This is a genomic window from Ruficoccus amylovorans, assembly GCF_014230085.1.
GTDB lineage: Bacteria > Verrucomicrobiota > Verrucomicrobiia > Opitutales > Cerasicoccaceae > Ruficoccus > Ruficoccus amylovorans.
Genome location: NZ_JACHVB010000035.1, coordinates 457,870 through 573,212, shown reverse-complemented (window position 1 = coordinate 573,212; position 115,343 = coordinate 457,870). Strand labels below are relative to the sequence as shown.

The window sequence follows — 115,343 nt, the reverse complement described above, 5'->3', positions numbered from 1 at the left end:
CCCGCGCCGGCGTCTCCAGCGCGACAAACATTTCCCCCGCCTGCGCCTGACGCGAGTCGTGGGTGAAGCCCGTCACACGCGACGGCGTGTGATCACCGGCCCAGGAGCCACCGGTCAATGCTGCAAGATCCTCGGGCATAAACTCAGGCATCCGGCTCAATGGCTTTCAGATTAATCAGTTCGCGGGCCACCTGACGGTCGTCGAAAGGCACCACGGTATCTGAAAATTCCTGATAGGTTTCATGCCCCTTGCCCGCGATGAGCACGCAGTCGCCCGGACCGGCTTCCTGCAGGGCGAGGCTGATGGCGCGGCGGCGGTCATCGACAAAGGCGATGCGCTCGGGTACGCTGACGCCCTGCCGCATGTCGTCGAAAATCTGCTTCAGGTCCTCCTTGCGGGGGTTGTCCGCCGTGGCCCAGGCGTAGTCGGCGAAGTTCTGCACCGCACCCGTCATCTTGGGGCGCTTGGTGCGGTCGCGGTCGCCGCCGCAGCCGAAGACCACCAGCAGGCGACCGGCGGTGATTTCGCGCAGCATGGTCAGGGCGTTGGAAAGCGCGTCGTCGGTATGGGCATAGTCCACCAGCACCTGATAGGGCTGGCCGGAAACGACCTTTTCCATGCGTCCGGGGACGCCCTTGAAGGAGGCAATACGCTCCACCAGGTCCGCCGGGGACTTGCCGTGCGCGTAGGCCAAGCCGACCGCCGCCACCGTGTTGGCGACGTTGTAATGCCCCAAAAGCGGGGTTTCCACCCGCACCCGGCCCTCGGGCCAGACGAGGTCAAAGGAGCTGCCCTGCGCCCCGAGCTTGATGTGTTCGGCCCGCAGGTCGGCGTCGGCGCAAACGCCGTAAGTAATCACCTTCACACCCTCGGGGACCATCCCCACCAAGCGACGGCCATAGGGGTCGTCGATATTAATCAGGGCAACCTTCGGCACCGACCCGAGCGCCCCGGTGAAGAGGCGACTCTTGGCTTCGAAGTACGCCTCCATGTTGCGGTGGTAATCGATGTGGTCCTGGGTCAGGTTCAGGAACGCCGCCACGGGGAAACGTACCCCATCGACGCGCTGCTGCTGGATGGCGTGAGAGCTGACTTCCACCACGGCCTGCTTGCAGCCCTCGCTCACCATCTGGCTGAGCATGGAGTAAATATCGAGCGACTCGGGCGTGGTCTTGTACGAGGGCAGCGTGCGTTTGCCCAGGTCGTAGTGGACGGTGCCAATCAGGCCCACGGTGTGGGGCTCGTCCGCCAGCAGGTGCTGGGCGAGAAAGGAGACGGTCGTCTTGCCGTTCGTGCCGGTGACGGCGAACAGGTCCAGCTCGTCGTCCGGGCGTCCGTGAAAGCGGCGGGCGACTTCAGCCAGCGCCGCACGGCAGTCCTCGACCTGGAGGTACGGCACCTGGCGGATGGACTCCGCCGGGCTCTCGGATACGATGCCGACCGCGCCCCGGTCGATAGCTTCCTCGATGTAGAGGTTACCGTCGGTGCGCAGGCCGCCGAGGGCGAAAAAGAGCGAGCCGGGGGCGACGCGGCGGCTGTCGGTGACGAGCGCGCGCACGGGCGTCTTGCCCTCTCCACGGAAATTTACCGCCGGCAGGTCCTTGATGAGTTCGTCCAGGCTGGGCCACTGCGGGCCGACGCTCGAAGCGCCGCCGCCAGCCATGCCAAACGAACACACGAAGGGCCGGCGCCCGCTGCGCAGTCCCCCCAGTAGCAGTTCCATTCCCGGTAGAGCCATTATCCAATCACCTTTCTGAAAGAGCCAGCATCTGTTTTTCCTCGCCCGGCTGGATGCCGAGGTAGGACGCACACTTCTCCGCCAGCGCACTGAAGGCCGGGGCGGCAACCTTGCCACCGTAGCCGACGCCGTTGAGCTGGGGCTCGTCCACCACCACAGTGATGACCAGAGCCGGGGAGGAAGCCGGGAAAAACCCGCTGAAAGAACCGATGTGGTGGCTGCTGGAGTAGCGGCCATTCACGATTTTCTGAGTCGTGCCCGTCTTGCCTGCGGCTTCGTAGCCGGGAATGGCGGCCTCGCGGGCCGTGCCTCCGGGGGCGCAGACCTTGGCCAGCATACCCGAGAGGGTGTAGGCCGTATCGGAAGAAATCACCCGGCGACGCGCCACCGGATCAAAAGAAACAGCCGTCTCGCCGTGCTCGTCGAAAAGCCTGCGCACGACCTGCGGCTGCATGAGCACGCCGCGGTTGGCCACCGTGGCCATCGCCATGTGGACTTGCAAGGGGGTCGCGCCGATGGCGTGGCCCATAGGCAGGCGGCTGATGGTCAGCCCGTCCCAACGCGAAGGCTCGGCCAGCAGGCCGCGCGACTCCGCGCCCATGCCCAGGCCAGTCTTTTCCCCGTAGCCGAAGGCGCGGGCGTATTTATAAAGACGTTCTTCCCCCAGGCGCATGCCCAGAAGCGCGGCCCCACGGTTGCTGGACTTCACGACGACCTCTTCCATGCTGATCTTGCCCAGCGGATGCGAATCCTTCGGCAGCGACAGCGGACGGCCCTTGTACTCGACCGTCGCCAGACTGCAATCCAGCTCATCCTGCGGGCGGACAAGGTGCTCCTCCAGCGCGGCGGCAGCGGCCACGATCTTGAACGTGCTGCCCGGCTCGTAAACGTCGCTCACGGCACGGTTGCGCAGGGCCTCGGAGGGGGACTTCCAGAAAACGTTCGGGTTGAAGCTCGGGTAGTTGGCCAGCGCCAGCAGGTAGCCGGTAGTCGGCTCGCTGACGATAATGGTCACGCCCTTGGGCTGGTAGGCTTTGACGATTTCCTGCACCTGCTCCTCGGCGAAGTGCTGGATCACCATGTCTAGGGTCAGCTCGACGTTCAGGCCGGGGCGCGGCTGCACCTCACGTGTCTGGAACTGCACCAGCTCGCGGCGACGGCCATCGCGCTCGGCCTCGCTCCAGCCGTCCTGCCCGCGCAGGTAAAAGTCCAGCCAGCGCTCGACGCCGGAGACGGCGGACTCCTCCTTGTTGATAAAACCCACGGTGTGGGCGGCCAGCGAGGTCGAGGGATAGACGCGCAGGTACTGCGGGTTACCGTAAACGGCGCGGATGTCCAGTTCGCGGATGCGCATGAGCGCGTCGCGGGTCACGTTGTCGGCCAGCTTGTGCCAGTGAATGTCGCGCAGTTCGGGGCCATCCGGGCCGTTGACCTCGCGCATGCGGGTGTCGAACTTCTCGCGGATCTCGCTCTCGGGCACGCGCAGGATCGCGGCCAGGGCGGAAGCCTTTTCGTAGTCCTCTTCCTTGATCGCGTGCGGGTCCACCCCGATCTGGTAAACCTCGGTCGTGGTGGCAAGCAGTTCGCCGCGCGAGTCCACGATGTCGCCCCGGCGGGCGTTGATGACCTGAAAGGTCTTGCGGTTGCTCTCAACGATCCGGCTCAGTTTCTCCTGATCGATCACCTGCAAATAAAACAGCCGTCCGAAGACGGAGGCAAAGCAGGCGACGATGCCAACGACAATCAGGATAAAACGGAAGCTGGAGACGAAGGAGCGGTTCATCAGGGCTGCGGGTTCCGTTGCTGGTTAATAAAGGCGAGGTCGAAAGACACGGTGGCCTGCTGCCCGGCTGTGGCGGACACGGAAGCATCACCCTGACGGGCCTGGGCGACATAGGCGGGAGCTGCGTTGGCCTGGATCCAGACGATCTGGTTGCCGCTGGTCGGGCGCAGCCCCTGGGGCATGTGCCGGATCAGAAATTCCGGGTTGTGGGCGCGGGCCATGCGCGCCGACAGGGTGGCGTTGTCGTTTTCGAGCACGCGCAGGTCGCGTTCCATCTGGGCCACGTGCTTGGCGGTGCCGGTGGTCTGGGTGCGCATCCACACGATACCGAGCGAACCGCCCACCGCGACCAGCAGGATCATCAGGCACAGGCCGGCGGACATCCAACGATACGAATTGAGGTCTTTAAGGTAATGCATGGCTCAGGCAGGTTGAAGTTCGGGAGCACCGGCAAGCTTGCGCACGGCGCGCACCTTGGCCGAACGGCTCCGGGGGTTGACGGCGATTTCCTCCTCGGAGGGAGCGAGCGGGCGGCGGGTCAGCAGTTCGGCGAACTGGACGCGCTCGTCCTGCGGACGGGAGTCTCCGGCGTGCTCGGGACGGCCCGCCAGGCGGTTGAAGAAGCGCTTCACGAGGCGGTCCTCCAGCGAGTGGAAAGTGATCACAGCCAGGACGCCCCCGGCGGCCAACCGCTCGAAGGCGGCGGGCAGGACGCGCTCAAGCACGCCCAGTTCGTCGTTCACCGCCATGCGGATGCCCTGAAAGGTCCGGGTCGCCGGGTGGATGCGCGAGGGCTTGCCGCCGCGCTTCGGGATGGCCTCGGAGACCAATTCGGCCAGCGAGTCGGTGCGGGACAGACGGCCGCTGCAGCGAGCCTCCATGATGGCCCGGCACACGCGCCGCCATGCCTGCTCTTCCCCCAAGTCACGCACCGCGTGCACGAGATCGCGCTCGGGAGCGGTCTCGAGAAACTCGGCGGCGCTTTGGCCGGATGTGGGGTCCATTCGCATGTCAGTGGGGGCGGGCTTGCCGAAGGAGAAGCCGCGTTCGGCCTCGTCGAGTTGGAAAGAGGATACGCCGAGGTCGAAAAGAGCCCCGGCGTAATCGTGTTCAGTCAGTGTTTGCAGTTGAGAAAATTCCAGGTGGTAAAAAGTGAAGCGGTGTCCGAATTCCTCGCGGAAGCGCTCGGCCCTGCGGGCGGCGTCCGGGTCGCGGTCAAGGGCGGTCAGGCGAACCTCGGGGCCGGACTCCAGAATGGCGCGGCTGTGGCCGCCGCCTCCGAAAGTACCGTCGAGGTAGTGCCCTCCCCGCTGCGGAGCGAGGAGCTCCAGCACCTCTCGCAGCATTACGGGAAGATGACCGGCCATCCTAGTAAAGAGAGCGTCCCACGGCAGCCTAGCGAAGGCGAAGCACATGGGAGAGAGCCCTCCATCCGCGGACGTTGACCTTGGTGGACTGCTCGCGACGCTGAAAGGCGTTGAACAGCGGACCGCCCTCGCCAGAGCGCGGGGCGTGCGGGGCGACCACGTGGAACGCGGTCGGCTTGCGGGTTTCCTGTTTGCCCAGGATTCCGGCATTATAGAGTTCCTGGCTGAGTCTCATATGGTTTGTTCGGTTAAGGCAGTGAAAGGTTTGAAAGCGGTTAGAGTCCGAGTTCGCTGAGGACGTCGCTGAGATCGCCGTCGTCTTCGTCGGCGGAAATGTAGGCGTCGTAGCGCTCGGGGTTCCAAAGGTGAAATTTGTCAACGCCACCGACGAGGACCACCTCCCGGGAGATCTCCGCCTGTTGGTAGAGACGCTCGCTCAGGTTGATGCGGCCGTTTTTGTCGATGGTGAACTGGTCCGCCCCGCTGAACAGCTTCATGACCGCCCGTTGAGCCTTCTGGTCGCCGAGTTTAATCGACGAGAGCTTGTTCTTGAGCTCCTGCACCAAGGCGGGCGGGTAAATGGTCACACAGCCGCAGGGATTGCGGAAAGCGAGATACAGAGCCTTTTCGTCCCCCTCAAAACGCCACTTCGACGGGACCGTCAGACGCTTTTTGGCGTCCAGATTGTGCCGGAACTCACCGGCATAAAGGCCCTGTTCAAAGGAGATCATGGAGAGAAGAAAGAGGATATCCGTTCCACTTCGCCCCAAATCACCCCACTTTGCTCCCCCTGTCAACGGAAAAAAACCACGCGACCCGCCGTTTTGGCTCGGAAAAACCGCGCCGGTGCCTTTCCTCAAATCGTCCCGCAACCCGCATCAACATGGAAAAAACACGCGCCGATGACCTCCTCGTCCGCTCCGGCCAGGCCGCCAGCCGCAGCCAGGCCCGGCGACTCATCCTGGAGGGCCGGGTCAGCACCCCCGGCGGCGAGCTCGTGACCAAGCCCGGACGCTTTCTGCCCCCGGACACCCTCCTGAGCGTAAAAGACCCGCCCCGCTTCGTCAGCCGCGGGGGCGACAAGCTCGCGGCTTACCTGGAACACTTCCCGGCGGACCTGGGCGGACGCCGCCTGCTGGATGTGGGGGCCTCGACCGGGGGCTTCACCGACTGCGCGCTCCAGGCGGGAGCGGCCAGCGCGACCTGCATCGATGTCGGCCACGGCCAGCTCCACCCCTCCCTCCTCGACGACTCGCGTGTGACCAACCTCGAAGGCGTCAACGCCCGCCACCTCGACCCAGCCACCCTGCCCCACCCGAGCTACGATTTGATCTCGATGGACCTGTCCTTTATCTCGCTCACCCAGGTCCTTCCCGCCGTCTGGCCGCTGCTGGAGCCGGGCGGGCTGCTCGTCGCGCTGGTCAAGCCGCAGTTCGAGGCCGGACCGGAGGAAACCCGCCGCACCAAGGGCATCATCCGCGACGAGGCCGTCCGCCAGCGCACCCTGAGCACGATCAAGCTCTTCGCCACCGGCAACCTGCCCGGCGCGCGCGTGGTCGGGGAAATGGACTGCCCCGTGACCGGGGGCGACGGCAACCGGGAGTTTTTGCTTGGTCTGACCCACGACGGGGCCTAGTCTGGCTTTTCACTTTCCCCCGATGAAGCCCATTACCCGGATCGCCCTCGTCGTCAATGCCCAGAAGACCGGCGCTCATGAACTGGGCAAGATGCTGACCCACCTCTGCGCCCAGGCCGGAGTCGAAAGCCGCCTGACCACCTCCCACCCGGTTGAGCGCGACTTCCTCAAGGGGATGGACGCCTGCTGTGTCCTCGGCGGCGACGGCACCCTGCTCTCCGCCGTCCCCGAGTCGATGGCCCACCGCGTGCCCGTTTTCGGGATCAATCAGGGCAAACTCGGCTTCCTGGCCACGCTCTCCGTCGAGGAGTCCGAATGGCAGTTTAAAAGAATTCTCGCCGGGGAGTACATCATCGAGGAGCGCTCCACCCTCCACTGCACCTCCGCCGGGGGTGAGGAAGCCTTCGCCTTCAACGACGTGGTGCTGAAAAGCCCCGACTCGCAAGGGCTGATCGGGCTGCGCGTCACCTGTGACGAGGAACTCGTCACCGACTACTGGGCCGACGGGCTGATTTTCTGCACCTCGACCGGCTCCACCGCCTACAATCTTTCCGCCGGGGGGCCCATCGTGCACCCGCACTCGAACGTCATCACCATGACGCCGATCTGCGCCCACACCCTGACCAACCGCAGCATGATCTTTCCCTCGCGCTCGCGACTGGCTGTCAACTGCTCCCCCCGAGGCAAGCCCCCCATTATCTCCGTGGACGGCAATCTCGCCTTTCACGGCTGCCGCCTGCCCCTGAGCATCCGCCGCGCCGACACCACCGTCCCTCTCCTTCAGCCGCCCAACCATTCCCACTTCCGCATTCTGCGCAGCAAGCTCATGTGGGGCGGCGAGGAAAGCATCGACCCCGGCATCTGATAAATAACCCGCACGTTTCCGATTAACACCGGCGACGGGTGCCCGAAAGCGATCCGATAAGGAATTTTGCCCGCGAAGGAACGCGAAGAGATGAAAGAAAAGGAGCTTCGCGGGTAAGCCCTCTTAATCAGGCATGCATGAGCAGACGGCGACGCAGGACGGCCAGCCCCTTCGGCAGCCCGGCCTCCAGGCGGATGGCCTGGCCCGGCAGGTTTGCCTCCAGCCCCTCCAGGTGCAGGCAAAGGCCGTCGTAGAGCGGGCGTTCAATACCACGCTGGCGGTAATCGCGCTTGAGCATGGACAGGCAGATCGGCTCCGGACCGCCATAGAGCGCATCGCCAACGGCGGGCAAGCCCAGCTCGGCCGCGTGCAGGCGAATCTGATGCGGGCGCAGGTAGGTCGCGCTCGCCTCCCACCAGGCATAGTCTCCGAGCCGTTCGACCAGGCGGAAACGGGTCCGGCACTTCTTACCGCTCTGATGGGAAATCAGCGCGCGCGCCTCGGTGTTGTGCACGGCGACGGGGAGCTGGCTTGACCGCTCTTCCGGCCCGCCACGCCACTGGGCGAGGAAGCCGAAGCGAAAGCGCATCTGCCCGGAACCATAGGCCTCGCGCAACTGCTGGAGCCGCTCATCGCTCAAAGCAAGTAGCAGCACGCCGGAAATTTCCGGCTCCAGAATGTAAACATGGCGGGCCTCCGTGACCCCGTAAGGCTCCAGTTCGGGCTTACCGGCCTCGGCCTGGGCGTTGAGCGCGGGCACCAGCGCGGGCATTCCGGGGTACCAGCGGTGCCGCTCAGTCAGGACATCCGCAGGCTTGTCCAGCGCCAGCCATTGCCCCGGCTCACAGCCGAGCACGGGCAGGCGTTGGGGACGCCCCCCGAGCAGGGGCGGAGGGAAGCCGATGAAGCGGGTCTGTTCGGTCGAAGCCATTGTTTAACGCAAAAATTTCCGGATTTTCAGGGCAGCCCACATCAATCAGTCAGACGGGGCCGATGCCAAACAAAAAAACCCCCGTTCCGGCGGGAACGGAGGTTAGCAAAGCTATCAGCAGCCAGGGCCTCAGGCCTTGGCGAAGATCTTGGCCGAGATGGCCGACTTCTGGCGGGCGGCCTTGTTCGGATGGATGACACCGCGCTTGGCGGCCTTGTCCAGGGCAGAGGCGTACTCGCTGGCGATCTTGGCGGCTTCTTCGCCTTCGGCGGCACGGGCCTTCTTGGCCAGGGTCTTCAGACGGCTGCTCTCGTTGCGGTTACGCTCCGTGCGAACCTCGGTCTTACGGATGTACTTCTGGGCTTGTTTGGTGTTGGCCATGAAAAATCGAATTTGGGAAAAGGAAAAGGGGAGGAAATTACCGTGAACCCCTCCCCTGTCAACGTAAAAAACACCGCACCCGCCCCAGCCAGAAACCGAGGCGCAGCGCGGCGGAAAAAGATCAGGGGATCATAAGCCGGATTCTGTTACCGCCGAAGCGGCTGCTCTCATTTATCTGACGCGCTTGCACGCGTCTCCCCGAAGGGATGCGACCTACCCGGGACCGTATGGACGGGCCGCCCGGTCCCCTACATTGTCTTGCACCGGATTGGGTTTACCCTGCCCGCGCGGTTACCCGCAGCGGCGGTGGGCTCTTACCCCACCTTTTCACCCTTACCCCGCGCCGGAGCGCGAGGCGGTACGTTTTCTGTGGCACTGTGCCGTCAAGGCTGGCTCGCGCCGCCCTGCCCCGGTTTTCACCGGGAATCCTGCCCTGTGGTGTCCGGACTTTCCTCGACCCGGCGCAAGCGCCGAACCGCGAGAGCTCACCCCTGAAATTGTCAAAAGAACAGAGAACAAAAATCGCCCAGAATAGGCGTCCCGTCAATGCCCGAAATACGGCCCATCCCACAAGGCACCGACACCGCAGTCTCCCCCTTTCCACCACGCCAAATTGCCTTGCGCCGGGGTGCTTCATTCAGTGACAATTCGTCGTAGCCATCCCTACATCATCGATGTCCTCAGCCACTCAGGAAAAAATCATCCGCAGCCTGGATTTTCCCGGAGAGGACCGTGGCGTGGCCCTTGAGCAGGCGCTTTTCTACACCGGACTGATCGACGACTACATCCGGCAAACCTTCCGGATCGATCCGCGCTACAAGATCACCCACACGAGCGACTCCCCCGGCAATCAGCTCACCACCATCCGGCGCGGCAGCGGCGAGTTGCGGGTCGAGACGAACTTCGGGCTCAACACCACTTACGGTCCTGATGGCACCCGGAACTTCTACACCCTCAGCCTGGAGGCCACCCATCGCAACCTCACCCTCGACGCCACCGTGGAAACCAGTGACTTCATCGTCTGGAGCTTGCGCGTGGTCGGCGGGCTGTTTATCGGCGGTCCGATCGGGTTGGTCGCTACGCACGTCATCGGACCCGCTTTTTTCTACGTCTCGGTCGGGGTCGGCGCCGGGCTGGGCGGGATCGTCGGCAACTTCATCTGCCGCAAGTACTACCAGCGGCGCGAACACCAACTCCAGAAACTCGGCGAGATCGACGAGGTGGCCGGAGACTGGAGCCACCTGAGCGACACCCTCAGCATGATTATGATCGAAAAAGAGGGCTTCAACTATACCCAGCGCCGGGGCGCCAACCTCTACGAGTAGCAGGACAGAGTCCTGCACCTGTGATCCTGACGGATCACTGATGCCACCGCCAACGCGGTGGCATGGGCAGCGGCGATTGACGCCGACTCAAACGAACTCCGTTCACTTCACTTGCGATTTTGTAGACAAATAACCATTGACTGCGAGTAGCAAGACAGGGTCTAAGGACAGAGTCCTTGACCTGCGACCCTTCAGATCGCCATTGCTGCTCCTGCCGGAGTGCCGACGCCAAAACGGTTGCGCCGGACGAAACGAACTTCACAGACCGAACACGGGCCGGAGACGAGTCTGGGGAAGCAAATGATACCATCTCCACGCGACACAAAAAAAAATCCCCGCGGCAACGAACCGGGGGATTTATTGGATGACGGCAGACGTGCTGCCGCAAAGAGAACGCTTGTGCGAGCGCCGGGCTTTACTTGCCCAGGACGATGCGCGGGTATACGGCGAGCGGATCGGGCTGCTCGGCCTTGACAAAGCCGATGTCGCCGGGGGCGATCTGGAGCTTCTTGGTTTCCGGGTCGTTAATCAGCAGGCCGTTAAGGTTGAACCACTCGACGCGGTAGCTGACCACAACCGGCTTGCTCGTCGTGTTGACGATATTGGCCTGGAGAACCTTCTTGTCCTTGATGTCGCCGTCCACCAGCTCGACCTTGACCTCCTTTTGGACAGCCGGGTCGGAGTAAGCGATACGCTGGGTCTTGTAATCAACGTTCGAGTTCGTGGTGCCGCAGCCCGAGAGCGCGAACACGGCGAGCAGGGAAAGCAGGGAGAATCCGAATAGATTTTTCATAACTGTCTGATGCTTTAGGTTAAAGGAGAGCCGAAAGATACATCCTTTTGGCCGGTTTTACAGGCAAATATGCAAAAAAGCATTTGGCGGAAAATGGAACGGGCTTCCCCTCGCGAGGAAGCCCATGTCCGCTAAAAGGATAAAAATACCCGCTTCCGCCTCAGGAACGCAGACGACGACGCAGGCAAACGAAGGCCAGTACGCACGCGCCGATCAAAGCCGCGTAAGTGGAGGGCTCAGGCACAACGCCGAGGGCGTAAACGCCGCCGCCATCAACCATCATATTGAAGTACTCCTGCTCGTAGGTCCCGAGCGTATCCTCGAGGTCGATCTCCTGCCAATTTTCACCCACGAGTTTCCAGGCGTAAATATTGTCTTCGTCCACCCCCGCGCCCAGTTCGAAGGAGAGGATAATCTCGCTGTTGGTCAGGCCGCTCATTTCGATCTGGACCACCTCATAATAGCTGTAACCGGAAGGCAGCGGAGATGCCACCTCGTTGATCTCCAGGTTGCCGGTGCCCGCATTGTCGGCGAAGACCACGATCAGCTCGCCGTCCCCGGCGTTGACGCGCGCGCCGCTGAGGTTCTGCCCCACCAACGGCGTCGTGTACTCCGTGTAGTCGCTGACCGCAAAGGCACCTACCCCTTCAGCCACGGAGCCGCCCCAGAAATTGAGGGTACCGCCGCCGGCGAATGAGGTGGCCGTGACCGGGAGGTAGATACCGCCCGTAATATTCCCGAGAGCGAAGACATTGACCGTGCCATTATTGGTAAAAGTGCCGCCGACATCGACCAGCGTCGTATTACCGGAAACGCCGAGGTTCAGGATGCCGACGCCCGAACCACCCTGTACATCCAAATTGCCGCTCGTCGTGACCTTGCCGCTGTCGGTCACATTGAACTGCGCATTGCCGGAGGAACCGACCACCACACTGGTTGCGCTCCACTGCGAGCCCGCGCCCTTGACCACGATCTTACCGGTGCTGCCCGCGTAGTAGCCCAGAGCCGTGGAGCCGGTGCTCACGCTCGCCCCGTTCATGACTTCAACCAGCGCTCCACCGAAAAAGCCGATGTAGGCATCATTGGCGATGGCCCAGCTCGTGCCGGCGTCCGACAATTCAACTTCGCCTCCAGCAGCCCCATCGGTACCGATAGTGACCTGGCCGCTGGCGAGCGTGCTGCCGCCGTTCATCATAAGCGAACCGGGCGAACTCTGCCCGATAGCGACAGCCTGGCTGCTGCTCCCACCTGTGCTCCAGTAGGAGTCGCCTGTCCCCGGAGAGACGTCGCCCTCCGGCGTCACCGCCGCCTGGGCCGCGGGACCAGCCAGCAAGGTCGCCCCCAAGCTCAACGCAAGCATGGAGAAACGTGGGAATTTCAGGGTCGGCGATAAAGCCGCATTCGTTGTTCTAGGCACGCGCATAGCGCAGCTAATAGCAAACCAATCAGCTCCGATAGCAATAAAACCCCTAATACATCAGCCATTAATTCCCTATACTTATATAATTTCCTCCTGACATAAACAGGCCCCATCATCGCCACCGGCTGTGCACATCGCCACACACCCGCTATCCCTGTCAGAACCTAATCCTCAGCCACAGCACAACCTGTAGTTTTCAGACGAATAATAAGTCTTCAGGCCGAGGTGGAAAGGCGTTCAATCTTTGGCACTCAAGCCACTCTATGCACTTCACAAGGACGCTTGATTAAACTATTTTGACGATACTTCTGATGAGAACCGTCCTCCTTCCTACCTTGTTGACTACTGTGACATGCCTCTGGGCACAGGCGACGCAGCCGGATACTTCCGCCGCCGAGCCTCCGGAATTCTCGCTGCTTGGCGATCCGGGGTTTGCCCGGGGCTTGATCCTGCGCCGCGCCGACGGGAAGCCTTCTCCGGGAAATATCTATCCCTTCGGTAAATCGGAGGAAAAACCGATCTGGGGACTGGCCGAATGGGCCAGCAAGTACGAGCTTTCCGAAGCAGACAAGACCGTGACCGGGGAAAAGGCCGTCTATACCAACACCGGTAAAACCATCGCCTTCGAACGCATGCCCGGAGGCGGCATGCATATCTGGATGGATCTCGCCGCCTCCACCGAATACGATGAGCCCCGAACGAGCCTCCAAGCCTGGCCACATCTGCTCATCGAGCAGTCCTTCCCGGAAAAACCTTACGTAAAAGACCTCAAGGCGTTGAACCTGAAATTCACCGGGCGGCTGGACCATGCCGAGATGAAAATGCGGCGCAGCGCATTTGATCCGGGGTTGCACTCGGCTCAGTTTCAGCTCTTCATCACGGTGCAGAACCTGAACCAGGACTCGGAAAATTACGGCGATTTTCTCTGGTTCGGAGTTCCCTTCTATGACTACCGGGAACGGAAAATCCCGCCCTTCGCCGCGCAGGACGGCGGCAAGGCTGACGCCTCGCAAAAATTTATCTACAGCCTCGGTACCCGGGATTACATGCGGGGAGATTTTCACGGAGACCGCTGGGTGAGCGTCGAGACCGATCTTTATCCCCACATCCTGAAGGCCTTCGAACTGGCTCAAGGCCGGGGCTTTCTCACCGGTTCAGACTTCAGCGACATGCGCCTCGCCAGTATGAACCTGGGCTGGGAGGTCACCGGCACTTTTGATGTCGGATTCGAGTTTAAGGACTTTGAACTGCTGGCCATAAAACGCACCAGCGGGCAGTAACCGCCGGAAAAACTCTGCTGCCCCCAGCCAAGACTTACCCCTCGATGGGCGGGTCGGAGTTGAGCACGCCGTCCTCCAGCTCGATCAGGCGGTCGGCCACGTCGAGGATACGGCTGTCGTGCGTAACCAGGAGGATGGTCGCTCCGGACTGCTTGGCCAGGCGCTGGATGTGGTCCACCACTTCGCGGCCGGTCTTGCCGTCGAGCGAGGCCGTCGGCTCGTCCGCCAGCACGATGCGCGGGTTGTGCACGAGGGCGCGGGCGATGGCCACCCGCTGCTTTTGCCCGCCGGAGAGCTGCGAGGGCTTTTTATTCACGTGATCGGCCAGGCCAACCTGTTTCAAAATATCAAGCGCCTGAGGCCGGGCCGTAGCCGCCGTTTCCCTCGGGTTGAAAGACAGGGGCATCATGACATTCTGGCAGACGCTGAGCGAGGCGATCAGGTGATGGTTCTGAAAGATGAAACCGATCTTTCGGCGCACGCTGACGAGGTCCTTCTTGCGCCCCTTTTCGAGCAGTTGGCCGTCGATCTCGATGCTGCCCTTCTGCACCGTGCGCAAACCGCCCAGCAGCTTGAGAAAGGTCGTCTTACCCGAGCCGGAGGGGCCCATGATGATGACGATTTCGCCGGGGTAAAAGTCCGCCGAAACGCCGTGCAGGACCTCCTTCATCCCCTCCCCTTCGCGGAAGGAGTAGTGGAGGTCTTTGACGCGGATAATGGGTTCCCTGGACATGTCGCTAGAAAATTTCGGCCGGGTTGGCGTGGCGGAGTTTACGGGTGGCCAATGCGCCCGCCGTCAGGCACATGAACAGCGTCAGCCCGAAGATGATGGCGCAGTTGAGCAGGCTCAGGTACGTGGCCATGTGGGCTATTTGCCGAGTGAAGTAAAACAGCACCCAGGTGAAAAGCGTCCCAGGGATAAACCCGAACACGCTTAAAATAACCGACTCCTGTAAAATCACGCTGGTGAAGTAGCTGTCACGGAAGCCAATAGACTTGAGCGTGGCGTACTCCTCCAGGTGATCGTTCACATCTGTATAGAGAATCTGATACACGATGACCGCGCCCACGATCAGCGCCACCGCCATCGAAGCCGTGATAACGAAACCGATGGGCGTGCGCTCGCGCCAGTACTGCATCTCGTAGTCGAGGAAAGCCTGCCGGGTATAGACGCGCACATCGTCGGGCAGATAATCCGTCAGTCCCGCCACCACAGCGGCGGGGTCCGTGCCCGGCTCCAGGCGGATGAGGCCGAGGCTGACCACGGAGGGGTCGCCGCCCGGCCACAGGGGGAGGAAAGTGTCGGCACTGGTGAGCATGTTACCGTCCGCCACGAAGGTCGGAGAAATCGAGAACAACCCCTCGATGGCCATGCGGCGGTTAGCCACCTCGGTCACGGCCTCGCCGGTCTCATCCACCTCCTGCACAAACGGCCCCAACTCAGGGCGCGAGAGCCGGTCGTAGAGGGCGACGCCCTCGCGCTTGAGCTTCCAGCGCTGGCTCTCGATCTCCTCGTCGTCAAAAGCCTGCACCGCCGGATCCCAGGCCATGATAAAGACCTCGCGCGTGCTGCGGTTGGCGGTGTTAAGCATGGGCAGGCTGCCGACGTAGAGCGGTACGGTCTGCGCCACGCCCGGCTCACCCTCGGCCTGCACCAGCCGCCGCAGCGGGAAGCCCTTGCTGACGCCGAGGTACTCGTACTGGCTGCTGACCATGAAGATGTCCGCCGCCATCTCGGCATGCGGGCCGACGACCTGCTTGAAGAGCGCGGAGTTGAGCCCCATCTGGAACATCATCATCGTGACGGCGAAGGTGATCCCCGCCACTGCCGCGAAGAAGCGCTTCTTCTCCTTGATGAGGTTGAGCCAGGCCAGCGGAATGCCCAGCGGCATGAGTTTGTTTAAAAGCATCTAATGGGCGCTCGTCGGTGTTTGGGAGCTGGTGGGCGTTTGGTCTATCATCACAGCCATGCTGTCATTTCCCGGTGTTTGTAGTCATTTCGGTTATCTAACACGGAGGCACAGGGACACGGAGTTTCAGTTAAAATGCTTGGTGTCCTTCTCGGCCATCGTCTGACCCGGATCAGGGCTTGATCTTGACCGTGACCTGCGCGCCAATGAGCGAACGCACGGCGGCGGGGTCGTCGAGTTTGATCCGGACCTTGACCACGCGCTGGTCGGCGAAAGCCGTCGGGTCGCGGCTGAAAACCGCGTTGGCGGCGACCTGCACGCCCACGCGGTCAACCTTGCCGGTCAACTCCTTGCCCAGCGGCTGGCCGGAAACGGTCGCGGCCTGCCCGGCCTTGACCTTGGAAACGTCGTCCACGTAGACCTCGGCCTCGACAAACATCTCCGTCGTGTCGGCCACGGAGGCCACTCCACCCAACTCGACAGCGGTGCCGGGCCAGGCATTGACGGAGACCACCACACCGTTCAACGGCGAAAACACCGTCCCGGTGGCCAGGCGGGCCTGGGCTTGCCGGACCTGCTCCTGCGCGGCGGCGGCCTGCGCGGCGGCGGCATCGGCCTGCGCCTGCACCTGAGCCAACTGCACCTCCGCGATAGCCTTCTGGTCGAGGATCGACTGCCGCTCCGAGGCGACCACGTCCACCTGCGCGGCGGCGGCATCGGCCTGCGCCTGCGCGGTGTTGTAGGCGGATTTCAATTCGTTGTCCTGCGCGGCCTTGGTCGAGCCGAGCTTTTTAATCTCCAGCGCGAGAATCCGCTGCTGGGACTGGATCTGCACGCGGTCCTTGGTGCCGGGGTCCCACTCCTTGATCAGCCGGGTGTGCTCGTCGATCTCGCCTTGCAGGCGGGCCACGGCGGCCTGATACTCGGCCTCGGCGCGGGCGATGGCCTTCTGCGCCTGATCCACGCCCATCTGCGCGGCGGAAGCCTCCTTCTGCGCGGCGGAAACGCGGGCATCCAGCGACTGAAGCTGATGGTCGAAAACGGCGACCTGCTTTTGCGCCACTTCAATCCCGGCCTGCGCGGCGGCGGCATCGGCCTGGGCGGCGGCGGCACTCTTTTGCGCGGCGAACACAGCGGCCTCAAGCAGGGGCTTGGTCGTCAGCACAGCCAGCGGGTCGCCTTTTTTCACAGTCTGGCCGGGGGTGACGCTGACCTCGGCCACGATGGCCTGGCCGGTCTCGCCCGCCGGGGCGGCGACATTGACCACGCCCTCGCCGGGGATGATCTTGCCCAGCGCGGCCACCTGCCGCGACTCGGACTGCCCCTGTGCCACAGCGGCGGCACCCAGCACGAGCAAAAGCACAAGCGGGCGCAGGCCCAGCGGCTTACGCCTTGGAGAAATTCTCATCATAGGCGGCAATATGCCTATCCCCGCCCAGACTTCAATACGCAAACGCGCAACGGCGCGTGACCGCACAGGCGAATGAAGAATCGAACAAGTACCCCACGGGGCGAACAAACCGCACACGCACATAGCTAGCGCGGCCCGCAACCGGGGCTTGCGCCGGGGGCGGGGGGCGGTTTTGCTGGGGCGTTTCCATGATGACTGTCGAAGAATCCTACGCCCGCTGCCACGACCTGACCCGGGAGCACTACGAGAACTTTCCCGTCGCCCGGCTCGTGCCCAAGAGTATCCGCCCCTATGTGAGCGCGGTGTACGCCTTTGCGCGGACGGCGGACGACCTCGCAGACGAGGGCTGGACGGCCTCCGAAAGCACCGCTCCCGATGGCCGCGTTTTTACCCCGCAGGAGCGCGTGGCCGCGCTCGACGCCTACGAGGAACAGCTCGACAACGCCGCCGCCGGTCGCCCGCTGGAGGAGAAATACGCCTGGATCTTCCTCGCCCTCGGCGACACCATCAAGAAGACCGGCGCGCCAGTGCAGCTTTTCCGCGACCTGCTCAGCGCGTTCAAGCAGGACTGTGTCAAACTGCGCTACTCCACTTTTGCCGAAGTCCTCGACTACTGCCGCCGCAGCGCGAACCCGGTGGGACGGCTCGTGCTCATCCTCCACGGCCACGCCAGCGAGCAGAACTTCGCCTGGTCGGACCAGATTTGCTCGGCGCTCCAGCTCGCCAACTTCTGGCAGGACGTGAGCGTGGACATCAAGAAGGACGGCCGCATCTACGTCCCACAGGAGGACTGGACCACCTTTGGCGTGACCGAGGCGATGTTCTCCCAGCCTCCGGCCACCCCGGAGTTCCGCCGCTGCCTCAAGCACCAGGTGGACCGCACCTACGCCATGTTCAATGAGGGCCGCGTCCTCAGCCGCCACCTGCCCTTCCCCCTGAGTATGGAAATCCGCCTAACCTGGCTCGGCGGCCAGACCATTCTGGATAAAATCGTCTCCCGCGACTACGACACCGTCAGCGCCCGCCCCAAGCTCAACGGCTTCGACAAAGTCAAGCTCCTGCAAAAAGCCGCCTTCACCCGCTGAGAACGCAGCAATCTTAACACAGGCTTGCCTGAAACACCCCGCCACGGCGGGGGCGCGGCCAGAGGGAATGTACGCCCGGCGTTTACGAAACCGGGCGCGGCGCGTTATTTTTTCTTGAGCGTACCTTCCATCGCCAGTTCGCCGCCAAAGTCCGCATTGTGTCCCCAGACGCCTGCTGAACTGACCGAACGCACATCCTCGATGGTGAAGAACAGGTCCGGGTCGCATTCGCGGATGCACTTGATCAGTTTTTTCATGCGCTTGCGTTCGACCGCGACGAAGAAGATATCCACCGGTCCCTTCGAGCCCTGGGCCGGGACCACCGTCACCCCGAAGCGGCTGGTACTGAGCGCGGCCCGCAGTTCCGGGGTCTTGCGCTGGGTGATGATCCGCACGAGCTGGTGCCCGAGGGCGATTTTCTCCTCCAGTACAATCCCCAGGTACGTCCCCGCCGCGAACCCGGAAGCGAACCCCAGGTAACTGGCGATGTTGCTCAGGTTCTGCATCACCTGGGTGATCGCCACCAGCCAGATCAGCACCTCGACGAAGCCGATGGCCGGGACAATCTTGCGCATGCCCTTGAAAATGAGGATGTGGCGAAACGTCGCCAGACTCACGTCCATCAGGCGGGCCAGAAAGATGAGCACCGGAATAATAATCCAACCTGTGTAATCAAAACCGTCCATGATCGATAGCTATAATAAGAAGTGAAAACAGCCCTGCGCAACCAGCGAAACGCCCGTGCTCTCTTTTCCATAAAAAGCCCAGGCGGGCCGGCGCAAGTCTGCAGCCCCCCTTCTCTTTCGTCCACCTGGACCCGCGCCGGCTCCCTGATGTTCCCTCCCCTCCGCGCGGCAAAATCGGATGCCCCGACCACTCCACTGCCCGGCATCCAGATTCGACAGTCGGGGTTCAATTTCCCCCGGCAGCATAAACGCCTTGCCAGCGAGCCGTCTTGTCCCGTCATATAGCTGTTTTTAGAAAACCACCGATGTCGTCCGAGTCCAAAGAAGCGGTTCAGGCCCGCAAGAAATCCAACCTCGCCTTCACCTTCATGTCGCTCGAACCCGAGCGCCGGGAGGCTATGGCAGTGTTTTACGATTTCTGCCGCATCGCCGACGACATCGCCGACGAACCCGGACGCACCGACGATCAGAAGCGCGCCGAGCTCGACGCCTGGCGCAAGGAGATCGAGTCCTGCTACCGCGTGGACGGCGTACCCATCAAGTTGATGGCCGAAATGAAACCCGTCATCGACCGCTACGGGGTCGAAAAGGCCGACCTGCTGGCCATCATCGACGGGGTGAGCATGGACATCGGCGGGGCGCGCTTCGCCAGCTTCGAGCACCTGCGCCGCTACTGCTACGGGGTCGCCTCCGCCGTGGGGCTGGTCTCGATCAAGATTTTCGGCTGCACGCATCCGCGCACTCCGGAGTTTGCCGAAACCCTCGGCTACGCACTCCAGTTCACCAACATCCTGCGCGACGTGGTCGAGGACAAGGTCAAGATGGGCCGCGTCTATCTGCCCCAGGACGAACTGGCCGCCCTCGAAGTGAGCGAGGACGACCTGGCCAACCCCGCCGCCAACCCCGCCTGCCAGAAGCTCTTCCGCCTCTGCTACTACCGCTGCAAGCACTTCTTCAACAAGGCCCGGCGGCTCCTGCCCGATTCCGAGCGCCAGAACCTCAAGGCCGCGCTCGTCATGGGCGCGTTTTACGAGGAAATTTTAGAAAAAATCGCCGCCGGGGGCTTCGCGCTCACCGTCGAGCGCACCCGCCTCTCCAAGCCGCAAAAACTCCGGCTCCTGTGGCGCACCCTGCGCGAAGCCAAACGCCCCGGACGTCCCCGCAGCCTGCCGGGCCGCGCTGCCGTCCTCGGCGGGGGCGTGGCCGGGATCACCGCCGCGCTCGAACTCGGCCTGGAGGGCTTCACGCCGCACCTTTACGAGGCCCGCACCTACCTGGGCGGGCGTGCCCACAGCCTGACCGATGCCGCCACCGGCCTCACCATCGACAACGGCCAGCACATCGTCATGGGCTGCTACACGGGCTTTCTCAAACTGGCCGAGCTGCTCGGCATCACCGACAAACTGGAGCGCCAGCCGAGCATGCGCGTGCCCTATGTCAGCCCCGGCGGACGCTGGTCCGAATTAGCCGCACAACCCTTGCCCGCGCCCTTCAACCTGCTGGCCGGGCTTTTCAAATTTTCCGAACTGAACACCGCCGACCGGCTCGCCATCCTGCGGATGGGGCTGGTCATGCGCCTGGAGGCTGTCCCCGCCGACGACGAGACCGCCGCCCACTGGCTGCGCCGCCACGGGCAGACCGCGGGCTCCGTCCGCGCCCTGTGGGAACCCTTCTGCGTGGCCGCCCTCAACGAGCCCACCTCCACCGCCAGCGCCCGGCTCCTGCACGAGACCCTGCGCCGCTCGCTCTTTGGCAAATCCGACGCCGCCGACATCATCGTGAGCAAGGTCGGGCTGAGCGAACTCTTCGAACCCGAGACGAGCCTTTTCCTCAACAGCATCGGCGGCAGCCTCAGCCTGTCCTCAAAAATCGCCCGCGTCGAGGTGGCCGAAGACCGCGAAACCGGCATCCAGCGCGTCACGGCAGTGGAAACGCCACGAGGCGAGCGGATCGAGGCGGAGCTCTTCGTCAGCGCCCTGCCCTGGACGGCCCTGCGGTCGCTCCTGCCCGAGGGCTCGCGCCTGCGCGACCACCTCGCGGCTATCCCCTCCGCCCCGATCATGGGCATCCACCTCGTCACCGACCGCCCCCTCTACGACAACGGGGCAGATTTCGTCGGGCTGCTCGACTCGCCCGTGCACTGGGTCTTCGATCGCACCCACACCCTCCCCCCCGAGTACGCGGGCAAACACCTTTACGCCGTCATTTCCAGCACCGCCCAGGCTTGGCTCGACATGAAAAGCGACGAAATCGTCACCCTCCTGCGCACTGAGCTGGAGAAATTCTTCCCCGCCGCCACGGAGATGCAGATCGCCCGTTCGCTCGTTTACAAAAGCCGCGACGCGACCTTCGCCGCCCAGCCCGCCACCGAGCCTCACCGCCCCGGCCCCAAGGCCAGCCCCTGGAGCAACTTCCTCCTCGCGGGCGACTACACCGCCACCGGCCTGCCCGCCACCCTCGAAAGCGCCGCCCTCAGCGGCTTCGCCGTCAGCGCGGCGCTGGATGGGTAAAGAAGCGGGCAAGCTTGACGCCTTACGACTTCCCCTTATAAGTAAGGAGATATGCAGGTCCGACTTACCAGTAAACGCCAGGTGACTTTCCCCCGTCATGTGGTGGAACGCCTCGGCGTCAAGGCCGGCGACACGCTCGTCATTGAGGAATCCGCCGACGGGTTTCTCATCAAGCCCCGCCGCTTCAACAGGGCAAACCTCGCCCCGCTGAAAGATAAAATCGCCGCCAACCTGCCCGCTCCGGACATCGCTGCCATCCGCCATGCCGCGCTCGACTCAGACCTACGGGATTGACACCTCCGTCTTCGTGCGCCTGCTCACCGGGCATCCGGAAGCGGATTTCCGCAAAACGGTAACAGCCCTCGAAAAGTTGCTGGAGGCGGAAGCATCCGCCGAGCTCACCGTCTCCAACCAAGTGATTGGAGAAGCCTACATCACGCTCCAGCATCACTATAAAATCAGCAAAAACGACGCCAGAAAGGCCATTGATACCCTCCTGACTGGCAGCATGATTACTCCGCTGAACGGTTTTGAAGTCGTAAATATCTTGCGTTCAAAGGGCGGCTGCGGCCTCCTTGATCGGCTGATTGCGCAAGACTATCTCGCCCGCGAAGCCCACATCCTCACCAATGACCGTAAAATGGCCGCCCTCCCTGGGGCACGCCTGCTTTTTTAATTCTTTCCCACATGTCCCTGATTCTCATTCCGACCCGTTTCGAAGCTGACCTTTTCATCCAGGCGCTGGCACATGCCGCCTCCTACGAGATGGGACATCGTCCAGCCTGGGTTGGTGACTGGGAAAAGCAAACCGTCCACGTCTCCCTCATCGGGATGGGACCGGTCCACTGTGTTGAACCCGCCCGCGAGGCTATGCGCCTGGTCAAGCCGAAGCGGGTTATCCTGGCCGGATTCGGGGGGGCGCTCGATCCGGCGCTCAAGCTCGGGGATATTGTGATTGACCGCGGCGAAGGCAAGATCCACACCGCCAGCGAAGTCGTCTCCACCCCCGCCGCCAAGGCCGTGCTTTTCGCGCAAACCGGCTGCCCCGTGGTGGACATGGAATCGGCCCCTGTGGTGGAAGCCGCTGCCGAGGCCGGTATCCCGTTGACCGTCATCCGTGCCATCAGCGACACCGCCACGGACGAGTTGCCCGCCTTTCTTGCCAAGGGCTACAACCGCGAAACCGGTAAGGAAACCCCATTACGCATGGCCGGGCACATGCTCACCCACCCCGGCGATATTGGACGCCTGCGCCGCCTGCTCAAAAGCTGGGGCCCCGTCCGCGAAGCCCTCGCCGAGGCCATCGCTGCCGAGCTGTAGCTCCAGACCTGCCAGACACGGTAGAAGAAAAAGAAGCTGCCCGCGAAGTCACGCGAAGAAAGGCAGGAAAATGAAGCTTCGCGTTCCTTCGCGTGACTTCGTTGGCAACCCCTGGAAGAGGGCGCAAAAAAGCCGGGTCACGCTGGACCCGGCCTGTTAAATGGTTGGAGGCAAACGCCTGTTGGAGACGCGCCTAGCGGTCGGTGCCGCTGGCCGGGACATTCTCCTCGCGCTGCACCTGGCGGGTGACGCGATTCGGAGCGATGTTTTCCAGCAGTTTTTCGCTGCCGGCCACGTCCTTGGAGGAGGAGCAGCAGGAGCTGGCGCCGCAGGACTCGGCGCGCTTCATAGCGTCAGCGCGGAGCAGCGCGTAGAGCTTTTCCTCGTCCTCGGTGAAGGTGACGGGCTTGTGCATGTTCTTGTTGGCCTTCCACATGCGAATGGCACCGCCGAGCGAGAAGCTGTCGTCCACCGCGCTGGCTTCGTAGCCGCAGTGCACCATACAGTCCTTACAGCGCTCGTCCGTACCGTGCTGGCCGTAGCGGGACCACTCGGTGGTCTCCATCATCTGCTTAAAAGTCTTGGTGTAGCCGTCGCCAAGGAGGTAACAGGGCTTCTGCCAACCGAAAACGTTATAAGTCGGGTTGCCCCAGGGGGTGCAGTCGTAGTCGATATCGCCCTTGAGGAAGGCCAGGAAGTTCGGGCTATGGTTGAAACGCCATTCCTTCTTGGCACCGCCGAGAATCTTCTTGAAGAGCACCTTGGTGCGGTCGCGTTCGAGGAAGATTTCCTGGTCGGGGGCCTTTTCGTAGGGGTAGCCCGGCGAGGTCATCATGCTCTCGACACCGGCTTCCATCATCAGGTCGAAGAACTCGTGGACGCGCTCGGGGTCAGCGTTGTTGAACAGCGTGGTGTTCGTGGTCACGCGGAAGCCCATTTCGACGGCCTTCTTGATCGCCTTGAGGGCGATGTCAAAGGTGCCGTCGCGGCTGACGGAGCGGTCGTGCTCTTCCTTGAGCCCGTCCATGTGCACGGAGAAGGTCAACTGCTTGTGCGGCGTGAACTTTTTGAGCGCGCGCTCCAGCAGGAGGGCGTTCGTGCAAAGGTAAATGTAGCGTCCCTGCTTGATCAGGCCGTCCACGATCTGCTCGATCTCGGGATGGATCAGCGGCTCGCCCCCGGCGATGGAGACGATAGGCGCACCACACTCTTCGGCGGCGGCCAGCGCCTTCTCGGCCGAGACGCGCTTCTTCAGGATGTGGTCCGGGAACTGTATCTTGCCGCAGCCTTCACAGGCGAGGTTGCAGCGGAAAAGCGGTTCGAGCATGAGGACCAGCGGGTAGCGCTTGCGACCACGCAGTTTTTGGCCGAGCACATAGGTGGCCACGGTCCAGGCTTGGGAAATCGGAACTGCCATAAGCGGGAAAAGGTGTCGTTAATCAGAGTTTCTGTCAAGGTCGATTAGCAGGCCTTGAGCCAACTCCGGTATTCAATCGTGTCTGTGCAAAAAGACCGCCCAGCGGCCCGTCGTTTACAATAGGTTAGTGTGGGAGGAAAGCGCCCGAGCCCGCTTTTGGCAAACACAAATTGCCCGCCTTCCCTGTCGGGAATATTTGAGAGTTCGGGACGACCTAGCCGGGGCAGCCAACGCTGACCTCCTCCGGGCGGACGCCGGAGGCAACGGGCACGCCGTTGACGAGCGGATACCGGTAGGTCTTGCCCTGGAAGTTGCGCAGGACGACCTCCGAATCGGTGATTTTCTTCACGTATTCGGGGTTGATCGGGACCTTGCCGCCGCCGCCGGGGGCGTCGATCACGTACTGCGGGATCGCATAACCGGTCGTGTGGCCACGAAGCTGGTTGATCAGCTCGATCCCGGTCCGCACATCCGTGCGCAGGTGGGCGCTGCCGGTAATCAGGTCGCACTGGTAAAGGTAGTATGGGCGCACGCGCATCATCAGGAGGCGGTGCACGAGGCTTTTCATCGTCTCGACGTTGTCATTGACGCCCTTGAGCAACACGCTCTGGTTGCCCAGTGGCACCCCGGCGTAGGACAGGCGTTCTGTCGCCTGACGCAGTTCCTCGGTGCACTCACGGGGATGGTTGACGTGGATGCTCATCCAGATCGGGCCGTGCTTTTTAAAGATTTCGCACAGCTCGGGCGTGATCCGCTGTGGCAGAAAAACCGGGATGCGCGAGCCGATGCGGATAAACTCGACGTGCGGAATGGCCCGCAGGCGGCCCAGCAAGTAGTCGAGCTTACGGTCCGAGAGCAGCAGCGGATCGCCGCCGGAGAGGAGCACGTCGCGGATTTCCGGATGCGACTCGATGTAAGCCAGCCCGGACTCGAACTCCGGGTGGAAATTGTAATCCTGCGCGTTGGAAACCAGCCGCGAACGCGTGCAGTAGCGGCAGTAGGAGGCGCAGCGGTCCGTGACCAGAAACAGCACCCGGTCCGGGTAGCGGTGGACGATGCCCTTGACGGCCATACTCCCCTCCTCGCCGACCGGGTCGAGCAGTTCCTCGGGCGCGGTCTCCATCTCTTCCTCGCGGGGGATGATCTGCCGCCGGATGGGGCAGTTCGGATCGTCGCGGTCGATCAGGTTGAAGAAATACGGCGTGATGGCCAGGGCGAGCTTGCGCCCCGAGAAGTAGCAACCGGCCCGCTCCTGCGGCGTCAGTTCCAGGTACTTCTCGACTTGCTCCACGGAAGTGAGGCGGTTTTTCAACTGCCACTTCCAGTTTTTCCAGTCACTTTCGGGGACATGGCTCCAAAGGCCCTGCCCTTGAAACCACCGGTCTTTTGTGTCGCGCGGGTACATGTGAGAGGGGCACACATAAACTCACCTTGACCCAAAATTCAACTATCTTTTTAAATATTTAAAATCTTCAATACATTTGCCTTGTGCCACGCGGGGTGTTTGGCTTATCTTTTGAAGTTTGTATCATGGCCGCAGGACCGATCATCAAGACGCAGGAAGAACTCGCCCGCCAACTCTGGGCGGTGGGGGACATCGTGCGCCTGCAAGTCCTCGACCTGCTGCCCATCGGGGCCGACTGCAAGCACGGCAACAACGTCTCCCAGCTCGCCGACAAGCTGAACCTGTCCCAGCCGACCGTCTCCCACCACCTGCGGGTGCTGCGCCAGGCCGGAATCGTCGAGTACCGGAAAATGTGCCGCGACGTCTATTACTGGAAGAACGCCGACGAGGCCCACGCCCTCGTAGAATCTCTCCGCCGCGTCCTCATCGAAGACGGCGAGCAGGTTGCACCTGCCAGGCACGACAGCACAGGGCAGTAAGAGACTTAACAGGAAGGCCGGAAAGCACGTAAAGGAAGAGCGGAGATGTCGCCTTACTTACCGGCTTTCCCGTTGATAAATCCCTTAACGGTCAAAATGGGAATGAAATCAATATAAGGCGTTTCTTCCACGCCCACCATCATCCCCTGCCGCCACGTTGCGAGCGGGAGAGGCGTCAAATCCGCCGACCGCCTCAGCCTGGGGTCAACGCCGCTGCCCTGCCCCATCCTTTACCCCACGCACACTATGAATGATTGTCATAAAAATTGAGAATACAGTGTTCAATGGATGGACTTTGAGGCGGGATATGCTTATTTTGCTATGAGCCATGGAAGCACTGTTCGATACACCCCGCCTCGCACCCACCGGGGCGGATATCACTGCGGCCGGACCACACGGCCACAGGCGCCCGCGCATCCTGATCGCCCAGGACGGCTTTGCCGGTAAGCGCCGGGCTATCCAGCGTCTCCGTCAGGAGGGCTACGAGGTGGAACTGGCCACCAGCGGCATTGAGGTGATGAATGCCGTGCGTGACCGGGACTTCGACCTCGTCCTGATGGATGTCGAACTACCGGACCTCAACGGAGTGATCGCCGCCCGCACCATCCGTACCAACTGGAAGGAGCACGCCCCGCACATCGTGGGCCGTTCGCGCTCCCCCTTCCCCGAGGACTACCAGACCCTCAAGGAAGAAGGAGAGATGGACGCCTGCGTCTCCAGCAAACTATCTGACCAGGAATTACTTGCGCTGATCGCCGATTGCCTCGCGCAAAACACCCGCGTCGCCTGAACCCCTGTTCGGACCCCGCGTTTGACACCCCCGCCATGTACGATTGCGGAGGAAAGTGCTTTTTTTATTTGCGCCCCGGCGAGGGTGTCATTTCTTTGGACCGTTAATGGGCACCTCACGTAGCGGCATCCTCGCTCTGGAAGACGGCAGCGTCTTCCGGGGAAAAGCATTTGGCGCGGCCAAGACCGTCGTCGGCGAAGCGGTTTTCAACACGTCGATGACGGGTTACCAGGAAATCCTGACCGACCCCTCCTACTATGCGCAGATCGTCACCATGACGGCCTCGCAGATCGGTAACTACGGGATCAACCCCGAGGACGAGGAGTCGAACGGCCCCAAGGTTAAAGCCTTCGTCGTCCGTGACCTGTCCCCGGTTTCCAGCAACTGGCGCAGCACGATGAGCCTGCCCGAGTACCTGGAAAAGAACTTCATCCCGGGCTTGGCGGGCGTGGACACCCGCTCCATCACCAAGCGCCTGCGCGTGGACGGTGCGATGAAGGCCTGCCTGAGCACCGAAGATATTTCCGACGAGGAAGCCGTCACGCGCGCCAAGGAATGGTCCGGCCTGATCGGCATCGACTACGTCAAGGACGTCACCTGCAAGGAGCCTTACGCCTTCGATCCCGACGGCTCCCTGAGCGAGCTGTTTAAAATCACCGGCACGACGATGAACCACTTCACGCGACCGGAGAAGACGTTCAAGGTTGCCGCCTTCGACTTCGGGGCCAAGCACTCGATTTTCAAACGCCTGCGCAACCACGGCTTCGACGTGTTCGTGGTCCCGGCCACTGCCACCCCCGAGCAGGTCAACGAACTGCGCCCCGACGCGATCTTCCTCAGCAACGGTCCCGGCGACCCCGCCGCCGTCACCTACGCCCACCAGAGCGTTTCCAAGCTGATCGAGCAGTACCCGACCTTTGGCATCTGCCTGGGGCACCAGATCATCACCCACGCCCTCGGCGCGAAGACTTTTAAGCTCAAGTTCGGCCACCGTGGCGGTAACCAGCCGGTCAAGAACATCGAAACCGGCCTGGTCTCCATCACGTCGCAGAACCACGGCTTCGCGTCCACCCCGGACGAGATCGAGAAGTGCGGCGGCGTCGTCACCGAGATCAACCTCAACGACAACACCGTCGAGGGCCTGCGCCACAAGGATCTGCCCGTTTTCAGCGTGCAGTACCACCCCGAGGCCGCCCCCGGCCCCAACGACGCCGACCCGCTCTTCACCCAGTTCTACGAGATGGTCGCCAAGGCCAAGGGTTGATTTTTTCTCCCGCCCATTTTTCCCAAAAAAGCCTCTGCCGCAAACGGAGGCTTTTTTGTGCCCGCAGACCGCGAAAGTCATTTCGTAACAGAATTGAGACCGGCCTTTATAACGCTTTGAACAAGCAAGGGATTTAACAGGAAGGTCGGGAAGCAAGGGAAGAGGCCCCCAAACCTGACTTGGCGTGCGCTATGGCCCTTTTTCCAAAAAATCTCTGTGCGCTCTGTGCCTCCTCTGTGTGCTCTGTGGCCTAAAATAGAACCGCAAAAATGAAAAAGCCCAGAATCCTCGGGCAGAGCCTACCGCTGGGTGGCCAGGCGACGTTCGACGATCATGCGCGTCTGGAGCCAGCCTGGATCGTTCCCGAAGGCGGGAGCGGCCTTGTCCAGAGCGTCTTTCGCCCCCTGCCAGTCTTCGAGCTTGGTCCGGGCCAGAGCGAGATTATACCAGGCGCGGTAAAACTGCGGATCGAGCAGGACCGTATTTTCCAGTAGCGGGATCGCTTCCTGCAGCCGCCCATCGCCCGCGTAAAGCAGAGCCAGCGAGTAATGCAGGACGGCAAGCCGGGGAGCCTCTTCCAGGGCCTGCTGAAGCAGTTGCTCGGCCGAGGCGTTGTCCCCGATACGGCTGTACATGATCGCGCCCTGGCGGAGCACTTCGGGCGAGGCCGGGTCGAGCGCCACTGCCTGGCCAATGAGCTTGGCCGCGCGCTCGTTGTTCCCGTCGCGGATGTCCTGATCGGCCAACATGAAGGCCCCGCTCACGCGGTCGGCCTGAAACTCCAGATAGGTCTGCCACTCCTTGGCCGCGTCGGGATCGGGGATCGATTCACCCCAACCGGCATAAGCCTGCTCGGCGGCGATGCGGACATTGCGCGAGGGGTCTTTAAGCATCGGTTCGATCACCGGCTGGGCCTGCTGCATCGGGGCCAGTGCCCGGACCGCACGCGCGCGGACCATTGAGCTGTCGTCCTTGAGCGCCTTGTCCAGGTAGGCCATCACCTCACGCTCGGGGATATAGCTCCCCAGCAGGCCGGTGTAAGTCGCCCGCCAGGCGTGGTTGGGCTCGTCCGCCGCCAGACCGAGTAATTGCCCGACAGCCGCCGGGTCGCCCGCATAGGCGGCGGCAAGGGCACGGGCGCGCTTGCGCTGGGGTTTCTCGGCCAGCTTGTCGCCATACCACTTTTCCGTCCACTCGATGGCCCACTCGGTCGTCTCGTCCGAGTGGCAGCGCTGGCAGGCGTTGGGGATGCCCAACTCGGCGGTCATCAGCGGATCGGGCAGCAGGAAACCGTGGTCGCGGCGCGGATCGCGCTGCATGTAAGGCGTTTCCGGCATGTGGCACTCGACACAGCGGTTGCCGGTGCTGTCCGGGCCGTGGTGGCTGTGCGCGACCGGGTCGATGATGGTCGCCCCGTCCAGCCCAGTATCATGGCAGCGCATGCACAGGTTGTTGTTCTCAAAGGGAAGAATCGTCTTGCCCGAGTGCGGGTTGTGGCAGTCCAGGCAAGTGACTCCGGCATGGCCCATCGGGCTCATGAGGAAGGAGGCATAGACGTAGTCCTCGTCGAGGATTTGACCGTCCGGGTAATAGAGTCCTGGCTGGTCCGGCAGGGACAGCCCGAAATGCTGATGGTAAATATCCCCGGCGACAAAGGTGTCGGGCGTAAACTGATCGCGCCGGGAGTGGCAGGAGGCGCAGTTTTCCATTATCCGGCGGGCACTCAGGGTCTGGACCGGCGGGGAGTAGCTTTCGGTGGCGTTGGCGACGTGCTCCTCCATGCCGACGTGGCACTGCATGCAGGAGACGCCCTGTTCCATCCAGGTCGTGTGGTAGCTGTCGGTTTCGATGTCGAAGTTCTTCCGGTACTCGGTCATGTGGCACCAGGCGCAGTTGGCGTTCCAGTTCATCCCCTGGCCGCTCCAGTGGCCCCATTCGCCGGGCTGGCGCTCGTCGCCCGCGAAAACATCGAACCACTCGTCCGCCGCCGGATCGTAGGCCACACTGGTGGTTTGCCAGCGTCCGCCGCGCAGTTTCGCCAGGTATTGGCGCAACGGGGTGACGGCGATAACCCCGTCGAGGGCGTAGCGCTGCTGCTCGCCGCTGTCGCGGGTCACGGTCATCCAGAACTTCTCCGCTTCCTCTGAGAACAGGAACGACTCACCGGGGACCTTGATCTCACGCGCCGGCAGGAAGGCTGGCAGGTCCATGCTCATCATGACGGGCCGGTTGGCGTGTGCATGGTCGCTGGGCAACCATTCCTGAAAGCTCTCTTCGTGACACTGGCGGCAGGCGTTAGCGCTGAATTTCTCATAACGCTCGGGAAAAAACGTGGCTGGAAACGCCTCCGTTCCTGGCACACCGATACCTGTCACCACCGGGGCAACGGGAGCCACCTGGCGGTTTTTCAGGGAATAGATCCCCCAGCCCGCACCGGCCAGGCAAACCACTCCCAGGCCGATTAGCAGAAGTCGAGGTAAAGTCTTCAAAAAGCAAGTATGCTTATCATACCGTAGCTCAAGTCAAGCCAAGCCCGCCCATCCTTTATCCGGTAAGAGACTGTCAATCAGTTCGCCCGGACAGGACATGAGGAGTTGACCCGGTAAAGCAGGCCACTAATCTGAGCTTCTCACCTTGCCTCAAAACCTCCCTCAAATCATGTACCTGTCTATGAAAAACATTCGCAAACTCCTTTTGAGCACGGGCACGATTCTCGTGCTGGGCCTCAGTTCCACCCAGGCTTGCACCAGCCTGCTCGTTAAAACCAGCGACGACGGCTACGTCTATGGCCGCACGATGGAGTTCGGCTTCGAGCTGGAGTCCGAGGCGGTGGTGGCCCCCCGCGGCCTCAGCTACACCGGCACCGGCGCGAAAAAGGGACAGGACAGTCTCAAGTGGACCGGCAAGTACGCCGTGGTCGGCATGAACGCCGTCAAGCAACCCCTCGTCTGTGACGGCCTCAACGAAAAGGGTCTCGCCGGGGGCATCCTGTATTTCCCGGGCTACGCCGAATACACCGACCCGGCCCAGGCCAATCCGGCCAAGAGCCTCGCCCCCTGGGAATTTCTGACCTGGTGCCTGACCAGCTTTGCCAACGTTGATGAGGTCAAGGCCGCAGTCGAGAACGGGGACGTGCAGGTGGTTAATCTCGTCTTCCCGGCCTTTGGTTTCGTCGCGCCCTTCCACTACACGCTCCACGACGCCAACGGCAAATCCATCGTCATCGAGCCCACGGGCGGCACGCTCAAGGTGTACGATAACCCCTTCGGCGTGCTGACCAACGCCCCCACCTTCGACTGGCACCTGACCAATCTCAAGAACTACACCAAGCTCTCGGACGCCAACGGCTCGTCCCTGAAAGTCGATGGTCACGTGATCGACTCCTTTGGCTCGGGCTCCGGCTGGATCGGCCTGCCCGGCGACCCGACCCCGCCCTCGCGCTTCATCCGCGCTTTCGCCTACAGCATGACGCCCGTCGCCCAGCCCGACGGCACCGAGAGCGTGCGTCTGGTCGAGCACATCATGAACAATTTCGATCTGCCCAAGGGTTTCATCCGCAACGACAAAAGCGACGAGGCCGACTACACGCAGTGGACCGTCGTCGCCGACATGGCCAACCGGGTTTACTACGTCAAGACCTACGACAACCAACAGCTCCAGGCCATCGCGTTGAAGGATTTCGATCTCGACGCCAAGACGCCCTACGCCGCGGCCATCGCGGACGAACTGGAAGCCCCTGCTCTCACCTTCCCGAAGCAGTAGAATCCCGGTTTTTGTAGTTTTCCCCAAGAAAGCCGTCCGCGTGATAGTGGACGGTTTTTTTGTGCCCACCTAACGATTGCTTTCGTTCCGCCTTCTCGTCACCATTTATCTGTACGGCATCCGTTTCGAAAAACAACGGGACCGGTCAACCCGACCATTTATTAGTCAAAAAAAGTCATAGTTTTACCCTCATACACTGCCGCAAGGCTGGACACTTCCTGTTCCGCTACATAAATTTCCTGTTTCAAAAAATTGGTTTAACCTACAAACTGCGCCCATGCCCTCCGCCCTGACCCAACCCGCACCTGTACTCGGAGAACTCAAACAGCAACTGACCGGCGAACTCCACACCAGCCCGGTCATGCGCAAGCTCTACGCCACCGACGCATCCGAGTATCAGGAGTTCCCGCAGGCGGTTGCCTTCCCTGCCGACGAGGCGGACATCGCCACGCTGATCCGCTTCGCCGCCCGGCACCGGGTGGGGCTCATCCCGCGCACGGCGGGCACCTCGCTGGCCGGGCAGGTCGTCGGCGGCGGGATCGTGGTCGATGTTGGCCGGCGGTTGAACCAGATACTTTCCCTCGACGCCGCCAGCCGCCGCGTGCGCGTGCAGCCGGGCGTCGTCCGCAACGAATTGAACCACTTTCTCCAGCCGCACGGACTGCTCTACGGCCCCGAGACCTCGACCGCCAACCGCGCCATGATCGGCGGCATGGTCGGCAACAACTCCTGCGGCTCGAACTCCGTCGTTTACGGCTCGGCCCGCGAGCACCTCGTCTCCTGCCGCGGCTTTCTCAGCGACGGCACGGAAGTGACGTTCGGCCCACTCGACCAGGAGGGCTTGGAGCAAAAATGCGCCGGCCCCGAGGACTCGCTGGAGGCGAAGATTTACCGTTTCTGCCGCGACCTCCTCGGCGACAAAAACAACCGCGAGCTGATTGCCAAAAATTTCCCCAAGTCTTCCATCCCGCGCCGCAACACCGGCTACGCGCTCGACCTGCTGATGGATGCCCGCGTCTTCGACCCGGCCTCGGAGCAGCCCTTTAATCTCTGCCGCCTCATCGCCGGGTCCGAGGGCACGCTCTTCTTCGGGGTCGAGTTCGAGCTGGACCTCAACCGGCTGCCACCGGCACACAGCGCCCTGCTCTGCGCGCACTTCGCCGATGTGGACCAGTCGCTGCGCGCCGTCCTCCACGCACTCCCGCACCAGCCCTTCGCCGTCGAACTGCTCGACCGCCACATCCTCGAAGCCACCAAGCGCAACATCGAGCAGGCGAAGAACCGCTTCTTCGTGCAGGGGGATCCCGGCGCGATTCTCGTAGTGGACATCCGCCATGACGACGAGGCCGAGGTAGACCGCCGCCTGGCCGAAATAGTCGTCGCACTTAAGGCCGACGGACTCGGCTACCATTTCCCCATCCTCAAGGGCCCCGACCAGGCGCGTATCTGGGAGCTACGCCGTGCCGGACAAGGGCTGATGAGCAACGTCCCCGGCGACGCCAAGCCGCGCGAAATCGTCGAGGACACCGCTGTCGATGTGCACGACCTGCCCGCGTACATCGCGGAGTTCGACACCCTCATGCGCGAGAAGTACCACATCGAATGCGTGTACTACGCCCACGCCGGTTCGGGCGAACTGCACACGCGCCCGATGTTCAACCTCAAAACCGCCGAGGGGTTGAAAACTTTTCGTGGCGTGGCCGAGGACATCGCCGCTCTGGTCAAGAAGTACAACGGCTCCCTCAGCGGCGAACACGGCGACGGGCGCCTGCGCGGCGAGTTCATCCCGTTCATGGTCGGCGAGGAGTGCTTCGCCATGATGCGGCGCGTGAAGGAAACCTTCGACCCGCTCGGGATCTTCAACCCCGGCAAGATCATCGACACCCCGCCGATGGACACCGCCCTGCGCGTCTCCCCCGACGAGGAGACTCCGCAGTACGACACCTTTTTCGACTTCTCCTCTACGCTCGGCGTGCTCCGCGCCGCCGAACAATGCAACGGGTCCGGCGATTGCCGCAAGGGGCACCTGGCCGGGGGCACCATGTGCCCGAGCTACATGGCCACGCGCGAGGAAAAGCACACCACCCGCGCCCGCGCCAACATCCTGCGCCACACCCTCACCCACCCGCGCGACGCGCTCAAGCCCTTCGACTCCGGCGAGGTCAAGGAGGTCATGGACCTGTGCCTCTCGTGCAAGGCGTGCAAATCCGAATGCCCCTCCAACGTGGACATCGCCAAGCTCAAGGCCGAGTTTCTCCAGCACTACTACGACGAGCATGGCGTCCCCCTGCGCTCGCGCATGATCGCCAACTACACGCTTTTCAACAAGCTCGTCGATGTCGCCCCCTGGGCCTGGAACCTGCTCTTTGGCACTGCACCGATCCGCCGCCTGCTCAACCGCGTGAACGGCTTCCACCCGGACCGCACTATCCCGCTGCGCCACCGCACTACCCTCACCCGCTGGTTTAAAAAACAACCGGCCCAAGCCGCTCCGAAGCGCAAGGTGTACCTGTTCTGCGACGAGTTTACCGAGTACAACGACGTGCCTGTCGGCCAAAAAGCGATCAAGCTGCTCCAGCGGCTCGGCTACGAGGTGGTCATCCCGCGCCACCGCGAAAGCGCCCGGACGTGGCTCTCAAAAGGACTCGTGCGCAAGGCCAGCCAAATCGCCGAAGCAAACGTGCGCCTGCTGGCCCCGCTCGTCACCGGGGAAACGCCACTGGTCGGGATCGAGCCCTCGGGCATCCTCGGCTTCCGCGACGAATACCCCGACCTCGTGCCCGGCGAACTCAAGCCCGCCGCGCGCGCCCTGGCCAAGAACTGTCTGTTGTTTTCAGAGTTCATCGAACGTGAGATCGACGCCGGGCGCATCAGCGCGGACGCCTTCACCGACGAGCCGAAGAGCATCCACCTGCACGGCCACTGCTTCCAGAAATCGCTCGCCTCGATCACACCGAGCGTGCGCGCGCTGTCATTGCCCGGCAACTACACCGTCACCGTCATCCCCTCGGGCTGCTGCGGGATGGCCGGTTCCTTCGGCTACGAAAAGGAGCACTACGAAGTCTCGATGAAAGTCGGAGAGTTGGTGCTCTTCCCCACCGTGCGCAAACTGCCCGCTGACACGCTCGTGGCCGCCCCCGGCACTTCCTGCCGACACCAGATCCACGACGGCACGGGCCGCACCGCCCTGCACCCCGCCGAGATTCTTTATGACGCGCTCAAGCCGGGCTGACGCCGAGCCGTTTTAGTTTTTTAACCACAGAGGACACGGTGAGCGCAGAGTTTTTAAGATAGTCCTCCTGTTCCCTTGCGGCTTTGTGGTGGAAAATAATACGTACAAACGTCGGCTTGCGACCACGGTTAGCTTGGTTCCTGACATAAATTGGAGGGTGCGACTCAGTTTGGATGCTCCTCAGTGCCTCCGGGTACAACCCGGGGCGGGGTTTGGGGGCGCACAGCCCCCAAATTTAGTGCAAGAACTTGGCTAACGGTACACTAGCGGCGCTGGTCAGCGATGGCCTGCGCCTTGAGCGAGAGCTCGGAGGCGAGGAAGGCATGCTCCTGGGTCATGGCGCTCTCGGTCCGGTTGAGGGAGTCGAGAATCAGTCGCCCGAAGAAGGGAAAGCCGACCTTGCCATTGACATCAATAAGTTGTTCGCCCTGCTGGTCGGCGATGATGACGAGATTACCCTCGTCGCTGCGGCCGAAGTCGAAGTACTTGCGCACCTCGATTGTGCCCTTGGTCCCGGTGATGAAGCTGCGACCGTCACCCCAGCCGCGCATGCCGTCGGGCGTGAACCAGTTTACCCGCGAGAAGCAGGAGGCACCGGTGTCGAGCTTGAGCACGGCTTCGCCGAGGTCTTCCAGTTCGGGCGTGTCGGGGTTGGCAATATTGTCCACGCGGGCATGGAGGACTTCGCCCCCCCGCGAGCGGGCGTAGTGCAGGAACTGGTCAAACTGGTGCGAGGCGATATCCGTCAGAATGCCGCCATACTTGGCCTTCTGGAAAAACCATTCCGGGCGGGTGTCCTTGTAGAGACGGTGCGGCCCAAATATCTCCATATGCACAATATCGCCGATGGCACCGTCCTGGATCAGTTGGTCCACGTACCAGGCCGACTCCACGTGCACGCGCTCGGAGTAATAGACCATGTACTTGCGTCCGGTCTCGGCCACGACCTTGCGGGCCGTCTCAAGCTGCTCCAGCGTGGTGAAAGGGCACTTGTCGGTAAAGTAGTCCAGTCCGGCCTGCATGACGCGGCAGCCGAGCGCCCCGCGCTCGGAGGGGACAGCGGCAGCCGCCACCAGCTTCACGTCCTTGTCCTCAAAGATACGCTCCAGGCAATCCACCGGCTTGGCCTGCGGAAAACGCTTCACGAAGGCCTCCACCTTGGCCGGGTTCGGGTCGTACACGTAGCGCAATTCCGCGCCCGCCTCGGTCAGCCCGTTGCATTGGCCAAAGATGTGGCCGTGGTCGAGGTGAGCCGCCGCGAATACAAATTCGCCGGGCTCGACCACGCGTTCAACCTTCGCCGCCTCGGGCGCGTAATTCATGCCGTCTGCTTTCTGAGCCATGGGTATAATCGGGATGTCGTTCTGAAAACGGATTAGTAGGTGCTGCTCATGTCCGCAGCCTTGCCTGCGGATTCATCGACCTTCTTCACGAAGGTAGAGGTCTCTATCTTTTTTTTAAGCGCGGCCTCATAGGTCGCGCCATCCAGCGGAAAGTTGACTGTCTGGCCGATGTCGGCCGAGTGTATCATGCCGTTGGCCAGCTCCACCGAGTGGATCCCCTCCTCCGCCGGGGCAATGAGCGGCTTTCCGTCGAGGACCGCTTCGATAAAGTTTCGGATAATGCCAACGTGCTGAGGTCCGCGCCCTTTGGCCGGGATGGTGATTTCCCATTGCGCGGGCTTCTGGAAACCACCCTGGCAAGTCTTCGACCACTCGGAGGTGGGAACTTCGTTGCGCAGCCATTGCAGGTCGTCGCCCTCGATGATGACGCGGCCCTTTTCGGCGGCGATCTCCAGGCGGTTGGTTCCGGGGGCTTCGCCCGTGGTCGTGATAAAGACACCGTTGGAGCCGTCGGCGTACTCCAGGTACGCGGTCACATCGTCCTCGACTTCAATCTCATGGTAACGCCCCACGCCACAAAAAGCGCGGACCTTGGCGGGCATCCCGAACAGCCATTGCCACAGGTCAAGCTGGTGCGGGCACTGGTTGAGCAGCACGCCGCCGCCCTCACCGGCCCAGGTCGCACGCCAACCGCCGGAGCTGTAGTACTGCTGGGTGCGGAACCAGTCTGTGATGATCCAGTTGATGCGGTTGATCTTGCCCAGTTCGCCCGAGTCAATCAGCTCCTTGAGTTTGATGTAGCGCGGGTCAGTGCGCTGGTTGAACATCGCGGCGAACACCACGCTGCTGTCTGTGTGGGCGGCGATCAGGCGTTCGCAGTCGGCCTTGTGCACGGAAATCGGCTTGTCCACCAGCGTGTGCAGGCCCTTTTCCAGTGCCATGATCCCGAGCGTGGTGTGGGCGTAGTGCGGGGTGGCGATGATGACCGCGTCGATCAGGCCGCTCTCAAACATCTCTCTGGCGTCGCTGAAGCGCTTCGCATCGCCCGCATTGGCGGCTTCGAGCTTCTGGGCATCCGAGTCGCAAATCGCCGTCAAGCGGCAACGCTTGTACTCGCCAGCCGAAAATTGGCCGCAATAAGTACCGCCCATATTTCCCAGGCCGACGATTCCTATCCGTAATTCGTCCATAACTATAAAGAGGTTTGAGGACAAAGGCTATCTAACACGTGTTAGGCGGCAAGCTTTAAACACAATCCCGTCTCAAAAAAATGATTTAATATCACCGGGCTTACGCTTTTTTGAAAGGAATGCCTGCCCAGTGAGTAAAGGCCCGCGAGCATAACAGAAACAACCCCTTGGAGGACAAAACTGTACCTGCTGAATGATTGACTTAGCCGAACACGGTGCCCGATAATTCAGCTCCCCAATCCTCGCTCATGCTTCAGGTTATCCTCCTCCTGTCCGTCCTCTTTTTTGTTTTTGCCTACCGCTTCTACGGGAAGTTCCTGGCCTCGCGCTGTCGCAGCGACGACAGCCGCCCCACCCCGGCCTGCACCCACGCCGACGGCGTGGACTACGTGCCGACGCGGGCCTCCATCGTCTTCGGGCACCACTTCTCGTCCATCGCCGGGGCCGGTCCGATCGTGGGGCCGATCTTCGCGGCCCAGTACTTCGGCTGGGGGCCGACCTGGCTGTGGATTCTCATCGGGTCAATTTTCGTCGGCGGGGTGCACGACTACGGCAGCACCCTGATGAGCCTGCGCTTCGCCGGGCGGACGGTCTCCGAGATCACCCGCTCGCTGGTCGGTAAAAAGACGGCCCAGTTTTTTCGTATCTTCCTGCTCTTGACGCTGATGTACGTCATCATCGTCTTTGCCGACCTGACGGCGGGCACCTTCCGCACCGAGCCCGCCGTGGCCACGGCCTCGGGCTGGTTCGTGGTCGCCGCCGTCATCTTCGGCTGGCTGCTGCGCAAGGGGATGAAGTTCGGGCCGCTGCTGCTGGTTTTCGTGCCGCTGACCTTCGCCGGGCTGGCGGTGGGCAATTTCTTTCCCGCCCCCGTGCTCGACAAAAACCTGTGGCTGGCCGTGGTGATGGTTTACGCGCTCGTGGCAGCGGTGCTGCCGGTGGACATGCTCCTGCAACCCCGAGACTTCCTCAGTTCGACCTTTTTGTTCGCCATGCTGATCCTCGGCGTGGGCGGCATGCTCCTGACAGGCGCGAGCTTCCAGATCCCCGCCTTCGAGGGCTTTATCACCGACAAGGTGAACCCCGGCTACATCGCGCCCATGCTCTTCATCACCGTGGCCTGCGGGGCGTGCAGCGGCTTCCACAGCCTGGTGGCCAGCGGCACGACCTCGAAGCAGCTCAAGCGCGAGTCAGACGCCCAGCGCGTGGCCTACGGCGGTATGCTGCTGGAGGGCGTGCTGGCGGTCTTCGCGCTGGCGACAGTGGCCATCCTCAGCGGGGCGGATATTGAGGGGGAAAACCCGGTCGCCATCTTCGCCTCGGGCGCGTCGGTCTTTTTCGCCCATCTGGGCATCCCGGCCGACCTCGGGGTCGAGTTCGCCGCGCTGACCGTGAGCACCTTCCTGCTGACCACGCTCGACACCTGTACCCGCCTGAGCCGTTTCCTGCTGGAAGAGTTCTTCGACTGGCGCGACCAGACCAGCCGCTACCTCGGTACCGTGCTCGTGCTGATCCCGCCCGCGGCGCTGGTTTTCCAGACCTTTAACGGCCAACCGGCCTGGCAGGCAATCTGGCCCATGTTCGGCTCAACCAACCAGCTCATGGCGGCACTGGCGCTGGTGACGTTTGTGGTCTATCTCAAGGCCAAGGGCATCCGCTACACCTTTGCGCTGATTCCGGCGCTGTTCATGCTGGTCATGCCGCTACTGGCCATGGGCCTGATGGCGCTCGACCCGGCACAGTCGGGCCTGCTGCGCCTGCTCAGCCTGGGCATGCTGCTGCTGGGGGTCTTCGTCGCGGCCATGTCGCTGAACTTCGTCACCCGCGGACAGGCCGAACTGGCCCGCGAGGACGTTTAACGCCCCCCGCGAAAACGGGTTGAACATTTCCCCCACCCCTGCTGTCTTAGAAGCGGAGAACAAAACAACGACGTGAGTAAGGGCAAAGGATTTTGGGGGATGCTGCAAGAAGTGCGATCATGGATCGTGCTATTGCTGCTGCTGGCCGTCACCGGGGCTGTCGGCGTGGCCGGGCTCAAGCTCACCCGTGCGCAAATGGCCGAGGACATTTACCGCGACCGCCTGACCGGGCTGGCCAGCGACTACGCCAGACTGCGCGACCAGTACGAGCGCGCCCTGAGCCAATCGGTCGTGACTGAGTTGGACATCCGTAACGGCAAGCTCACCGTCCGCTACCAGCGCGGCGACGGCCAGGTGGCCGAAATCCCCACCCCGCTCGACACAACCAAAGAAATTTTCGTGGACTTTTACGTGGCCGGAAACCGCGTCGGCATCCGGCGGGTTTTCGACAGCTCAATGCCGCCGGACCAGGCACTGGTCCTCGACGAGCCTTGGGACATCATGGCCAACGACGCCCCCCCGACGACCTTCGGGCGGGCCGTCTATCGTCGCCTGGGCGAAGGCCGCTGGAGCGTCACCATGACCGGCAACGGCTCCCTCGGGCTGGATCAGGTCCCCGCCGGGCAGCGCTCGAACCTCGCCCCGCCCCCGCCGCAAATCACACCCGAAGCTCCCGTCATGGCGAGCGAACAGGCGATCGAGGAAATCACCGTGACGGACATGTTCGGCTGGCTCAAGGAGCAGGCAGGCGTCACCCGGTAAACGAGCGCGAGGGCCAGGACGGGCACATACTGTCCCATGCTTTTGCCCCCAGGCAAAAGCATCGCGGTGCGCAGCACCGAGGGTGCAGGCCATGCCCTGCCTCTGTGGTTAAAAAATAAACCAGCAGTGAGACAAACGCGCCATCACTCTGCGTCGCGTTCGACGATCAGGCCGCAGTCCTCGGAGCAGCGCCCGGACTCGAACTGAATCGTCACGTGACTGATACCGAAATGCTCGTGCAGGGTGCTTTCGATCCGGTTGAGCAGCGGCGTGGTTTCGCTCAGGCGGCAATCACGAACCTCCACATGCGCCTCGAAGTGGACGTTCTGCTCGTTCAAGGCCCAGAGGTGGGCATGGTGGACGTTGCACACACCGTCCATGTCGCCGATGGCGGCTCCGATTTCCTCCACCGTGGGCGACTCGGGCGCGGCCATCATGAGGATTTTCGAGGCGTGCCAGACGATCCCCCAACTCGCGCGAATGAGCCAGACAGAGATCAACATCGTGAGCAGCGGGTCCACCCAGGTGGCCGATTTCCAGACCATGATGACGATGCCTCCGCCGATGACGCAGATGCTCACCACCGCGTCACTGAGCACGTGCAGGTAGGCCGAGCGCATGTTCAGGCTGTCTTTGGAGCCCTTTTGCAGGAGCATCGCCATAAAGATGTTGGCGATCAGCCCGATCAGCGCCACCCCGGCCATGATCCCCGGCTCAATCGGCTCGGGGTGGATAAACCGCATGACTGCCTCGTACATGAGCCACAGGCTCAGCCCGATGAGGACGCCGGAGTTGAGCACGGCGGCCATGATCTCGGCCCGCTTCAGCCCGAAGGTGAAACTCGTGGTGCTCTTGCTGTCCCCAAGCCGCAGGGCGAAGTAGCTGATGAGCAGCGCCACCGCGTCGGTCGCCGTGTGCAGGGCATCCGACAGGAGCGCCAGACTACCGGAAATAATTCCCCCGGTGATCTGCGCCGACATGATGATCAGGCTGATCAACAGCGCCTGGAGCAGCCGCTTGCGGGGCACGCCCGCCGGGGCGTGACTGTGCCCATGCCCGTGGGAATGGCCGTGGCCATGTCCGTGAGCGTGACTGTGGTCGTGGGAATGCGTGTGCATGTTCACTCGGCCCGGTACCGTAAAGACACGGCCCCGGATTGGGATCGCTTTAATGAAACGCGGTCTCACAAGGCAAGTCCGGAGCATTATTTTTATCAAGGAAAAGCCCGCAGTCCGCTCCCGGCTTGACTTCGGGGCGAATGCACGGTGCGCTGGCTGTTGCAATGAGGTTGCGTAAGCGCGAGCACCCGGAGGCGGATTTCCAGATGGCCCCCATGATCGACATGGTGTTCCTGCTGCTGGTGTTCTTCCTCTACGCGGGGACGCTTGCCCGCGCCGACCGGGTCCGCGAGGTGGACCTGCCCGAGTCCGCCGAGAGCCGCGTGCCGGACAATCCCGCCCACCGGGTGACGCTCTCGCTCGACGCGGATGGGACCGCCTGGCTCGGGGCCGAAAGTCTCACCCTGCCCCAGCTTGGCCTGCGCCTCGAACGCGCCCTGACCGCCCAGCCTGATCTCTCCGTCGAGGTCCGGGCCGACCGGGCGACCCCGTATGGAAAAATCCGCCCCGTGCTCGACGCCTGCGCCCAGGCCGGAGCAAGCGAGGTCATTTACGCCACCTTCCAGGGCAACTGAGTCATGGCCCGCCTGCGCAAGAAACCCGACGAACGCGTGGGCATCCCCATTGCCCCGATGATCGACTGCGTCTTTTTGCTGCTGATCTACTTCATGCTCTCTTCCACCCTGGAAAAACAGGAGGCGGACCTTTCCTTTGAGCTGCCCGGCACGGTCGAACAGGTCGCGCCGCTGGAGTTCCCCGACGAGCAGATCATCGAAATCCGCGACGACGGACAGGCCGTGGTCAACGACTACGCCTACGACCGCCCCGACTCTCCCAGCTACCAGGAACTGGCCGCCATGCTTGCTCGCTATCAGTCGGCCTGCCGGGCCAACCAGTCTGAAGCCCGCGTCACGCTGTCCCCCGCCGACGGCACCGCCCACCAGGCCGTGGTCAAGGTCATGGACGCCTGCGCCCGCGCCGGTGTCAACGACGTGCAGTTCGCCCGCTAGCTGGTCCAGCCGGACCCCGTTTTTCCGGTTGCCAGCCAGCCGGGGCCTGAGACAATAAGCGCCATGTCTCTTGTCGCTCTCCTCGTCACCGTCGTACTGGTTTTTCTGCTGGTGTTTTTCGCCACGTTTTTCCTCCGCCTCGGGGCCAGCGTGGCCGGAGTTCCCAAGCATAAAAACACCCTCGGGCGGGCCTTGCTCATCCTCATCGTCACCTGGTTGGTCATCTCCGCGCTGGGCGGAGCCGGGACATTCATTCCCGGCCTTGGCAACATCCTCGGTGTGCTCCTTGCGGTGCTGATTAACGTCCTCATCATCGGCGGCATCTTCGACGTGAGCTTCGGCAAGGCTTTCGTCACCTATATTTTCAGCCTCGTCTTTCAGGTGCTCTTCGTGCTCCTCGGCCTTTTTATCCTTGGCTTGCTCGGAGCCAGCTTCGCTGTCCTCGCCGCCTAGCTCTCACTCTACTCCAGCCGGTCCCCCTCAATAAAAAGGCGTGATTTCCGGGCGCGGGTGTGGCATGGCTATTGTTTTCAGATTATGGCGAACGAAAAGAAACAGGCGACCTGGGGCGGACGGTTCAAAGACGGCCCCGCGGAACTGATGCTGCGCTTCGGCGAGTCGATCTCCTTCGACTGGCGGCTGGCCCCCTACGATGTGCAGGTGAGCAAGGCCCACGCCGCCATGCTGGCCCACATCGGGCTCATCAGCGCCGAGGACCGGGACGCGATCCGGGCCGGACTCGACGCCGTACTGGCCGACATCGAATCGGGCGCTCTCCTGCCCGACATCGCCTGCGAGGACGTTCACATGAACATCGAACAGGCGCTGACAAAAAAGACCCCCGCCGGGGCGCGCCTGCACGCCGCACGCAGCCGCAACGACCAGGTGGCGACCGACATGCGACTGTTTTTCCGCGACGCCTGCGGTCAAATCGCCGGACGCCTCAAGGCCCTGCTCGGCGCGATTGTCGAACTCGCCGACAAGAACCGGGATGTATTCATCCCCGGATACACGCACCTCCAACGCGCCCAACCCGTCTCCCTCGCCCACCACCTGCTGGCGTGGGCACAGATGTTCGGGCGCGACCTGGAACGCATCGAGGAAGTCGCCCGCCGCGCCAATATCTGTCCGCTCGGCTCCGGCGCGCTGGCCGGGAGCACCCTGCCCATTGACCGCGAATTCGTGGCACGCGAACTGGGCTTCGTCAACGCGGCGGGCGAGCCGCAAGTCACCGCCAACAGCATGGACGCCGTGGCCGACCGCGACCTCTTTGTCGAGTTCGCCAGCGCCTGCGCCCTGTGCGGCGTGCACCTCTCCCGCGTCTCCGAGGACGGCATTCTCTGGAATAGCGCGGAGTTCGGGTACGTGCGTTTTTCGGACGCCTTCACGACCGGCTCCAGCCTCATGCCGCAGAAGAAAAACCCCGACGCGCTCGAACTGCTCCGGGGCAAATCCGCCCGTCTTCAGGGCAACCTGCAAACGCTTTTCACCCTCTGCAAGGGCCTGCCGCTGACCTACAACCGCGACCTGCAGGAGGATAAGCCGCCCGTTTTTGACAGCTTTGACACGCTCATGATCTGCCTCGACGTGCTCGCCGGCACGCTGGAGGGCATGACCGTGCGCCCGGACAAGTGCGCCGCCGCCGTGGCCGACCCGCTGCTGCTGGCGACGGACCTGGCCGATTACCTCGTGGCCCGGGGCGTCCCCTTCCGCGACGCGCACCACGCCATTGGGGCACTCGTCGGCATGGCCGAGGAGCAGGGTGTGCCGCTCGACAAGCTGCCCACCGAGGCGGTCAAGCAGGTCAACGCCGCCTTCGAGGACGACTGGGCCTCGGTCTTTGATCTCAAGCGCGCCCTCAGCCTGCGCGAACGCCCCGGCATGCCCGGCCACGAACAGACCGCCGCGCAAATCGCCGCCTGGCGTCAACGCCTCCAAGCGTAGCACCTTGAGAACAAAGGCGTGGTCACCAAGGACACGAAGAAGGCACGAAGAGCACAATGCGGTTAGGCCGCTTTCCACCCTTTTTGATACTCAATGATTTAACAGGAAGGCCGGAAAGTAAGGAAGTCGCGCCTTTCTTGCTCGGCAAACTTTCTTCTCTCTGTCTGTAAAATTCCTTGCTCAATCAAGGGGATTGGAGCACCGAACGCATTTCTATTGAGAAACGGCATCTCAAGCAGGAAGTCCTTCGTGCCCTTCGTGCCTTCTTCGTGTCCTTCGTGACCGTATTCGAACTGCGACGACCGCCTCAGGATTCCTTACCCTCTTCCTTTTCGCGAGCCTCGAAAGCCGCCTGGTCGGCCAGCGAAATGTGGCCGACAACGCGCCCGTCGTCGAGCGGGTTGTCCACCCGCGCTTTCAGGTCTTTAAAGAGGCGGCGCAGGTCCACGACCCCGCCGATCCCGAACCAGACCGTTGAGACGATGCCGACGACGCCCGTCACCACGATACTGGTGAAGAAGAAATAGGTGCTCCACCACTCGTTAGACCAGGGTGAGATGAGGTTCCAGACCAGCACCAGGATGAAGCAGAATCCGAGCTTGTAGATGATCGCGTAGCCGAAGACAGACCAGGCGATGATCTTGTCACCCCGGGTGTACTCGGGGGTGATGCCTACGAGCCGGCTGGCGAAATTGCCCCAGGTCCAGGCAACGCGCGGCTTAACGTCACCGTCGATGTTGTACTTACCCCGGTGGAGCATGCGGTCGAGGTTAAACGGTTCGCGACAGGTCAGCAGCGAGCCGATGATGTAGGCAGCCACCCCCATGCCCATCGACATGAAGTAAAGCTCGTACGAATTGATCGGGAACTTGACCGCGCTCATCTTCCATTCGATGTACGGGTTGAAGGGGGCGGAAACGCTCTGAAGGAAATTCGCGAATGGCGTCACCCAGCCGTGCGTGAGCAGGAATGGGTAAATCGTGTCCGCCCACTCGCGCTGCACGAACAGGCTGGCGATAGAAAACCCCGACCCGAACAGCAGCGAACAATACGCCCCCGTGGTCGTGCCGAAGCGGCTGTACAGCCCGAAGATCATGATCGGTCCGGCCCCGCCGAGCCACACCGCCGTCATGATCGTGATGAACATGTTGATGTAGTCCAGGTGGACGAAGAACAGCGAACAGATGAGGAAAAACACCGCCACCCCGACCGAGCCCCAACGCAGGAGCTTGAGGTGTCCCTCCGGCGTGAGGGGCTTTTTCTTCAGCGGCAGGATGATGTCCTGAATGATGGTGGACGAGGAGTTGAAAATACGCGAATCGTCAGTCGAGAGCATGAGCATGACCATGAGCAGCCCGAAGATCCCGATCAGCCCGACGGGGAAAAGATTTCTCAACGCGACGGGCAACATCATCTGGTTGTAAAGCGTGCGGAACTTCTGGTACTCGAGGTTACCCTGTCCGTCGTCGCTGAGCGCGGAGCGGGCCGCCTCCAGATAGGGCGTGTCGAGGTTGACCGCCTGCGAGAGCGGCGCATCCACCCCGATCTGGTGGCTCACGGCCGGAATCGCCTGGATGTTGTCCATGAGCGCCTCACGCTCATAAGGCGAGGATATCGCCTCCTGCGAAACCTTGTCCGCCAGTTCCAACCGGATATTCCGCGAGAGATCCGAGAAATTCCCGTGCGACATCAGCGTGATCACCATGACCGCAATCAGCAGGCACATGAGTGTGGAAAACCCGGTGCGCCAAGAGCCGAGGATGCCCGCTATTTTCTGCTCGTGGGGCGTGCGTCCGCAGTTGGTGGTGTCGTTGCCGATCCAGCTGGCACGGTTCAGGACCATGCCCACAATCGTCACCACGAGCGCGAAGATATTAAAGTCCCGCAGTTCGGAGATGTCGAAGGGGTTGAGGAAGCTCTCGTTCGGCACGCGGTCGAGCATGACGGGGCTGATCTCCCCGCTCCACGAGAAATGCAGCACGATGTACCCTGCTACGATGACGAAGACCGGATAGCTCAGCAGCGACTGGATACAGTCCGTGATCAGGAGCGAAATCCGCCCTCCCGGCCACATCACGATGATGCACAGGGTCAGCATCAAGGCCACGATGATGGCGAAGCACGGGATCGGCACGCCCAGGATCATGACCTCGTGCGGCAGCCCCATGTAGTAGATGAAAAAGTTCGTCGCGATGGCCGGGCCGATGGCATTGGTCAGCATTTCTGAGAGCGTGCGCAGGGTGGCCGCCACTATGCGAAACGAACGGCTGTAGCGCATCTCCAGAAACTGCCCGATAGAGAGCGCCTTCGTCTCGCGGAAGCGGTACACGCAGTACCCGGTCAGGCCCATGATCGTGCTCACCGGCACCAGCAGGTACTCCCAGAAGGTCAGGGCATAGCCAGTCTGGTACTTGGCCTCGACCAGCGCCACGAGCGTGATGACGCCGAGCCCCTGGCTCAAGTCCGCCACCGAGATCACATAGCGTCCGGCCACACGGCTGGCGGCAAGGTAGTCGGCCACCCCGCGCACGTAGCGGCGGCTGTGTACCGCGGCCCAGAGGATGCCGAGCACCGGGATGATAATGATGAGCCAGTCCAGCCAATGCATGTTGTTCTAAAAAATTCGTCGTTACAGATAAAGGGACTGTGCCTCCCGGTTTAAGAGGAGGTGACGGCGAGCTTTAATCCCCGCCGCGGACAGCCCGCGCGCGGCCACGTTCAGCGCAGCCAGAGCCGCCCGAAGCGTTCGGGGTCCTTGCTGTCGATGATGCCGTTAAAGAGACGCAGGACGCGACGCTCCTTCAGCGTGCCGGGGTCCACATCGGATACCGCCAGGGCGATACCAATGGAGCCGCCCGCGCCCGGCGAGGCGTCCGCCCCGAGGGTCTCCCAGGGGAAGAGAATGTCGTAAGTGGTCACGTCCGCTTCGCGGGAAATTTCCAGGTCCATGCGGGGCTCGCCCTGCCCGGCGGGAAGCTCCGGCAGGTAGGAGATCCAGCGCCAGGTCATTTCCTCGCCCGGCTGGCCACCGACCCCGTACTCAAAGACGCGGTGCCCCTTGAGACCGTAAAATTCGTTCGCGCTCCAGGGTTTGTCGATGTCCAGGTCGATCCCGATCTGAATCGCGTCCTGGCTCCACATGTTTTCAGCCGAGGCACCTTGTACGTGATGGTCGTCACGCACCTGCACCCGCAGGTAAAGCCCGTCGCTGCCATAGGCCGACTGGAGTGTGGCCGAGCAATTCTCCACCTCGACCGGCCCGCCGAACGGCGCCCACTGCGTGAAATCGACCGCCGGGATTTTTTCCCAGTCCGGCTCGTCGTCACCGACCGGCTCGCAGGCCAGCAGCGTAAACTCGAAAGGCTGCGCCAGGCGATCACGCTGGCCGGGGCTTTGGCTGACGACTTCAAACTCGCCCCGGTAGCGATGCCCCAGGGTCAAGCCGCTCAGCGGCACCTCGATGGTCACGGCCTCGTCGGGCTCGACTTCCATCGGGTCGGCAAAAAACGAACGCAGGTCGCGCACGGCGGCAGCGGCGCGGACCTTCAAGGGCACGGTCGCGTAGGACTCGGCCGCGGCGGTCAGCAGCGGCTCGGCCCGGTCGGCGGGCCAGTTCAGGCGCGGGGATTCGAGCTTGAGCGGAGCGATCACCTCGACCGGCTGCGCCTGCCAGCCATCCGCACCTTGCGCCAGCAGCAGGTACGGCCCCACCGGCGCGGTGGCCGGAGCGGAAAGTTCGCGCCCGCTCACACTGAGCGGCGCGGGGATCAGCCACTGGCTTTCGGCGGTGGCGGGCAGTTCGACGCCGTTGCCGCGCATGAGGGTCAGGGCCGGAGCTTGACGCAGCTCGGTGCCATTGACCTGCTCCCACGAAACAAAAACTGGGCTGGGCGAAAGGGTGAGCTTGCCGTCGGCCGGGATGGGCAGCGAACGCCCCACCATGTCCTCGATCCGCGCGGGACGGCCCGGCAGCGTGAACTCGGACTGCCCGTGCGCGTCCCAGAGAATCGCACTGGAGCCACCGTCGCGGCCAAAGAGCACCATATGCGTGCCCGGGGTCAGGCGCAGCCACTGGAACGGCCCCTCGGCCCCTGCGACCCAGCGGGCCAGATGAGAATAAGCGGCATAGGCAGGCTTGGGGGTACCGTCCATGTGTGCAATGGAGAAGCCCTGCTCCCCGAGCTTGCCGTTGCCGCTGAAAATGTAGCAGAAGTAAATCGCGCTGGCCGCGTCCTGCGTGGCCAGCAGCGCGAGCGAACGCACGAGGTAGCGCGCCTGCGTCAGCTCATCGACCGGGCGCTGCCAGGTACCGGGGTACGAAGTCCAGCCGAACTCGGTGAAGTGGATCGGCATGTCGCCGTGACCGGTCTCGACGAGAAAATTTTTCAGGTCGATGATGTTCTGGATAAACTCGCCCTCCGGCTCGCTGCCGTCCACGTAGCAGTGAACCACGATCCCGTCGAGGTGCTCAAAGAGACCGAGTCGCTCGGCGTCGATCAGGCCGATACGGTTGGAGGTTTTCAGCCGGGGTTGGGAAAAGCCGGGGCCGAGCACCTGCGTGTCCGGGCGGGCCTCCTTGATACCGTCGGCGATGGTGGCGAGGAAGCGCACGAAGTCCTCGTCGCTCCCCTCCCACTGCCATTCGGGCTCGTTGTAGATTTCAAAGTACTTGGGAAAGCTCGGCCAAGGGGGGTTGTTGGCGAAGGACTTGACCAGCGTTTTCAGTTCGTCCCAATCCTCGGGGGCGCGGGTCGGGTTGCCAAAGGAGTGCTTGCCCTTGCCGTCCTCGGGGTCGAGCATCCACATCGGCAGCCCGAACGAGATCACTCCGATGTCGCTGAACTCCGGCTCATCACTCGGGGCAACGGGCTTTTCCGGCTTCACCGACGGGTCGGCGTAGCGCAGGAAGTCGCGGTCGTATTTAAAAATGGCCGTCATCCGGCGGTTGAAACGCGCCCCGGCGGCAGCCACCATTTCCTTGTCACCGTGGACATTCCACAGCCCCAGAAAGGACTGCATGCGCTCCTCATCCGAGAGAGCCGCACCGATGACGGCGGCGCTGGCCTCGGCCTGCTGCACGTTTCCGTCCGCGTCCTTGACGGTGGCGGCTAGGTGGTAATAGCCCTTCGACGGCAGCTCGATAACGATCTCGGCCGGGTTTCCGGAAACGGGCAGCCGCTCACGTTCATCTCCGTATTCATCCGTCACTACAACCGTGCCTGCCACGTCTCCGGAAAACCCGTCGAGCTTGAGCCGCATCTGGCCGCTGTCGGCCAGAAAGACATTGTCCCGCGCCTCCGAACTGAGAGTGAGCGCGGGAGCGGCAGCGACATCAGCGGCGCAGGCAAGCCCGAACGCGACGCTGGCAATAAAAAGGCGGGAAATATTTTTGGAAAAAAGCATAGGTCTGGCGGTGGGAACTTAATCGGCGGACAGGACGATGACATCATCGACCCAGAGCTGGCCTGGGCCGGTGGTCGCATCGGCGGTCAGCATGAGAATGAGGCTGGCGGCGTTGCTGTTGAGCTTGCCCTGGGCGGTGATCTTTTGCCACTCGTTGCCCGCTGCGACCGGAGCCAGTTTTTCATTGAGCCCGAGATAGCCGAGTGTCTTTCCGCCCGCGTCTTTCTGGAGGATGCCCAGCCCGATGCTGCCAGAGGCGATGCCCTCGCTGCGCACGTAGGCCTCGACCCGGATGTTTTTCCCGCGCAGCGCTTCGGGCACGGGGATGCCCTTGCTGTGAATGCGGATCAGGTCCTCCCCCGCCCCGTTAAACTCGACCCGCATGCAGGCCAATCCGGAGTGAGGGTCTTCACGGTCGAGCTTCACGGTGAAGGGTTCCTTCCAGCCGGTGGCGGGCTTGTAAACGCCCTGATAGCCCGCGCCCCAGTCCGGGATGTAGGCTGGCACGCCCTCGAAGCCGTCTTCGGTCAGGATGACCGGAGCCGGGGGCATCTGGGCAGAGGCGACATTTGCCGCCAGCAGGAGCAGGGCGCTGAGCCGGAAGGTTCGGCGCAGCGTGTGGTTGGTCATGGGTAAAATCATAAAAAGTGCCTCAATTCGGGATGCCATTTCTCAATCCGCCCCGTTCGGTCAGGTCTTCGGCTGTAAGCTTCTCAACGTGGCCGTCGATAAACGAAGCCTGCATCTTCCCGCTGTGCCGGTAGTCTGCGTGCAGATCATTGACGACGTAATAGCCGGTGGTTGTTCCAAATGTATCAGCGAACAAAAGAGTATGGACCGGATCCAACTCAGCTATTTTATAGCGTCCACGCTGCCAAAACTGGACATCGCCCGCTCCCCATTGAGCACCTGAGCTACTGCCCGCCACCAGATTGATGTTGATCCCGTAGGACAAGGGAAGCTCCGTCGCCGGACACTGGATAAGCTCCTCGGTCAGGCCGTAGTCACGCAGGTTCGGGCGGGCTGCGCGAAGGTCGTCATACCAACGGGCCTGCGGCACCCAGCCGCCATTCTCCATCGACTGGAGACTGGCCATACGGGAAAGCTCGCGCAGGTTGCTCGCGCACTGGGTCTCCGCCGACATCGTGCGCACATGCGTCAGCACACTGAAGAGGATGCCACTGAGGAGGCCCAGAATAGCGACGACGACCAGCAGTTCGATCAGGGAAAAGGCGCGTCGGGTAAGGGGGGTATGGAGACGAGGGGGCATGGGGGTGTCGGGGTTAGGTGGCCGTCGGGCATGGACCCGTTGACTGGCGCACAAGCAGGCGCGCGGGCAACCGGTCCTGCATTGCCGCAGGGGCCGCTTGGTTTTCGTGTTTTTCTTCGATGCGTTTGATCAAAAGCTTCGCGGCGCGGCGACCGATCTCGCGGGGGTCCTGCGTAACGGTGGTTATCTGCGGGCGCACGTGGCGCACAACGCTCAGGTCACCAAATCCAGTAATCGACAAATCTCCCGGCACGCTTAACCCCAGGTCGGCGGCGGCAGCGAGCGCCTGCAGGGCCACTTCGTCGTTGAAGGCCATGATGGCGGTTGGCCGGTCGGGGCCGGAAAGCAGTTCACGGGTCAACGCGTAAGGTTCCTCCGAGGGGTAGGATTGCAAGTCGCGCAACCACTTTTCGTGAATAGCCACGCCGTGGCGAATCATCGCGTCCTGAAAACCCTTCAGGCGATCCCGGCCGGTGCTCCCGTGCAAAAAGCCCAGGTGGGCGATCCGGCGGTGGCCGAGCTCGATCAGGTGCTCGGTCGCGGCGAACGCCCCCTCCACGTCCTGACTACCGACCAGGTCGTAACCACAGCCGGGCCAGGTCTGGTCCACCACCACGATGGGATTGGGAAAAGAGCGAAGCTCATCCAGGTAGGCTCCCTCGGGGTAAGCCGCCGGGGGGAACATCAAAATACCGTCAACGCGGCGTCCGGCCAGATTGCTCAGCGCGCGGACGCCGTCCTGCACGCTGCGCTCCCACTGGATGACCATGGCGTCGTAGTGGTCCTGATAAAGGGCCTCGAACATGCCCGCCACGATATTTCCGGCAAACTCATCATCGAACTGACTGCACGTCACCCCAACCATCATGCTCCGGCCCCGCTGGATAGCGTGAACCAGCCGGTTCGGGCGGTAATTGTGCTCGCGGGCAACACTCAGGATACGCTCGCGAGTGGCGTCGCCGACACCCGGCTTGCCGCTGAGAGCCTTGGAGACGGTTCCCAGCGAAACGCCGCAAATCTCCGAGATCCTGTTCAGTGAAACCATGTCAGGAACGTGAACCATTTTTTAAATTTACGCAAGTACTTTCGTGAAATTAATGCTTATCCATAATCAAATAGTTAACAATGAATTAAGAAAAATATGCTAAAACTTTTAGTTGAAATAACGAAAATAATATTTTACTTTCATTCCAAGATGGCGATCTGCACGGGAGCACTTCGCCCAAACCAGAAGTACGCAGCATGCAACTGCACTTGAGTGCCCAACCTCCCACTGTAATGACCATGAACGCCACCCTGAACGAAACCGCCACCCCGGCCCGCCACACAACCCCTGCCCCGGTGGCAAACGCTGAGGCCCGTCGGCTGGCCTGGTGGCGGCGGGTGCGCTTCGGCATGTTCATCCACTGGGGTCCCTACTCTCTGCTCGGCGGGCAATGGCGCGGCAAACGCATTGACGACGGTATCGGCCACGGCGTGGGCGAGTGGATCATGTACAATGCCCAAATCCCTGTCGCCGACTACGCCCGCGTCGCCCGCGGTTTCAATCCGGTCGAATTCGACGCCGACGACTGGGCCGCCCTCGCCGAACGCACGGGACAGAAGTACCTTATTTTCACCACCAAGCACCACGACGGATTCGCCATGTTCAAGTCCGCCGTCAGCGACTATAATATCGTGGACGGGGCTCCCTTTGGCCGCGACGTGGTGGCCGAGTTGGCCGCCGCTTGTGCCCGCCGGGGCATCCGCTTCGGCCTTTACTATTCGCAAGCTCAGGACTGGACCCACCCCGGCGGAGCGGCCTTCAACGGCAGAAACGACCCCACCGCACCCTGGTCCGGCGGCACCCCCGGCGCGGGCCGCTGGGACCCGGCACAAGAGGGGGACTTCGACGCGTATTTAAAGAATATCGCCCTGCCACAGGTGTCCGAATTACTGACCCGCTACGGACCGATTGACATTTTCTGGTGGGACACGCCCATCGGAATGACCCCGGAGCACGCCGCCGCCTTCCGCGACCTGCTGCGGCTCCAGCCCGGCATCATCACCAACAACCGTCTCCTCGACCCCGACCGTCCGAACGCCTTCAGCGGCGACACCGAGACGCCCGAGCAGTTCATCCCCGCCACCGGGCTAAAGGGGCGCGACTTCGAGGTCTGTATGACCGTCAACGACACCTGGGGCTATAAGGAGCACGACCACAACTGGAAATCCCCCCGCACCCTCATCCGCCAACTGGTGGACACCGTCTCCAAGGGCGGCAACTTCCTCCTCAACATCGGCCCCGACGGTCAGGGCCGCATCCCCACCCCCTGCCGCGAGCGACTGGAGGCGGTCGGGCGCTGGATGGACACCAACGCCGAGTCCATCGACGACGCGCATGCCAGCCCCTTTGCCAAACTCCCGTGGGGCCGCTGCACCCGTCGCGACCACAACGGCCAGACCTTCCTTTATCTGCATGTTTTCCGCTGGCCGCGCAACGGCTCGCTGCCCGTCCCCGGCCTGTGTTCGGAGATCGCCGAGGCACGACTTCTGGCCGGAGGTGAACCGTTGAAAACCGCCCGTCAGGGCAACGACGCGCTCATCCTCGTCCCGCTCGACGCGCCCGACGCAGACGTCAGCGTCGTCCGGCTCCGCCTGAAGGGGGAGTTAAAAATCCTCTCCTCCCTCCCCCGTCCCGCCAGCGACGGACGCATTTGCCTCCCCGCCTGGCAGGCCAGCCTGCACAACCGCTCCTACGGCGGTCAGGCCGTGCTCGACCTCGACGCCGACCGCCCCGCCATCCGCGAGTGGACCGACCCGCAAACGCACCTCAGTTGGGACTTTGAAAGCGCCACGGCAGGCACGGTCGAAATCTCCGCCGACTGGCTCACGGCCCCAGCCGAAGCCCGGCTCCGGGTCAGCATCGGCGAGGAGTCGCAGGAAGTCGCCATCCCCGGCGGGACCGTACCGGGGATGTCCCCGCTCGGACAACTCCCCCTCCCCCGCCCCGGCACGTTCCGGCTCACCCTCGAACCCCTGCCCGAAGGCTGGCAGCCTGCCGAACTCGCCGCTCTCGAACTGCGCGTACACAAATAGCCCGGCGGCGATTATTGGTTCAAAGTAGATTTGAGGGTTATGCGAGAGGGTGTTTTTTGAAAAAAAATCCTCTCGCGCTCTCCCCAAAAAACTTTTGAGACGGAACTTCGTTCCTTCAAAAAAACTCTGTGTCTTTCGTGCCCTCTGTGGTTAAAAAAGAACGCGCTTCGGCTCAGGCACTTTTAAAAACCGGACGGGAGGCAGCCCGCCGTTTGCCCTGCCGCGAGCGGAGGCTTTTTCCCTCGTGCCAGATACCGGTCGTGAGCATGACAAGCGGCTCCGAAGGCACACCGTGCTCGTGCATCAGGCGGGCGCGAATCAGCAGATCGACCGCGCACATGGCGATACGGGCCGTGCTCTGGTAGATACCCGCAATCGGCCCCTCCCACTCGCGCACGTCCAGCGAAATATAGTCGCAACCCGAATCCTTCAACGGCGGGTCATTGATCCACTTGTCGCAGTCGCCAATAACAACATCCGGCTCCATTCGCCGCAGCCAGTCGGCCAGGGCGGCCGGGTCCGGCTCAGCCTGACGCCAGACGCGCTCGGGCGCGTGCCCCCAGCCCAGAAATGCGGCCGAGTAGGCGCGGTTCATGCGCTCCTCCAGATCTGTCCGGACGAGCAGGCACGGACGCTTGTACCCGAGGCGGTCGAGATTGCGCAGCGCCAGCACGGCCCCCTGGTAATGGCTCGCCTGCGCCCGGTTCAGGGCGGGCTCCCTAAGGGAACTGCCGACGCTGACCGCGCTCAGGTGCTCCCAGTCCAGGGCCGGAGCCGGGGTATTGGCCGGCAGCGGCGGGGTCAGGATCACCCCCTGGATGTTGCGGGCGTGGAGCATCCGCATCAGCACGCGCGGAGTCATCTCCTCGGTCAACACGATGTGGTCAATCGTGCGCCCATGAAGTTGCGCCCCTTCGTTCAGCCCGCGAAAAATATCCGCGTCGAAGTCGGACTTCACCTTGAGGTTGTACCAGCGCCGGGGCCACCACAGCGCGGCAAAGGTTTCCTGAAAATTGACCGGCCGGCGGTGGGCGAAGCTGGTCATCAGTTCGCTGACCATGGCGTCCGGTTCGTAGCCCAACTCCTTCGCCACGCGGAGGATTTTTTCGCGCAGCTCGGGCTTCACGGAGGAGTCCGGCTTGAAAGCCCGGGAAACGGTCATACGCGACACACCAACCCGCTCCGCGATGTAGCGCAGGGACACGGCAGGGGGTGGGTCGGACTCGGGATGTCCCGGGGCAGTGGGCATGGCAAAAATGCTGTCCAGACCCGGCCCGTGGTCAAACGCATTCTGGCCTCAGCTCCTCCCATCCAAGCCTCATGCCGCCTGCTATTCGACGAAAACCCGCTCCGAATCGCCCTCGGCAATGGGACAGTAACAACAGCACTGAAGTTTCCACCCCGGCCCGGGTGGGCGATAGTACGGGGACAGCCAACCCTTACACTTTAACCACCACCCCAATGTTTTCCCGAAAAACCCATACGCTGAAGATGCTTGTGATAAACTCCTTATGCCTGACGGCGGCGGGAATCAGCTCCGCCGAGACGCTTTCCCTCAGCCCGGTCGCAGACGGCTTCATCCGCTCGACCATGTCGGCCGAGAAGTGCCGCAACACCACGAACGAGCTTTTCATCGTCGGTAACACCGCCCAGCACGGCGACGCCTTTCGCGGCGTGCTTGCCTTCGACCTGAACGCGCCCGAACTCAAGGGTGCCACCATCGTGAGCGCCCAGCTCGTGCTCGACATCAAGGAGCGGGACGTAGCGGGCGGCGGCAGCGCCTCGCAAGTGGCACAAGTCGGCGTTTACAAACTCGCCCGCTCTTTTGACGAAGCCAGCGTTGACTGGCTGCGCAGCAACAGCGGCAACCCGTGGACCACCGTCGGCGGCGACTTCGGCCCTTGCCTGGCCACCGTCGAGGCCAACCCGGCCGAAGCCGCCACGGGACAGGCTTTGTCGTTTTCCAGCGAGCCCCTGGCGCAGGCGGTGCAAGAATCGCTGGGGAACGACGTTTCCTTTCTTATCAAACTCGGGACTGAAGGCCCCCAGCGTAGCGTGTTCCGCTTCCTCTCAGGCGCGCCCCGGCTCGTCATCGAGTACACGCCCTCGGACGAAGCCGCCGCTATCAACGCCTGGCGCGACGCCCCGGCTGGCCAACCGGAAACACCCGTCTCCGGCGTCGTTCCGCTGGCCGGTAATTTCAAGGAACCCCTCAGCCCCCGCTACGCCGTAGTGGCGGGCGGGCACCCGGTCGATGTCCGCGCCAATCGCTTTAACTTCGACGTGGCCATGTTCACGCTCGGGAGCGAGCCGGTCACGGTCGATGTCATGGTCAAGGACGACTTCAGCGCCTACACGCTCAAGCCGACCCGCCACGGCGTCGCAGTCGAACGCATCGGCCAGGCCCTGCGCTTCACGTTAAGCGAGCCGCACAAGCTCGTGCTCGAAATCCCGGGCCGCACGCCGCTGGCCATCATCGTCACCCCGGCTGAGACGGACGTGCCCGACGCCGCTGATCCGGCTGTCGTTTTCTACCAGCCCGGCTACACCAATGCCGGGACCATCCGTCCCAAGGACGGGCAAACGATCTACCTCGCTCCGAACGCCCTCGTGCGCGGGCGCATTGAGGCGCGCGGCGTCAAGAACGTCCGCGTGATGGGGCGCGGGGTGCTCGACGCGACCGGCAACTCCTCTCAGGGCAACCGCCAGCCGGGCATCCTCTTTGAGGACTGCGAAAACATCCTCGTCGAAGGCATCGGCCTGCGCAGCCTCAACGGTTGGTGGCAGACTCTCTACATTAACTCCCAGAACATCGAGGTCACCCATATGAACCTCTTCGGCATCGGCGTGAACACCGACGGGGTGGACATTGACGCGGTGAAAAACTTCGTCGTGCGCGACAGCTTCATCCGCGCCGAAGACGACGGCCTGGGCTGGCACTCGCTCGACGCCGAGACCTACGGCGAGATGATCACCGAGAATGCCCTGGCCGACAACCTCGTCATCTGGAACACCACCGCAGGTAACGGCATCCGCATCGGCGCGTCGATGGAGGGGCAGCTCTGGCGCGACATCACCATCCGCAATGTCGATATCCTCATGCACGCCGGAGCGGGCATCTACAGTGACTACTCCGACTGGGCCTGGATCACGAACCTGCGCTTTGAAAACATCGCCATCGAAAAGGCCGGTAAGCCGATTGACTTCTACATCGAAAAGACCCGCTACAGCAACGCCAGCGGCTACCTCGACCGCCGCGGTAACATTGACCGCCTGCTCTTTGAAAACGTCACCATGAACGGCGGAACGATCCGGCTGGCCGGGTACGACAAGGAGCACCTGATCAGCACGGTGCGCTTCAACCAGTGCGTCAACGCCGGGGTGCCCGTCGATGCGCCCGACAAGATCAGCATCAACGCCTACGTCACCGATGTCGCCTTTAACGAGCCCCTGCCGCCCACTCCGCCCTCCAGCCCCGAGCTCGTCGTCCTGAGCGAGTGCGAGTCCCGCGCCGCCGGGGCCCCGCAGTTCATCGCCCGCGCCGCCGGGAGCCAGATCGGCCGCACCCGCGTGCTTGAGGCCAGCCAGTCCGGTGCCACCATCGTCCACGAGGTGCCTGCGCCTGCGAGCGGCAAGTATGCCCTCACCCTGACCATCCGCACCAGCCCCGACGGCGGCGTGGCCGACCTCAAGCTCAACGGCAAAGTCGTGGCCGAAGCGGTCGATTTCTACGCCCCCGCCCCGGCCTACCAGACCATCGACTGCGGTGAGCTGGACATCGACACCGCCGGGTCGCAGGATCTGGAAGCCACCGTCACTGGCAAAAACCCGGCCAGCTCCGGCTACCGCCTGGAACTCGACACCCTCGAATTCGCGGCGAAATAGCTGCCCGCGCCGGCAGTTTAGCCTCCCCTTTTTCAGCAGTAGTTTCCCCCCACCCCATGCACACGGTCGATTACTTCGTGCTCATCGTCTATCTGGCCGGAATTTTCCTGGTCGGGCTGTTCCTGTCCACCAAGAACAAGAGCACCAGCGACATGTTCGCCGCCGGGGGTGAGTCCCCGTGGTGGACCTCCGGGCTGAGCTCATTCATGACGATGTTCTCCGCCGGGACGTTTGTCGTCTGGGGCGGGATCGCCTACCGGCTCGGGCTGGTCGCCGTCGTCATCAACCTGTGCTACGGGGTGGCCGCGATCCTCGTCGGCTACTTCGTGGCCGGCCACTGGAAACGCCTCGGCGTGCGCACACCGGCCGAGTTCATCGAGCTGCGCTTCGGCGCCTCGGCGGTGCAGTTCTACACCTGGGCGATGATGGTCTTCCGCATCGTGGGCGTGGCCGTCTCGCTCTACTCGCTCTCCATCGTGCTCGTGGCCATGATGCCGCTGCCGGAGGGCAACCCGCTGCGCGACCCCGCCACCGGCAACCTTTCGCTGGAGTGGGCCATTGTCATCTTCGGCGGCATTGTCGTCATCTACACGATGGCGGGCGGGCTGTGGGCCGTGCTCATGACCGACGTGCTCCAGTTCATCGTGCTGAACCTCGCGGTCATCTTCATCGTGCCGCTGGCTTTCGGCAGCGTGGGCGGCGTCGGAGCCTTTATTGAGCGTGCCCCGGAAGGCTTTTTCGCCCTGACCAGTGAGCGCTACACGGTGTTCTTCCTGCTGGGCTGGGTGGTGATTCACTTTTTCATGATCGGGGCCGAGTGGGCCTTTGCCCAGCGGTTCATCTGCGTCTCCAGCGAGCGCGACGCGAAAAAAAGCTGCTATCTGTTCGGGGGGCTGTATCTCTTCAGCCCGCTGCTGTGGCTGCTCCCGCCCATGATCTACCGCACGATCGACCCCAACGCCGACCCGCAGCAAGCCTACATCCTCTCCTGCCGAGCGGTCCTGCCCGCCGGGATGGTCGGGCTGATGGTGGCGGCGATGTTCTCGGCCACGGCGAGCATGGTCAGCTCGCAGTTGAACGTGTTCGCGGGCGTGCTGACGGACGAATTTTACCGCCGCCTCTTCAAACCGGCGGCCTCGGACCGCCACCTGATGCGGGTCGGGCGCGGCTTCACCGTCGCCCTCGGGGCGGTGCTGATCGGCGTCTCCCTGCTCATCCCCTATCTGGGCGGGGCGGAGAAAGTCGTCGTCGCCGTGACCAGCCTGATGGTCGGCCCGCTGCTGGCCCCGACGATCTGGGGGCTTTTCAGCAAACGGGTCAGCCTGCGGGCGATCTGGGTGACGGTGGCGGTCAGCTTCGTCTGCGGCCTCATCCTGAAAATCGGCCTCGGCGAAGACGGCTTCCTCGTCAATACGCTGACGCAGCCGCTGGCGGACTGGTCGCAGGCCAACGGCACGCTGGTGGACCTGATCGTGGGCGTCGTGGTGCCCGTCGGCATCCTCAGCGTCCTGCACCTGACTCAGCGGCAAACGGCCAGCGGGTGGCTGCGGGTGGAACGCCAGGTGAGCGAAGTCATTTCCGCCGGAAAAGTGACCGAGGCCAGCTCACTCCCGGCGATCATTGTGGGCGGCTGCCTGCTGGTGTGCGCGGTCCTGATGTTCGGGCTCATCCCTTTCAACGACAGCGGCCACGGCATCCTGGCGACTTTCGGCTCCGTGCTCCTGCTCCTCGGCGGAGGCATCTTCCTGACCCTCAAGCTACAATGTAAGGAAATTTAATGAGACTCACTTGAATATCCAATCCTCCAGACCGATATTACCCATGATGTGACTGTAACAGCCACAACCCGCTTTAAAAATTCCCCCTCCAGGATACGCTTACCAATAAACCCAAATACCCATGAAGATTAAAACTCCGACCATTCTTGCTCTTACCCTCTTCGCGTGCAGCGCCGCCGCGCTCAACGCCGCCAGCGTCACCATCGCCAGCACCGATGGCGCTTACATCCGTAACGCCAATGCCCTCAACACCCCCACAGAAACGAACTTTCTGGTCGGTCAGACAACCACTGCAAGTGACCACTTGCGCGGACTCTTTACTTTCGACCTGACCAACAGCGGGGTGGATTTCAGCCAAGTCACCATCGATAGCGTGACCATCACGCTGACCACCAGCCGGGAGGACGCCAATAGCCTTAACTCCGATGTCGCCCTGAATCTGTATGAACTGACCCAGGACTACGACAGAGCCTCGACCACCTGGACAGTAGCCGAAACCGGCACTGCCTGGACGAAGCCCGGCGGCACCTACGACTCGAACGCACTGCTGACCACGGTCTCGGCTAACCCCGGTGCCATTACGACAGGCTCGACGATTACCCTGAGCGGTCAGGCTCTGATTGATGTGGTTTCCGCCAATGCCAGTGGCAGCGCCGACTTCATCCTCAAGCTTGCGGACGAGAACTACACCAATCGCGAGATTTTCTTCTTCGCAAATAGCGGTGCCGGTGCCCCCACGATCACCATTAACTACACCGCCATCCCCGAAGCCAGCAGCTTCGGCTTGCTCGGCGGCGCGCTCGGACTCGCGATCCTTTTTCTTGGACGGCGCTTCAAGCGCTCCTGAGCGACCAATTTACACAGCACACACTTCAAGGCGGAACCTTTATGGTTCCGTCTTTTTTGTCCCGAGGAAGCCAATCGCTTACCGCATTCGGCGGCATTCAAGCACGACCTAGTGTCGTGTTCGCTAAGTTCTTAATAAATGTTAATGGCCATAAAAAGTCACAAGAAGCACAAGAAACTTCGTGGATACAGAGGTCGCTCTGCGTCTTTGCGCCTCTGCGGTGAAAATATTTTTATTAGAAACTAAGCTAACGGCACGACCTAGGCGATTGTTCCATCCCCCCGGTACACGTCGCCGAGTGGCTTGCGCGGGGAGCAGGCGATCTTGAGGCGCTCGCTCACTTCACCGACACCAACCAGGCTGATAACCACCAGCCCGTCATCGAGTCCGAGCAGTTTTTTCAACTGCCTGTCCCTGCCGGGACCGACGGACCAGTTCAAAGCACAAGCGCCGACTTTCAACGAATGGAGCGCGAGCAGGAAATTCATCAGGAACATGCCTCCGTCCACATAAGGTTGGTTCCTCTCCCCCACCCCCTCAAACTCATCCGCGATCGCCGTGATAACCGCCACACCTCCTAGCGTCTCGCCAAAGCCGCGGTTCCCGTTTTGCAGGCGGAGAATTTCCCGCACCCGCGCGGGCTCGTTATAGTAATAAAGTTCGACCGACTGCCGGTTGCACACTGAGGGGAAACGCTGAGCCAGCGCGGCGGCCTGACGAATAGTATCCTGGGCGATACGCTTACCCGAGAAATCACGTACACTGCGCCGTCCAGCCACGAATTGCGCGAAACTGGCATCAGCACACTCAAAGAACTCCTCCCGGCTCAGTGTATCCACTCCCACCCGGGTACCGAAACCGGGCGAGCGGTGAGTGTCACAAAAGGCTTCGACCAGTGAGATTTTTTCGTATCCGGACTGCCCCCGAAACGCATCGTGCGCGCCGACATAGCGGCGTAGCGACAGCAAGCCGCAATCGGCGTAAAAGTCGTAGCCATACCTCTCCACGTAGCACCCGATAAGCATCTGCAGGTGGCCGATCATCCGCTCTCCGAAAAAGGGGCGCATACCGGCCAGCGAGAGCCCTTTTTCGACCCGATGGGCATCCTTCATAATCAACGCGCGGAGGTTCTTCCTGCTGCGCTTGCCGAAGCCGATGTATGCGTGTCGCCGGTATCGGTGAAAATCTGACCAACAGGCAAGGACCAGCCCGCACACACTGAGCCGGGACCTGATTTCCCAGGCCCGGTTGTAGCCGATCAGCGTTATGAGCCTGTCCTTAAGAGTCATCGGCAGGAGGAAGCGTGTTTAGCGGGAAAAGCAACCGGCCACTTCGGCGGCGAAGTACGTCAGGATCATGTCCGCACCGGCTCGCTTGATGGCGAGCAGGCTCTCGTCGCGGCAGCGTTCAAGGTCGAGCCACCCCAGCCGCGCGGCGGCGTGGAGCTGCGCGTATTCGCCGGAGACCTGGTAGGCCGCCAGCGGCAAATGGGTGTTGTTGCGCACGTCCCGGATGATGTCCAGGTAGGCCCCGGCAGGCTTGACCATGAGCACGTCCGCCGCCTCCAGTTCGTCCAGTTCGGTTTCCAGCAGGGCCTCGCGGCGGTTGGCGGGGTTAAGCTGGTAGGTGTGTTTGCCCAGCAGATTCGTCCCGGCGACAGAGGCGCTGCCGACCGCGTCGCGGAACGGCCCGTAAAAGGCCGAGGCGAACTTGGCCGAGTAGGCCATGATCGCGGTCTCGGTCAACCCGGCATCGTCCAGGGACTCGCGGATGGCCTCGATACGCCCGTCCATCATGTCGCTGGGGGCGACGAAATCCGCCCCCGCCTCGGCGCACAGCAGGGACATTTGCCTCAAAATCTCCACCGTGCCGTCGTTGTCCATGTCGGTGCCCGCGGCGTTGAAAATACCGTCGTGGCCGTGGTCGGTGTAGGGGTCCAACGCGATGTCCGTCACGATGGCCAGCTCCGGCACGGCCTGCTTGACGGCCCGGATGGCCCGCAGGACGAGCGTCTCCGGGTTGAGCGCCTCCGAGCCGGCGGCGTCCTTGAGCACCGGTTCGATACTCGGGAACAGCGCCACGCCCGGCACGCCGAGGCGGTGAAGCTGCTCGCACTCGCGCACCAACTCACGGATCGGCAGGCGGCGCTGGCCCGGCAGCGAAGCGATCTCTTGCGGCGCGCCCTCGCCATCGATGACAAAGTACGGCTGGATCAGATCCGCGGGCGTAAGCCTGGTCTCTGCGACCATGTTGCGGATGGCCGCCGTGCGCCGCAGGCGGCGGGGACGGCGCGGAAGGTTGAGTCTGCGCATAGTATCTATAATAGAAGGCCTCCCCACGCCCGGGCGCAAAATCATTTTCCTGAAAACATCACCCGGCACGAAAATTATCGCGACCCATCCAGCCCCGATCCGCAACCGGCCCAACCGCCCGATTGCGGGACGATAAAAAAGTGATGTCAAATGCGCATTTCCCGCCTTGACTCCGCTCGTGCCGCCCCTACTATTTCGCGCTTCTTGTGTTCTTAATCAGATTCCGAATTGTGTTTTGCGAAGCTCGCGAACGTGTCGTTCCGCCCCGCGGGAATGACCAGTCGCCAACCGCCCGACGGCTGGGGAAGCGGCCATCGAACGCGCTTGACACTTCGACACAAGTTATTGAATTTTAACCACATGCCAGAGTAGCTCAGTGGTAGAGCAGAGGACTCATAAGCCTTTGGTCGGCAGTTCAAATCTGCCCTCTGGCACCACTTTTCCGCCGATGACAACCTTCCGGTTGTCTCCCCATAGTGACAAAGTCCCCCCTCATGCAGCTTCCCGATCAAGCTCCCTTCAACGCCGAACAGAAGGCGTCCCTTGAAAAAGCCCTGGGCACCCTCTCACCCGAACAAAATACCTGGCTGAGCGGTTTTCTCGCCGGAGCCGGAGCCGCCCTTCAGAGCGCTTCCGCCGCCGCGCCGGTCCATCATCACCCCAGCAAGGGAGTCCCGCTGACCATCCTCTTCGGCACCGAGTCAGGCAACTGCGAAGAACTCGCCGGGCGGGCCAAGGAAATTGCCGAGAACCAGGGCTTTATGCCGACGGTTCGCGACATGGGAAGCTTCACGCCCGAGTCCCTGGCCAAGGAGACGAACCTCGCCGTCATCGTCAGCACCTGGGGAGAAGGCGATCCGCCCGACAGTGCCAGCACTTTCTACAAAGCCGTCATGGACAAGAGCTGCCCCCGCCTGGAGCAGTCGCGCTTTTCGGTCCTGGCCCTCGGCGACACCTCTTACGAACACTTCTGCAAGATCGGACGCGACTTCGATCAGCGCCTGGAAGACCTCGGCGCCAAGCGCTACTACCCACGCACGGACTGTGACGTGGACTACGAAGAGCCCTTCCAGAAGTGGCTCGAAGGTGCTCTCAAGTCCCTGGCCAAAGTCGCCCGACCCGAACCAGCCCGTGCCGTAGTTGTCAATGGTGCCGCCTCCAAGTCCGCTCCGGTCCCTTCCCCTGCGGCCAACGGTCTCGTTTACGATAAGAAAAACCCTTTCCCGGCGCTGCTCAAGGAGCGCATCCTGCTCAACGGCACCGGCTCGATCAAGGAAACCTGGCACCTGGAGCTCTCGCTCGAAGGCTCGGGCATGTCCTACGAGCCCGGCGACGCCCTCGCCCTCATCCCGGCCAACTCACAGGATGTCGTCGATGCTATCATTGACAGTTGCTGCTTCGACCCGCGTGAGCGCGTCACCGGCAATGCCGGCAGCGAAGTCACCCTGCGCGAAGCCCTCACCCGTCACTATGACATCACCGGGCTGAGCAAAAACGTTTTAAAGAAGTACAACGAAAAGGCCGCTTCGGACAAGATCACTCACCTGCTCGACCCCGAGAACAAGGACGAACTCCACAACTACCTGTGGGGCCGCCAGGTCGTTGACATGCTGGAAGACTTCCCGCTCAAGGGGCTCACCGGCGGCGAACTGGTCTCCATCCTGCGCAAGATGCCGCCCCGGCTTTACTCGATCGCCTCTTCCTTCCGGGCGCACCCGGACGAGGTCCACCTGACCATCGCCGCCGTCCGCTACGAGAGCCACGGTCGCCAGCGCAAGGGCGTCGCCTCGACCTTCATCGCCGACGACCTCTCCGCCGGAGGCACCGTCCCGGTCTATACGCACAAAAACAAGAATTTCCGCCTGCCCGAAGACTCCGACACCCCGATCATCATGGTCGGCCCCGGCACCGGCATCGCCCCCTTCCGCTCCTTCATCGAGGAGCGCGCCGTCAACGGTGACAAGGGCGCCAACTGGCTATTCTTCGGCGATCAGCGGTATAACTACGACTTCCTCTACCAGCTCGAATGGCAGGACTACCTCAAAAAGGGTGTCCTGACCAAGCTCGACGTGGCCTTTTCCCGCGATCAGCCCGAGAAGATCTACGTTCAGGACCGTCTGCTTCAACAGGGCAAGGAAGTTTACCGCTGGCTCGAAGAGGGCGCGCACTTCTATGTCTGCGGCGACGCCAACCGCATGGCAGTGGACGTCCACAACGCCCTGCTCAAGATCGCCCAGGAAGCCGGTGGCAAGTCCGAAGAACAGGCCCAAACCTGGTTCGAAGACCTCCGCAAACAGAAGCGCTACCAGCGCGACGTGTATTAAGATACCACCTCTGGCATCTGGATGCGTTTCAAGAGATATTATAGCCACAATGGTTAAATGGCTGGTTGTTAATTGTTGGATGTTGAACTCGGAAAGTAACAATTAGCCATTTTAACCATTTAGCCATTTCCTTGATTTTTCGTCAGCCCCGGCAGCCTTGCCGGGGCCTTTTTTATCCATGAAAAACGTTTTTCCTCCGGCATAAATACAGGCGGAGACATTCCTTCAGATTTCCAATAAAAATCCAGTGAACCCGTTTTTTACTAGATATTTCCTTGGTCATCCTGATAAATAATTCATGTGAGCTAATGTGTTTTGCAGAATTCAATCTGTTTTCCGCGAATCCGTTTCTCCATCCTGTCATCCATCCTTAAATACCCGTTTCCGGCGCCAGCCACGCCTGAACGGCCACCCCTATCCATCATGCGTCATTGCCTTCCCCCCCAGGCAGGAATCAACGGTCGTAGCCGCGGATTCGCCCTGATCGTCGCCATCTCCTTGATGAGCTTCATTTTTCTGCTGCTGATCACGCTCTCGCAACTCACGCAGATCGAAACCAAAGTCGGCTCGACGCAGAACAACCTGAACCTGGCCCGCCAGAACGCCATCCTCGGGCTGAAAAACGCCATCGGCCAGCTCCAGCTCGTAGCAGGACCGGACCAGCGGGTTTCCGCCACGGCGGGGATTCTGGACAGCACGCCCGCCGACGCGGACACCATTACCGGCGTGGCCGAGCCCTACTGGACGGGCATCTGGAACTCCTCCTACCCCGCCGGCACCTCCGTCCATAGCAGCGGCGCGCTCGCCAACTACCGCAACACCGCCGACCGGCGCAACGAAACCGGCAACACCTTTCAGTCCTGGCTCGTCTCCGACAGCGACAACGTCAGCGCGCTCGACTTTGACCGCACCAGCGACGAAGCCGTGCTCCTTCTGGGCGAGGGCTCCGTCAGCGACGAAGACACCGAGGGCGTTTACGCGCCCAAGGTCACGGTCCGCAACGACAGCACCCCCACCGGCCACTACGCCTACTGGGTGGGCGACGAGGGCGTGAAGGCCCGCTTCGACGCCATCGACCCGCACGCCGACGGCAGCGTGAACTCGCCCGTCGATCCCAGTATCCCGCAGGGCAAGCTCAGCCTCATGCTGGCCCAGCGTCTCGGGGTGGAAAACGCGCTCGATCTCGACCTGCAGGCGAACAAGGACGCCGACAACTTCTCCAAAGCCGCCAGCCAGAAGCAGCTCGAACTGCTCGCCTATAACGGCGGCGGCAGCGACTACGCCAAGACCCAGACCCGGGAGGCTTTTCACGATGTCTCTTTTTACAGCGCGGGTGTGCTCTCCAATGTCCGTGACGGCGGGCTGAAAAAAGACCTGACCGCGTTTTTCGAGCAAGGCGTCGGCAGTGCGCTGCCCACCACCATGCCCGCCTTTGACCGCACCGGCGTGACCGAGTACACCCAATACGGCGCGAATCTGGTCAACGACAACAAGGGCATCGCCGATTTCCCGGCCCCGGCCAATGAGTTCTCACCCGGCTCGCCCTCCTGGGACCAGCTCCGCGCCTTCGCGCAGCTCAAGGACCGCGCAAATACCAGCGTGACCCCGACCATTCGCACGGCGGGCCTTTCGGAGGATTACCCCGTCGGCCCCGTGCTCGTCCGCGCCCAGCTTGACTTCATGCCGGAGTTTACCCCGACCGCCACCTCCACCGACACCGCTCCGGAGTACGACCTCAAGGTCCATGTCGCCATCCGTGCCCAGCTCTGGAACCCGTACAACGTCGCCCTCTCCGCCCACAACTACGAAGTCGAGTTCATGCTCAAGGACGCGGCCGCCAAGCTCTTCCCGGTCCTGGCCAAAAATGGCGTCGGTGTGGATGGCTCCGGCCAGCTTAACGGCCCCTTCCAGGTGATCGGCTCCGGCACCACCTCGGACAAGGGCATCGACTCGTCCATAGACGGTGTTTTCCAGCACGCGAATGTGACCAGCTACACCGTCCCCGACGCCAGCGCCTCCTCCGGATACAGCACAGTGGCGGGGTTTGTCTTCAAGATCGACGATGTCTCCCTGCCGGCCGGTTCAGTCAAGATTTACAGCCTGCCCAACGGAACCTCAGCCACCTATGACGGTGAGAACGAGTTGGATCAGGGCGACTTCTCCGGCACGGTCACGCTCGACTTCGGCACGGTCACGGTTGACCCGTCGGTCATGGACATCGACCCAACCACGGGCAGCGCCACGGTGCAGCCGAAATTCGTCTGGCGCAACTGGAACGACCTCAGCGAAAGCACCCAGGGCAGCATCGGCAGCATGGCCGTGCTTGAACCGGTGGATGTTGACGGCGGCCAGAGCCGTGACCTCTTCGACACCGCCAGCGACAGCCCGGTCGGCCTCGACCGCTACTTCAGCCGCCTGAGCGGACGCCCGCTCTCTCGTATCGGGATGACAGGGACCTCCGGTGACTCCATTGACGCAATCAACAACCCGCTCTTTGCCCCCGTTTTCAAGGTGAGTGCCTTCCTTTACCCGATCAACGACTACCCGGCCAACTTCTCCAGCGGCGAGGAGCCCATCATGCTCACCCACAGCAACGCGCTCGCCCGCCAGGCCGCCCCCAGCGGGCTCAACCTCGACGCCACCAACGCCACGCAGGCCCCGTACATTGTCCCCGGCTGGGGAGCCGAGCTGGGCTATGACACGAGCCTGACCAGTTGGAGCAGCGCCGACCGCTTCGGCACCTCCTTCGGGCTCAGCGGCGTCACCTCCGCGGTCATCGCCGAGCTTCCGCCGCAGGACGTCCCGATCCTGTCGCTGGGCTGGCTCCAGCATGCCCGCCTGCTGGACAACAACATGGGCCCGACCTTCCTCATCGGCAACTCCATGCCCAACGTCTTCATCGACGACCTCACTGAACTCGAACGCGACAGCGGCACCGGCTACGCCACCACCGACGGCGAACCCGCCGCCATTGACGCCGCCTACCTGCTCAATGACGCGCTCTGGGACCCGTTTTTCCTTTCCACCGTCGAAACGCCCGCCGACCTCAACGACGACGACTACGTGGCGGCCAATTCCCGCCTCAAGCGTATCCACTACAGCGAGACGGACATTCCCGCCGCGCAGTTGAACGACTTCTTCGACTTCGCCGCCGCCAACCTCATGCTTGAGGGCGCGTTCAATATCAACTCCACCTCCGTCGATGCCTGGAAAGCCTTCCTCGGCAGCCTCGGCGATCTGGAGCTCGACCCCGAAACCGGCGCGACTGCCGGGGGCAGCACACTTGAACGCCTCTACACCCACCTGGCCTCCCCCTCGCAGGGCGACGATGTGGACAACACCCTGACCGATGTCTGGAACGGCTACCGCACCCTGAGCGATGAGCAGTTGGACACGCTCGCCCGCGCCATGGTCGAGCAGGTCAAGCAACGCGGGCCGTTCTTCTCGCTCTCGGAGTTCATTAACCGCCGCCTCAGCAACGACGCCTATGGCCAGCGCGGTGCGCTTCAGGCCGCCATTAATGCCTCCGGCATCAATGACCCCGTCCTTGACAATGCCGGTATCGGTGCAGGCCGCCTCACCGACGGCCTGCCCTCCCCCTTCCTTGAAGTTGGCTCGCAGGGCTACCACTACGATGCCACCACCGGATGGATCACCCAGGGCGACATCGTGCAGGCGCTCGGCCCCTTCATGAGCGCCCGCTCGGACACCTTTATCATCCGCGCCTACGGCGACGCCGTGGACCCGATCACCGCCGCCGTGCAGGGCCAAGCCTGGTGCGAGGCCATCGTCCAGCGCATGCCCACACCCGTCAATCCGGCTTCCACCAGCACCAACGATCCGGACTACTTCGAGCCGTCCGACCCCGACAGCCTCGGACGCCAGTTCAAGGTCATCGCCTTCCGCTGGCTCAGCGAAGACGAAGTCTAACCCACCCCGGCACGACCACGATGAAAATGCTTTGCCTCCACGCCCTCGCCGCCCTGCTGGCGCTCCTCCCCCTCGCCTCAAACGCCACCCAGGTGCGCGTCCTGTGCCAGGGCCAGCTCCCCGCCGAAGCCTACTACTACGACGGCAAGGAGTCCCACCCGCTCAAGCTGGCGGACGGGCAATTCGCCGAGCCGATTGACTACCCGGCCAGCCGCTTCGCGCTTTTTGCCACCCCGCCGAGCTTTGACTCGGCGGGCAAGCTCCAGACCGCCCCCATCGCCTACACCGACCTCCCCGAGGGAGCCAAGAGCGCGCTGGTCCTGCTGGTCGGGACCAAGGCCGACGGCGGACGGCAGGGCTGCACCATGATCGCCGTTCCCAGCGCGGCCCGGGGCGCGCCCCCGGCTTTAAGTGTTTTTAACCTCTCACCCGTCCAACTCGGTGTCGCCCTGGATAAAGAAACTCTCCAGCTCCCCGCACTCTCCGCGCAGACGCTGACCTTGCCCGCGAGCGATTCACGCCAGCCCGTGCTCGACTACCAGTTTCGCGTGGCCGGGCAGGCAAACGGCGAATGGCAACCGCTGGTGATGAGCAAGCTGCGCCTGCGTCCCGACCGCCAGGGCTACCTCCTGCTGACCCAGCCCGCCGCCACCACCGGGGTCAACGCCTCCAGCTCGGAGCCGCTCGCCTGGAAGCTCTTTTACGCCCCCGGCTCGTAGCACGGTGCCCCCTGGCGTCTTTGAACAGTCAGGGCAGCCATCTTGACGACAGGGGCGCTGTCTAAAAAATCAGGCCATGCGGGTAAAATTCTCCTTCGTCACGGAAACAACCGGCGGCTCTCCGGCCAGGTAGCGCCTGCACTCCTCCACGGTCATCCGCCCGAGCCGGTAACGCTCATTCCCGAGCGAACCGGCGATGTGGGGCGTCAGAAAAACGTTCGGCAGCTTCAGCAAGGGCGTCTGGCAATACGCCTCTTCATCCGTGATCACGTCGAGCACGGCAAAAATGTCGGGCCGTTTCTCCAGCACCCGCGTGAGGGCTTCCTCATCGACAACGGCCCCCCGCGAGGTATTGATAAACACGGCGTTCGGAGGAAGCATTTCCAGCAGTTCGCCGGTAATCATGCCACGGGTTTCCGGCAGCAGCGGGGTGTGGATCGAGACCGCATGGCACTCGGAAAAAAGCTCCTCCAGACTGGAGGCCCGCCGCACCGACAGCTCTTCGAAGACCTCGTCGCCCGCGAACGGATCGTAGGCCACCACATCGAGCGAAAACACCGAAAGGTACTGGCAGACCAGCCGCCCGATAGCCCCGAGAGAGACCAGCCCGACGCGCGTTCCTTCATCCAAGCCGATGATATTTGCGTGGGAGGAGATGCCCCGCTTCAAGTCCTGATTGACCCCCCAGGCCCGTTTCAACCCGAAGATCAGGCTGGCCATGGTGTAAGCCGCGACCGGATGGGCATTCACCGTGTAGGCGCTGGTGAGCCGGATATTTCGCTCCCAGAAGGCATCTGTCACCAGCCTGCGGACCGAACCGGCCCCATAGAAAAGCGCCTTCAGCGACGGCAAAGAGGCCAGCATTTGCTCATCCATGATCGGACAGCCCCAGCCGGAAAAAACAATTTCCACGTCACGGTAGTCCTCTGGATGGTTCAGGACATCTTCACCGCTGTGCACACGGCGGTCGTTATCGGTCAGCTTACCGATCTCGTCGAGCACGGCTTCGTTGTAGATAGAGTCGCGACTGGCGGGACTGAGCAGAAATATCGATTTGGGTTTCTTCATCGGGATGCAAAAGGATTCAACAACCAGCCGTAGCTGGCGGCAGGAAGGATTCATCATATCTGCATATATTAAATACGCCCGGCAATCCAAACCATACTCACACAGGTGAGTCATTTGGGATGGCATGGCGCGCGTGTTGTCCGAGTTGCAAGACTACGGTTTAGCCGCTCATCACTTGGGATTTGTCAAAATACCGCCCGCCCTGCCATGATCAGGAAAAGGAGTCCCCCACCATCGCAGATTCACACCCAACCAGTTCCGGCCCGGCCGACACCGCCCCCCAGCCCAAACGCTGCCCGCGCTGCGGACGCGACTTTGTTTGCCGGACTCACGACATCGCCCATTGCCAGTGCGCGGGGATCGCGATGACGCCCCAACTCTCCACCCGGATCAAGGAAACCTACGACGGTTGCCTCTGCCGCCACTGCCTGCAAGAACTCGCCCGCGAGACCGGCAACTAGCCCCCGCGCCGTAAGCCCCCGCGCCTCGCGAATTCCGCCAGTGCGCAGTTGACTTCGTTTTGGAAACGTGAATCATTCCAAATGTAACCCAAGCTACATAAAGCGATCACTTCCCTTAACGACACGCCACATGGCCGAACCCTCTCCGCTCTCGCAATACCGTTCCACCCAGTCGCTGGACCGTGTCTGCACGGAAGACACCCTCAAATACCTGCACGAGTGCGAATACGAGGGTGAGCGGCAACTGGCCACAGCGGAAGGTGTCGCCGGTGTGCTTAACCGCTCGCTGAACGAAACGGTGGACCTGCTCAAACGGATGCGTCAGGCCGGGCTGGTCAGTCTTCAGGGTTCCGCTGTCGGGATGACCGACGAGGGCCGCAGCTACGCCCGTCAGGTCATCCGGGCGCACCGCCTCTACGAGACCTACCTGGCCCGTATGACCGACGAGCGCCCCGCCCGCTGGCACCGCAAAGCGGACGAGGCCGAGCACCACATCTCCGCCGAGGACGTGGATGCGCTTTCCCAGCAGCTCGGGCACCCGCGCTACGACCCGCACGGCGACCCGATCCCGACCCGAGCCGGGGAACTACCCGAGCTGACAGGCGGCGCGCTTGAAGCCTCCCCGTTGGGGGCTATCGTCCGCGTCCTCCACGTCGGCGACGAACCCGAAGCCCTCGGCCACCTGCTGGTCGAGTTGGGGCTGGCTCCCGGCATGCTCTTGAAGGTGGTCGAACGGGGGAATGACCAGATGCGCATCTGGGTCGAGGGGCGCGAGTGCACACTCGACCGCGCCGCCGCGGCGCTCGTTCGCGTGGCCGAAGCCGACTGCGACGAACTGCCCCGCGTGGCCCGGCTCTCCAGCCTGGCCGAAGGAGAGGAGGCCATCGTCGTTCGCCTACTGGCTTCCTGCACCGGCTCCGAACGCACGCGCCTGCTTGACCTGGGCTTTGTCCCGCCAAGCCGCGTGAGCGTCGAGCTGAAAAGCCCGATGGGCAGCCCCGTGGCCTACCGGATTCGTAATACCCTGGTGGCTCTGCGCCCGGAACAGGCCGACCAGATCGTGATCGAAACACCCGAACCGGAGGCCCGTTCATGAAGTGTTCCCAATGCACCTCCACGTCCTGCCACTGCCCACCGGCGGCGGCTTCGCGCCCACTGGGTCTGAACGCCGACAACTGCGACGCGGTCATCGCGCTGGCGGGTAATCCAAACACGGGCAAGAGCACCGTCTTCAACCGGCTGACCGGGCTCCACCAGCACACCGGCAACTGGCCCGGCAAGACCATCGCCCGCGCCGAGGGAGCTTTTTCCTATGGAGGGAAAACCTACCGACTCGTGGATCTGCCCGGCACGTATTCCCTGCTCTCGGCCTCACCGGACGAGGAAGTGGCCCGCGACTTTGTCCTCTTCGGCCGCCCCGACGTAACGCTCGTCGTGATCGACAGCACCGCCATCGAGCGCAACCTCAACCTCGTCCTGCAAATTCTCCAGATCACCAAGCGCGTGGTCGTGTGCCTGAATCTCATGGACGAGGCCCGCGCGCACCGGATCGAGATCGACGTGCCCGCGCTCGAAGCCGAGCTGGGCGTGCCCGTCATCCCCTGCGCGGCCCGGCGCGGCGAAGGCATCGACGAACTGCTCCAGGCACTCGCCCGCGTGGCCGCCGGTGAGCGCCCCGCCGGACGACGCCTGCCGCTGGCCATTCCGGAGATCGAGCAGCCGCTTGAGACCCTGAGCCAGGCCCTGCGTGAAGCCTTCCCCACCCTGCGGCACGTTCCCTGGATCGCGCTGCGTCTGCTCTGCGCCGACGAGACCGTGACTGCCTCCCTGCGCTCGGGCGAGATTGGCCAACTGGCCGCCGACCACGCCGCCAGCGGTGGCAAATCCGGCCCCCACGCCATCAGCGACCACGACCGCGAAGCGGGTGAACGCCTCTGCGAGCTGGCCGAGTCGTTCCGCTGGCACGCGCCCGGCAACCTCCACGACCGCCTGACGGAGCAGATTTACTCCGAGTCCTCGAAGATTTTCTCCGCCTGCGTGCGCCAGCCCTCGGACTCCGCCCGCGCCCGCTGGCAGGCCCGGCTCGACCGCGTGCTCACCCACCCGCTGACCGGCTACCCGGTCATGCTGCTCATCTTCGCCCTCATCCTGTGGATCACGATCATCGGGGCCAATTACCCCTCCAGCTTCCTCGCCGGTATCCTCCTGGACTGGGGACACCCGGCGCTGCGGCAGTTAACGGTCGATCTCGGCTTCCCCGGCTGGCTGACCGGGCTGACCGTGGACGGCATGTACCTCTCCTGCGCCTGGGTCATCAGCGTCATGCTGCCGCCGATGGCGATTTTCTTTCCCCTCTTCACCCTGCTGGAAGACCTCGGCTACCTGCCGAGGGTAGCCTTTAACCTCGACCGTATTTTCCAGGCCGTCGGGGCGCACGGTAAACAGGCCCTGACCATGTCGATGGGGCTGGGCTGCAACGCGGCGGGCATCATCGCCTGCCGGGTGATCGACTCGCCCCGCGAGCGTCTGATCGCGATGATTACGAACAACTTCTCGGTCTGCAACGGACGCTGGCCCACGCTCATCCTGATCGCGACCATCTTTTTCGGGGCGCTCGTCTCGCCGCAGTTCTCGACCCTGGCGGCGACGGCGGTCGTCTTCAGCGTGGTCGTGTTCGGCTTCGGGCTGACCTTTCTCAGCTCGTGGATTCTCAGCAAAACCGTCCTGCGCGGCGAGGCCTCCACCTTCAGTCTGGAACTGCCCCCCTACCGACCGCCGAACTTCTGGCAGACGCTCTACACCTCAATTATCGACCGCACACTGTTCGTGCTGTGGCGGGCCATCGTCTTCGCCGTCCCCGCGGGGGCCGTCATCTGGCTCGTCGCCAATGTCCACGTCGGCGGCGAACCGCTGGCCACGATTTTCAGCGGCTGGCTGGAGCCGCTGGGCTGGGTGATGGGCCTGAGCGGGCTAATCCTGCTCGCCTACATCATCGCCATCCCGGCCAACGAAATCGTCATCCCGACCATCCTCATGCTGACCGTCCTGCAAACCGGGATGACCGACCTCGGCGCGGGCGCGGGGGTGATGTTTGAGGCCGACGACGGGATCGTCCACCAGATCCTCACCGCCGGAGGCTGGACCACCCTGACCGCCGTCTGCCTGCTGTTATTCTGCCTCTGCCACAACCCATGCAGCACGACGATCTACACCATTTACAAGGAAACCCGCAGCGCCGGCTGGACCGCCCTGGCCACCCTCTTGCCCTTCGCCTTTGGCATCCCCCTCTGCATCGCCGTCGCCTTTGTCTGGCGGCAACTCAGCTAATGTGCAGTTACCCAAGTTCTTGCTATTTTTTTTGGGGCCCCTGCATTTCCGGTTCTGCGTCTCTCGGCGGAGATTGCCGCGATGCAAAAACCTTGTCATCGCCGCGGGGAGCAGGTTTCATGCGGCCATGCCACAGAGCCCTACCCCTGCCCATACCGCTCAGCGGCACGAGCGCGTGCGCCGTCAGCACTCCGACGAACTGGCGCAGGACTACGTGGAGGCCATCCATGAGCTGCGCGAGGATACAGGCACGGCCCGCGTGGTTGACCTGACAAAGATCTTCGGCGTGACCCATGTCTCCGTCATCCGCGCCCTGGCGCGCCTGGAAAAGCGCGGGCTCATCAACCGCTGCCCGGACGAGGGGATCGTCCTCACCGACAAAGGCACCGAATGGGCTATCGCCTCCGCCGAACGCCACACCCTGGTCGTGCATTTCCTGCGCGGGATCGGTGTCAGCGAGGCGCAGGCCAACGCCGACGCCGAAGGGATCGAACATCACCTCAGCCGCGAGTCGCTGCAGGCGATGAAGAAATTTCTCAACGAGCGTCCCGGCAAATAGGCTCGTGATGCAAGGGAACCTCAGGCTCGCCCCAGGGGCATGAGACGTGAGGCGGCGGGGTTGAGCTGGGAATTGTGCTGGTCGGTGCGCGGATCGTAGCGGCGCAGCAGATCCCAGAAGCGCGGACTGTGGTTCATCTCGGTCACGTGGGCCAGCTCGTGCAGGATGACGTGATCCTGGAGGTTGGGCCGCAGCAGCACCAGCCGCCAGTTGAGCGAGATCGTGCCCCGGCTTGAGCACGAGCCCCAGCGGCTCGACTGGTCGCGCACGCTGACCCGCCCGATGCCCAGGCCGTGCTCGCGGGCAAACTCCCGCGTGCGCGTCTCGATCACCTCGGCGGCGAATTGCCGGACCAGCGTGACCATCTCCGTTTCCTGATCTTCGGTCGAGCGCAGGCGCAGTTCAATTTCGCCCGACTGGGTGTCGTAAATGTAAAAGGGCCGGGCACGGGTCAGTTGCAGGTTAAGCCGGAAGACCTGCCCCAGCCCGTAAAGACGGGGATTCGCCTCCAGGTAGTTGACCAGCGAGCAGCGACTGGGGTTTTCCTTAAGATTTTTTTCCAGCCAGGTGCCCTGCGAACGCAGGAAGTGCATGGCCTCGGCTATCGGGCAGAGCCAGGGCACGGAGAGCACGGCGTGGTTACGCGCCCCGATAGACAGCCGGATGTAGCGCGCCCCCTTGCGACGGCGCACCTCATAGGGCACGAGGACGCGCCCCTGAGAGGTCTCGACTTCGGTCAGCCGGAGGTTGTCAGCTTTTAGCGGCACGGGCTTCGGTCTGGTCCTGTACGGTTTGGGTGAATCGCCGGAGCGCCGACTCCGGGTCGATCCCGGCCAGGCGGCAGGCGGCGGCCAGTTCGAAGAGCCGCTGGCCCGCTTCCGGCTCGGTGAGTTGTTTCGAGAGGGATTCGATGCGGGCCTGATCCACGCTCGGCGGCGCGGGCAGGTGTTTCTTGGTGATCTGCTTGAAAACCTCGCGGGCGCTGAGCAGAGCGCTCAACTGCGGGGGCAGGTGCTTGAAAAGCCCGGCGCCCTGGACGCCGTTCTTTTTCTCTGTCGCCTTGATCTGGTCCCAGTTTTGCAGAACGGCTTCGGAGTCCTTCAGATCGAGGTCGCCAAAGACGTGCGGGTGGCGGCGAATGAGCTTTTCGTTGACCTCGGCGGCGACGGCTTCGAGGTCGAAGTGCCCGGCCTCCTCCGCCATCTGGGCGTGCATGACCACGTGCAGGAGCAGGTCGCCCAGCTCCTCGCGCATGTGGGGCATGTCGAGCCGGTCAATCGTCTCCAGCAGCTCGGCCACCTCCTCGATCAGACAGTCGCAGATCGACTGGTGCGTCTGCTCGCGGTCCCAGGGGCAGCCGCCGGGGGCGCGCAGGCGGGCCACAGTCTCGCGAAGCGCGAACAGGGCGCTCTCGCCAGAGGCGTTTGAACTGGAGGAAACAGCCGTCAAATCGCTCATAGTTGAAATCTATTCTGACCCTTAAACGCGCAAAGGCAAACCCGCGCTTTCTTTTCCGAGAGGTGGTTTTTCGGGTTGATTTAGGCATTGAAAAAGCCGCCCGGACGGGGAAGGCTCCCAGCCTTTTCCTTTTTACGAGACTTTCCCCCGACATCTTATTTCCACCCGATGGACAAACTCACCGAAATCATGGCGCACACGCGCGAGCAACTCGCCCCGCGCCTGCGCCCTGTGTCCGAAGCCGAGCTGGCCCGCTTCGGGGAGCGCCCGCGCACCGGTCCGGGCTTCATCGAGTCGCTGGCCAAAGCCCCCGGCCTGGGTGTGATCGCGGAGATCAAGCGCCGCTCGCCCTCTGCCGGGCAAATCGCGGAGCTGCCCGATGCCGAGGAACAGGCACGCAAGTACCTCAATGCCGAGGCCGACGCCATCTCCGTGCTGACGGACGAGAAATACTTCGGCGGCTCGCTCAAGGACTTGTGGACGGTGACGGATTTCATCGGCGACCACCGCCGCTCCACCCCCTGCCTGCGCAAGGACTTTATGGTCCACCCGATCCAGGTGCTCGAAGCCGCCGAGGCCGGGGCCCGCTGCATCCTGATTATCGTCCGTGCCCTCAAGGACGACGAGATCGCCCGCCTCAGTGACGCCGCCGGGCTCGCTGGGCTGGACACCCTTTACGAGATCCACACCGCCCCCGAGCTTGAGCGGGCGCTGCGCTTCGAGCCGGAGATGATCGGCGTCAACAACCGCGACCTGGCCCGCTTCCGCACCGACCTGGCCTTTTCCGAGGAGCTCATCCCGCAAATCCCCCGCGACATTCTCGCCGTAAGCGAGAGCGGCATTTTTACACCGGAAGACGGCATGCGTGTCTTCGAGGCCGGGGCCAAGGCCGTCCTGATCGGCGAAGCCCTTATGAAACAGGAAGATCCAGGCCAACTGGTCAGTGCCCTGCACGAATTGGAGTAATTGTTACAATTGTTACGATTGTTACAGCCATGTTGAAATAACCTTAAAAGGCCAGTGTTGGGTTGCTCTATGAGGGGCGCGATGCCTACAAACAGGTCTTTTCCCAATGAGTACGACTCCTCCAGAGAGTAATCCCGCCGAAATGGAGGTCATCCATCCCGAGGTCCCGCATCCGATCACCTCAGGTGGCTCCAAATTCGTAAACTGGCTCGGAGTCCTCGTCCTGGTTTATCTGCTGCTGATCGCGGTGGGCATGATCGGCAGCGGCTTCAAGTGGGTCTCTGGCGGTGCAGCCGGGGCGGAAAAGCTTTTCGCCTTCGCCGATAATCCGATCATGGGCGTGATGATGGGCCTGCTGGCCACAGCGCTGATCCAGTCCTCCAGCACCGTCACCTCCGTCATTGTGGGGCTGGTGGCAGGCGGTCTGCCCGTGGTGACCGCTATCCCCATGATTATGGGAGCGAACCTCGGCACCACCCTGACCAACACCCTGGTCAGCTTCGGCCATATTGGCTCGCGCCAGGAATTCCAGCGCGCCTACGCCGCCGCCACGATCCACGACTTTTTCAATATTCTGGCGGTGTTCATCTTCCTGCCGCTGGAACTGATGACCGGCTTTCTGGAAAAGTCCTCCCTTTTCCTTTCGGATCTTTTCCTCAACGTGGACAACGCCGAAATCGGCTTCAATCCCGTCAAGGCGGCGACAAAACCCGTCGTCAGCTTCATGCAACACGAGGTCTTCGGCAATCTCTCCGAAAGCGTCGGCTACCCGAAGCTGGGCGGCGTGCTCATGATCCTGGCCGGGATCGGCCTGATCTTCGTCTCCATCATCTACATTGGCAAGCTGCTGCGCCGCCTGCTCATCGGCAAGGCGAGAGAGATATTCCTCTCCGCCCTCGGACGCGGCCCGGCGGCGGGCCTGACCTCGGGCGCGGTCGTCACCGTGCTGGTGCAGTCCTCCTCCACCACGACCAGCCTGGCCGTGCCGCTGGTGGGAACCGGCGTCATCAACCTGCGGCAGGTTTACCCCTTTACGCTCGGGGCCAACATCGGCACCACCGTGACCGCCCTGCTGGCGGCCACCGCCGTCACCGGCGACAACAGCGTCTCGGCCATGGAAATCGCCTTCGTGCATTTCCTCTTCAATGTCTTCGGCGTCATCGTCATCTACGGGCTGCCATTTTTACGAAAAATCCCCATTATCTGCGCCGAGCATCTGGCCGCCAAGGCCGCCGCCAACAAGCTCTGGGCCGTGGGCTACATCCTCGTGGTCTTCTTTATGATCCCCGGACTGGCCTACATGATCTACGCGGTCGAATAAATAGGTTTGAGAGTTTCGCGTTTGAAAGTTTGAGAGTTGGGGCAAGGCGGTTTTAGGCTGGGTATCCAGCCACCCGCCCGATAGAGAAGGCCCACGCTCAAACTTTCAAACTTTCAAACTTTCAAACGTTCGGACCGCTTTCATGCTCACCCTCACCCAGACGCGCGAACGCCTGCAGGCACTCGGCATGCACCCGAGCAAGAAGCTCGGCCAGAACTTCCTCGTCGATCCCAACATCGTGCGCAAGTCCCTCGACCTGGCCAAAGTCACCGCCGGGGACACTGTGGTCGAGGTCGGCCCCGGCCTGGGAACGCTCACCGGCGGTCTGCTGGAGCGCGGGGCCGAGGTTTACGCGGTCGAACTGGACCACCGCCTGGCCGCATCCCTGCGCGAAACCCGCGGCGACGAACCGCGCTTCCACCTCGCTGAAGCCGACGCCATGGACAAGCCTTTAGGCGACTTCCCCGGCGACCGGCCCTTCAAGATCGTGGCCAACCTGCCCTACGCCATTTCCACCCCGTGGATGGAGAAAATCCTCGCCGGTCCCCTGCCGGAAAAAATGGTCCTCATGCTCCAGCGCGAGGCCGCCGAACGCTTCACGGCCGAGCCCGGCGGGAAAAACATCGGCGCGGTCAGCCTCTTTCTCGCCGCCGCCTACGTGCGCCGCCCTGGCCACGCCGTCGCCCGGAGTTGCTTCTACCCCGCCCCCGACATCGACTCGGTCCTGCTCCACCTGGAGCGACGCGAGCACCCCCGCTCCTTCGCCCCGCAGACCCGTGCGCTCATGCGCAAGTTTTTCACCCAGCGCCGTAAACAAATCGGCTCACTCGCCCGGCAGGAGAAATCCCCCGCCCTCGACCACTGGCTCGCCGTCCTCGAATCCGCCGGCCTGCCCCCGACCCTGCGCCCCGAAGCCCTCCCCCTTGACGCCTGGCTCCAACTCGACCAGGCACTGCAGAGTGCTTGAAAACTCTTTTTCGGGCTTACGCAGCCCGAACCCGCGGCAGCCGAGGGCTGCACCCCCGGTCCGGCATCCGGGCTGCGCCCAAACGCCGGACCGACTTTGGAGCCTTCCCTGACGACGGAAACGCCATCATGAAAAATATGCGCGTCAAAGCTGGTGACTCAGTTTCGAAAATGCACTCAAAAACAGCCCTCTAGCGCCCGGCGGCGACGCGGATGAAGCGTTCGGTGGCCTCGGCCAGTTTTTCGGCGGCGAGGGAGCCGAAGCTGAGGCGGGCAAAGTTTTTCGGAGTGCCCTCGGCCACACAGAGGTCACCGGGGACGTAGAGCACGCCACAGGCCACGCAGCGTTCGCAGAAATCCGAGCCGATGGACAGGTCGAGTCCTTCCGGGCCGCACATCCAGTAGTAGAGGCCTCCCTTGGGCGTTTCCCAATCCCAGCCGAGCGAGCGCAAGGGCGAGGCTTCAAGGGTTTCGCCCATGAGACGGGCCTTTTCGGAGTAAATAGCGCGGATGCGCTCAAGGTGCGTGGCGTACTCCCCGGCGGCGAGCACGCTCTCGATCACCGCCTGGTTGAAATTCGGTGTGCCGAAGTCCTGATGTCCCTTGAGCGAGAGCATCTTGTCCATCCACTGGGCATGCGAGCAAATCCCGTAGCCGACCTTCAATCCGGTGGCAAAGGGCTTCGTGAACGTCCCCAGGTAAAGGCGCGGCAGGCTCTCGTACTCGGGCAGGCTGAAGATGCTCGGCGCGGGCCAGGGGCGTTCGAACCACAGTTCGCGGTAGGCGGCGTCCTCGACCACGGGGATGTGCAGGCCGTTGTCGAGCAGGGCTCGTCCGAGCGCCCGTTTTTCCTCCACGGGCACACTGCGCGTGGAGGGGTTGCCGTAGTAGCTGTTGAGGTAAAGGGCCTTGATCCGTTCCGCGCCGCGGGCGGTTTTGAGCTTGAGCAGGAAGTCCGGCAGCGCGTCAAAATCCGTCCCCCCGTCGGGCAACGCGGGCAGGGAAACGGCCTCGATCCCCAGGCCCCGGCACAACTCCAGAAAAACGAAATAAGTCGGGCGCTGGACGAGGATCACGTCCCCGGCATCGCAGAGGCTCTGCATGGCCAGATAGAGTGCCTGCTGGGAGCCGTTGGAGATGAAGGCCGACTCCGGGCTGAAGGGCGAGGGGGCGGCTTCGCTCTCGCAAGCGTTGAGCCAGTTGGCCACCTCGATGAGCAGGCCCGGTCGCCCGCGGTTGGCGCCGTACTGGAGGTAGTCGGCCTGCGGCTGCTCCTCGGCCAGCCGGGCCAGCGCGCGCTGGACAAGCTCCACCGGCAAGGTGATATTATCCGTAAAACCCGCCGCCAGCGAAAGCAGCTCGGAATTACTCAGGGCACGGTGCATCAGGTCGGTAATCACCGGCTCGGTTGCCCGACGGCCCAGTTGCGAGTACGAAAGGGATTGCGAAAAGTCTTCCACGGCGAAACCAACGATGATGGCCCCACTCCACGCCCCTGACAAGCGGGAAGCTCACTCCCGGTGCCGACTGGGGAAAAGCTTGCGGCGCGTGCTCACATGGGAAATCTTTCCCCCTGCCGTGCGCACCCGCAATCCTATCGTTTCCATGCTCCAGACCGTCGCCATCACCCTGATCGTCCTTTATGCGGGCGCAATGCTCTTCGCGCTGTTCTTCGCGCGCGGGATGATCTTCCCCGCACCCCCAGCCAACTACTCCGACAACGATCCCGGCGTTTTCAAGCTGCCCCTGCCCGAGGGGGGGACGTTCTCGGCCCGGTATTTTCCCAACCCGCAGGCCACCCACGCCCTGCTCTACAGCCACGGCAACGGCGAGGACATCGGCTCGAATCCCGAACTGTGGCCCTGGCTGCGCGACATGGGCTTCAGTGTGCTGGCCTACGACTACCCCGGCTACGGCACCAGCGGAGGCCGCGCCAGCGAGCAAGCCTGCTACGACGCCATCGAGTCCGCCTACAACTGGCTGATTGAGGAGCAGGGGCTTACCCCGGAGCAAATCGTGCTCTTTGGCCGCTCGGTCGGGGGCGGTCCCACCATCGACCTGGCCGCCCGCAAGCCCGTGGGCGGGGTTATCCTCGACGGCACTTTTACCAGCGCCTTCCGCGTCATGACCCAAAAGCGCATCCTGCCCTGGGACTGCTTCAACTCCATCGCCAAGATCGACAAGATCTACTGCCCGCTGCTCGTCCTGCACGGCACCGCCGACCGCACCGTCCCCTTCTGGCACGGGCAGGCCCTCTACGAAAAGGCCGCCGAACCCAAGTCCCACCTCTGGGTCGAGGGGGCCGGGCACAACAATTTGATTGAGTCGGCGGGGAGCCGCTATTCAGATGCCATCGTCAACTTTCGCCAAAGCCTGAGCCATGAGTAAAACCGCCCTGATTATCCTCCATGAAGGCTTCGAGGAAATGGAAGCCATCGCCCCCATCGACATCCTGCGCCGTGGCGAGGTCGAAGTGACCGTCGCCAGCCGCGAGTTCCACACAAGCGTCAAAGGCCGCAACGCTATCAGCGTCAAGGCTGACGTGCTGCTCGACGAGGCGTTAAAAAAGTCCTACGACTGCCTGATCCTCCCCGGCGGCCCCGGCGTGGCCAAGCTCCGCAGCGACCGGCGCGTACTCGACGCGATCAAGCGCCACCACCAGGAAGGGCGACTCGTCGCCGCCATCTGCGCCGCCCCGCTGTGCCTGCTCGACGCCGGACTGCTACCCGGCAAGCCCTTTACCTCCCACCCCACCACTGCGAACGAGCTTCCCGGCCGCGACCCCCAGCAGGCCGTCGTGAGCAGCGGCAACATCCTCACCTCGCAGGGAGCGGGCACCGCCACGGCCTTTGCCCTCGCCGTGCTGGCGCAGCTCACCGACGAGACTACCGCCTGCCAAGTCGCCGACAGCATCTGCCTCTCCGCCCCGCAATAACCCCCTCCGCCCCCTCCCCGCGTGCTCGAAGAAGAATTTCCCTCACCCGGCCCCAAAACCCAGGGCGAAAGAGCCATCCAATGGCATCTCGTCGCCTTCGGACTGGCCACGGCTCTGCTTTTCGCTGGAGCCGCCTATTTCTCCCAACCCTACCTTGGGGCCTTCGGCTGGATCGGGCTGGTCATCTATTTCTGGCACAGCTCGGAGCTGCCTGACCACAACACCCATCCACTGCTGACGCTGAGCGCGTACCTGCTGCCCTTCATCGTGTGTCTGGCCGTCTTCATCACGGGGCTGTGGAATCCGCCCGTCATGGAGGTCGAGGAAGGCGGCATCACCTACCTGCTGCTGCACGAGGTCCGGAGCCTGAGCCCCGTAACCACCCTGCCCAGAGACAACTGGATGGCGATTTTTCTCGCCGGGGGCATCTACGTCAGCGCGCTGAACATGCTGCTTGTCATCAGCGCCGAGGATGTTGCCCGGCGCATTCTGCTCATCCTCGGCATCTTCGCAACCGTGCTCGCGGCCATCGGTTTTCTCCAGGCCGTGCTCCAGTCCGACCGCCTGCTGGGCTTCATCTACGCGCCCTCGGGCAGCTATTTTTCCATCTTCCCGCATCCGCACGGGTGGGCCTCGTTCGCGCTGCTGTGGACGGGAGCCATGATCGGACTGGGCTCGCACTACATTCGGCACATGCGCCTCCAGACCTTCCTCGACCGGGGCGGGATCTGGTTCATCGTGGCGACGCTCGTGCTGGCGGCCTCGGTCGCACTGACCGGCACGGGCCTGCACCTGCTCTGCCTGAGCCTTCTGCTCGGGCTGGCCGCTCTCGACGCCTCCTACAACACCAGTTCTCGCAAGAAATTCGCCAAGCTGGTGCTCGGGCTGGGCGGTTTTGTCATTCTGACCGGTGGTATCGCAACCTTCGCCCTTTACCTGCCGCGGGCCACTGAAAGCCTCGTCCATACGAACCTGATCCCCAGCGTGGGACTCAGCTTTCAGGAGCAGCTCCTCATCTACAAGGACGCCTGGCAGCTCTTTCTCGATAAACCCGTCTTCGGCTGGGGCGCGGGCTCCTTCCGCACCATGATGACCTTTTATCAGGAAACCGAACTGGGAACGAGCGTCTATCAAGCCGCGCACTCCGACGCGCTTCAGGTACTCGTCGAGTACGGTCTGGTCGGGGCATTTGCCTGGATCAGCGTTCCGGCACTGGTCTTTATCCGCTTCCTGAACCTGAAAACCCACCGCCCGCTGAGCTGGTATCTTTTCGGAACCTGCTCGCTGGGCCTGCTGCTGGCGCTGGTCGGGTTTCCGTTCCGCTTCCCGGCGTTCGCGTTTTCGTTTTTGCTGTTGTGGTTCATGGCCTACCGCTGGTCGGTCATTCCTCACCTGAAAACCTCGGACATCCTGCGCCCGCAACTGGTCTTCACCGACGAAGGGTCCCGCCGCCGCCGCTCACACGCGCGTCCTCCCCGCCCCTACAAGTAAGGCCAATCGACCCCCTTTTTTTTAACCACAGAGGATAAGGTTTTTAACCGCAAAGCCGCAAAGGACGCCAAGAAGAGAAAAAGACGCATGCGCCGCGCCTGCCGGGGTGTGTTTATCCGGCGACACGACAATCCGTGAGCAGCTACTCGGGCTGAACGGTTTTCTCGGTGGTTTTCACCTCTGAAAAGACCACGGTCGGCGCCTTCATCCCGTCGCGGAAAAAGACCGCGCGGTTGTGCTCGTCGTCGATCCGGGCCAGCAATATCCCCTGCCCCTTGACCTCAAAAGTTCCGTCGGCCTGCGCGAAAGCGGTCCCGAGGGCGTCCTTGTAGCAGACGACCTGGAGAGTCATGGCGTTGTCGAGTTGGAAGCGCTCAAAAGCCTGCTCGGCCGACTCGCCAGTCGAAGCGGACGACGAAGACGAACCGCCGCTACGGGCATCGCGCAACAGGGCGCGGCGACGCAGGGAATCATAGCGACGCACGAGCCGCTCGTACCCTGGCATGTACTCGCTAAGCGCGGCCATCCAGTTGATGTCGGCTTTGGCCTGGAGCGCACGGTCGCCGGAGCCGGATTCGGACTCCTTGACCAGCAAGTCGTAATCGGCCCGCATGTTCTGCCCCATCTGCTGGAGGACAGGGACCATGTTCTCCAGCGTCAGGGTGGAAATGGGCTGGGCGTAACGGTTGTAAAGGGACTCGCGGCTCACGAAATCGCGTTGCGTACCGTTGACGGTGAAGCCCGAGGTCACGCGGGCCGGAAGCTCGCCCTTGAGCTCGGTCAGCATGTCGTTCAGCCGCTCGCGGTCGCGGTCGCTGAGCAGTTCCAGCCCATCCGAAGAGGCCGGTTCGCTCTCCGGGGCGGCTGCCTGCTCCGGCTCCGGTTCGGGCGGCGGAGCGATCAGCGCGGTGTAGCATTTGTGCTGCTGGTTGAGCAGCATGATCAGCTCCGGGGTCAGCTTGTCCAAGACGATGATCTCCACCGACTCGAAGGAAATGTCCGGCAGGTCGTCCAGGCCGATTTTACCCGTGGTCATGACCACGCTCTTGGGTTCGGGCGGCGGCGGGGGCGCCTTTTCGGCGGTAGCGGCAGGCTTCTGCTTCGAGCAGGCGGCCAGCGTGAGAACCGCAGCGGCGGCACAGGCAAACAGGAGGGGGCGGCAACGGGTATTCATTTTACGGATACGATTTCGACATTAATCTGGCCGATGAGGTCGAGCAGCTCGAGCCCCAACTCGGCCATAGAGGTTTCCTGAAGAGAGGAGGCCATCAGCGCCAGGCGCGTGGGCGAGCACTCGGACTCGTCCAGCGCGGCGTCGAAGTCCACCCACTGGCCGCCGAGGTAGAACTGCGTCCACATGTGGTAGCCCATGACGTTTTCGGCGAACTGGCCGTCGGCCATGCGCATGCGCGGCAGGTAAACCAGCCCGGCCACCGCCCGCGAGGGGATGCCCCAGACCCGGCCCACTGCGGCCAGCAACACGGCATGCTCACTGCAGTCGCCCTGCGGATCGCGGGCGACCTCGCTCGCCGTGGCAAAGCCGACCGAAAGGTTTTTGTCCGTGATGTAGTGGGTAACGAATACACGCAGCTGGTCCGCCTGCGCCACCTTGTCAGGGCGCTGGTCGGTGACGGCTTCCTGCGCCACCGTGACCACTTTCTCGTCGGAGGAGTCGAGGATCAGGTTCGGCTCCAGGTACTCGCCCCAGACGGCCATGTCGAGCTTGGGCAGGATGCGCGGGATCTGCGTGTGGTCGGCCCGGCTCACCGTGACCAAAAACTCGCCCACCCCGACGCGCTCGACTTGCTGGAAGTCGCTCGCGGGCAGCATCAGGTCTGGATGCGCGCCGTCCACGGTAACCCGATAGACAACTTCCTGCGCCCCGGCAGGGATGGCCTGATTGAGCCGGATGAGGTTGTTCTCGAAAATTTCCGCCGGGGCGAAGCCCTCCATCGCCTCTTGCTGCGTGCAGGTGCGCATCTCCATCGGCATGCCCATGATGTTGACCGTGGTCTTGAGCACGCGGTGGTCGTCATCGGTCCAGATGGCAGTGGGGATATTTGTCTGGCCCACCTGCATGACCATTTCCGAGCGCCAGGCGGAAACCTGTTTTTCGTTAATCAACGTCTCCTCCTGCCCGATGACGCGATAGCTCACCTCCGGGGCAAGCTCTGTGCTGATCGACGGGCTGAACAGCCGCGCCGTGAACTCCGCCCCAGCCTCAAGCGGCAGTTCGAGCGTCTTGCGCGTGAGGCCCCAGCTCATCAACGCCCCCTGCGGATAAGCCAGCTCGCGGCTCTGGCTGCGCCCCTGCTGCTCCTGCGTGAGGACAAGCCGCTCACCCTCAACCGTGCCGCTCTGGACAATCGGCTGGCCCGCCATATTCATCTCGACGCTGAAGGCCAGCGGCTGGCCGTCCACCGTTTCGGTTGTTTTTTCAAGGGTCTCGAAAGCCATCGGCACCGCTCCCCGGCGCACCTCCATACGGGTGCGAGTCTCGGTATGGATCGTATCGCCGTCGCGGCGGAGGCTCAGTTGCGAATAGCCGACCTTTTGCCCGAGCAGGTAAATCTCCATCCATTCCTCCGAGAACAGCCCCTGCGGCGGGTCCTGGGGATCGAAGGGCGTCCCCGCCGGGACGGCGGCGGGCAGCAGCGTGAGCAGGCACAGGGCGAAAAAGGCTTTATTTAACTCCGGCATTGTAAGGGCAGACTTGCTGGATAGACTAAGGGTTCCCTACATCTTCGCAATGCTTTATCCCGTTTGTCGTACTTAAACACCAGACAACATCACATGGCCGAACACTTTGATTTCATCGTAATCGGGGGCGGAAGCGCCGGTTACGCAGCCGCCCGCACCGCCCGCGAGACCCGCGAACGCGTCGCCATCGTTGACGGCGGCTCCACCCTGGGGGGGCTCTGCATCCTGCGCGGGTGCATGCCCTCCAAGACCCTCATCTACTCCGCCGAGATACTTCACCTGGCGCGGCTGGCGGACCGCTTCGGGCTCAACATCCCCGTGGCCAAGGCCGACATGCCCCGCCTGCACGAGCGCAAGCTGCGGACCATCGCGGAGTTCGCCGAGTACCGGCAGGAGCAACTCGCCTCCGAGCGCTTCAGCCTCTTTCGCAACCGGGCGCGCTTCACCGGCGAGCGCGAGCTGACCCTCGACGACGGCACCGTCCTGACCGCCGACGCCTTTCTCGTCGCCACCGGCTCGGTCGTCGCCTGCCCGCCCGTTCCGGGCCTGAAAGAATCCAGCCCCTGGACCAGCGACGACGTGCTCGACCTCGACCGGCTGCCCGAGTCGGTTATCGTGCTCGGAGGCGGGGTCGTCGCCTGCGAGCTGGCGCAGTTCTTGCACCGCATCGGCAGCCGCGTGACCCAGATCCAGCGCAGCCCGCACATTTTAAAAGAGCAGTCGCCCGAGGCCGCCGCCGTGGTCGAGGAAGTCTTCCGTGGCGAAGGCATCGAGCTGATTACCGGCACGCAACTGCGCCAGGTCGAGCGCACGAACAAGGGCTTCCGCGTGAGCTTCGAGCACGACGGCAAGCTCATGGTCCGCGAGGCCGCTCACCTGCTCAACGCCCTTGGCCGCCAGCCCGCCACCGACGGTCTCGGGCTGGAAACCGCGGGCGTCACCCTCCGCAAGTCCGGACACATCCAGACGAACGAGTTCCAGCAGAGCACGAACTCCGCCGTTTACGCCGCCGGGGATGTGGCCGGACCGCACGAGATCGTCCACGTCGCCATCATGCAGGGCGAGCTGGCAGCCCGCCACGCCACCGGTCGCCCGGCGCAGCCGGTTGACTACGACGCGCTCGTGTCCATCGTTTTCACCGACCCGCAGATCGCCCACGCGGGCATCCCCGAAGCGGAATTGAAAAAGCGCGGCATTGCCTACGTCAGCGCCGACTACCCCTTCGACGACCACGGCAAGTCCATCCTCATGGAGGCCAAGCACGGCTTCGTCAAAGTCCTGGCCGAAAAGGGAACGGGCCGCCTGCTCGGAGCCGAGTGCGTGGGCAAGGACGCCTCCGAACTCATTCACAGCCTCGCCGTCGGCATCGCCCTCAAGGCCAGCGCCGCCGACCTGCTGAAAACCCACTGGTACCACCCCACCCTGTCCGAGATCTGGACCTATCCGCTGGAGGACGTGCTGGAGGAGTTGTAAGACCGTTTGCCACCAGCCTTGATAAATAAGAGATTTAACAGAAAGGCCGGGAAGTCAGGAAGGAGATGTCTCCGGTCTTGCTTATCGCTCTTTCCGCTCTTCCTGTTAATGCTTTTCGCGAGATCAATAGAGACCGCCCTTCCTCGGGACACAAAAAAGCCGGGCGCGAACGTCTCCGCTCACCCCGGCTTTTCCGGTAAATTGTTTGTACGGTCAACCCCCGGCTCAGGCGCGGGCGGCCACGTCGAGGGCTTCCTTGACCGTGAATTTCTTTTCGTAAAGGGCCTTGCCCACGATGACGCCGTCGAGGTTGTCGAACTTCCGGGCCATCTCGGAGTAAACCACGAGGTCGTGCAGGTCGCTGACCCCGCCCGAGGCGATGATCTGGATCGGCACGGCGCTGAGCATTTCCTCCTGCCCCTCGAAGTTCGGGCCGACCATCATCCCGTCGGTGCTGATGTCGGTGTAAATGATGCGCTGAACCCCGGCCTCGGCCAGCTTGCAGGCGAAGCTGATCGCGGGCATATCCGTCACCTCGACCCAGCCGCGCACGGCCACCTTGCCCTCACGGGCGTCGATACCGATGGCGAGTTGTTCGGGCCAGCGGCGGACCAGTTCCTCGACAAAGGCGTGGTCCTTGCAGGCGCGGGTGCCGACCACGATCCGGCTCACCCCGGCGGCCAGTAGCGCCTCGGCGTCGGCCAGTTCGCGAATGCCCCCGCCGAACTCGACCTTCAGGCCCAGGGCGGCGATGCCCTCGACCACGGCGAGATTGGAGGGCTTGCCGTCGAAGGCCCCGTCGAGGTCCACCACGTGTACCCATTCCGAGCCGGCGGCCTTGAAGAGGCGGGCCGGTTCGAGCGGGTCGTTAAAGTATTCGGTTTCCTGGTCGGCGAGGCCCTGCGTCAGCCGGACACAGGCGCCGTGTTTGATGTCGATTGCGGGATAGATCCTCATAGTCTTGCCGGGTAGAGAGATACAGATATAGGGACATCGCCCGCCTTGCCCATCAAAAAACTTTTGCGAACGGCGGCTTTTTAGACATTTTACCTCTCTATGGCCAAAAAACAAACCATCGTCCCACCTTTTCTCCAAGCCCTGCTCGACGCCCGCTCCCCCACCGGTGCAGAGAACGAGGCCCAAGACGTGCTCGAAAAGTACCTCAAGCCCGCCGCCGACAAGTACGAGAAGGACCGCATGGGCAACCGCCTGGCCACCCTCAACCCCAAGGGCAACCCCACCCTCATGCTCGCCGGGCACATGGACGAACTCGGTTTCATCATCCGCTATGTCGATGACAAGGGCTTCATCTACTTCGACGTGCTCGGCGGCCATGACCGCGTGATGATCCCCGGCCGCCGCGTGGTCGTGCTGACCAAGGGCGGCGAAGTCACCGGCGTCACCGGCAAGCGCGCCATTCACCTGATGAGTCCCGAGGACCGCAAGAAAGTCCCCGAAATCCACCAGATGTGGATCGACATCGGCGCGAAAAGCCGCGACGAGGCTCTGGAGCGTGTCTCCATCGGCGACCCCGTCGTTTACCAGCACAACTTTGAACTGATCCACGGCACCATTGGCGCTTCGCGGGCCTTTGACAACAAGAGCGGCTGCTACGTCGTCAGCGAAACCCTGCGCCGCCTGGCCGAGCAGAAAAAGAAGCTCAGCGCCAAGGTCGTCAGCGTGGCCACCACCCAGGAGGAGATCGGCACGCGCGGAGCCGTCACCTCCAGCTACGCGATCAAGCCGGACATCGGCATCGCCGTGGACGTGGGCCACGCCACCGACCACCCGGACTGCGACCCCAAGCAGCACGGCCTGCAAAAGCTCGGCGGCGGCCCGATCATCGGACGCGGGCCGAACATCAACCCCTTCGTCTTCGAGCGGCTGGTCAAGTGCGCTGAAAAGGAAAATATCCCCCACCAGATCGAGTGCGAACCGCGCCCGACCGGCACCGACGCCCGCGCCATCCAGATGGCCGGCGAGGGTGTGGCCGCCGCCGTGGTCTCGATCCCGCTGCGCTACATGCACACGCCCAGCGAAGTCGTGGACCTGGCCGACGTGGAGAACACGGTCAAGCTCATCACGGCCTTCGCCCTGAGCCTGAAAAAAGGCGAACGCGGCATCTGGTGATTCTGCCCGGTTCACCTGTTTGGATAGATAGGAGATTTAACAGGAAGGCCGGAAAGGACATGAAGAAGAGCCGTAATTAACCGGCCCTTTAACCACTCTAAAACCAAAACGCCGGGCACAATCGCCCGGCGTTTTTTTGCTGCGGAAAAGAGAACCCCGCAGAGGGTGCTGGCGTTTTACCAGCCGACGCTGGAACGTCCGCCCTGCTTGGTGATCTCGACCTGGTCTTCCCAGACGGCGAGGCCGGTCGGAATTTCGGTCAGGGAGAGCTGGAAGACGTACGTCACCTGCTTGGTGTTACCGGCGCGGGCGTTGATCTCGAGGATCTTGCCCGAGAGGCTGAAGAAAGGCGTGGGCGAAGCCTGCCCGCGCACGGCGGCGGCGAGCGGGTCTTCGGGCGAGGCAAGCACGTCGATGGTGGTCGTGGTCATGGCCTTGCCCGAGCGGTTGAGCGCGACGCGGATGCGCTTGGTCAACAGGTCGGTGTCCACGTGCGTGCGGGTGTCGTTGATGATCCGGCTCACGGCCAGCACCGCCGGTTGCGAGGGCGCGCGCTCCAGCACACCGGAGGTGAGCATCGAGTTGATCATCTGGTCGGCGGCGTTGGACCAGTCCTGGATATTGATCTCGTCCACCGAGACAATCGTGCGCGGCCCGGCGGAATCCACGTACTTGGCGTCACCGCCGGAGTTGCAGCCGGAGAAGCCCAGCGCAGCGGCCAGAGCGATAGAGAGAGTGGTCAGCGTTTGTTTCATCAGGTGTCGGAAGAGTTTTTATGAAACGATAGCGTTTCGGATAATTTGTGCCGCCATCATGGTTACGCGGTCAAATGGCTGATTGTTAATTGTTGGAGAGTGAATTCAGGAAACAACAATTAGCCATTTAACCATTTAGCCATTATGCACGACAAAGATGGTTACGATTTTGTTTAAGCCGCTAGATAGAAAGAATCACTTGCCGGGGGCGCGGGCCTTGGGGTTGCTGGAGCCGCTGCTGTCCTGCGGCCCCATCGAGTCGAGCAGTTCGAGCCGGAAGTCCGCCGCGTTCGGGCTGGGCGAGACGCCGGAGACATAGACCGTTTCGCGGCCTTCGACCTGGCTTGTACGCCACGGCGGGGCTGCGGTCGTGACCTGCATCCCGTCCTTGTCGAACCACTGAAAACGGTACAGAAAGCGGTGGTAACTGTTGGTCTTGTTCTTCAGCTCGACCTGGATTTTCAGCAGGTTGCCGCTGACGGTGCTCTGGATGACATCTTCGACCGAAACGATATCGGCCAGGCTCGGGTCGGTGGTGACTTTCTTCGTCGCCACGTAGTCGGGCGTCATTTCCGGGTTGGCCCGTTCGACGGTGTTGATGGTATCGCAGCCCGCCAGGGTGAGCGCGAGCAGAGGCAGGATAAGGAATTTTTTCATAGAGAGAGGGCTCCCTGGTCCGGCATCGGGTAATCGCTTTCTTTCATCACGAACTGCTGTACAGACACCGAGGCGCCGGGAGAGTTACTTTTAATGTAAATGACATTAACCTGTCCGTCCAAAAGGTCAACGGTAAGGCGCTGCGCCCCGCGCAGCCGGATCTCGACCTGGCGGCTTTCCGGGGTGTGGAAACGGCAGTAGGAAAACTCCTTGGGCAGCGTCACCCAGGTACGCAGGTCCGCGTGGTTGGTCGAGGCCGCGTAGATGGAGGTCCCGATCATGGCGATCAGGTTGACGGTGCTGTTGTCCTTGGTCGCCTCATAGACGCCGTACTGGAGCGCGGCCTTGACCCCGGCGGAGATCAGCGTCCGGGTGACGGCCACGGGGAGGTAGTTCTGGAAATCCTGCGCCACGACAGAATCCATGTCGCAGACGGTCATGGTCTCATAGCTGCTGCCCCCGGCGTGGGCAGTCAGGCTGGGCACATAGTAGTCGTTGAACCTGAGTTGCGGGAAGGCCACCCCGACGTAAGGCACCTGCTTGGTGACCAGAAAGAGCGGGATGTTAATCATGTGCTCAGTGCGGGACGGAGCCATGCCGGTCTCGAAAATAACATAGGTCAAGTGGGGCATGGGCTGGCCGTTGAGCCGGTCGTTGAGCGTCGCGAGGTCTTGGCTGATGTACCGATTGTTCGGGAGCATCCCGCTAACCCGCTGGAAAGCCATGCGCGAACGTTCCAGGTCGGACGGGCTGGCCGCGTTGCACATGAAGTAGAGCCCTTCGAGAAAAACCGTGAACGGGTTCACGTAGTCGGCGTAAACGCTGTAGCGGTTGAGGTAACTGTAGGCCGAACTGAGCTGGCGCTGGAACGAGGGGTCGTCGAGGGCGCGGTGGACGTTGTAACCGTCCTCGCCGGGGGAACCAGCCTTGGCGGAGGCGACATCGGCGTTTTCCTCGGCCTCGGCGATGGCAGCGGCATTGGCCGCCACGGCCTCGCGCTGGCGGTCGAGGGCACGGTTCAGCTCGACACGGGCGGCCTCGTAATCCCCCAGCGAGAGGTAGTTGAGCGCCTTGTAGGTGTTGAGCATGATGCGGTCGTAAGCCGTCCCCTCGTAGGGCAGAAAGGTCAGATTGGTCAATGTCGCCAGCGTCTGCTCGCTCACGCGGAAGGACGCCTGCGAGTCGTAGTAGTTGACCCGCGCCTCGGCCTGCGCAAAGGCGGTGTTGCTCTGGTTAAACTCCGAACCCGCGCGGTAGGCCGCGCCCTCCTCCAGCCGCCAAAGCAAAGCGTCGGTGCCGGTCGGGTCGTCATCGGCCTGGCTGCGGGCCTCGGCGGCGGCGGTCACGTCGTCCCCGGCGATCCAGGCCTGCTGGAGCGCCCGCGTCTCGTCCTGATAGCTGGCGCAACCACCCAGAAACACCCCCAGCCCGAGCAACACCCACACGGACGCCGATTGCGCGCCGCGAAGACCGCGCCCGGAAATGTTACCCTCCCCGCTTTTCATCATGCCTGACGAACGACCAGCCCCTTTATTCGGTGACGTTGACCGTGATTTCAAAAACTTCGGTCGGCGGGGTGTCCTTCTCCCAGGCGCGGGCGTATTCGAGCCGCAGCTTGGTCTCACCAGCCTTGGCCGCCTTAAACGTCCAGGTGGCGATGCCGGGCGCGCCCACGATCGCCGTCGTACCGGCCGAGAACGTCTGCGACTGCGCCCCGCCGGGCATGGTCAGCACGGGCTTGTAGGAATCGTCGAGTTGCCAGGAATAGCCGGTGGACGGATTTGACGGCAGGGAGACCGAGAAGGTGTCGCCTACCCGCATCTGGAACGTCTCGCCATTGCTGGCCATGCCGAGCGTCTGCCCGTCGGAAAGTGAACCCGAGCCGCCGGAAGATTCGCCACACTGGCAACCGGCAAAGACAAGAGCGATCATGGTGAGAGCAAAGAGAGGGAACGATCGAATCATGATGCCCCAATCATGGTCACCGACGGCCTGACAGCAAGTCGAAAGCCCGGGTTGCACCCGGTGGCAATGAGGGGGCTTCGCCCCGTGCGTGGCCGCACTGGACACTGAGGCGTCTGGCTGGACCAGCTAGCCCCTACGGAGCCAAAAAGGCCGCTACCCGGGGGCTTGGCTGTTTTGGGAGGGACGAGGGATATTTATTATACAAGCCAATCGGTGCGACAGCTATTTCCCCGAGGCAGGGTTGGGCGGGAAATACGTTTTCAAAAACGCGCTCACTGCTGTCCAGTAGCCGTCGTGGTTGGGGTTGTCGGCCCAGAGGGCGCGCGAACCGTGTTCGTCGCCGCTCGTCTCCGGGACATAGCTGACCTTGTGGTCCGAGTAGATCTCATGAAAAATCAACTGCCATAGCCGCGCCTCCCGACGGGACGAGGCGATAAAGACCGGCACTTCCAGCTTGCGGCTGCTGTCGGCAATCCAGTTGCTGGGTTTCTCCAGAGAGACAAAGTACTCGCCCGGCGAAAACGCCACCACCCCCTGCACGAGCCGGGAACGGTCCGCCGCCAGTTTCAGCGCCAGCGAGGCTGAGTAGGAACTTCCCCACAGGATAACGGAACCGCGGGCGTAGTGATCGCGGACGTAAAAGACCGCGTCCAGAATGTCCGTTGTCGTGTCGAGGTAGGTCGGCGTCTGTTGAGCGTCCACGGCCCGCCGGGCAGTTTCATTGAGGACGTTGTTCACGCCACTGCCGCTGCGCAGGTCCACCGCCATGCAGTTGTAGCCCATTGCGACCAGCTTTGGGGCGATTTCGCGATATTCCCCCCGGCTGTAACCGGCCTGGTGAAGCAGGATGATGAACGGTGTCTCCGGGTTATCCTTGTCTGCCCAATACAGGTCGGCGGTGATGTCGATGCCGTCAAAGGCGTCGAACGTCACCGTCTCAAACGCCGCCAACCTCAACGAAGCAGTCAGCAAGACACAGATGGACAGAAACGATTTCACCTAAAAAACAGAGCTTCTACAACGTAGCGACAGCCGGCGCAAGAGCGGACGCACCCTCAACCTTGCTGCGAACCAAAACCAACACAGGACTTATGGCCCTATCCTCCTACAAGGCTCATCCACCTTAAATACAGAATCCTATTGACAAAACGTTACCATTTCGAGCCGATAAGCACCGATTATGCATGCTACCAAAATCACTAATACGACAGCTACTATCGCCGCCTTCCTGGCTTTCAGCGTCGCGGCCTCGGGGGCCATCTATACGACGACGCTCTCCGGGGTGACGACTAACAACACTGGCGGCGCAGCGCCAAACTTCAATGCGCAGTTCCCGGTCGGCTCGGCCTGGTCGGCAACCCTGCAGTGGGACACAGAGGCGAGCCCCCTTTTCTCGGGTGCCACCCAGGCGCAGTTCCGCTTGCTGGAGTTTGAATTGACCCTCTACGGGGAGACGGAAAATTTCACCACCTCAGCGCTGACAGACAAGGCGTCCTTCGGCGTCACCAACGGGTCGATCACCGGCGGCGATTACCACAGCATCCAGTTCACCACGGAGTATGGCACGGAAAACCTCACCGACGACACGATCTACGAATACACCCTGCTGAGCCTCAACATCACGCTGGAACCTGTGTACTTCAACGGCGCGGCCAGCTTGACCACTCCGCCCTCCGAGCTGGACCTCTCCCTCTATGACCTCGAAAACAGCCAGACGGGTCTCAAAATTTACACGACAGACATGGGCTGGTCGAACACCCCCTTGCGCGGGAACATCAACCCGGTCCCCGAGCCATCCACCTACGCGCTGATGGGCGGGGTCGCCATGCTCGGCTTGGCCGCCCTGCGCCGCCGCAAGGCCAAGTAAGACGCCACCGCGCGCCTTATCCGCTTTTTGCAGCCGGTTGTCCCTTGAGGGGGCGACCGGCTTTTTTGTTAAAGACGAAAAGGCTCCGGCAAGTCAGGCTTGTCGTCCGTCCCGGCAGGCTCCACACTGGCCGCCTATGTCGATCACCCGCGAAGATTATGGCCAGTTGCCCGACGGCCGCACCGCCGAGCTTTTCACCCTCACCAATGCTCAAGGCATGGTGCTGCGCGTCACCAACTACGGGGGCCTCCTGCTCTCGCTCGAAGTGCCGGACCGCGACGGTAAAAAGGCCGACGTCCTCCTGGGCAAAAAAGACCTGAACGGCTACCTCGCCGGGCATCCCTTCTTCGGGGCCATCACCGGGCGCGTGGCCGGGCGCATCACGGGGGCGAAGTTCACCCTCGACGGCACGGAGTATCAACTGGACAAAACCGACGGCGACAACTGCCTGCACGGCGGCCGTGACGGCTACGACAAGCAGCTCTGGGAACCGACCGCGCTGGAGGAAGAAGGCGCGTCGGTGCTGAAGCTTCGCTACATCGACCCCGCCGGGCACAACGGCTTTCCGGGGACGGTTGACTGCACCGTCACGTACCGGCTGACCGACGCGGGGGAGCTCGTCATCGACTACGCTTTCCTCACGGACAAGGCCACCCCGCTGGCCGTGACCAACCACGCCTACTTCAACCTCCGCGGCGAGGGCAACGGCGACGTCCTCGGGCACGAAATCCAGATCCTGGCCGACACCTACGCGGTGGCCAACGATACCATGACCCTGACCGGCGAAGTCCGCTCTGTTGAAGGCCAGGCCAACGACCTGCGCCAGCCCGTCATCCTCGGTGAACGCATTGCGGGCATCCACCTGCACCACGGCGACAACTACTTTTTCCAGAGCGGGCGCACCGCCGAACCGCGTCTGGTGGCCCGCGTGCGAGAGCCCGAAAGCGGCCGTGTGATGGAGTGCCTCACGACCGAGCCCGGCGTGCAGTTCTACAGCAGCGCCATGATGGAAGACACCGAGACCGGCAAGCACGGCAACTACTTCAAGCACGCCGGTCTCTGCCTGGAAACGCAGGGCTGCCCCGAAGGCGTCAACCAGCCCGACACCCTCGGCGACATCATCCTGCGTCCCGGCACCGCGTTCACCTCGCGCACGATCTATCGCTTCAGCGCCGAGTAAGGCGCGGGTTTCCGCCGGAGACGACGGGGCCGTTCCGCTTCCCGCAGGACGCCCCCGTCTCCGCGCCGCCGCCATATCAACACCCGCGAGCCACCCATCAACCAGCCGCCCGCCGTCACCACGCCGCATCCGAGAGCCTCGTCACCGGATTGACCGCCGACCGCCTGTTTCCTTATTGAGGTATGACAACGCCCTCCGCTCACGACAACGCCGCTCTCACCCGGAACACTCCCGGCCAGGCGACGTCTGACCACGCCGATTCCGGAGCGCCCTTGCCCCACCCGGCCATTCCCGACATCCCGCGCCGCCCCCCGGCCCTGCACTGGCTGTTTGTCCCGGCGACGTTTACCTGCTACGGCTACGTGTGGGCGTTTCTCATCATGCGCGACGTGAACCGACTCGGCGGCGAACGCCCGATCCCGGTCCGGGGGCTGATCGCGCTCTTTTGCCCGCTGTACCTGCTTTACCTCGGCGCGCTGGGGCTCGGGATTTTCTGGGTGCGACAGTCCACCGAAAGCAGGATCGATCTGCTTCCCGGCTGGCTCCTGCCCACCGGGCTGGTCCTCGGGCTCCTCAGCCTGGCCACGGTTTGCTACGGGCTGGTCCGTGCCGCCCGCCAGCTCCACGCTCTCGGGCTCAAAAGCGCCCCCGGCGCCACCCTGACCGTGACCACGACGATTCTCTACATGCTCTCGCTCCCGCTGCTGCAAGATCGTCTCAACAAAATCTCAAAAAGCCTGAGCGAGGGCTGAAAAAGTAAGCTAACGGCCCGGCGAACGGCTTCGGATAAAGAGTTTCCATGAAAAAGCTTTTCATCCGCCGGAATTCTGCAAGGGTACCCGGTTAAACATTTCCCAGATGCCCAAGCGTACCGATATTGACACCATTCTCATCATCGGGTCCGGCCCCATCGTCATTGGCCAGGCCTGCGAATTCGATTATTCCGGCACCCAGGCCTGCAAGGCCCTGCGCGAGGAAGGCTACCGCGTCGTCCTCGTCAACTCCAACCCGGCCACGATCATGACCGACCCGGAGTTCGCCGATGTGACCTACATCGAGCCGCTCACCCCGGAGATTCTGGAAAAGATCATCGCCCGCGAAAAGCCGCAGGCGCTCCTGCCCACCCTCGGGGGGCAGACCGGTCTGAACCTCTCCCTCAAGCTGGCCGAATTGGGCATCCTGGACAAGTACAACGTCGAGCTGATCGGGGCCAAAAAGGACGCCATCGAGCGCGGCGAAGACCGCGAAAAGTTCCGCCAGATCATGATCGAGATCGGGCTGGACATCCCCGACAGCCACACCGCCCACAACATGGACGAGGCCCGCTCGGCGGCGGAAAAGATCGGCAAGTACCCGCTCATCATCCGCCCCAGCTACACCCTCGGCGGCACCGGCGGCGGCATCGCCTACAACAAGGAAGAATTTGAAGACATCGTGGCCTTCGGGCTCGACGCCTCCCCCGTGACCGAGGTCCTCGTCGAAGAGTGCCTGCTGGGCTGGAAGGAGTACGAGATGGAGGTCATGCGCGACCACAAGGACCAGTGCGTCGTCATCTGCTCGATTGAAAACCTCGACCCGATGGGCGTCCACACCGGCGACTCCATCACGGTGGCCCCGGCCATGACGCTGACCGACAAGGAGTACCAGCTCATGCGGGACGCCTCCTTCGCGGTCATCCGCGCCATCGGCGTGGAAACCGGCGGCTCGAACATCCAGTTCGCCACCGACCCGAAGACGGGCCGCATGGTCGTGATCGAGATGAACCCCCGCGTCTCGCGCTCCTCAGCGCTCGCCTCGAAGGCCACGGGCTTCCCCATCGCCAAGATCGCGGCCAAGCTCGCCGTCGGCTACGCGCTCGACGAGCTGCGCAACGACATCACCCGCGAAACCCCGGCCTCCTTCGAGCCGACCATCGACTACGTGGTCACGAAGATCCCCCGATTCACCTTTGAAAAATTCTCCGGCGCGGACAAGACCCTCACCTCTTCCATGAAGAGCGTGGGCGAGGCCATGGCCATCGGGCGCACCTTTAAGGAGTCCCTGCAAAAAGCCCTCCGTTCCCTCGAAATCGGGGCCCGCGGCCTCGGCGGCGGCGGCAAGTTCGGCGACACCGAAATGACCGACCCCGAGCTGATCCGCGCCGGGCTCGCCCACCCCACGTCCGAGCGCCTCTTTTACGTCCGCTACGCCTTCCTCAATGGCATGCCGCTGGAGGAAGTCGAACGCTACACCAAGATCGACCCGTGGTTCCTGCACCAGATCAAGGGTATCGTGGACCTGGAAATGCTCCTGCGCAAAACCGGCCTCAACGCGCTCACGCCCGAGTTGCTGCGCGAGGCCAAGGAAGCCGGTTTCACCGACAAGCAACTGGCGGAAATCCTCGGCACGAAGATTCGCAACATCAAGAAGATGCGCGACGAAAACGGCATCAACACCGTTTACCGTCTGGTCGATACCTGCGCGGCGGAGTTCGAAGCCTTTACCCCGTACTACTACTCCAGCTACGGCGACGAAAACGAAATCACACCCTCGGACAAGCGGAAGATCATGATCCTCGGGGGCGGCCCCAACCGCATCGGCCAGGGGATCGAGTTCGACTACTGCTGCGTGCACGCCTCCTTCGCCCTGCGCGAGGACGGCTATGAGACCGTCATGGTCAACTCCAACCCCGAGACCGTCTCCACCGACTACGACACCTCGGACCGCCTTTACTTCGAGCCGCTGACCCTGGAAGACGTGCTCGAAATCTACAAGCAGGAGAAATGCGAGGGCGCGATCGTGCAGTTCGGCGGACAGACCCCGCTCAACCTCGCCACCGAGTTGAAGAACAACGGCGTCAACATCATCGGCACTTCGCCGGACATGATCGACGCCGCCGAGGACCGCAAGCTTTTCAAGGACATCCTCAACCGTATCGGCCTCAAGCAGCCGATCAACGCCATCGCCCACACCGCCGAACAGGCTTACGAACTGGCCGGGCAGATCGGCTTCCCCATCCTGCTGCGCCCGAGCTTCGTGCTGGGCGGACGGGGTATGTTCATCGTTTACGGCATCGACGAGCTCAAGCAGGTCGTCCGCAACGCCTTCGACGCCGCCCCCGGCAAGCCTGTCCTGCTGGACAAGTTCCTCGAAGACGCCATCGAGCTGGATGTGGACGCGATCAGCGACGGCGAGACCACCGTGGTCGGCGGCATGCTCGAGCACATCGAGTTCGCCGGGGTCCACAGTGGCGACGCCGCCATGGTCCTTCCCCCGCACACGCTGGAGCCGGGCATCCTCGACACCGTCCGCCAGGCCACCTACGCGCTGGCCAAGGAGCTGGAAGTCGTCGGCCTGATGAACGTCCAATACGCAATCAAGGACGGCGAACTTTACGTGCTGGAAGTCAACCCCCGCGCCTCGCGCACGGTGCCTTTCGTCTCAAAGGCTATCGGAGTGCCGCTGGCCAAACTCGCCTCCCTCGTGATGGCGGGCAAGAAGCTGGCCGACCTGGGCTTTACCAAGGAAATCACGCCGCACTACTGGGCGGTCAAGGAGTCCGTCTTCCCCTTCGCCCGCTTCCCGGGCGCGCCGATCACCCTCTCGCCGGAAATGCGCAGCACGGGTGAAGTCATGGGCCTGGACTACGACCTGGGCATCGCCATGGCCAAGGCCCAGATGGCCGCGCAGCCGCCGCTGCCGCTGGAGGGTAATGTTTTCATGTCGGTCAAGGACGCTGACAAGCCCCGCGCCGTCAACATCGCCCGCGAACTGGTCAAGCTCGGCTACAAGCTCTTCTCCACCGCCGGGACGGCCGACACACTGGAGGAAAACAACGTGCCCGTGCAGCGCCTGTTCAAGCTCAGCGAAGGCGCCCGCCCGAACGTGCTCGACATGCTCAAGAATGACGAGGTGGACCTGATTATCAACACCCCCTCCGGGCAAATCCCGCGCGCAGACGAAAACGTCATTCGCTCCGAAGCCGCCATGCGCCGGGTCTGTATCATGACCACCATCACCGGTGCCGAAGCCGCCCTCGAAGGTATCAAGGCCCTGATGACTCGCCCGCTGGAAGTTCGCGCGATTCAAGAATACTCGCGCGAACTCTGATCACGGCCTCCGCCGCCAGAGCAATCCGTTTTCCCCAAAAACGTCCGGCCCGCGCCGGACGTTTTTTTATGCAGCGCGTTCAGCCAATAACAAGACGGGGAAAGATTGCCCGCGAAGCCACGCGAAGGAGCGCGAAGATATTGTAGGACGCCGAAGAAATAATTTTGGGCACAGAGCACACTGAGAAGCACGGAGCACACTGAGAGAGGGCTTTTTTTGTGGCTTTGCCTCTTTGTGGTTAATTAAAGCAGGCCATACCAGGTACGGCTTTCTGAGCTTCCCGGCCTTCCTGTTAAACTCCCATTCCTCTTCGCGTCCCTTCGCGTGGCTTCGCGGGCAATGCCCTCTTGCCATATCAACGGTATCAACCGGCGCGGGCTTCGATCTTGACCGCCGGGCGGAAGGGGGCGGCGCCGGAGTTCTTGGCCGGACGCGAATACAGGTGTCCGTCGACCCCGAGGACGTAAAGCGTTTTGAAATCGCGCCCGCCGAAGCAGAGTGACACCGCTGCTACCCCATCGGGCAGCGGAACAATCGCCCCGCTGCGGCCGTTGGCATCGCAGATCTGGACGCCGAGATCCGTCGCGACATAGACGTAGCCGAATTTGGAAGTCTCGGCGGCGGCATCGCGCACCTCGGCGCTGTCGTCGGCGTCGGCCTTGTGCAGGACATAGAAAGTCTGCTTGTACTCAAGCTTCCCGTCGGGCTGAAGCGCGTAGCTGAAGCCCCGTGTCGTGTCCGCCTCGAAAGCCGCCAGCCAGTTGCCGTCCCCGGTGATGGCGAGCCCGCCAATGTTCACCGGCCCCTCATCGACCACCTGCGGCTCATGTCCCGCCCGCAGCAGCCAGAGCTTGCCCGAAGCGGCGGCGTACACATCCCCCGAACGCGACTCGACCAGCGCCTGCACAGGAAGGTCACGCGCGAGGATTTCGCGCACAGTTTTCCCGTCCGGGCTCACCCGCTCCACCGTGCCGTCGCCCTGCGTGCGCAGCCAGGATGTCTTGTCACTGTCCACCGTGCGAAAAACGCCATCCCCCATCTTTGCGAGGGACTTACCGTTCTCATCGCAGCGGACGATCCCCTGCGGCGTGGAGACAAAAATGTTCCCCACCTCGTCGGCGCGGACCAGGGTGGCCCCTGGAAAATCCCCCGGCAACTGAGTCCAGCGCACGTTCGGCCAGAGGGTCTGCTTGAGCAGGTGATTGCGGGATTTCATGCCCGGCTGAACCGGCTGGGGCCAGTCTTTCCACAAGTAACGCATCGCCCTCGGAAAAAGCGCCGTGCCGTGGGACGGGGAGTGCTTGCCCTCGCCGAATTCGTACTCGAAATCATAGTCCGCGAATGCCAGGGCACGCACCATCGCGTTGTTCGCGCTCCACCAGTCCCCGAAAGCGGTCCACATGTCGTTGGTGCCGCTCTGGAGGAACAGTCGCAGTGGCTTGGGCTCGGTCTTGTGAATCAGCGTCGGGTAGGCGTAGGAGCCGCGCAGACCGGTGTAGGAACCGATGGCGCTGAAAACCCGCGAGAACTCCTCCGGTCTGGCCCAGGCGGCGTTAAAGGCGGCGGCGGCCCCGCTGCTTCCCCCGCCGATCATGCGGTCGTTGCCGCTGGACGAGAGCCGGATGGGGCGTCCGTCGGACGTCGTCTGTTTCTCCACCGCAGGCAGGACCTCCTCCAGGATAAAAGTCGCGTAGCGGTCGCCGGGGCTGTCGTATTCGAAAGTGCGGTTATGACGCCAGCCCGGCTCGATAGTGCCCGGAATTTTACCTGGCGGAACGATCACACCGATGGTGACAGGCATCTCGCCGGTGCTGATGAGATTGTCAAAAACCGTGTCGAAGTTGAACTGAAGCTTGTCCTGAAAAACCGCCACGCAAGCCGGGGTCTGGCCGTCATAAGCCCGGGGGACATACACTCCGATCATGCGCTGCGTCCCCGGAAAGACCTCGGAGTCGTTCAGCTCGAAGTCAATGCTCTCCCCGGCCACCACGCCCGGCGCGCGTTCCGTGCTTTCAGGCGGGGGCGGGAAATCCGCCGGCTGTCCCTGTACCGAGAGGCACGCAATAAAAAGAGCGAGAGTCGAAAGGTAGCGATTAACAACGGTTTTGCTGGTCATAGCGGGCAATGCATTCAGAGCCCGGGTCAATCAAACTCCGGGCATACAAATAAAGGGAAAACGTTGTGTAAGGATAGCGCCTGTGCTCGCCGGATCCAAGTCACGAACATGCGTGACAGCCGCCCGTCTCCGCGTCGAACAAACCTCCCCCCGACCCAATCCGCGAGCGATCAGAGCAGGTTATCCCGCATGGCACGGGCGACTGCTGCCGACTGCGAGTGCACGCCCATTTTTTTATAAATGCGGCGGATGTAAGTATCGACCGTGTGTGTGCTGATATTCATCGCGTCGGCGACCATCACGACCGTATGGCCCAAGCTGAGCTGGCGCACGACTTCCTGCTCCTTGGGAGCGAGCTTGATCTGCGAATCCTTCCCTCGCTTGGCGTTGTCGAGGATGTACTTGATGACCTGGTTATCGAGCACGGTCTCGCCGTCGAGCACGTCCTGAATGCCGCGCACGATCTCCGAGACCGACGAGCGCTTCAGCAAGTAGCCGGAGGCCCCGGCGTCGATGGCGTCGTAGAGCTTTTCGCGACTGGAAAAAACCGTCAGGATCAACGTGCGCACATTGGGGGCGACTTCGCAGAGTTTACGGATGCCGACCAGGCCGCTGGCACCGACCAGCTCAATGTCCATCAGCACGACATCCGGCCAGGCGTTGCCGGCTTCGGCGTACTTGAACATGTCCTCATGGCTGGAAAACCCCACCTCGCAATCCAACTCCTTTCGCCGCCCGAGGGCTCTCATCAGCCCGTTGCGGAACATGGAGTCGTCCTCCACAATCCATACTTTAATGGGGGTCGCGTCGTTCATGGCCATTATTTCAATCGTCCTTCCCTGCGGGAATAAATGGCAAGCCTGAAATCAAGAACGGTCCCCTGCCCCGGCGCCGACTGCACATCGAGATGACCGCCGACACGGGAGGCGCGCGTGGCCATATTTTTCAGGCCGGAAATGCGCTTAAGGCTTTTCATATCGAAGCCCTGGCCGTTGTCGCTGACGCGTATCGAAAGTTTACTACCGTCCATCTCCAGGTTGATGTCCACTTGCGTGGCATGCGAGTGCTTGGCGCAGTTGTGGAGGGCCTCCTTGAAAAAGAGGAAGAGGTGGCGACGCACGATGAAGTCCACGGGCCGCTTTGACAGGACGCCGGAGACGGTGAAGTTCACCTTCATCAGATCCCCGAGGATGATCCGCGCACGCTCCTCCAACCGCACCGCCAGATCAGCGATCAGGATCTCGCCCTGGTTGGTGAAAAAGACGGCCTCTTCGAGCGCGGCCGCCGTCTCCTGAGTGACCAGGTAAAGGTCCTTGATGTCGTGGGAATAGTCGCTGGAGGCCAACTCCTCCTGCAGGTTACTGATCCCGAGCGAAAGCGTGCCGATGTTGCAGCCGACATCATCGTGCAGATCGCGTGAAATCTGCTCGCGCACGGCCCGCATGGAGCGGATACCGGCGATCTTCAGGCTCGTGATCACCAGCGCGACCGTGAGCGCGATAACGATCAAAATACCTGTGACCAGCGCTTTCCAGCTTTTCGCCATAGTGTTTTCCAGCCGGGTCAGTTGCTGCTCTTTATCCGCCAGTTCCCGCTCCAGCTGGTTGCGCTTTTCCAGCCCTTTGAGCCAGTCGTAGGTGTTGATAATCTTGAGCGAGTTCACGTACCCGTCCACCAGCCGCTCCGGATGCAGGGGCCCCATTGGCTGCATTGAGGTTTGGACCGCTACCCGGCAGCCGTTGGAGAGATTTTTATCACCGCCCCAGAGGATGATTTCGCCGAAGGCGAGGACCGAGTTCTCCTCGTAGCTCTGGAGGCCGGACGTGGTGATGCGCACGTAGCGCCCGCGGGCGTCCTCCAGCGGCGCGGCGAAAAACATGTCCGTCACGGGCCGGTAGGAAATGCCGTCCTTGTAACTGCGCACCTTGTAGTCGGGCACGACATCCATCCGGTAAAGCGGCCGGGTCAGTTCGGGATCGTTGAAAACCTCGATGTAGATCTCGTTGGGGTAGCCAAAGTGCGGCAGGAGCATTCCGGTCTTCGGCATCGCCGGGTAAAAGGTGGCGCGCCCGAGCGTCTGCTCCCTGCCCAGGTCGAAAACAATCTGCACTTTGTTGTCGTCGCGGTAACCGGCAAATTCCCCGATAAAGTCGGTATTGTTTTTTTGCTCGGTCCCCAGCGGAAGGCCCAGCGAGCTGTTGCGGTCCGAGATAAAGCGCTCGTCCCAGTAGGGGTAGGACTCGAAGAAGCGCGAATTATACCGCCGCGAGTACGGGGCGATGTTGTCGAAGCCGACTTCGCGCTTCTCGATGACGTAGATCTCGCTCAGCGCGAAAAACTCCATCCCGTCGGTGATCTGTCCGCGGTCAACGTAGATCTTCATAAAGCGGGCGTCGAAGTCCAGCCCATCGAAAATCACCGGGGCGATGCCGGGGTCCGGAAAATCCTCCTCCGTGCAGTCGATGACATAGACCGGATCGCCTCCGCGCTTCATGCGAAATTCGATTCTGAACCGGCGCGGGAAACCGTAGCTCTCCTTGCGGTCGCTCTCGGGATTGACGGCCGGGGCCAGCGCGAGCGCCACCACCGGCGTCACGCGGTTGAACTTCAACTCGACCCACTCGCCGAGGACTTCATCGTCCTGCGTCGGGCGGGAGAACGCGCTATGATAGCCGAAACGCTCCCCCATCCAGCGCACATGCCGCTCGGGCAGTTTGGCCAACTCGGCCTCCAGGCTGGTAATCTCGGACTTGACCTCGGCCAGCTTGCGATACGGGAAGTAGGAGGTGCCGCCGCCGGAGAGGTACTCTCCCCAGATCACAAATGCGGCCGTGCATAAAAAAACAGCAAGCAGACTTAGGAATATTTTTTTCACGGCTTCGCACCCACCTTCCGGCGGGCTCCTTTTGAGCGAGATATGAGAACCCCGTATGAATTGTTCAAGCTTTTCCCGGTTCCGGAAAAAGGGGTACCTCAGCATTCAGGCTCGAAAAGCCGCCCCTGCCGCTTATCTTACGCTTACCTGGAAAAATTGCCGTAACCCGCCTGGCCCACGATGAAAACCACCGATCTCCTCACCACCGCCCAAGCGGGCGGTCCCATTGACCGGAGTAACCCTTGAACCCGTCCAGCCCGCATATCGCGTCGCCATCCCCCGCCGGGACCAGACGGCGAACGATCCTGCTCACCGGAACGGCGAGCGCCCACAACAAAGGCGACGCCACCATGCAGCAGGTCGTGGCCGCCGAGGCCATCAAGGCCCTGGGCTCCGACACAACAGTCATCCTGGCCTCCCCCGCCGCCGCCCATGACTGTACCCGCTATGACGGCCTCACCGTCATCCCCAGCCACCGCCGCCGCCTCTCGTTTATCCCCAGCCTGGCGCTCGCCGCGCTCTGGCGCGTGCTCAGTACCCTGACCCACCGCCAGCCGGACTGGCTCCTGTTCAGCCGGGAGCTTCGCCAGACGCGGCGGGCCGATCTCGTGGTCGATCTGAGCGGTGACATGCTGACCGAGGACTACGGCCCGCTGATCGGCTTCAGCCACTTCATCCCCCTGCTCATGGCCCGTTGGCTGCGCACCCCCTACTTCATCTGCGCCCAGTCCATCGGCCCCTTTAAAAAACTTCGCCCGCTGGCGCGCTCTGTCCTGAGCCACGCCGCTGCCATCACCATCCGGGAGGACCTTACACGCGAGCGCGTGGCGACCCTCAACCTGCGAATGGAAACCACCGCCGATGTATCCTTTCTGCTGGAGCCCGATCACGAGGCCGCCGCCGCTTTGCTCCAAGCCAGCGCATGGGCGGGCAAACGCCTGATCGGGGTCTCCGTCAGCCCCATTCTCAAGGCCCGTTTCGAACAAGCCCATCCCGGCGAATCCTTTGCGCAGGTGATGGCGGCTTCACTGAACGAGGCGCTGGCGGACCAGGATATCGCCCTGCTGTTTATCCCGCACGTCACCGGCCCCGCCGACTACAACGACGACCGCCCCGTCGCTGCCGAAATCACCCGCCACCTTTCCCTGCCCTCCCTGTTCATCGAGGACGACCTCCGGCCCGCCGTTCTCAAAGGTCTCATCGCCCGTTGCGAGATTTTCGTGGGGGCGCGCATGCACGCGAACATGGCCGCGCTCTCCCAGGGGGTCCCCCTGATCGCCCTGTCCTACAGCCACAAGTCAGCCGGTATCATGGCTGCGTTTGGACAGGAAGGGAAAATCATCGACGGAAAGGACCTTGCTCGCGAGACGCTGGTCAGGCAAATAAAGGAGCTTCTCGCCAACCGCGAATGTACGGCGGCTCAAATCCGACAACACCACGCGGCTGTGCTGGCCCGCTCCAGCCGGAACATCGCCATCCTCGCTGAACTCGTAAAATCATGACCGACATGCCCGACAGCGACTTCCCTTCGCCTGCGCCCGCCCGCCCGAAGTGGAACCTGAACCGCTACGCGGCCCCGGTTTTTTATCTGCTGCTGGCCATCTTTCTTGGGATATTTCTGTTAAAAATCGATTACGGCAAGCTGCGCGAGGTCAGGCCTTCGTGGGGGCTTATCGCGGCGGCAACCGCAGTCGGCCTCATTTGCCGCCTCTGGCTGTCTCTGATTTGGTTGAAAATGCTGCGCATGCTGGGAGCCCCGCGCTTCACCAATGTGCCCGCGCTCATCCATATCTACGCAAAATCCTGGCTCGGACGCTATATCCCCGGACCGGCGACCTGGGTCATGTGCAAGGTCTATTTCGCCTCACAGCAAGGCATATCCAAGCGCAAGCTCGCGGTGGCCTCGTTTCTGGAAGCGGGGCTGCAAGTGCTCGTCATGCTTCTGACCGGCCTTTTGCTCCTGTTGACCGATCCGCGCATAGACATGGTGCCCCCGTTTTTCCGCGCCTTGCTGATGGCCGCGGCGGCGGGTTGCCTGCTCGCGTTGTGGCCACGGCTCTTCAATATGGTTGCCCGCTTCGCCTATCGCCGCATGCGCAAGGAGGAACTGACCCCTGACAATCTGCCCACCTGGGGCACTATCGGGCAGGGCTTGTGGATGTTTGTCCTCTTCATCGGGCTGGCGGGCGTGTCGGTGTTTTTAGTATCCAAAGCCATCTGGCACGAACTGCCCGCCTCGCAGTTGACGTTCATCATCGCCGCCAACGCGCTCGCCAGTTCGGCCAGCATGCTCGCGGTCTTCGCTCCCGGCGGCATCGGAGTCCGCGAAGCCGTTCTGGTCGCCTTGCTGTCCCTGGCCATGCCCCCGGAAATCGCCCTGCTGGTCACCATCGCCCTGCGCGTATGGTCCGTCCTGACCGACCTGCTTTTCGCCGGCTTGAGCAAAGTCGTGGCCATGCGCTATGTTCCGGGCGATAGCCGCCAGTCATAAGTGCTCCCGCCCAAAAGGCAACCAGCCGGTAAAAGACCAATAGCGCGAACTGCCGGGTAAAAAGTTCGCCTTTGGCGCGACGGGCTGTTTTGCTCACAGGGCATTCTTAACCCATAAGACCTGTGAAACGATTACGACCCCTTCTGTATCTTGTTTTGATCAACCTGGTGGCGACGTTCGCGTCCTCGCCCCTGACCGCCGCCGAGCTGCGCTTGCCCTCGATTTTCAGCGACCACATGGTCGTGCAGCGCGACGCCAAAGTCCCCGTCTGGGGCTGGGCCGACCCCGGAGCGGAAGTTACCGTCAGTTTCAAAGACCAGAACGCCACCGCCAAAGCGGCCGATAACGGCCATTGGCGGCTCGACCTGACCCCACTCAAGGCAGACGCCTCTCCCGCCGTCATGACCATCACCAGCGGGGGCAAGACCCTCACGGTCAAGGACGTGCTCGTGGGAGAAGTCTGGCTCTGCTCCGGCCAGTCGAACATGGAATGGCCTGTCGAACGTGCGGACAATGCCGCCCAGGAAATCGCCCAGGCCAACTGGCCGCTGATCCGCCACATCAAGGCCCCGCGCGATCCGCAACCCCTTCCGCAGGACGACACCAAGGCAGCCTGGGAAGTCTGTTCGCCGGAAACGGTCAAGAGCTTCAGCGCCGTCGGCTACTACTTTGGACGGCGACTGCACCAGGAGTTGGATGTCCCCGTCGGGCTCATCAACTGCTCCTGGGGCGGTACCCGGATCGAACCCTGGACCCCGCTGAACGGCTTTGCCGCCGTCCCGCAGCTCAAGTCCCTCTACCAGACCGTCCTCGCCAAGCAGCCCTCCAGCGACAGCTACCGCAAGATCGCCAGCGACTATATCGCGGATATGGAAAAATGGCTCGCCCAGGCGCAAAAGAGCTACGCGTCCGAGGGCGCGCTTCCGCCGTCCCCGGTCTTCCCCGACGCGATTAAGCCCTACACCGACCGACAGGACCCGACGACCCTTTACAACGGCATGATGTCGCCCTTCGTTCCCTTTGGTATCAACGGCTCGATCTGGTATCAGGGCGAAGCCAACCGTGGCGACGGCATGGAGTATTTTTACAAGACCAAGGCTCTCCTCGACGGCTGGCGGCAGAACTGGGAACGACCCGAACTGCCCTATTACTATGTACAGATTGCGCCCTACAAGGGCTACAGCGGCGACGCCAACATCCTTCCTCTCTTCTGGGAGGCCCAGGCGGCCATTGAAAAGCAGATCCCCAATACCGGCATGGTCGTGGTGAGTGACATCGGCAACATCGACAACATCCACCCCACGAACAAACAGGACGTCGGCCTGCGACTGGCCAACATGGCCCTCAAACGCCAGTTCGGTCGCACCGACCTGATCGACATGGGGCCGCGCTTTGCCGACATCGCCATCAAGGATGGCAAGGTCTTCCTGCGCTTCGACCATGTGGCCGACGGCCTCAAGTCCCGTGACGGCAAGCCCCTGAACGAGTTCCAGATTACCGGCCCCGGCCAGAACTGGACCACGGCCACGGCCCGCATCGTCTCGGCCGACACCATCGAGCTTTCCTCCCCCGAGGTCCCCAACCCGAGCGCCGCCCGCTTTGGCTGGAACAAAATCGGCACCCCCAACCTGATGAACAGCGCCGGGCTGCCCGCCGCCCCCTTCCGCGCGGGTGACGAACCGGACCCGTTGAGCGTCCGCCCGAACCCTGCCGACCTCGAAGGCTACGAACTGGTGTACGAAATGGACCTGACCAAGCTCGCCCCCAAGATCCAGTACGGCGTTGACCGTCACAACGAGCTCACCGGCTCCTTTGACCGCGTCGCCTACCTCGTGGAGATGGGGAAGAGCCCCGAAAGCTCGCAGTGGGTGCTCGTTTCCATGGATGCCTTCACCAAGGACATTTCCAAGATCGGCATCCCCGCCCTTGACTCAAAGGCGAGCTTCCAGCAAGCCGTTTCCAACCTCAGCGTCCGCAGCAACGTCGCTGGAGTTCCCACCGGCGACGGATTCAAGGGTAACCTTGAGTTCTGGCCCAACAACTACAGCCCGGTCAACAGCGCAAACATTCCCGGAGCCAGCAACGACCGCTTCGACAACGGTGACCGGCCTGACGGCAGCCGCCCCGACGGCTACGGCAGCATGCAGGTCCACCTGAGCGACCCGGTCTTCACGGTCTTCGCCCTCAACAGTTGGAAAAACGGCAACAATGCCGACCTCGGCATCGGCACCAATACCGCCTCCGGCCAACACGCCGACTGGACCTTCACCAAGAGCGCCAGCCAGTATCCCTACAAGCAGCTCAAGGTGCTTGTCCGGCCCAAATAATCCAGAGGTATCGGCAGCGCCCACGGAGAGACTGATCCTGTTCCACGCTTGAGCAGCCAGTTTCGCCGGAGCATTTTCATCATCTTGCATCCCCGGCGGAGGCTCAGCCTTGCGCCGGGGATGTTTTTTTGCACAAATAAGAGCATTCCCATGCACCGCGAGTCATCAGTATGAGCGACCATCATCGGGGAATAATCTGGCGCCTCCAGTCCATCCGTTTCTCTAATGCGTCAACCCGGTTTCCTGCCGGGTCATCGCAAACCTTGGCTCAACCCTTCCCCCTCTTCCATGCCCACTTTGAGCGACCGCGACATTTCTCTTCGTCCCATTGGTGGGTGTTCAGGATGTCCGTGTCAGCGGCGTGATTTTTTCCCAGGGGGGAGCACAATAAAGTCAAGGGCTGGTACGGCAGTCAGACCGTAAGGACTTTTTAACATGATAGGACGACGATGACGATAGAGTACGTAACGCTTGGACTTTATTTCCTGATGCTTATTGGGCTGGGGGTGGCGCTTTCACGTCTGAACAAGAACGTGAGCGATTTCGTTCGCGGCGGGGCGCAGGCGACGTGGTGGCTGGCGGGGGCGAGCATGTTGATGGCGGGGATCAGCGCCTTCACGTTCACAGGCAACGCCTCGGCCGCGTTCGAGGCGGGGCCTTCGATGATGACGATCTACATCGCCAACTGCGTGGCCTACGCGATCAGTGCACTGTTTCTGGGGGCGTGGCTGCGGCAGACACGAGCCTACACGGTGGTGGACGTGATCCGGGCGCGTTTCGGGCTGAGCGCCGAACAGTTCTCGGGCTACACCATGCTGATGCTTAACCCGATTGCGGCCGCGATCCAGTTGTGGGCGCTGGCGGTGTTTGCCAGCTCGGTCTTTGGGTTTGCGCTGGGCGAGACCATCGTGGGCATCGGGATCATTGTCATCATCTACTCGACCATCGGGGGGCGCTGGGCGATTATGGCGACGGACTTCGCCCAGAGTCTGATCCTGCTGGCCGTGACGATCCTGGTCGCCGTGCTCGCACTGGCCAAAATCGGCGGCGTGAGCGAGTTTCTGTCGTACTTTTCCGATCCGCGTTTCGCGCAGGACTTCCGGTTCGTGAAGGAGGCCGGGCAGTTCCCCGGTGACCGCTTCACGCTCAAGTGGATCATCGTCATTTTCTTCATGCAGTTGTACGTGCAGATCAACATGAACAATGCCAGCCGCTTCCTTTCGCTCAAGGACGGGCGGGAGGCCAGCCGGGCCTCGTGGTTCGCGTTCGTGTTGATGGCGCTGGGCTCGATCATCTGGTTTATCCCGCCGATGGTGGCGCGTTTCCTGTACGAGGGCGAGGTGCTGGCACTCAATGTGAGCAACCCCTCGGAGGCCTCCTACGCCTTCATCGCGATGAAACTCCTGCCCAACGGCATGATGGGTGTGATGATTGCGGCCATGTTCGCGGCGACAATCAGCAGCATGGACACCGGGGTGAACAACCAGGTCGGCATCGTGGTGCGTAACATCATCCCGCGGCTGCTCTCGGCCTTCGGGCGCAAGCCGCTCACCGACAAGGGCGAGCTGTTTCTGTGCAAAGTGGTGACGGTCATCCTCGGGCTCATGATTATCAACTTCAGCCTCATCATGGCCGGGCAGGGAGCCGTCGCGCTGTTCGACGCCTACCTGGTTATTGCCTCGGTCATTGGCATCCCACTGGGCTTTCCCATGCTGACCGGGCTCTACATACGCCGCATGCCCAAGTCCTCGTACTTCACGATCTTCGCCTTCTGCCTGTTGCCCTCGCTGTACTCCTTTTACGACGCCTGGGCCCACGGGACCGAGTGGACCATTCAGGACCGCGCACTGTGGTGCTTCGTCTTCGGGCTCTTCGGCACGCTCGTGAGCATGGCCCAGTGGAAACGCACCCGCCCCGAGGCCCGCGCCAGCATCGACCGCTTTTTCGAGGTCATGCTCACCCCCGTGGACTACCTCAAGGAAATCGGAGCCTCGATGGACTTCCGCCAACTCGTCATCATGGGCAACACCGCCTGTATCACTGGCGCCGTCCTGTGCCTGCTCCTGCTCGTGCCCAACCCTTGGACCGCGCGAGTGGGCATCCTCTTCGTTGCCGGGTTCATCCTTTGCACCGGACTGCTCCTGCGCTATGGCGCGAAAGTCGAAAAAAGAAAACAGCAAGCCCTCGCCAAAGAGAACAAGGCGTAGCATCACCGGCAAACGGCGTGGCGATAAAGCGACGAGCTGGCAGGGAGCGGTGGCTATTTTCCCCTCACCAGGAGCTTCGCTGCCGGAACTGCTGCGGCGTCACCCCCTGGCGGCGACGGAACCAACTGTGAAAATGCGAGGGTGAGCAGAACCCCAGCCCGTAAGCAATGGACTTGAGCGAGGCGGCCCGGTCCTGCAAGGCGTCCTGCGCGAGCTGCATGCGCCGCAGTTCGATCTGCTGGTGAATGGTGTGGCCGGTTTCGACCACCAGCAGCCGGTCCAGGTGCGTCTGACTGAGCCCGGCCAGGCGGGCGACTTCTGCGCTTTTCATCGGCTGGGCCGGAGGCATGTTTTGGATAACCTCCAGCGCCCGCAGCACATGCGGACTGAGGTCGTTCATGTCGGGCACGCCGATCCCGCGCGCGGCAAACACCCCCGCCAGCTCAATCAGGAAAAGCCGCAGCGCGTTCTGCGTCAGCAGGTAGTCGCGCATACTGACCTGGCGCTCCCCCTGATAAAAACCGAGTCCGACGTGCTTCTTTACCAAGCGCATGGCCCGGAGCGCCTCGCGCTCTAATTGCGGGAACTCCGCCCCGTCCGCCAGAACCGGAAAGCCTTCCTCAAAGACCGCCTCCCCTGTCGGGTACTGAAAGCGGAAGCCGATTGACAACAGCACGCAGTCGGCGCTGAAGCTCTGCCAGCGTCTCCCCTGCCCCAGGATCAGCCATTGCCCCGGCCCGGCCCGCAAGGCACTGGCTCGATCCACTCCAGCTTTCCCCCAGCCTTTTTTCACCAACAGCGCGCTCTGAAAACCGTACGAATCACCTTCGCCCGACGTGGATACATCGCCCATAGATTTCTCGTAGGCCCACAGCAGTTGCAGACGCAGGGTCACCCATTGGCTCAGCCGAAAACAGGGCTGTTCGCCGCTCAAGGTCTGAGTAGTCATGGCCTTATGGTGAGAATTTTATATAAAATGTGCAATTCCTGATTCCCAAGTCGGTTGCACGAAGTCGATGGCTGTGGCAGATTGGAGGCAGAAAGATTTACCATGAAAACCGACAACCGCTTACCCCAGGAAACCCTTCACGCCGATATCTGCGTCGTCGGCGGAGGCATGACCGGCCTCATCGCCGCTGTCGCTGCCGCCCGCCGCGGCTGCTCCGTCGTGCTCGTCCACGACCGCCCCGTGTTGGGCGGCAACGCCTCCTCCGAGATCCGCATGTGGATCTGCGGCGCACACGGCCAGAACAACAAGGAAACCGGCCTGCTGGAGGAAATCCAGCTCTGCAACCAGCTTCGCAACCCGCAGGGAACTTACTCGGTCTGGGATTCGGTCCTCTTCGAATACGGCCGCATGACGCCCGGCCTCAACACCCTGCTCAACTGCTCCTGTCTCGACGCGCAGACCGAGGACGGACGGCTCGTCTCCATCGACGCCTGGCAGCTCACCACTCAGACCCGCTACCGCATCCACGCGGACATCTTTATCGACTCCTCCGGCGACTCCATCCTCGCTCCCCTCTCCGGAGCCGAAACTCGCAGCGGGCGCGAGAGCCGCGAGGAGTTCGACGAGTCACTCGCCCCGCTCAAGTCCGACCTCAAGACCATGGGCAACACCCTCCTGCTCCAGTTGGAGGAGACGCCCTTCCCGCAGTCCTTCACACCGCCGCGCTGGGCCTACCACTTTGACGAAAACTCCAACCTGCCCTCCCGAGTCGGGACCGGCTTTGGCCACAATTTCTGGTGGCTCGAACTGGGCGGCCTCGGCAACACCATCACCGACACCGAGACCTACCGCGATGAACTGTACAAGGCCGCCTGGGGCGTGTGGGACTACATGAAAAACCGCGGCCCCCAGGCCGAGAAACTCGCCAACTGGCGGCTGGGCTGGCTCGGCGCGCTTCCGGGCAAGCGGGAAAACCGCCGCTACCTCGGCGACCACGTGCTGACCCAGAACGACATCGATGCGGGCGGATTATTCGAAGACATCGTGGCCTACGGCGGCTGGAGCATGGACGACCACCACCCCGCCGGGCTCTACTATCCCGGCAAGGCGACGATTTTCCACCCCGCGCCCTCTCCTTACGGCATTCCCCTGCGCAGCCTCTACTCGCGCAACATACAGAACCTCTTCTGCGCCGGGCGCAATATCTCGGCCACCCACTGCGCCCTGTCCTCCAGCCGTGTCATGGGCACCTGCTCCATCATCGGGCAGGCCGTCGGGACCGCCGCCGTGCTCTGTCACCGCCGCTCTATCCGGCCCGGACAAATTACCGGCCCGGTGTTGAAGGAGCTTCAGCAGATGCTGATGGAAGACGACTGCTGGCTGCCCGGCCTCGTCCGCCCTGCGCCCGCCCCCATGGCGGACGCCAGCCTCAACGCCGAGTCCGGCG

General features: G+C 62.6%; 93 protein-coding genes, 1 tRNA gene and 1 other RNA gene (2 of these 95 only partly in view). 49 read left to right on the top strand and 46 right to left on the bottom strand.

The window, feature by feature from the left end; all coding sequences use genetic code 11:
- The 7 genes in view from H5P28_RS13950 to H5P28_RS13920 are tightly spaced (at most 40 nt apart) and all read right to left on the bottom strand, a layout consistent with a single transcriptional unit that may run on beyond the window.
- Positions 1-139, bottom strand: partial view of a UDP-N-acetylmuramoyl-tripeptide--D-alanyl-D-alanine ligase gene (locus H5P28_RS13950; protein ID WP_185676318.1) — the 5' portion only. It extends 1,238 nt beyond the left edge of the window; the window shows 139 of its 1,377 coding nt (coding positions 1-139); it begins with the start codon at positions 137-139; its stop codon lies beyond the left edge, outside the window.
- A 4-nt stretch (positions 140-143) separates the two neighbouring features.
- Positions 144-1,724 carry a UDP-N-acetylmuramoyl-L-alanyl-D-glutamate--2,6-diaminopimelate ligase gene (locus tag H5P28_RS13945; RefSeq protein WP_246456211.1) on the bottom strand — a complete coding sequence of 527 codons (1,581 nt, stop codon included), beginning with the start codon at positions 1,722-1,724 and terminating at the stop codon, positions 144-146.
- Positions 1,725-1,746: 22 nt separating this feature from the next.
- Positions 1,747-3,522: a peptidoglycan D,D-transpeptidase FtsI family protein gene (locus tag H5P28_RS13940; protein ID WP_185676316.1), complete on the bottom strand. Its 1,776-nt coding sequence runs from the start codon at positions 3,520-3,522 to the stop codon at positions 1,747-1,749.
- Positions 3,522-3,941: a hypothetical protein gene (locus tag H5P28_RS13935; RefSeq protein ID WP_185676315.1), complete on the bottom strand. Its 420-nt coding sequence runs from the start codon at positions 3,939-3,941 to the stop codon at positions 3,522-3,524. The genes H5P28_RS13940 and H5P28_RS13935 overlap by 1 nt, the downstream gene beginning before the upstream one ends.
- Positions 3,942-3,944: 3 nt before the next feature.
- On the bottom strand, positions 3,945-4,889 hold the full coding sequence (gene rsmH, locus H5P28_RS13930) for a 16S rRNA (cytosine(1402)-N(4))-methyltransferase RsmH (RefSeq protein WP_185676314.1): 945 nt from the start codon (positions 4,887-4,889) through the stop codon (positions 3,945-3,947).
- A 28-nt stretch (positions 4,890-4,917) separates the two neighbouring features.
- Positions 4,918-5,124 (bottom strand): hypothetical protein, encoded by a 207-nt coding sequence (locus H5P28_RS13925; protein WP_185676313.1) that lies wholly within the window; start codon positions 5,122-5,124, stop codon positions 4,918-4,920.
- Between the two features lie 40 nt (positions 5,125-5,164).
- Positions 5,165-5,620 carry a division/cell wall cluster transcriptional repressor MraZ gene (locus H5P28_RS13920; RefSeq protein ID WP_185676312.1) on the bottom strand — a complete coding sequence of 152 codons (456 nt, stop codon included), beginning with the start codon at positions 5,618-5,620 and terminating at the stop codon, positions 5,165-5,167.
- Between the two features lie 152 nt (positions 5,621-5,772).
- On the opposite strand from H5P28_RS13920, the gene H5P28_RS13915 reads away from it, so the two are divergent.
- A complete protein-coding gene (locus H5P28_RS13915; RefSeq protein ID WP_185676311.1) occupies positions 5,773-6,525 on the top strand; it encodes a TlyA family RNA methyltransferase in 753 nt (250 codons plus the stop codon).
- A gap of 22 nt (positions 6,526-6,547) precedes the next feature.
- Positions 6,548-7,390 carry an NAD(+)/NADH kinase gene (locus tag H5P28_RS13910; protein ID WP_185676310.1) on the top strand — a complete coding sequence of 281 codons (843 nt, stop codon included), beginning with the start codon at positions 6,548-6,550 and terminating at the stop codon, positions 7,388-7,390.
- A 127-nt stretch (positions 7,391-7,517) separates the two neighbouring features.
- On the opposite strand, the gene H5P28_RS13905 is transcribed toward H5P28_RS13910, so the two are convergent.
- From H5P28_RS13905 to rnpB, 3 genes are all read right to left on the bottom strand, one after another.
- Positions 7,518-8,321: an RNA pseudouridine synthase gene (locus tag H5P28_RS13905; RefSeq protein WP_185676309.1), complete on the bottom strand. Its 804-nt coding sequence runs from the start codon at positions 8,319-8,321 to the stop codon at positions 7,518-7,520.
- Positions 8,322-8,450: 129 nt separating this feature from the next.
- On the bottom strand, positions 8,451-8,702 hold the full coding sequence (gene rpsT / locus H5P28_RS13900) for a 30S ribosomal protein S20 (protein ID WP_185676308.1): 252 nt from the start codon (positions 8,700-8,702) through the stop codon (positions 8,451-8,453).
- 116 nt (positions 8,703-8,818) lie between these two features.
- Positions 8,819-9,198: RNase P RNA component class A (gene rnpB, locus H5P28_RS13895), an RNA gene on the bottom strand.
- Between the two features lie 178 nt (positions 9,199-9,376).
- Here rnpB and H5P28_RS13890 point away from each other — a divergent pair.
- Entirely contained in the window at positions 9,377-10,027 is a 651-nt protein-coding gene (locus tag H5P28_RS13890; RefSeq protein WP_185676307.1) for a hypothetical protein, read from the top strand.
- Positions 10,028-10,442: 415 nt separating this feature from the next.
- Here H5P28_RS13890 and H5P28_RS13885 read toward each other — a convergent pair whose 3' ends face one another.
- Positions 10,443-10,820: a DUF1425 domain-containing protein gene (locus tag H5P28_RS13885; protein ID WP_185676306.1), complete on the bottom strand. Its 378-nt coding sequence runs from the start codon at positions 10,818-10,820 to the stop codon at positions 10,443-10,445.
- A 160-nt stretch (positions 10,821-10,980) separates the two neighbouring features.
- Positions 10,981-12,180 (bottom strand): PEP-CTERM sorting domain-containing protein, encoded by a 1,200-nt coding sequence (locus tag H5P28_RS13880; RefSeq protein WP_185676305.1) that lies wholly within the window; start codon positions 12,178-12,180, stop codon positions 10,981-10,983.
- A 395-nt stretch (positions 12,181-12,575) separates the two neighbouring features.
- On the opposite strand from H5P28_RS13880, the gene H5P28_RS13875 reads away from it, so the two are divergent.
- A complete protein-coding gene (locus tag H5P28_RS13875) occupies positions 12,576-13,520 on the top strand; it encodes a hypothetical protein (RefSeq protein WP_185676304.1) in 945 nt (314 codons plus the stop codon).
- Between the two features lie 34 nt (positions 13,521-13,554).
- Here the strand turns inward: H5P28_RS13875 and H5P28_RS13870 are convergent, their stop codons facing one another.
- From H5P28_RS13870 to H5P28_RS13860, 3 genes are all read right to left on the bottom strand, one after another.
- Positions 13,555-14,253: an ABC transporter ATP-binding protein gene (locus H5P28_RS13870; RefSeq protein ID WP_185676303.1), complete on the bottom strand. Its 699-nt coding sequence runs from the start codon at positions 14,251-14,253 to the stop codon at positions 13,555-13,557.
- A gap of 4 nt (positions 14,254-14,257) precedes the next feature.
- Positions 14,258-15,430, bottom strand: a complete 1,173-nt coding sequence (gene devC / locus H5P28_RS13865; RefSeq protein ID WP_185676302.1) for an ABC transporter permease DevC — start codon at positions 15,428-15,430, stop codon at positions 14,258-14,260.
- Between the two features lie 172 nt (positions 15,431-15,602).
- Positions 15,603-16,841, bottom strand: coding sequence for an HlyD family efflux transporter periplasmic adaptor subunit (locus H5P28_RS13860; RefSeq protein WP_185676301.1), 1,239 nt, complete (start codon positions 16,839-16,841; stop codon positions 15,603-15,605).
- 188 nt (positions 16,842-17,029) lie between these two features.
- Between H5P28_RS13860 and hpnC the strand changes: the two genes are divergently transcribed.
- Positions 17,030-17,926, top strand: coding sequence for a squalene synthase HpnC (hpnC, locus tag H5P28_RS13855; protein ID WP_221773428.1), 897 nt, complete (start codon positions 17,030-17,032; stop codon positions 17,924-17,926).
- Positions 17,927-18,030: 104 nt separating this feature from the next.
- On the opposite strand, the gene H5P28_RS13850 is transcribed toward hpnC, so the two are convergent.
- On the bottom strand, positions 18,031-18,612 hold the full coding sequence (locus H5P28_RS13850; protein ID WP_185676300.1) for a DUF2179 domain-containing protein: 582 nt from the start codon (positions 18,610-18,612) through the stop codon (positions 18,031-18,033).
- A gap of 305 nt (positions 18,613-18,917) precedes the next feature.
- On the opposite strand from H5P28_RS13850, the gene hpnE reads away from it, so the two are divergent.
- The 4 genes from hpnE to H5P28_RS13830 are packed head-to-tail and all read left to right on the top strand — an operon-like array spanning position 18,918 to position 22,442.
- A complete protein-coding gene (hpnE, locus tag H5P28_RS13845; RefSeq protein ID WP_185676299.1) occupies positions 18,918-21,122 on the top strand; it encodes a hydroxysqualene dehydroxylase HpnE in 2,205 nt (734 codons plus the stop codon).
- 51 nt (positions 21,123-21,173) lie between these two features.
- Positions 21,174-21,416, top strand: a complete 243-nt coding sequence (locus H5P28_RS13840; protein ID WP_185676298.1) for an AbrB/MazE/SpoVT family DNA-binding domain-containing protein — start codon at positions 21,174-21,176, stop codon at positions 21,414-21,416.
- The gene (locus H5P28_RS13835) at positions 21,385-21,798 is read left to right on the top strand and encodes a type II toxin-antitoxin system VapC family toxin (RefSeq protein ID WP_185676297.1); all 414 of its coding nucleotides are present in this window, start codon (positions 21,385-21,387) and stop codon (positions 21,796-21,798) included. Before H5P28_RS13840 ends, H5P28_RS13835 begins: the two co-directional genes overlap by 32 nt.
- 11 nt (positions 21,799-21,809) lie before the next feature.
- The gene (locus tag H5P28_RS13830; protein WP_185676296.1) at positions 21,810-22,442 is read left to right on the top strand and encodes a phosphorylase family protein; all 633 of its coding nucleotides are present in this window, start codon (positions 21,810-21,812) and stop codon (positions 22,440-22,442) included.
- 193 nt (positions 22,443-22,635) lie between these two features.
- Here H5P28_RS13830 and hpnH read toward each other — a convergent pair whose 3' ends face one another.
- Positions 22,636-23,859: an adenosyl-hopene transferase HpnH gene (hpnH, locus tag H5P28_RS13825; protein ID WP_185676295.1), complete on the bottom strand. Its 1,224-nt coding sequence runs from the start codon at positions 23,857-23,859 to the stop codon at positions 22,636-22,638.
- A gap of 214 nt (positions 23,860-24,073) precedes the next feature.
- On the bottom strand, positions 24,074-25,264 hold the full coding sequence (locus tag H5P28_RS13820; protein ID WP_185676294.1) for a KamA family radical SAM protein: 1,191 nt from the start codon (positions 25,262-25,264) through the stop codon (positions 24,074-24,076).
- Positions 25,265-25,389: 125 nt separating this feature from the next.
- On the opposite strand from H5P28_RS13820, the gene H5P28_RS13815 reads away from it, so the two are divergent.
- The 3 genes from H5P28_RS13815 (at position 25,390) to carA (ending at position 27,797) form a co-directional block, all read left to right on the top strand.
- Positions 25,390-25,743: an ArsR/SmtB family transcription factor gene (locus H5P28_RS13815; protein WP_185676293.1), complete on the top strand. Its 354-nt coding sequence runs from the start codon at positions 25,390-25,392 to the stop codon at positions 25,741-25,743.
- A gap of 328 nt (positions 25,744-26,071) precedes the next feature.
- Positions 26,072-26,533: a response regulator gene (locus H5P28_RS13810; protein WP_185676292.1), complete on the top strand. Its 462-nt coding sequence runs from the start codon at positions 26,072-26,074 to the stop codon at positions 26,531-26,533.
- 106 nt (positions 26,534-26,639) lie between these two features.
- Positions 26,640-27,797 (top strand): glutamine-hydrolyzing carbamoyl-phosphate synthase small subunit, encoded by a 1,158-nt coding sequence (gene carA, locus H5P28_RS13805; RefSeq protein WP_185676291.1) that lies wholly within the window; start codon positions 26,640-26,642, stop codon positions 27,795-27,797.
- A gap of 299 nt (positions 27,798-28,096) precedes the next feature.
- Here the strand turns inward: carA and H5P28_RS13800 are convergent, their stop codons facing one another.
- Positions 28,097-30,286 (bottom strand): tetratricopeptide repeat protein, encoded by a 2,190-nt coding sequence (locus H5P28_RS13800; protein ID WP_185676290.1) that lies wholly within the window; start codon positions 30,284-30,286, stop codon positions 28,097-28,099.
- A 181-nt stretch (positions 30,287-30,467) separates the two neighbouring features.
- Between H5P28_RS13800 and H5P28_RS13795 the strand changes: the two genes are divergently transcribed.
- Both H5P28_RS13795 and H5P28_RS13790 read left to right on the top strand, forming a co-directional pair.
- Positions 30,468-31,559, top strand: coding sequence for a linear amide C-N hydrolase (locus tag H5P28_RS13795; RefSeq protein WP_185676289.1), 1,092 nt, complete (start codon positions 30,468-30,470; stop codon positions 31,557-31,559).
- Positions 31,560-31,836: 277 nt separating this feature from the next.
- Positions 31,837-34,791 carry an FAD-binding and (Fe-S)-binding domain-containing protein gene (locus H5P28_RS13790; RefSeq protein WP_185676288.1) on the top strand — a complete coding sequence of 985 codons (2,955 nt, stop codon included), beginning with the start codon at positions 31,837-31,839 and terminating at the stop codon, positions 34,789-34,791.
- A 263-nt stretch (positions 34,792-35,054) separates the two neighbouring features.
- Here the strand turns inward: H5P28_RS13790 and H5P28_RS13785 are convergent, their stop codons facing one another.
- Together H5P28_RS13785 and H5P28_RS13780 are read right to left on the bottom strand one after the other, a co-directional pair.
- Entirely contained in the window at positions 35,055-36,134 is a 1,080-nt protein-coding gene (locus H5P28_RS13785) for a Gfo/Idh/MocA family protein (RefSeq protein ID WP_185676287.1), read from the bottom strand.
- A 32-nt stretch (positions 36,135-36,166) separates the two neighbouring features.
- Positions 36,167-37,324, bottom strand: a complete 1,158-nt coding sequence (locus tag H5P28_RS13780) for a Gfo/Idh/MocA family protein (protein ID WP_185676286.1) — start codon at positions 37,322-37,324, stop codon at positions 36,167-36,169.
- Between the two features lie 248 nt (positions 37,325-37,572).
- Between H5P28_RS13780 and H5P28_RS13775 the strand changes: the two genes are divergently transcribed.
- Both H5P28_RS13775 and H5P28_RS13770 read left to right on the top strand, forming a co-directional pair.
- Entirely contained in the window at positions 37,573-39,183 is a 1,611-nt protein-coding gene (locus tag H5P28_RS13775; RefSeq protein ID WP_185676285.1) for a carbon starvation CstA family protein, read from the top strand.
- 99 nt (positions 39,184-39,282) lie between these two features.
- The gene (locus H5P28_RS13770) at positions 39,283-39,945 is read left to right on the top strand and encodes a hypothetical protein (RefSeq protein ID WP_185676284.1); all 663 of its coding nucleotides are present in this window, start codon (positions 39,283-39,285) and stop codon (positions 39,943-39,945) included.
- A 143-nt stretch (positions 39,946-40,088) separates the two neighbouring features.
- Here the strand turns inward: H5P28_RS13770 and H5P28_RS13765 are convergent, their stop codons facing one another.
- Positions 40,089-41,063 (bottom strand): cation diffusion facilitator family transporter, encoded by a 975-nt coding sequence (locus tag H5P28_RS13765; protein WP_185676283.1) that lies wholly within the window; start codon positions 41,061-41,063, stop codon positions 40,089-40,091.
- Positions 41,064-41,227: 164 nt separating this feature from the next.
- Here H5P28_RS13765 and H5P28_RS13760 point away from each other — a divergent pair, with 164 nt between their 5' ends.
- From H5P28_RS13760 to argH, 4 genes are all read left to right on the top strand, one after another.
- A complete protein-coding gene (locus H5P28_RS13760) occupies positions 41,228-41,638 on the top strand; it encodes an ExbD/TolR family protein (RefSeq protein ID WP_185676282.1) in 411 nt (136 codons plus the stop codon).
- A 3-nt stretch (positions 41,639-41,641) separates the two neighbouring features.
- Positions 41,642-42,073, top strand: a complete 432-nt coding sequence (locus tag H5P28_RS13755; RefSeq protein ID WP_185676281.1) for an ExbD/TolR family protein — start codon at positions 41,642-41,644, stop codon at positions 42,071-42,073.
- A gap of 63 nt (positions 42,074-42,136) precedes the next feature.
- Positions 42,137-42,526, top strand: a complete 390-nt coding sequence (locus H5P28_RS13750) for a hypothetical protein (protein ID WP_185676280.1) — start codon at positions 42,137-42,139, stop codon at positions 42,524-42,526.
- Positions 42,527-42,610: 84 nt separating this feature from the next.
- Positions 42,611-44,017 (top strand): argininosuccinate lyase, encoded by a 1,407-nt coding sequence (gene argH, locus H5P28_RS13745; RefSeq protein ID WP_185676279.1) that lies wholly within the window; start codon positions 42,611-42,613, stop codon positions 44,015-44,017.
- A gap of 307 nt (positions 44,018-44,324) precedes the next feature.
- Here argH and H5P28_RS13740 read toward each other — a convergent pair whose 3' ends face one another.
- The 5 genes from H5P28_RS13740 to H5P28_RS13720 all read right to left on the bottom strand — a co-directional run bounded on the left by H5P28_RS13740 (position 44,325) and on the right by H5P28_RS13720 (position 51,735).
- A complete protein-coding gene (locus tag H5P28_RS13740) occupies positions 44,325-46,625 on the bottom strand; it encodes a sodium:solute symporter family protein (protein WP_185676278.1) in 2,301 nt (766 codons plus the stop codon).
- 110 nt (positions 46,626-46,735) lie between these two features.
- A complete protein-coding gene (locus H5P28_RS13735; protein ID WP_185676277.1) occupies positions 46,736-49,420 on the bottom strand; it encodes a sugar-binding protein in 2,685 nt (894 codons plus the stop codon).
- An 18-nt stretch (positions 49,421-49,438) separates the two neighbouring features.
- Positions 49,439-50,050, bottom strand: coding sequence for a hypothetical protein (locus H5P28_RS13730; RefSeq protein WP_185676276.1), 612 nt, complete (start codon positions 50,048-50,050; stop codon positions 49,439-49,441).
- A gap of 22 nt (positions 50,051-50,072) precedes the next feature.
- Positions 50,073-50,690, bottom strand: coding sequence for a type II secretion system protein (locus H5P28_RS13725; protein ID WP_185676376.1), 618 nt, complete (start codon positions 50,688-50,690; stop codon positions 50,073-50,075).
- A 13-nt stretch (positions 50,691-50,703) separates the two neighbouring features.
- Positions 50,704-51,735 carry a LacI family DNA-binding transcriptional regulator gene (locus tag H5P28_RS13720; RefSeq protein WP_185676275.1) on the bottom strand — a complete coding sequence of 344 codons (1,032 nt, stop codon included), beginning with the start codon at positions 51,733-51,735 and terminating at the stop codon, positions 50,704-50,706.
- 239 nt (positions 51,736-51,974) lie between these two features.
- Here H5P28_RS13720 and H5P28_RS13715 point away from each other — a divergent pair, with 239 nt between their 5' ends.
- On the top strand, positions 51,975-53,768 hold the full coding sequence (locus H5P28_RS13715; RefSeq protein WP_185676274.1) for an alpha-L-fucosidase: 1,794 nt from the start codon (positions 51,975-51,977) through the stop codon (positions 53,766-53,768).
- Between the two features lie 172 nt (positions 53,769-53,940).
- On the opposite strand, the gene H5P28_RS13710 is transcribed toward H5P28_RS13715, so the two are convergent.
- Complete coding sequence (locus H5P28_RS13710) at positions 53,941-55,017, bottom strand: LacI family DNA-binding transcriptional regulator (RefSeq protein ID WP_185676273.1); 1,077 nt, start codon at positions 55,015-55,017, stop codon at positions 53,941-53,943.
- A 212-nt stretch (positions 55,018-55,229) separates the two neighbouring features.
- On the opposite strand from H5P28_RS13710, the gene H5P28_RS13705 reads away from it, so the two are divergent.
- From H5P28_RS13705 to H5P28_RS13695, 3 genes are all read left to right on the top strand, one after another.
- On the top strand, positions 55,230-57,653 hold the full coding sequence (locus tag H5P28_RS13705; protein ID WP_185676272.1) for a DNRLRE domain-containing protein: 2,424 nt from the start codon (positions 55,230-55,232) through the stop codon (positions 57,651-57,653).
- Positions 57,654-57,709: 56 nt separating this feature from the next.
- Positions 57,710-59,431, top strand: coding sequence for a sodium:solute symporter family protein (locus H5P28_RS13700; protein WP_185676271.1), 1,722 nt, complete (start codon positions 57,710-57,712; stop codon positions 59,429-59,431).
- Positions 59,432-59,552: 121 nt separating this feature from the next.
- Positions 59,553-60,278 carry a DNRLRE domain-containing protein gene (locus H5P28_RS13695; protein ID WP_185676270.1) on the top strand — a complete coding sequence of 242 codons (726 nt, stop codon included), beginning with the start codon at positions 59,553-59,555 and terminating at the stop codon, positions 60,276-60,278.
- 260 nt (positions 60,279-60,538) lie between these two features.
- Here H5P28_RS13695 and H5P28_RS13690 read toward each other — a convergent pair whose 3' ends face one another.
- Positions 60,539-61,567: a nitroreductase family protein gene (locus tag H5P28_RS13690; RefSeq protein ID WP_185676269.1), complete on the bottom strand. Its 1,029-nt coding sequence runs from the start codon at positions 61,565-61,567 to the stop codon at positions 60,539-60,541.
- Positions 61,568-61,585: 18 nt separating this feature from the next.
- Positions 61,586-62,590, bottom strand: a complete 1,005-nt coding sequence (gene hemB, locus H5P28_RS13685; protein WP_185676268.1) for a porphobilinogen synthase — start codon at positions 62,588-62,590, stop codon at positions 61,586-61,588.
- A gap of 362 nt (positions 62,591-62,952) precedes the next feature.
- Between hemB and H5P28_RS13680 the strand changes: the two genes are divergently transcribed.
- From H5P28_RS13680 to H5P28_RS13665, 4 genes are all read left to right on the top strand, one after another.
- Positions 62,953-63,027: transfer RNA gene (locus H5P28_RS13680), tRNA-Met, on the top strand.
- A 57-nt stretch (positions 63,028-63,084) separates the two neighbouring features.
- Entirely contained in the window at positions 63,085-64,914 is a 1,830-nt protein-coding gene (locus tag H5P28_RS13675; RefSeq protein WP_185676267.1) for an assimilatory sulfite reductase (NADPH) flavoprotein subunit, read from the top strand.
- 423 nt (positions 64,915-65,337) lie between these two features.
- A complete protein-coding gene (locus tag H5P28_RS13670; RefSeq protein ID WP_185676266.1) occupies positions 65,338-68,844 on the top strand; it encodes a pilus assembly PilX family protein in 3,507 nt (1,168 codons plus the stop codon).
- Positions 68,845-68,864: 20 nt separating this feature from the next.
- On the top strand, positions 68,865-69,563 hold the full coding sequence (locus H5P28_RS13665) for a hypothetical protein (RefSeq protein ID WP_185676265.1): 699 nt from the start codon (positions 68,865-68,867) through the stop codon (positions 69,561-69,563).
- A 69-nt stretch (positions 69,564-69,632) separates the two neighbouring features.
- Here the strand turns inward: H5P28_RS13665 and H5P28_RS13660 are convergent, their stop codons facing one another.
- Complete coding sequence (locus H5P28_RS13660; protein ID WP_185676264.1) at positions 69,633-70,631, bottom strand: hydroxyacid dehydrogenase; 999 nt, start codon at positions 70,629-70,631, stop codon at positions 69,633-69,635.
- A 182-nt stretch (positions 70,632-70,813) separates the two neighbouring features.
- Here H5P28_RS13660 and H5P28_RS13655 point away from each other — a divergent pair, with 182 nt between their 5' ends.
- The 4 genes from H5P28_RS13655 (at position 70,814) to H5P28_RS13640 (ending at position 74,978) form a co-directional block, all read left to right on the top strand.
- On the top strand, positions 70,814-71,092 hold the full coding sequence (locus H5P28_RS13655; protein WP_185676263.1) for a cysteine-rich CWC family protein: 279 nt from the start codon (positions 70,814-70,816) through the stop codon (positions 71,090-71,092).
- A gap of 130 nt (positions 71,093-71,222) precedes the next feature.
- Complete coding sequence (locus H5P28_RS13650; RefSeq protein ID WP_185676262.1) at positions 71,223-72,188, top strand: metal-dependent transcriptional regulator; 966 nt, start codon at positions 71,223-71,225, stop codon at positions 72,186-72,188.
- Complete coding sequence (feoB, locus tag H5P28_RS13645) at positions 72,185-74,419, top strand: ferrous iron transport protein B (RefSeq protein WP_185676261.1); 2,235 nt, start codon at positions 72,185-72,187, stop codon at positions 74,417-74,419. Before H5P28_RS13650 ends, feoB begins: the two co-directional genes overlap by 4 nt.
- A 127-nt stretch (positions 74,420-74,546) precedes the next feature.
- Complete coding sequence (locus tag H5P28_RS13640; RefSeq protein WP_185676260.1) at positions 74,547-74,978, top strand: iron dependent repressor, metal binding and dimerization domain protein; 432 nt, start codon at positions 74,547-74,549, stop codon at positions 74,976-74,978.
- 20 nt (positions 74,979-74,998) lie between these two features.
- On the opposite strand, the gene H5P28_RS13635 is transcribed toward H5P28_RS13640, so the two are convergent.
- Entirely contained in the window at positions 74,999-75,745 is a 747-nt protein-coding gene (locus H5P28_RS13635) for a YgjP-like metallopeptidase domain-containing protein (RefSeq protein ID WP_185676259.1), read from the bottom strand.
- Entirely contained in the window at positions 75,729-76,436 is a 708-nt protein-coding gene (locus H5P28_RS13630) for a MazG family protein (protein ID WP_185676258.1), read from the bottom strand. Before H5P28_RS13630 ends, H5P28_RS13635 begins: the two co-directional genes overlap by 17 nt.
- Before the next feature lie 168 nt (positions 76,437-76,604).
- Here H5P28_RS13630 and H5P28_RS13625 point away from each other — a divergent pair, with 168 nt between their 5' ends.
- From H5P28_RS13625 to rsmA, 3 genes are all read left to right on the top strand, one after another.
- On the top strand, positions 76,605-77,402 hold the full coding sequence (locus tag H5P28_RS13625) for an indole-3-glycerol phosphate synthase TrpC (protein ID WP_185676257.1): 798 nt from the start codon (positions 76,605-76,607) through the stop codon (positions 77,400-77,402).
- A 142-nt stretch (positions 77,403-77,544) separates the two neighbouring features.
- Positions 77,545-78,723 carry a Na/Pi symporter gene (locus H5P28_RS13620; protein WP_185676375.1) on the top strand — a complete coding sequence of 393 codons (1,179 nt, stop codon included), beginning with the start codon at positions 77,545-77,547 and terminating at the stop codon, positions 78,721-78,723.
- 142 nt (positions 78,724-78,865) lie between these two features.
- Positions 78,866-79,690, top strand: coding sequence for a 16S rRNA (adenine(1518)-N(6)/adenine(1519)-N(6))-dimethyltransferase RsmA (gene rsmA / locus H5P28_RS13615; protein WP_185676256.1), 825 nt, complete (start codon positions 78,866-78,868; stop codon positions 79,688-79,690).
- A 190-nt stretch (positions 79,691-79,880) separates the two neighbouring features.
- Here rsmA and H5P28_RS13610 read toward each other — a convergent pair whose 3' ends face one another.
- A complete protein-coding gene (locus H5P28_RS13610; RefSeq protein WP_185676255.1) occupies positions 79,881-81,149 on the bottom strand; it encodes an aminotransferase class I/II-fold pyridoxal phosphate-dependent enzyme in 1,269 nt (422 codons plus the stop codon).
- A 145-nt stretch (positions 81,150-81,294) separates the two neighbouring features.
- On the opposite strand from H5P28_RS13610, the gene H5P28_RS13605 reads away from it, so the two are divergent.
- The 3 genes from H5P28_RS13605 to H5P28_RS13595 are packed head-to-tail and all read left to right on the top strand — an operon-like array spanning position 81,295 to position 84,115.
- Entirely contained in the window at positions 81,295-82,077 is a 783-nt protein-coding gene (locus tag H5P28_RS13605) for an alpha/beta hydrolase (RefSeq protein WP_185676254.1), read from the top strand.
- The gene (locus tag H5P28_RS13600) at positions 82,070-82,624 is read left to right on the top strand and encodes a DJ-1 family glyoxalase III (RefSeq protein ID WP_185676253.1); all 555 of its coding nucleotides are present in this window, start codon (positions 82,070-82,072) and stop codon (positions 82,622-82,624) included. The genes H5P28_RS13605 and H5P28_RS13600 overlap by 8 nt, the downstream gene beginning before the upstream one ends.
- Positions 82,625-82,645: 21 nt before the next feature.
- Positions 82,646-84,115, top strand: coding sequence for an O-antigen ligase family protein (locus tag H5P28_RS13595; protein ID WP_185676252.1), 1,470 nt, complete (start codon positions 82,646-82,648; stop codon positions 84,113-84,115).
- 142 nt (positions 84,116-84,257) lie between these two features.
- Here H5P28_RS13595 and H5P28_RS13590 read toward each other — a convergent pair whose 3' ends face one another.
- Both H5P28_RS13590 and H5P28_RS13585 read right to left on the bottom strand, forming a co-directional pair.
- The gene (locus H5P28_RS13590) at positions 84,258-85,289 is read right to left on the bottom strand and encodes a hypothetical protein (RefSeq protein ID WP_185676251.1); all 1,032 of its coding nucleotides are present in this window, start codon (positions 85,287-85,289) and stop codon (positions 84,258-84,260) included.
- On the bottom strand, positions 85,286-86,815 hold the full coding sequence (locus tag H5P28_RS13585; RefSeq protein ID WP_185676250.1) for a transglutaminase-like domain-containing protein: 1,530 nt from the start codon (positions 86,813-86,815) through the stop codon (positions 85,286-85,288). Before H5P28_RS13585 ends, H5P28_RS13590 begins: the two co-directional genes overlap by 4 nt.
- 93 nt (positions 86,816-86,908) lie before the next feature.
- On the opposite strand from H5P28_RS13585, the gene H5P28_RS13580 reads away from it, so the two are divergent.
- A complete protein-coding gene (locus H5P28_RS13580) occupies positions 86,909-88,288 on the top strand; it encodes a dihydrolipoyl dehydrogenase family protein (RefSeq protein ID WP_185676249.1) in 1,380 nt (459 codons plus the stop codon).
- A gap of 225 nt (positions 88,289-88,513) precedes the next feature.
- On the opposite strand, the gene hisA is transcribed toward H5P28_RS13580, so the two are convergent.
- Positions 88,514-89,245: a 1-(5-phosphoribosyl)-5-[(5-phosphoribosylamino)methylideneamino]imidazole-4-carboxamide isomerase gene (gene hisA, locus H5P28_RS13575; protein WP_185676248.1), complete on the bottom strand. Its 732-nt coding sequence runs from the start codon at positions 89,243-89,245 to the stop codon at positions 88,514-88,516.
- A gap of 99 nt (positions 89,246-89,344) precedes the next feature.
- On the opposite strand from hisA, the gene H5P28_RS13570 reads away from it, so the two are divergent.
- Positions 89,345-90,418, top strand: coding sequence for a M42 family metallopeptidase (locus H5P28_RS13570; RefSeq protein ID WP_185676247.1), 1,074 nt, complete (start codon positions 89,345-89,347; stop codon positions 90,416-90,418).
- 176 nt (positions 90,419-90,594) lie between these two features.
- Here H5P28_RS13570 and H5P28_RS13565 read toward each other — a convergent pair whose 3' ends face one another.
- The 5 genes from H5P28_RS13565 to H5P28_RS13545 all read right to left on the bottom strand — a co-directional run bounded on the left by H5P28_RS13565 (position 90,595) and on the right by H5P28_RS13545 (position 94,794).
- On the bottom strand, positions 90,595-91,173 hold the full coding sequence (locus tag H5P28_RS13565) for a penicillin-binding protein activator LpoB (protein ID WP_185676246.1): 579 nt from the start codon (positions 91,171-91,173) through the stop codon (positions 90,595-90,597).
- A 195-nt stretch (positions 91,174-91,368) separates the two neighbouring features.
- On the bottom strand, positions 91,369-91,830 hold the full coding sequence (locus tag H5P28_RS13560; protein WP_185676245.1) for a YcfL family putative periplasmic lipoprotein: 462 nt from the start codon (positions 91,828-91,830) through the stop codon (positions 91,369-91,371).
- Positions 91,827-93,338, bottom strand: a complete 1,512-nt coding sequence (locus tag H5P28_RS13555; RefSeq protein ID WP_185676244.1) for a COG3014 family protein — start codon at positions 93,336-93,338, stop codon at positions 91,827-91,829. The genes H5P28_RS13560 and H5P28_RS13555 overlap by 4 nt, the downstream gene beginning before the upstream one ends.
- 22 nt (positions 93,339-93,360) lie before the next feature.
- Positions 93,361-93,762 carry a protease inhibitor I42 family protein gene (locus H5P28_RS13550; RefSeq protein ID WP_185676243.1) on the bottom strand — a complete coding sequence of 134 codons (402 nt, stop codon included), beginning with the start codon at positions 93,760-93,762 and terminating at the stop codon, positions 93,361-93,363.
- Between the two features lie 255 nt (positions 93,763-94,017).
- A complete protein-coding gene (locus H5P28_RS13545; protein WP_185676242.1) occupies positions 94,018-94,794 on the bottom strand; it encodes an alpha/beta fold hydrolase in 777 nt (258 codons plus the stop codon).
- Between the two features lie 181 nt (positions 94,795-94,975).
- Here H5P28_RS13545 and H5P28_RS13540 point away from each other — a divergent pair, with 181 nt between their 5' ends.
- The 4 genes from H5P28_RS13540 (at position 94,976) to carB (ending at position 100,931) form a co-directional block, all read left to right on the top strand.
- The gene (locus H5P28_RS13540; RefSeq protein WP_185676241.1) at positions 94,976-95,662 is read left to right on the top strand and encodes a PEP-CTERM sorting domain-containing protein; all 687 of its coding nucleotides are present in this window, start codon (positions 94,976-94,978) and stop codon (positions 95,660-95,662) included.
- A 136-nt stretch (positions 95,663-95,798) separates the two neighbouring features.
- Positions 95,799-96,842, top strand: coding sequence for an aldose epimerase family protein (locus tag H5P28_RS13535; protein WP_185676240.1), 1,044 nt, complete (start codon positions 95,799-95,801; stop codon positions 96,840-96,842).
- A gap of 182 nt (positions 96,843-97,024) precedes the next feature.
- The gene (locus H5P28_RS13530; protein WP_185676239.1) at positions 97,025-97,594 is read left to right on the top strand and encodes a hypothetical protein; all 570 of its coding nucleotides are present in this window, start codon (positions 97,025-97,027) and stop codon (positions 97,592-97,594) included.
- A 106-nt stretch (positions 97,595-97,700) separates the two neighbouring features.
- Positions 97,701-100,931: a carbamoyl-phosphate synthase large subunit gene (carB, locus tag H5P28_RS13525; protein ID WP_185676238.1), complete on the top strand. Its 3,231-nt coding sequence runs from the start codon at positions 97,701-97,703 to the stop codon at positions 100,929-100,931.
- A 364-nt stretch (positions 100,932-101,295) separates the two neighbouring features.
- On the opposite strand, the gene H5P28_RS13520 is transcribed toward carB, so the two are convergent.
- The 3 genes from H5P28_RS13520 to H5P28_RS20015 form a co-directional block, all read right to left on the bottom strand.
- The gene (locus tag H5P28_RS13520) at positions 101,296-103,047 is read right to left on the bottom strand and encodes an SMP-30/gluconolactonase/LRE family protein (protein WP_185676237.1); all 1,752 of its coding nucleotides are present in this window, start codon (positions 103,045-103,047) and stop codon (positions 101,296-101,298) included.
- A 170-nt stretch (positions 103,048-103,217) separates the two neighbouring features.
- On the bottom strand, positions 103,218-103,862 hold the full coding sequence (locus H5P28_RS13515; protein ID WP_185676236.1) for a response regulator transcription factor: 645 nt from the start codon (positions 103,860-103,862) through the stop codon (positions 103,218-103,220).
- A 5-nt stretch (positions 103,863-103,867) separates the two neighbouring features.
- Positions 103,868-105,868 (bottom strand): ATP-binding protein, encoded by a 2,001-nt coding sequence (locus tag H5P28_RS20015; RefSeq protein WP_185676235.1) that lies wholly within the window; start codon positions 105,866-105,868, stop codon positions 103,868-103,870.
- A gap of 296 nt (positions 105,869-106,164) precedes the next feature.
- On the opposite strand from H5P28_RS20015, the gene H5P28_RS13505 reads away from it, so the two are divergent.
- The 4 genes from H5P28_RS13505 (at position 106,165) to H5P28_RS13490 (ending at position 112,947) form a co-directional block, all read left to right on the top strand.
- Positions 106,165-107,424 (top strand): polysaccharide pyruvyl transferase family protein, encoded by a 1,260-nt coding sequence (locus H5P28_RS13505; protein WP_185676234.1) that lies wholly within the window; start codon positions 106,165-106,167, stop codon positions 107,422-107,424.
- Positions 107,421-108,413 carry a lysylphosphatidylglycerol synthase domain-containing protein gene (locus tag H5P28_RS13500; RefSeq protein WP_185676233.1) on the top strand — a complete coding sequence of 331 codons (993 nt, stop codon included), beginning with the start codon at positions 107,421-107,423 and terminating at the stop codon, positions 108,411-108,413. Before H5P28_RS13505 ends, H5P28_RS13500 begins: the two co-directional genes overlap by 4 nt.
- Before the next feature lie 122 nt (positions 108,414-108,535).
- Entirely contained in the window at positions 108,536-110,740 is a 2,205-nt protein-coding gene (locus tag H5P28_RS13495; protein ID WP_185676232.1) for a sialate O-acetylesterase, read from the top strand.
- A gap of 449 nt (positions 110,741-111,189) precedes the next feature.
- The gene (locus tag H5P28_RS13490; protein WP_185676231.1) at positions 111,190-112,947 is read left to right on the top strand and encodes a sodium:solute symporter family transporter; all 1,758 of its coding nucleotides are present in this window, start codon (positions 111,190-111,192) and stop codon (positions 112,945-112,947) included.
- Between the two features lie 64 nt (positions 112,948-113,011).
- Here H5P28_RS13490 and H5P28_RS13485 read toward each other — a convergent pair whose 3' ends face one another.
- Positions 113,012-113,896, bottom strand: a complete 885-nt coding sequence (locus H5P28_RS13485) for a helix-turn-helix domain-containing protein (protein ID WP_185676230.1) — start codon at positions 113,894-113,896, stop codon at positions 113,012-113,014.
- A 102-nt stretch (positions 113,897-113,998) separates the two neighbouring features.
- On the opposite strand from H5P28_RS13485, the gene H5P28_RS13480 reads away from it, so the two are divergent.
- On the top strand, positions 113,999-115,343 hold the 5' portion of the coding sequence (locus tag H5P28_RS13480) for an FAD-dependent oxidoreductase (RefSeq protein WP_185676229.1). Its footprint extends 542 nt past the window's final position; 1,345 of the gene's 1,887 nt are visible here — the first part of the coding sequence; it begins with the start codon at positions 113,999-114,001; the stop codon falls past the right edge of the window.

What these genes read in the sequence shown, in the direction of transcription:
- H5P28_RS13555 (WP_185676244.1), bottom strand. Translation starts at nt 93,338, where the DNA reads ATGATGAAAAGCGGGGAGGGTAACATTTCCGGGCGCGGTCTTCGCGGC.
- hisA (WP_185676248.1), bottom strand. Translation starts at nt 89,245, where the DNA reads ATGAGGATCTATCCCGCAATCGACATCAAACACGGCGCCTGTGTCCGG.
- H5P28_RS13600 (WP_185676253.1), top strand. Translation starts at nt 82,070, where the DNA reads ATGAGTAAAACCGCCCTGATTATCCTCCATGAAGGCTTCGAGGAAATG.
- H5P28_RS13735 (WP_185676277.1), bottom strand. Translation starts at nt 49,420, where the DNA reads ATGCTTTTTTCCAAAAATATTTCCCGCCTTTTTATTGCCAGCGTCGCG.
- H5P28_RS13540 (WP_185676241.1), top strand. Translation starts at nt 94,976, where the DNA reads ATGCATGCTACCAAAATCACTAATACGACAGCTACTATCGCCGCCTTC.
- H5P28_RS13650 (WP_185676262.1), top strand. Translation starts at nt 71,223, where the DNA reads ATGGCCGAACCCTCTCCGCTCTCGCAATACCGTTCCACCCAGTCGCTG.
- devC (WP_185676302.1), bottom strand. Translation starts at nt 15,430, where the DNA reads ATGCTTTTAAACAAACTCATGCCGCTGGGCATTCCGCTGGCCTGGCTC.
- H5P28_RS13840 (WP_185676298.1), top strand. Translation starts at nt 21,174, where the DNA reads ATGCAGGTCCGACTTACCAGTAAACGCCAGGTGACTTTCCCCCGTCAT.
- H5P28_RS13660 (WP_185676264.1), bottom strand. Translation starts at nt 70,631, where the DNA reads ATGAAGAAACCCAAATCGATATTTCTGCTCAGTCCCGCCAGTCGCGAC.
- H5P28_RS13785 (WP_185676287.1), bottom strand. Translation starts at nt 36,134, where the DNA reads ATGGCTCAGAAAGCAGACGGCATGAATTACGCGCCCGAGGCGGCGAAG.
- H5P28_RS13620 (WP_185676375.1), top strand. Translation starts at nt 77,545, where the DNA reads ATGGAGGTCATCCATCCCGAGGTCCCGCATCCGATCACCTCAGGTGGC.
- H5P28_RS13935 (WP_185676315.1), bottom strand. Translation starts at nt 3,941, where the DNA reads ATGCATTACCTTAAAGACCTCAATTCGTATCGTTGGATGTCCGCCGGC.
- H5P28_RS13670 (WP_185676266.1), top strand. Translation starts at nt 65,338, where the DNA reads ATGCGTCATTGCCTTCCCCCCCAGGCAGGAATCAACGGTCGTAGCCGC.
- H5P28_RS13925 (WP_185676313.1), bottom strand. Translation starts at nt 5,124, where the DNA reads ATGAGACTCAGCCAGGAACTCTATAATGCCGGAATCCTGGGCAAACAG.
- H5P28_RS13565 (WP_185676246.1), bottom strand. Translation starts at nt 91,173, where the DNA reads ATGAAACAAACGCTGACCACTCTCTCTATCGCTCTGGCCGCTGCGCTG.
- H5P28_RS13550 (WP_185676243.1), bottom strand. Translation starts at nt 93,762, where the DNA reads ATGATCGCTCTTGTCTTTGCCGGTTGCCAGTGTGGCGAATCTTCCGGC.
- H5P28_RS13890 (WP_185676307.1), top strand. Translation starts at nt 9,377, where the DNA reads ATGTCCTCAGCCACTCAGGAAAAAATCATCCGCAGCCTGGATTTTCCC.
- H5P28_RS13915 (WP_185676311.1), top strand. Translation starts at nt 5,773, where the DNA reads ATGGAAAAAACACGCGCCGATGACCTCCTCGTCCGCTCCGGCCAGGCC.
- H5P28_RS13750 (WP_185676280.1), top strand. Translation starts at nt 42,137, where the DNA reads ATGTCTCTTGTCGCTCTCCTCGTCACCGTCGTACTGGTTTTTCTGCTG.
- H5P28_RS13515 (WP_185676236.1), bottom strand. Translation starts at nt 103,862, where the DNA reads ATGAACGACGCGACCCCCATTAAAGTATGGATTGTGGAGGACGACTCC.
- H5P28_RS13730 (WP_185676276.1), bottom strand. Translation starts at nt 50,050, where the DNA reads ATGACCAACCACACGCTGCGCCGAACCTTCCGGCTCAGCGCCCTGCTC.
- H5P28_RS13945 (WP_246456211.1), bottom strand. Translation starts at nt 1,724, where the DNA reads ATGGAACTGCTACTGGGGGGACTGCGCAGCGGGCGCCGGCCCTTCGTG.
- H5P28_RS13715 (WP_185676274.1), top strand. Translation starts at nt 51,975, where the DNA reads ATGAACGCCACCCTGAACGAAACCGCCACCCCGGCCCGCCACACAACC.
- hemB (WP_185676268.1), bottom strand. Translation starts at nt 62,590, where the DNA reads ATGCGCAGACTCAACCTTCCGCGCCGTCCCCGCCGCCTGCGGCGCACG.
- H5P28_RS13500 (WP_185676233.1), top strand. Translation starts at nt 107,421, where the DNA reads ATGACCGACATGCCCGACAGCGACTTCCCTTCGCCTGCGCCCGCCCGC.
- H5P28_RS13765 (WP_185676283.1), bottom strand. Translation starts at nt 41,063, where the DNA reads ATGCACACGCATTCCCACGACCACAGTCACGCTCACGGACATGGCCAC.
- H5P28_RS13605 (WP_185676254.1), top strand. Translation starts at nt 81,295, where the DNA reads ATGCTCCAGACCGTCGCCATCACCCTGATCGTCCTTTATGCGGGCGCA.
- H5P28_RS13485 (WP_185676230.1), bottom strand. Translation starts at nt 113,896, where the DNA reads ATGACTACTCAGACCTTGAGCGGCGAACAGCCCTGTTTTCGGCTGAGC.
- hpnH (WP_185676295.1), bottom strand. Translation starts at nt 23,859, where the DNA reads ATGGCAGTTCCGATTTCCCAAGCCTGGACCGTGGCCACCTATGTGCTC.
- H5P28_RS13905 (WP_185676309.1), bottom strand. Translation starts at nt 8,321, where the DNA reads ATGGCTTCGACCGAACAGACCCGCTTCATCGGCTTCCCTCCGCCCCTG.
- H5P28_RS13830 (WP_185676296.1), top strand. Translation starts at nt 21,810, where the DNA reads ATGTCCCTGATTCTCATTCCGACCCGTTTCGAAGCTGACCTTTTCATC.
- H5P28_RS13585 (WP_185676250.1), bottom strand. Translation starts at nt 86,815, where the DNA reads ATGCCGGAGTTAAATAAAGCCTTTTTCGCCCTGTGCCTGCTCACGCTG.
- H5P28_RS13675 (WP_185676267.1), top strand. Translation starts at nt 63,085, where the DNA reads ATGCAGCTTCCCGATCAAGCTCCCTTCAACGCCGAACAGAAGGCGTCC.
- H5P28_RS13910 (WP_185676310.1), top strand. Translation starts at nt 6,548, where the DNA reads ATGAAGCCCATTACCCGGATCGCCCTCGTCGTCAATGCCCAGAAGACC.
- H5P28_RS13940 (WP_185676316.1), bottom strand. Translation starts at nt 3,522, where the DNA reads ATGAACCGCTCCTTCGTCTCCAGCTTCCGTTTTATCCTGATTGTCGTT.
- H5P28_RS13580 (WP_185676249.1), top strand. Translation starts at nt 86,909, where the DNA reads ATGGCCGAACACTTTGATTTCATCGTAATCGGGGGCGGAAGCGCCGGT.
- H5P28_RS13885 (WP_185676306.1), bottom strand. Translation starts at nt 10,820, where the DNA reads ATGAAAAATCTATTCGGATTCTCCCTGCTTTCCCTGCTCGCCGTGTTC.
- H5P28_RS13775 (WP_185676285.1), top strand. Translation starts at nt 37,573, where the DNA reads ATGCTTCAGGTTATCCTCCTCCTGTCCGTCCTCTTTTTTGTTTTTGCC.
- rsmH (WP_185676314.1), bottom strand. Translation starts at nt 4,889, where the DNA reads ATGGCCGGTCATCTTCCCGTAATGCTGCGAGAGGTGCTGGAGCTCCTC.
- H5P28_RS13720 (WP_185676275.1), bottom strand. Translation starts at nt 51,735, where the DNA reads ATGGTTTCACTGAACAGGATCTCGGAGATTTGCGGCGTTTCGCTGGGA.
- H5P28_RS13880 (WP_185676305.1), bottom strand. Translation starts at nt 12,180, where the DNA reads ATGCTTGCGTTGAGCTTGGGGGCGACCTTGCTGGCTGGTCCCGCGGCC.
- H5P28_RS13850 (WP_185676300.1), bottom strand. Translation starts at nt 18,612, where the DNA reads ATGGACGGTTTTGATTACACAGGTTGGATTATTATTCCGGTGCTCATC.
- H5P28_RS13630 (WP_185676258.1), bottom strand. Translation starts at nt 76,436, where the DNA reads ATGAGCGATTTGACGGCTGTTTCCTCCAGTTCAAACGCCTCTGGCGAG.
- H5P28_RS13835 (WP_185676297.1), top strand. Translation starts at nt 21,385, where the DNA reads ATGCCGCGCTCGACTCAGACCTACGGGATTGACACCTCCGTCTTCGTG.
- H5P28_RS13810 (WP_185676292.1), top strand. Translation starts at nt 26,072, where the DNA reads ATGGAAGCACTGTTCGATACACCCCGCCTCGCACCCACCGGGGCGGAT.
- H5P28_RS13755 (WP_185676281.1), top strand. Translation starts at nt 41,642, where the DNA reads ATGGCCCGCCTGCGCAAGAAACCCGACGAACGCGTGGGCATCCCCATT.
- H5P28_RS13530 (WP_185676239.1), top strand. Translation starts at nt 97,025, where the DNA reads ATGACAACGCCCTCCGCTCACGACAACGCCGCTCTCACCCGGAACACT.
- H5P28_RS13490 (WP_185676231.1), top strand. Translation starts at nt 111,190, where the DNA reads ATGACGATAGAGTACGTAACGCTTGGACTTTATTTCCTGATGCTTATT.
- H5P28_RS13690 (WP_185676269.1), bottom strand. Translation starts at nt 61,567, where the DNA reads ATGACTCTTAAGGACAGGCTCATAACGCTGATCGGCTACAACCGGGCC.
- H5P28_RS13795 (WP_185676289.1), top strand. Translation starts at nt 30,468, where the DNA reads ATGAAAAACATTCGCAAACTCCTTTTGAGCACGGGCACGATTCTCGTG.
- H5P28_RS13640 (WP_185676260.1), top strand. Translation starts at nt 74,547, where the DNA reads ATGCCACAGAGCCCTACCCCTGCCCATACCGCTCAGCGGCACGAGCGC.
- H5P28_RS13625 (WP_185676257.1), top strand. Translation starts at nt 76,605, where the DNA reads ATGGACAAACTCACCGAAATCATGGCGCACACGCGCGAGCAACTCGCC.
- H5P28_RS13815 (WP_185676293.1), top strand. Translation starts at nt 25,390, where the DNA reads ATGGCCGCAGGACCGATCATCAAGACGCAGGAAGAACTCGCCCGCCAA.
- H5P28_RS13570 (WP_185676247.1), top strand. Translation starts at nt 89,345, where the DNA reads ATGGCCAAAAAACAAACCATCGTCCCACCTTTTCTCCAAGCCCTGCTC.
- rpsT (WP_185676308.1), bottom strand. Translation starts at nt 8,702, where the DNA reads ATGGCCAACACCAAACAAGCCCAGAAGTACATCCGTAAGACCGAGGTT.
- H5P28_RS13665 (WP_185676265.1), top strand. Translation starts at nt 68,865, where the DNA reads ATGAAAATGCTTTGCCTCCACGCCCTCGCCGCCCTGCTGGCGCTCCTC.
- H5P28_RS13740 (WP_185676278.1), bottom strand. Translation starts at nt 46,625, where the DNA reads ATGCATTGGCTGGACTGGCTCATCATTATCATCCCGGTGCTCGGCATC.
- H5P28_RS13790 (WP_185676288.1), top strand. Translation starts at nt 31,837, where the DNA reads ATGCCCTCCGCCCTGACCCAACCCGCACCTGTACTCGGAGAACTCAAA.
- carA (WP_185676291.1), top strand. Translation starts at nt 26,640, where the DNA reads ATGGGCACCTCACGTAGCGGCATCCTCGCTCTGGAAGACGGCAGCGTC.
- rsmA (WP_185676256.1), top strand. Translation starts at nt 78,866, where the DNA reads ATGCTCACCCTCACCCAGACGCGCGAACGCCTGCAGGCACTCGGCATG.
- H5P28_RS13560 (WP_185676245.1), bottom strand. Translation starts at nt 91,830, where the DNA reads ATGAAAAAATTCCTTATCCTGCCTCTGCTCGCGCTCACCCTGGCGGGC.
- carB (WP_185676238.1), top strand. Translation starts at nt 97,701, where the DNA reads ATGCCCAAGCGTACCGATATTGACACCATTCTCATCATCGGGTCCGGC.
- H5P28_RS13590 (WP_185676251.1), bottom strand. Translation starts at nt 85,289, where the DNA reads ATGAATACCCGTTGCCGCCCCCTCCTGTTTGCCTGTGCCGCCGCTGCG.
- H5P28_RS13725 (WP_185676376.1), bottom strand. Translation starts at nt 50,690, where the DNA reads ATGCCCCCTCGTCTCCATACCCCCCTTACCCGACGCGCCTTTTCCCTG.
- H5P28_RS13710 (WP_185676273.1), bottom strand. Translation starts at nt 55,017, where the DNA reads ATGCCCACTGCCCCGGGACATCCCGAGTCCGACCCACCCCCTGCCGTG.
- H5P28_RS13695 (WP_185676270.1), top strand. Translation starts at nt 59,553, where the DNA reads ATGAAGATTAAAACTCCGACCATTCTTGCTCTTACCCTCTTCGCGTGC.
- H5P28_RS13760 (WP_185676282.1), top strand. Translation starts at nt 41,228, where the DNA reads ATGAGGTTGCGTAAGCGCGAGCACCCGGAGGCGGATTTCCAGATGGCC.
- H5P28_RS13770 (WP_185676284.1), top strand. Translation starts at nt 39,283, where the DNA reads ATGCTGCAAGAAGTGCGATCATGGATCGTGCTATTGCTGCTGCTGGCC.
- H5P28_RS13700 (WP_185676271.1), top strand. Translation starts at nt 57,710, where the DNA reads ATGCACACGGTCGATTACTTCGTGCTCATCGTCTATCTGGCCGGAATT.
- H5P28_RS13705 (WP_185676272.1), top strand. Translation starts at nt 55,230, where the DNA reads ATGTTTTCCCGAAAAACCCATACGCTGAAGATGCTTGTGATAAACTCC.
- H5P28_RS13870 (WP_185676303.1), bottom strand. Translation starts at nt 14,253, where the DNA reads ATGTCCAGGGAACCCATTATCCGCGTCAAAGACCTCCACTACTCCTTC.
- hpnC (WP_221773428.1), top strand. Translation starts at nt 17,030, where the DNA reads ATGATGACTGTCGAAGAATCCTACGCCCGCTGCCACGACCTGACCCGG.
- H5P28_RS13520 (WP_185676237.1), bottom strand. Translation starts at nt 103,047, where the DNA reads ATGACCAGCAAAACCGTTGTTAATCGCTACCTTTCGACTCTCGCTCTT.
- feoB (WP_185676261.1), top strand. Translation starts at nt 72,185, where the DNA reads ATGAAGTGTTCCCAATGCACCTCCACGTCCTGCCACTGCCCACCGGCG.
- H5P28_RS13920 (WP_185676312.1), bottom strand. Translation starts at nt 5,620, where the DNA reads ATGATCTCCTTTGAACAGGGCCTTTATGCCGGTGAGTTCCGGCACAAT.
- H5P28_RS13535 (WP_185676240.1), top strand. Translation starts at nt 95,799, where the DNA reads ATGTCGATCACCCGCGAAGATTATGGCCAGTTGCCCGACGGCCGCACC.
- H5P28_RS13780 (WP_185676286.1), bottom strand. Translation starts at nt 37,324, where the DNA reads ATGGACGAATTACGGATAGGAATCGTCGGCCTGGGAAATATGGGCGGT.
- hpnE (WP_185676299.1), top strand. Translation starts at nt 18,918, where the DNA reads ATGTCGTCCGAGTCCAAAGAAGCGGTTCAGGCCCGCAAGAAATCCAAC.
- H5P28_RS13860 (WP_185676301.1), bottom strand. Translation starts at nt 16,841, where the DNA reads ATGATGAGAATTTCTCCAAGGCGTAAGCCGCTGGGCCTGCGCCCGCTT.
- H5P28_RS13820 (WP_185676294.1), bottom strand. Translation starts at nt 25,264, where the DNA reads ATGTACCCGCGCGACACAAAAGACCGGTGGTTTCAAGGGCAGGGCCTT.
- argH (WP_185676279.1), top strand. Translation starts at nt 42,611, where the DNA reads ATGGCGAACGAAAAGAAACAGGCGACCTGGGGCGGACGGTTCAAAGAC.